74 protein-coding genes and 2 pseudogenes are annotated in these 80,816 nt (G+C 69.8%); 37 read left to right on the forward strand and 39 right to left on the reverse strand.

The genetic code is table 11. The annotated features are described in order from the left end of the window. Positions 1 to 212: 212 nt before the first annotated feature. Positions 213 to 1,787, reverse strand: a complete 1,575-nt coding sequence (locus tag ABT295_RS02450) for a polysaccharide deacetylase family protein (protein ID WP_352392830.1) — start codon at positions 1,785 to 1,787, stop codon at positions 213 to 215. 162 nt (positions 1,788 to 1,949) lie between these two features. Here ABT295_RS02450 and ABT295_RS02455 point away from each other — a divergent pair, with 162 nt between their 5' ends. Together ABT295_RS02455 and ABT295_RS02460 are read left to right on the forward strand one after the other, a co-directional pair. Next, positions 1,950 to 4,130, forward strand: a complete 2,181-nt coding sequence (locus tag ABT295_RS02455) for a bifunctional lysylphosphatidylglycerol flippase/synthetase MprF (RefSeq protein ID WP_352392831.1) — start codon at positions 1,950 to 1,952, stop codon at positions 4,128 to 4,130. A gap of 189 nt (positions 4,131 to 4,319) precedes the next feature. Then, entirely contained in the window at positions 4,320 to 5,114 is a 795-nt protein-coding gene (locus tag ABT295_RS02460; RefSeq protein WP_352392832.1) for a CPBP family intramembrane glutamic endopeptidase, read from the forward strand. Between the two features lie 23 nt (positions 5,115 to 5,137). Here the strand turns inward: ABT295_RS02460 and ABT295_RS02465 are convergent, their stop codons facing one another. Then, positions 5,138 to 5,953, reverse strand: coding sequence for a MarR family winged helix-turn-helix transcriptional regulator (locus ABT295_RS02465; RefSeq protein WP_352392833.1), 816 nt, complete (start codon positions 5,951 to 5,953; stop codon positions 5,138 to 5,140). Positions 5,954 to 6,226: 273 nt separating this feature from the next. Here ABT295_RS02465 and ABT295_RS02470 point away from each other — a divergent pair, with 273 nt between their 5' ends. Further along, positions 6,227 to 6,703 (forward strand): hypothetical protein, encoded by a 477-nt coding sequence (locus tag ABT295_RS02470; protein ID WP_352392834.1) that lies wholly within the window; start codon positions 6,227 to 6,229, stop codon positions 6,701 to 6,703. Positions 6,704 to 6,920: 217 nt separating this feature from the next. Here the strand turns inward: ABT295_RS02470 and ABT295_RS02475 are convergent, their stop codons facing one another. The 5 genes from ABT295_RS02475 to ABT295_RS02495 form a co-directional block, all read right to left on the reverse strand. Further along, positions 6,921 to 8,519, reverse strand: a complete 1,599-nt coding sequence (locus tag ABT295_RS02475; RefSeq protein WP_352392835.1) for a tetratricopeptide repeat protein — start codon at positions 8,517 to 8,519, stop codon at positions 6,921 to 6,923. Next, positions 8,519 to 10,513, reverse strand: a complete 1,995-nt coding sequence (locus ABT295_RS02480; RefSeq protein WP_352392836.1) for an acyltransferase family protein — start codon at positions 10,511 to 10,513, stop codon at positions 8,519 to 8,521. Before ABT295_RS02480 ends, ABT295_RS02475 begins: the two co-directional genes overlap by 1 nt. Before the next feature lie 198 nt (positions 10,514 to 10,711). Continuing rightward, positions 10,712 to 11,992, reverse strand: coding sequence for an alpha/beta hydrolase (locus tag ABT295_RS02485; RefSeq protein WP_352392837.1), 1,281 nt, complete (start codon positions 11,990 to 11,992; stop codon positions 10,712 to 10,714). A gap of 3 nt (positions 11,993 to 11,995) precedes the next feature. Further along, positions 11,996 to 13,603 (reverse strand): bifunctional aspartate transaminase/aspartate 4-decarboxylase, encoded by a 1,608-nt coding sequence (locus ABT295_RS02490; RefSeq protein WP_352392838.1) that lies wholly within the window; start codon positions 13,601 to 13,603, stop codon positions 11,996 to 11,998. Then, positions 13,596 to 14,993 (reverse strand): alanine--tRNA ligase-related protein, encoded by a 1,398-nt coding sequence (locus ABT295_RS02495; RefSeq protein WP_352392839.1) that lies wholly within the window; start codon positions 14,991 to 14,993, stop codon positions 13,596 to 13,598. Before ABT295_RS02495 ends, ABT295_RS02490 begins: the two co-directional genes overlap by 8 nt. Positions 14,994 to 15,231: 238 nt before the next feature. Here ABT295_RS02495 and ABT295_RS02500 point away from each other — a divergent pair, with 238 nt between their 5' ends. After that, positions 15,232 to 15,813, forward strand: a complete 582-nt coding sequence (locus ABT295_RS02500) for a hypothetical protein (RefSeq protein ID WP_352392840.1) — start codon at positions 15,232 to 15,234, stop codon at positions 15,811 to 15,813. 177 nt (positions 15,814 to 15,990) lie between these two features. Here ABT295_RS02500 and ABT295_RS02505 read toward each other — a convergent pair whose 3' ends face one another. From ABT295_RS02505 to ABT295_RS02520, 4 genes are all read right to left on the reverse strand, one after another. Further along, complete coding sequence (locus ABT295_RS02505; protein ID WP_352392841.1) at positions 15,991 to 16,167, reverse strand: hypothetical protein; 177 nt, start codon at positions 16,165 to 16,167, stop codon at positions 15,991 to 15,993. Between the two features lie 73 nt (positions 16,168 to 16,240). After that, positions 16,241 to 17,809, reverse strand: a complete 1,569-nt coding sequence (locus tag ABT295_RS02510; protein ID WP_352392842.1) for a hypothetical protein — start codon at positions 17,807 to 17,809, stop codon at positions 16,241 to 16,243. Beyond that, complete coding sequence (locus ABT295_RS02515) at positions 17,785 to 18,660, reverse strand: ABC transporter ATP-binding protein (protein WP_502991065.1); 876 nt, start codon at positions 18,658 to 18,660, stop codon at positions 17,785 to 17,787. The genes ABT295_RS02510 and ABT295_RS02515 overlap by 25 nt, the downstream gene beginning before the upstream one ends. Beyond that, positions 18,584 to 19,501 carry a CPBP family intramembrane glutamic endopeptidase gene (locus ABT295_RS02520; RefSeq protein WP_352392844.1) on the reverse strand — a complete coding sequence of 306 codons (918 nt, stop codon included), beginning with the start codon at positions 19,499 to 19,501 and terminating at the stop codon, positions 18,584 to 18,586. Before ABT295_RS02520 ends, ABT295_RS02515 begins: the two co-directional genes overlap by 77 nt. A 956-nt stretch (positions 19,502 to 20,457) precedes the next feature. Here ABT295_RS02520 and ABT295_RS02525 point away from each other — a divergent pair. The 3 genes and pseudogenes from ABT295_RS02525 to ABT295_RS02535 all read left to right on the forward strand — a co-directional run bounded on the left by ABT295_RS02525 (position 20,458) and on the right by ABT295_RS02535 (position 23,164). Continuing rightward, on the forward strand, positions 20,458 to 21,285 hold the full coding sequence (locus ABT295_RS02525; RefSeq protein ID WP_352392845.1) for a MarR family winged helix-turn-helix transcriptional regulator: 828 nt from the start codon (positions 20,458 to 20,460) through the stop codon (positions 21,283 to 21,285). Between the two features lie 150 nt (positions 21,286 to 21,435). Further along, positions 21,436 to 21,777: pseudogene (locus ABT295_RS02530) on the forward strand (tyrosine-type recombinase/integrase); the annotation flags it as partial. A gap of 211 nt (positions 21,778 to 21,988) precedes the next feature. Continuing rightward, positions 21,989 to 23,164, forward strand: a complete 1,176-nt coding sequence (locus ABT295_RS02535) for a tyrosine-type recombinase/integrase (RefSeq protein ID WP_352392846.1) — start codon at positions 21,989 to 21,991, stop codon at positions 23,162 to 23,164. 446 nt (positions 23,165 to 23,610) lie between these two features. Here ABT295_RS02535 and ABT295_RS02540 read toward each other — a convergent pair whose 3' ends face one another. Both ABT295_RS02540 and ABT295_RS02545 read right to left on the reverse strand, forming a co-directional pair. Then, complete coding sequence (locus ABT295_RS02540) at positions 23,611 to 24,288, reverse strand: hypothetical protein (RefSeq protein WP_352392847.1); 678 nt, start codon at positions 24,286 to 24,288, stop codon at positions 23,611 to 23,613. Beyond that, the gene (locus ABT295_RS02545; protein WP_352392848.1) at positions 24,278 to 24,790 is read right to left on the reverse strand and encodes a SigE family RNA polymerase sigma factor; all 513 of its coding nucleotides are present in this window, start codon (positions 24,788 to 24,790) and stop codon (positions 24,278 to 24,280) included. The genes ABT295_RS02540 and ABT295_RS02545 overlap by 11 nt, the downstream gene beginning before the upstream one ends. Before the next feature lie 328 nt (positions 24,791 to 25,118). Here ABT295_RS02545 and ABT295_RS02550 point away from each other — a divergent pair, with 328 nt between their 5' ends. Beyond that, positions 25,119 to 25,418 (forward strand): trypco2 family protein, encoded by a 300-nt coding sequence (locus tag ABT295_RS02550; protein WP_352392849.1) that lies wholly within the window; start codon positions 25,119 to 25,121, stop codon positions 25,416 to 25,418. Positions 25,419 to 26,315: 897 nt separating this feature from the next. Here ABT295_RS02550 and ABT295_RS02555 read toward each other — a convergent pair. Then, positions 26,316 to 26,738 carry a hypothetical protein gene (locus ABT295_RS02555; RefSeq protein ID WP_352392850.1) on the reverse strand — a complete coding sequence of 141 codons (423 nt, stop codon included), beginning with the start codon at positions 26,736 to 26,738 and terminating at the stop codon, positions 26,316 to 26,318. A gap of 219 nt (positions 26,739 to 26,957) precedes the next feature. Here ABT295_RS02555 and ABT295_RS02560 point away from each other — a divergent pair, with 219 nt between their 5' ends. From ABT295_RS02560 to ABT295_RS02570, 3 genes are all read left to right on the forward strand, one after another. Then, positions 26,958 to 27,812, forward strand: coding sequence for a phosphotransferase enzyme family protein (locus tag ABT295_RS02560; RefSeq protein ID WP_352394677.1), 855 nt, complete (start codon positions 26,958 to 26,960; stop codon positions 27,810 to 27,812). Positions 27,813 to 27,928: 116 nt separating this feature from the next. After that, on the forward strand, positions 27,929 to 28,288 hold the full coding sequence (locus tag ABT295_RS02565; protein ID WP_352392851.1) for a hypothetical protein: 360 nt from the start codon (positions 27,929 to 27,931) through the stop codon (positions 28,286 to 28,288). A gap of 92 nt (positions 28,289 to 28,380) precedes the next feature. Next, complete coding sequence (locus tag ABT295_RS02570; protein WP_352392852.1) at positions 28,381 to 28,896, forward strand: hypothetical protein; 516 nt, start codon at positions 28,381 to 28,383, stop codon at positions 28,894 to 28,896. Between the two features lie 126 nt (positions 28,897 to 29,022). Here the strand turns inward: ABT295_RS02570 and ABT295_RS02575 are convergent. Beyond that, positions 29,023 to 29,532 (reverse strand): annotated as a pseudogene (locus ABT295_RS02575) (transposase); the annotation flags it as partial. Between the two features lie 75 nt (positions 29,533 to 29,607). Between ABT295_RS02575 and ABT295_RS02580 the strand changes: the two are divergent. Next, positions 29,608 to 29,937, forward strand: coding sequence for an ArsR/SmtB family transcription factor (locus tag ABT295_RS02580; protein WP_352392853.1), 330 nt, complete (start codon positions 29,608 to 29,610; stop codon positions 29,935 to 29,937). A gap of 5 nt (positions 29,938 to 29,942) precedes the next feature. Further along, positions 29,943 to 30,641, forward strand: coding sequence for a cation efflux transmembrane domain-containing protein (locus ABT295_RS02585; protein WP_352392854.1), 699 nt, complete (start codon positions 29,943 to 29,945; stop codon positions 30,639 to 30,641). A 479-nt stretch (positions 30,642 to 31,120) separates the two neighbouring features. Here the strand turns inward: ABT295_RS02585 and ABT295_RS02590 are convergent, their stop codons facing one another. Beyond that, positions 31,121 to 32,572 carry a hypothetical protein gene (locus tag ABT295_RS02590; protein WP_352392855.1) on the reverse strand — a complete coding sequence of 484 codons (1,452 nt, stop codon included), beginning with the start codon at positions 32,570 to 32,572 and terminating at the stop codon, positions 31,121 to 31,123. A gap of 23 nt (positions 32,573 to 32,595) precedes the next feature. Then, a complete protein-coding gene (locus tag ABT295_RS02595) occupies positions 32,596 to 32,976 on the reverse strand; it encodes a hypothetical protein (RefSeq protein ID WP_352392856.1) in 381 nt (126 codons plus the stop codon). Between the two features lie 266 nt (positions 32,977 to 33,242). Here ABT295_RS02595 and ABT295_RS02600 point away from each other — a divergent pair, with 266 nt between their 5' ends. Next, positions 33,243 to 34,073 (forward strand): hypothetical protein, encoded by an 831-nt coding sequence (locus tag ABT295_RS02600; RefSeq protein ID WP_352392857.1) that lies wholly within the window; start codon positions 33,243 to 33,245, stop codon positions 34,071 to 34,073. A gap of 138 nt (positions 34,074 to 34,211) precedes the next feature. Here the strand turns inward: ABT295_RS02600 and ABT295_RS02605 are convergent, their stop codons facing one another. Together ABT295_RS02605 and ABT295_RS02610 are read right to left on the reverse strand one after the other, a co-directional pair. Beyond that, positions 34,212 to 35,273 (reverse strand): DUF4192 domain-containing protein, encoded by a 1,062-nt coding sequence (locus tag ABT295_RS02605; RefSeq protein WP_352392858.1) that lies wholly within the window; start codon positions 35,271 to 35,273, stop codon positions 34,212 to 34,214. A gap of 125 nt (positions 35,274 to 35,398) precedes the next feature. After that, entirely contained in the window at positions 35,399 to 35,800 is a 402-nt protein-coding gene (locus ABT295_RS02610) for a hypothetical protein (protein ID WP_352392859.1), read from the reverse strand. 319 nt (positions 35,801 to 36,119) lie between these two features. Between ABT295_RS02610 and mobF the strand changes: the two genes are divergently transcribed. Then, positions 36,120 to 42,254, forward strand: a complete 6,135-nt coding sequence (gene mobF / locus ABT295_RS02615) for a MobF family relaxase (RefSeq protein WP_352392860.1) — start codon at positions 36,120 to 36,122, stop codon at positions 42,252 to 42,254. 256 nt (positions 42,255 to 42,510) lie between these two features. On the opposite strand, the gene ABT295_RS02620 is transcribed toward mobF, so the two are convergent. After that, a complete protein-coding gene (locus tag ABT295_RS02620) occupies positions 42,511 to 42,714 on the reverse strand; it encodes a hypothetical protein (RefSeq protein ID WP_352392861.1) in 204 nt (67 codons plus the stop codon). Positions 42,715 to 42,873: 159 nt separating this feature from the next. Between ABT295_RS02620 and ABT295_RS02625 the strand changes: the two genes are divergently transcribed. Together ABT295_RS02625 and ABT295_RS02630 are read left to right on the forward strand one after the other, a co-directional pair. Continuing rightward, positions 42,874 to 43,203: a histone-like nucleoid-structuring protein Lsr2 gene (locus ABT295_RS02625; RefSeq protein WP_352392862.1), complete on the forward strand. Its 330-nt coding sequence runs from the start codon at positions 42,874 to 42,876 to the stop codon at positions 43,201 to 43,203. Between the two features lie 131 nt (positions 43,204 to 43,334). Further along, positions 43,335 to 43,982 (forward strand): potassium channel family protein, encoded by a 648-nt coding sequence (locus tag ABT295_RS02630; protein WP_352392863.1) that lies wholly within the window; start codon positions 43,335 to 43,337, stop codon positions 43,980 to 43,982. Positions 43,983 to 44,120: 138 nt separating this feature from the next. Here ABT295_RS02630 and ABT295_RS02635 read toward each other — a convergent pair whose 3' ends face one another. Both ABT295_RS02635 and ABT295_RS02640 read right to left on the reverse strand, forming a co-directional pair. Continuing rightward, positions 44,121 to 45,290, reverse strand: coding sequence for an MFS transporter (locus tag ABT295_RS02635; protein WP_352392864.1), 1,170 nt, complete (start codon positions 45,288 to 45,290; stop codon positions 44,121 to 44,123). 131 nt (positions 45,291 to 45,421) lie between these two features. Beyond that, the gene (locus ABT295_RS02640) at positions 45,422 to 46,873 is read right to left on the reverse strand and encodes an FAD-dependent oxidoreductase (protein WP_502991122.1); all 1,452 of its coding nucleotides are present in this window, start codon (positions 46,871 to 46,873) and stop codon (positions 45,422 to 45,424) included. A gap of 156 nt (positions 46,874 to 47,029) precedes the next feature. Between ABT295_RS02640 and ABT295_RS02645 the strand changes: the two genes are divergently transcribed. Further along, positions 47,030 to 47,380 carry an ArsR/SmtB family transcription factor gene (locus tag ABT295_RS02645; RefSeq protein WP_352392866.1) on the forward strand — a complete coding sequence of 117 codons (351 nt, stop codon included), beginning with the start codon at positions 47,030 to 47,032 and terminating at the stop codon, positions 47,378 to 47,380. A gap of 89 nt (positions 47,381 to 47,469) precedes the next feature. On the opposite strand, the gene ABT295_RS02650 is transcribed toward ABT295_RS02645, so the two are convergent. The 7 genes from ABT295_RS02650 to arsB form a co-directional block, all read right to left on the reverse strand. Next, entirely contained in the window at positions 47,470 to 47,907 is a 438-nt protein-coding gene (locus tag ABT295_RS02650; protein WP_352394678.1) for an arsenate-mycothiol transferase ArsC, read from the reverse strand. 10 nt (positions 47,908 to 47,917) lie between these two features. Next, the gene (trxB, locus tag ABT295_RS02655; RefSeq protein ID WP_352392867.1) at positions 47,918 to 49,012 is read right to left on the reverse strand and encodes a thioredoxin-disulfide reductase; all 1,095 of its coding nucleotides are present in this window, start codon (positions 49,010 to 49,012) and stop codon (positions 47,918 to 47,920) included. Positions 49,013 to 49,074: 62 nt separating this feature from the next. Continuing rightward, on the reverse strand, positions 49,075 to 49,500 hold the full coding sequence (locus tag ABT295_RS02660) for an arsenate reductase ArsC (RefSeq protein ID WP_352392868.1): 426 nt from the start codon (positions 49,498 to 49,500) through the stop codon (positions 49,075 to 49,077). Between the two features lie 80 nt (positions 49,501 to 49,580). After that, positions 49,581 to 50,207 (reverse strand): arsenate reductase ArsC, encoded by a 627-nt coding sequence (locus ABT295_RS02665; protein WP_352392869.1) that lies wholly within the window; start codon positions 50,205 to 50,207, stop codon positions 49,581 to 49,583. Continuing rightward, positions 50,197 to 51,999, reverse strand: coding sequence for an arsenical pump-driving ATPase (gene arsA, locus ABT295_RS02670; protein ID WP_352394679.1), 1,803 nt, complete (start codon positions 51,997 to 51,999; stop codon positions 50,197 to 50,199). Before arsA ends, ABT295_RS02665 begins: the two co-directional genes overlap by 11 nt. Beyond that, the gene (gene arsD, locus ABT295_RS02675) at positions 51,999 to 52,427 is read right to left on the reverse strand and encodes an arsenite efflux transporter metallochaperone ArsD (protein WP_352392870.1); all 429 of its coding nucleotides are present in this window, start codon (positions 52,425 to 52,427) and stop codon (positions 51,999 to 52,001) included. Before arsD ends, arsA begins: the two co-directional genes overlap by 1 nt. Next, on the reverse strand, positions 52,420 to 53,544 hold the full coding sequence (arsB, locus tag ABT295_RS02680; protein WP_352394680.1) for an ACR3 family arsenite efflux transporter: 1,125 nt from the start codon (positions 53,542 to 53,544) through the stop codon (positions 52,420 to 52,422). Before arsB ends, arsD begins: the two co-directional genes overlap by 8 nt. Before the next feature lie 169 nt (positions 53,545 to 53,713). On the opposite strand from arsB, the gene ABT295_RS02685 reads away from it, so the two are divergent. The 4 genes from ABT295_RS02685 to ABT295_RS02700 all read left to right on the forward strand — a co-directional run bounded on the left by ABT295_RS02685 (position 53,714) and on the right by ABT295_RS02700 (position 55,510). After that, positions 53,714 to 54,067 (forward strand): ArsR/SmtB family transcription factor, encoded by a 354-nt coding sequence (locus ABT295_RS02685; RefSeq protein ID WP_352392871.1) that lies wholly within the window; start codon positions 53,714 to 53,716, stop codon positions 54,065 to 54,067. A gap of 196 nt (positions 54,068 to 54,263) precedes the next feature. Continuing rightward, positions 54,264 to 54,575 (forward strand): DF family (seleno)protein, encoded by a 312-nt coding sequence (locus tag ABT295_RS02690; protein WP_352392872.1) that lies wholly within the window; start codon positions 54,264 to 54,266, stop codon positions 54,573 to 54,575. A 237-nt stretch (positions 54,576 to 54,812) separates the two neighbouring features. Continuing rightward, positions 54,813 to 54,941 (forward strand): hypothetical protein, encoded by a 129-nt coding sequence (locus ABT295_RS02695; protein ID WP_352392873.1) that lies wholly within the window; start codon positions 54,813 to 54,815, stop codon positions 54,939 to 54,941. Then, entirely contained in the window at positions 54,941 to 55,510 is a 570-nt protein-coding gene (locus ABT295_RS02700; protein WP_352392874.1) for a DinB family protein, read from the forward strand. Before ABT295_RS02695 ends, ABT295_RS02700 begins: the two co-directional genes overlap by 1 nt. Here the strand turns inward: ABT295_RS02700 and ABT295_RS02705 are convergent. The 5 genes from ABT295_RS02705 to ABT295_RS02725 all read right to left on the reverse strand — a co-directional run bounded on the left by ABT295_RS02705 (position 55,483) and on the right by ABT295_RS02725 (position 60,005). Next, positions 55,483 to 55,863 (reverse strand): recombinase family protein, encoded by a 381-nt coding sequence (locus tag ABT295_RS02705; RefSeq protein ID WP_352392875.1) that lies wholly within the window; start codon positions 55,861 to 55,863, stop codon positions 55,483 to 55,485. The genes ABT295_RS02700 and ABT295_RS02705 overlap by 28 nt on opposite strands. A gap of 908 nt (positions 55,864 to 56,771) precedes the next feature. Continuing rightward, entirely contained in the window at positions 56,772 to 57,485 is a 714-nt protein-coding gene (locus ABT295_RS02710; RefSeq protein ID WP_352392876.1) for a vitamin K epoxide reductase family protein, read from the reverse strand. A gap of 4 nt (positions 57,486 to 57,489) precedes the next feature. Then, on the reverse strand, positions 57,490 to 58,173 hold the full coding sequence (locus ABT295_RS02715) for a DsbA family protein (protein ID WP_352392877.1): 684 nt from the start codon (positions 58,171 to 58,173) through the stop codon (positions 57,490 to 57,492). A gap of 372 nt (positions 58,174 to 58,545) precedes the next feature. Next, positions 58,546 to 59,358, reverse strand: a complete 813-nt coding sequence (locus tag ABT295_RS02720) for a DUF305 domain-containing protein (protein ID WP_352392878.1) — start codon at positions 59,356 to 59,358, stop codon at positions 58,546 to 58,548. Between the two features lie 2 nt (positions 59,359 to 59,360). Continuing rightward, the gene (locus tag ABT295_RS02725) at positions 59,361 to 60,005 is read right to left on the reverse strand and encodes a thioredoxin-like domain-containing protein (RefSeq protein WP_352392879.1); all 645 of its coding nucleotides are present in this window, start codon (positions 60,003 to 60,005) and stop codon (positions 59,361 to 59,363) included. Positions 60,006 to 60,143: 138 nt separating this feature from the next. Here ABT295_RS02725 and ABT295_RS02730 point away from each other — a divergent pair, with 138 nt between their 5' ends. The 9 genes from ABT295_RS02730 (at position 60,144) to ABT295_RS02770 (ending at position 68,839) form a co-directional block, all read left to right on the forward strand. After that, positions 60,144 to 60,665, forward strand: a complete 522-nt coding sequence (locus ABT295_RS02730) for an ArsR/SmtB family transcription factor (RefSeq protein WP_502991066.1) — start codon at positions 60,144 to 60,146, stop codon at positions 60,663 to 60,665. After that, a complete protein-coding gene (locus ABT295_RS02735; RefSeq protein WP_352392880.1) occupies positions 60,662 to 61,600 on the forward strand; it encodes a cation diffusion facilitator family transporter in 939 nt (312 codons plus the stop codon). The genes ABT295_RS02730 and ABT295_RS02735 overlap by 4 nt, the downstream gene beginning before the upstream one ends. Further along, positions 61,594 to 62,214: a TlpA family protein disulfide reductase gene (locus ABT295_RS02740; protein ID WP_352392881.1), complete on the forward strand. Its 621-nt coding sequence runs from the start codon at positions 61,594 to 61,596 to the stop codon at positions 62,212 to 62,214. The genes ABT295_RS02735 and ABT295_RS02740 overlap by 7 nt, the downstream gene beginning before the upstream one ends. A gap of 394 nt (positions 62,215 to 62,608) precedes the next feature. Further along, the gene (locus tag ABT295_RS02745; RefSeq protein ID WP_352392882.1) at positions 62,609 to 63,442 is read left to right on the forward strand and encodes a ZIP family metal transporter; all 834 of its coding nucleotides are present in this window, start codon (positions 62,609 to 62,611) and stop codon (positions 63,440 to 63,442) included. Positions 63,443 to 63,606: 164 nt separating this feature from the next. Further along, positions 63,607 to 64,017 (forward strand): ArsR/SmtB family transcription factor, encoded by a 411-nt coding sequence (locus tag ABT295_RS02750; RefSeq protein WP_502991123.1) that lies wholly within the window; start codon positions 63,607 to 63,609, stop codon positions 64,015 to 64,017. Next, a complete protein-coding gene (locus tag ABT295_RS02755) occupies positions 64,010 to 65,971 on the forward strand; it encodes a heavy metal translocating P-type ATPase (protein ID WP_352394681.1) in 1,962 nt (653 codons plus the stop codon). Before ABT295_RS02750 ends, ABT295_RS02755 begins: the two co-directional genes overlap by 8 nt. A 59-nt stretch (positions 65,972 to 66,030) precedes the next feature. Next, a complete protein-coding gene (locus tag ABT295_RS02760; protein WP_352392884.1) occupies positions 66,031 to 66,501 on the forward strand; it encodes a signal peptidase II in 471 nt (156 codons plus the stop codon). After that, entirely contained in the window at positions 66,498 to 68,024 is a 1,527-nt protein-coding gene (locus ABT295_RS02765) for a sodium/calcium exchanger protein (protein ID WP_352392885.1), read from the forward strand. Before ABT295_RS02760 ends, ABT295_RS02765 begins: the two co-directional genes overlap by 4 nt. Continuing rightward, positions 68,021 to 68,839 carry an undecaprenyl-diphosphate phosphatase gene (locus ABT295_RS02770; RefSeq protein ID WP_352392886.1) on the forward strand — a complete coding sequence of 273 codons (819 nt, stop codon included), beginning with the start codon at positions 68,021 to 68,023 and terminating at the stop codon, positions 68,837 to 68,839. Before ABT295_RS02765 ends, ABT295_RS02770 begins: the two co-directional genes overlap by 4 nt. 37 nt (positions 68,840 to 68,876) lie before the next feature. Here the strand turns inward: ABT295_RS02770 and ABT295_RS02775 are convergent, their stop codons facing one another. The 3 genes from ABT295_RS02775 to ABT295_RS02785 all read right to left on the reverse strand — a co-directional run bounded on the left by ABT295_RS02775 (position 68,877) and on the right by ABT295_RS02785 (position 72,396). After that, positions 68,877 to 69,881: an FtsW/RodA/SpoVE family cell cycle protein gene (locus ABT295_RS02775; protein WP_352392887.1), complete on the reverse strand. Its 1,005-nt coding sequence runs from the start codon at positions 69,879 to 69,881 to the stop codon at positions 68,877 to 68,879. 86 nt (positions 69,882 to 69,967) lie between these two features. Then, positions 69,968 to 70,525, reverse strand: a complete 558-nt coding sequence (locus ABT295_RS02780; RefSeq protein ID WP_352392888.1) for a hypothetical protein — start codon at positions 70,523 to 70,525, stop codon at positions 69,968 to 69,970. Between the two features lie 437 nt (positions 70,526 to 70,962). Beyond that, complete coding sequence (locus ABT295_RS02785) at positions 70,963 to 72,396, reverse strand: IS110 family RNA-guided transposase (protein ID WP_352392889.1); 1,434 nt, start codon at positions 72,394 to 72,396, stop codon at positions 70,963 to 70,965. A 152-nt stretch (positions 72,397 to 72,548) separates the two neighbouring features. Between ABT295_RS02785 and ABT295_RS02790 the strand changes: the two genes are divergently transcribed. Then, entirely contained in the window at positions 72,549 to 72,935 is a 387-nt protein-coding gene (locus ABT295_RS02790) for an ArsR/SmtB family transcription factor (protein ID WP_352392890.1), read from the forward strand. 155 nt (positions 72,936 to 73,090) lie between these two features. Further along, positions 73,091 to 74,047 carry a cation diffusion facilitator family transporter gene (locus tag ABT295_RS02795; protein ID WP_352392891.1) on the forward strand — a complete coding sequence of 319 codons (957 nt, stop codon included), beginning with the start codon at positions 73,091 to 73,093 and terminating at the stop codon, positions 74,045 to 74,047. 68 nt (positions 74,048 to 74,115) lie between these two features. On the opposite strand, the gene ABT295_RS02800 is transcribed toward ABT295_RS02795, so the two are convergent. Next, positions 74,116 to 74,829 carry a response regulator transcription factor gene (locus tag ABT295_RS02800; RefSeq protein WP_352392892.1) on the reverse strand — a complete coding sequence of 238 codons (714 nt, stop codon included), beginning with the start codon at positions 74,827 to 74,829 and terminating at the stop codon, positions 74,116 to 74,118. A 122-nt stretch (positions 74,830 to 74,951) separates the two neighbouring features. Between ABT295_RS02800 and ABT295_RS02805 the strand changes: the two genes are divergently transcribed. Further along, on the forward strand, positions 74,952 to 75,284 hold the full coding sequence (locus tag ABT295_RS02805; protein ID WP_352392893.1) for an SHOCT domain-containing protein: 333 nt from the start codon (positions 74,952 to 74,954) through the stop codon (positions 75,282 to 75,284). A 58-nt stretch (positions 75,285 to 75,342) separates the two neighbouring features. On the opposite strand, the gene ABT295_RS02810 is transcribed toward ABT295_RS02805, so the two are convergent. Further along, entirely contained in the window at positions 75,343 to 76,386 is a 1,044-nt protein-coding gene (locus ABT295_RS02810; RefSeq protein ID WP_352392894.1) for a HAMP domain-containing sensor histidine kinase, read from the reverse strand. A gap of 350 nt (positions 76,387 to 76,736) precedes the next feature. Between ABT295_RS02810 and ABT295_RS02815 the strand changes: the two genes are divergently transcribed. The 3 genes from ABT295_RS02815 (at position 76,737) to ABT295_RS02825 (ending at position 80,768) form a co-directional block, all read left to right on the forward strand. Then, the gene (locus tag ABT295_RS02815) at positions 76,737 to 77,372 is read left to right on the forward strand and encodes a DUF305 domain-containing protein (RefSeq protein WP_352392895.1); all 636 of its coding nucleotides are present in this window, start codon (positions 76,737 to 76,739) and stop codon (positions 77,370 to 77,372) included. Positions 77,373 to 77,558: 186 nt separating this feature from the next. Next, positions 77,559 to 79,988 (forward strand): heavy metal translocating P-type ATPase, encoded by a 2,430-nt coding sequence (locus ABT295_RS02820; protein WP_352392896.1) that lies wholly within the window; start codon positions 77,559 to 77,561, stop codon positions 79,986 to 79,988. 468 nt (positions 79,989 to 80,456) lie between these two features. Then, entirely contained in the window at positions 80,457 to 80,768 is a 312-nt protein-coding gene (locus tag ABT295_RS02825; RefSeq protein WP_020145887.1) for a hypothetical protein, read from the forward strand. Positions 80,769 to 80,816: the final 48 nt, after the last annotated feature.

The raw sequence follows: 80,816 nt of genomic DNA on the forward strand, positions 1-80,816 counted from the left end.
ATGGTCAGCTCGAGCACGAACGGATGCCTCGGCGTCCGTCCAGATCCCGGCACGTACGGGCTCGTTGTCACGCAGTTGGTCAAGCAATCAGACACGCGTCAACGCATCGTGCTTCCACCCGAGGCCAGAGCGTTGGTGGCTCGTATGCATCGCGAGAGCACGTCGAGCGTCATCTCTCGGGGTTGCCGGTCTGGCAGCGCAGTTCCTCGGGATCAGCGGCCGAAGTAGGCGCCGCCGGGTCGCAGCTCACCGGCGAGCAGCTCGGGCACGGTGACGAGCGTGTAGCCGCGCGCGCGGAGAGAGTCGATGATGCCGGGCACGGCCTGGACGGTCGTGGGGTGGATGTCGTGCATGAGAATGATGGCGCCCCGCTTGGCCCCCGCAAGGGCGCGCTCGGTCGTGACGGCAACATTCCGGTTCTTCCAGTCCTCGGTGTCGACGTTCCAGAGGATCTGTGAGTAGCCGAGCTCGCGCGCGACCGATTTGACTGTCGAGTTCGTCGCTCCGTAGGGCGGGCGCAGCAGCAGCGGACGGATGCCGGTCGCGCGCTTGATGGCGGCGGCGGTGCGGTCGATCTCGAGCCGGATGGTGTTGGGGTCGAGGTTGGCGAGATCGCGATGCTCGTAGGTGTGGTTACCGACGACGTGCCCCGCTTCCACCTCGGCCCGGGCGAGCCCCTGTCGGTTGTCGGCACTCCGGCCGATGAGGAAGAAGGTCGCGCGCACGTCTTTGGCAGCGAGCTCGTCGAGCAGCCGCTGCGTGTAGGGACCGGGCCCGTCATCGAACGTCAGCGCGATGCATCGAGCGCTCGCGCAGTCCACCGCAGCCCCGGCGGCCTGCGTCGGGCCCGTCACGGGCGAGACGGTCGCCGGCGCTGTGGTCGGCACCGCTGACGATGGGGACGATGCGGGTGTCGACGCTGCGGGGGTCGGTGACGTTGCTCCTAGCGAGCCGGGAATCGTGGGCGCTGAGCCGCGGGCAGCGTCTCTGATGATCCGGCCGTCGCTGCTCAGCACCCGATCGGCCGCCGCGGCAGAAACCCGGACGGCGACGAGCCCGGCGGACTCCGGTGTGACGGCTCCCTGGTCGAGCACGACGACGAGGGACCCGTCGTCGGCAAGACGCACGTCCCGGGTGGCCTCCTCGTCGGTAGGGGTCCCCTGACCGAGATCGGAACGGTCGAGGGCTCCGGCCACGAGCCGGGACAGGGCGCCGGCGTCCTGCACGAGCTGCGCGCCCGTCCACACCGTCCCGCGCTTGATATCGGCGTAGACGGTCTGGGTCATCTCCCGCCCGTGGGCGCCACCGGTGTACATGCGCGTGACGACGCGGATGCCGAGCACGTCGCCGGCAGCGAGGACGGGATCCCAGCCGATGTTGAGCTCGTTGGACTCGCCGTCGCTGCGCCCACCTTCGTATTCGGCCGTCCTCTGCTTGACGATCGCGTCCAGGTCGGCCTCGAGACCCGGCGCGTCGGGAACCGAGACGGTCGCGACGCTCCGCTTGTCCTCGGGGTCGTTGAGCGAGTCCTGCTCGGCGACGAGACCTTTCACCTGCCCTTGCGCGAGCGTCGGCGGCAGCGGGATGACGACGGCGTCCGTGGCCGCCGTCGCGGAGGTGGACGCCGCGGGCGTGCTCACTCGGGCCGAGGACGCCGACCCGGGTGTGGCCGAGCTGCACGCGGCCACCATCCAGATGACGCCGATCAGACCAGCAGCCAGCGCGCCCCGCCGCGGCCGTCGGGCGTGGTACCGCCCGAGGTGTGGGGCGTGGTGTCGGTCAGTCATCGGACCCTCCTGTCGCCTGCCGCCCGGTCGGGCCACGAGCACTGACCGCCACGCTAGCCCACGATGTTCAGATCCGTCTTCAAGTGCTTCCGCGGCGAGGTCGCGGCGCGCCCCGGAGAAACAGGTCGTGCACGAGCGTCGCAGAGTTGGTTGGATAAACCCATGGCCCAGACCGAGACCACCGGCAGCGTCGAGACCCGCCCGGGAAAGCTCTCCCCGGCCACGGTGGCGGCGCTGCTGCGGCGCATCCCGTTCACGATCTCCGTCGTGGGGGCGATGGTCGTCCTCGGTGTCGTCACCACCTCGCTCTGGAGACCGTTGGAGGACCGGGACCTGTTCTCCACGGTCGCCTACGGTCTGCCGGCCCTGCAGGACGGACGGTGGTGGACCCCCGTGACCGGCGCGTTCTTCGCTCTGGTGCCGCTGCAGTACGTCGCCGTGGCCGGAGGCGCCCTGCTGCTGCTCGGATGGTCGGAGCTGCGCCTGGGCACCCGGCGCACTGCCGCGGTGTCGGGGGTCTGTCATCTCGCCGGCGTGCTGGGTGCCTCGCTGCTGCTGTTGCCGGTGGCCACGTCGTCGTGGTCGTGGGCAGAACGCACGGCCACGACCCTGGACGTCGGCTTCAGCACGGGAGCGCTGGGGGCCGTGGCAGCCGCGACGGTGACCCTGAGCCCGCCGTGGCGAGGTCGCGCGCGCTCCGCGCTGGCGCTCTACGCCGTGCTCTTCTTCCTCTACATCGGCCTGCTCTGGGACCTCGAGCACCTCATCGCGATCCTGACGGGCCTCGCTGCGGGCCCCTTCCTCGTCGGACGCCGTCCCCGCCTCGCCCGGCCGACATTCACGAGGCACGAGTGGCGCCTCTTCGCCTTCGTCGGCTTCCTCGTCGTCGCGCTCATCCGCGTGCTGCTCTATGCCGTCCCCTCCGACGGCCCCCTGGGCGCGTCGTCGGAGGACTCGAGCGCGACGACCGTGCTGGTGGGCGCAGCCTTCGCCCTGCTCCTGGCGGACGGCCTGCGGCGCGGATCGCGGCGCGTGTGGCAGGTGGCCGGCGCCCTGACCACACTCACGCTGCTGGTCAGCGTCGTCGTCATCGTCGTCGAGCTGCGGTCGCCGGACGTGCTGGATGCCGGTGGTGGCGTGTCGTCGTCGCTACCCGAGCTCGTCGTCGACGCCCTGCTCTCGCTCCTGCAGCTCTCGGTCCTCATCCTCGGCCGCGCAGCGTTCCGTGCGCGCCGCCCCTCGCGACGCGCACGCGACGCCGCAGCCGGGGCGCCTTCCGGCGCGGGGCGTCCGGACCGTGACACGGCCGTCGCCCTGCTCAAGGAGCACGGGGGGTCGACCATGGCGTGGATGGGCACCTGGCCCGACAACGATTGGTTCATCCACCGCGCCGCCTCGGGCGACCCGGTCGGCTACATCGCCTTCCAGTCCCACCGCGGCGTCGCGATCGCGCTGGGCGACCCCGTGGCCGCTGACGCGCAGGGGCGGGCCGAGACGCTCGGCGCCTTCGTCGACGTGCAGGAGGCTCGAGGTCTCGCACCGTGCCTCTTCAGCGTGGGCTCCGAGGCCGAGCGGTGGGGCGCCGCCCGTGGCCACCGCAGCCTCGTCGTCGCCGAGGAGGCCGTCATCGACCTTCCCGACCTCGAGTTCAAGGGCAAGCAGTGGCAGAGCGTCCGCACCGCGCTCAACCGCGCGGGCAAGGAGGGCATCACCTACCGCGAGGGACGGCTCGCCGAGATGCCTCGCGGCGTGCTGACCCAGGTGCGGGCGATCTCCGAGCTATGGGTCGGCGACAAGGGGCTGCCCGAGATGGGCTTCACCCTCGGCGGGGTCGACGAGGCGCTCGACCCCGACACTCTGGTGGGTCTCGCGGTCGACGCCGACCACACGGTGCACGGGGTCACCTCGTGGCTGCCGGTTCACGGCCCGGGCGGCCGGGTACGGGGCCGCACCCTCGACGTCATGCGGCGGCTGCCCGACGGCTTCCGACCGGTCACGGAGTTCCTCATCGCGAGTGCCTGCCTGTCGTTCAAGGAGCAGGGCGCCGACCTGGTCTCCCTCTCCGGCGCACCGCTCGCGCACGCGGGCGGCACGGCGGACGCGGACGCCCTGGACCGCCTGCTCGGCGCCCTCGGGGAGGCCATGGAGCCGCTCTACGGCTTCCGGTCCCTCGAGAGCTTCAAGCAGAAGTTCTCGCCGCGCAACGAGCCGGTGCACCTCGTCTTCCGCGATGAGGCCGCCCTGCCCCGCATCGGCCTCGCCCTGACCTCGGCCTACCTCCCGGGTTCCACCCTGCGTGACCTGGCCAGGGCCGGCCTCAGCGCTCGACACGTCGGCAGGTGAAGGTCTTCGCGGGAGCCGAAAACGGGCTGGACAGGATCGTTCACATTCGTCCCGCAAACCACTAGCGTGCTCATCGTCTGGAGTCACGACGCCGTGCGCCAGACCGGCGCCACGTCCCTGATCTGGGACCGTCGCGACGGGTAAGGCTGCACCCCTAGTCGAGCGGACCGTCCCTCCAGGAGGACTCTCATGGCCATCACGGACCAGAACACCGCCCACGACGACACGCGCTTCGGTCGTCTCGTCGAGCGTCAGGACAATGAGGACTTCCCGTACTACGACGGCGACCCCGTCGAGATCCCGACGTGGAAGTGGCTCGTCATCATCGCCAGCTGCGTCGTCGGCTTCGTCGTCCTGACCCTGCTGCCGCAGCCCGACAACATCGTCGCGCTCGTCCCTCGCATCCTCTTCCCCGCCATCATGCTCGCGACATTCATCTCGATGACGGGCGCCTACTGGAAGGCGATCTTCCGGCGGCTGCGGCTGCGCGACGTGTGGACGATTCTCGGCTTCATGCTCCTCGACATCGTCGTGACCTTCGCCATCGCAATCGTCGTCCGGTCCTTCGCCGGAGCCACCGCCAACAGCGCCACCGACGGTCTGGGCAAGGCGGGTGCCGCCGACACCGTCGCCTTCTACGTGGGCACGGGGCTACAGATCTTCGGCGAGGAGCTCTTCTCCATCCTGCCCCTGCTCGCGGTCCTCTACTGGCTGCACCACAAGGCACGCCTCAGCCGGAAGAGCGCGATGGTGCTGGCTTCGCTCGTGTCGGCGGTGTGGTTCGGCGCCGCCCACCTGCCGACCTACGACTGGAACTTCGCGCAGTGCTTCCTCGTCATCGGCGTCGCTCGCCTCGTGCTCAACCTCGCGTACTACCGCACCAAGAACATCCTGATCCCCACCGGTGCACACGTGCTCAACGACTGGGTGGAGTTCACGTTCACGTCCGTCGCTGGCGCCACAGGGGTTGCACTCATCTTCTGATGGCGGGATCGCCTGGGGCCGGGCTACTCCCAGTCCCGGACCTGAGCGAAGAGCGGTCCGAGCCGCAGCCGATGCATTGCGGCCGCCTTCGTCACCGACACGGCGGCCGCGCGCCCCTCGGCGGTGACGGTGAGCATGACGGCGCGGGCGTCACCCTCGACGCCGTTGCGTTCGCGCTGCACCAGCCCCTTGTCGCACAGGCGGTTGACGACGTAGGCGACACCGGACCTCCCGAAGCCGAGCGTCGGCACCAGCTCCACGGGACGGAGGCCACCCTCGGCCGCGATGCGAACCAGGGCCGTGCGCTGGCTACCGGACAACGACGCCGGCCCCGCCGCGGAGTCGATGCTCCGGACGAGGTCGTCGCCGGCCCGCACGAGCTGCTCGAGCAGTCCGAGCGGGTCGTGCTGCTGGCCGGGAACGTGGTGCCCGCAGTCGAGCAGCTCGCAGATCCGCGCGGCGGTCTGATGATGGGTTCGGAAGAGCTCATCCACGTCTTGGCTCAAGCCGTCGAAGCACGCCTTGCCGTACTGGGTGAGGTCGACGACGACGGACCTGCGGTCGCCGCTGCTCGTGCGGATGAGGACGATCCCGTCCTGGCGCAGCCTGGTCACGAGCCGGCTCAAGGCCCGACGATGGAGACCGCTCAACTGGGCGATCTCCCGGGTCGTCGGCCCCATGTCGTGGCGAAGGGCGAGCAGAGCGAGAATCTCGTCGTTCTCGGCCCAGTCGCTGCCCAGATGCTTGTCGACGAGACTGGTCAGATCGTGCCCGAACCGGCCCAGCAGGCCCGCCAGGGCCCACTCGTCGACCTGGCGCGAAACGGCTGTGCGATTCATCTTCGGGGTTCTCAGTGCTTTCACCTGCTAGACGCTTCGGCCCTCTACGCCCCCGTGGCCGACCCAGCATAGTTACCCCGCTGTCGCGAGAGATAACGGTCGGCAATATTGCCGTGGCCGGGCTCCGATGCTCCGGTCCCACCGCTCGTAGCGCGGGCAAGCACGGACGGGTCGTTCACAGATGTCTTCATCCGTTCTAGGGTGTAGGTGTGCCGCGGAAGACGAGGCACTCCAAGGCGGCGACCCAGACCTACCCATGGAAGAGGAACACGGATGTCGCGCGAGAACCATGCACGTGAAGGCGCCCAGGCCGCCGTCCCCGACGACGACATCATCGACGTGGCCGTCGTGATGCCGCGAGGGTCCACCTTCGCCGGGGTCTTGGGCGCTGCCGCCGGAGTGGCCGTCGGCGACTCGAGCAGCACGACCGCCTGGGGTGTGGCGGGCGGCATGCTTGCCCAGCGGGCCAACGCGGCGTCTCACGGGAGCTATCCGTCCATCGTCCTCGCACTGTCCCTCACCCGCCTGCACGTCCTCGGGCGACGGTCGACCGGCCTCGTCGGGGGGTGGAAGAACCTGCACCCCGTGGCGTACATCGACCGAGACCACCTGGCTGTCGAGCGCCGTCAGCGGGGCACGGTGCGCATCGTCACGTTCATCGATACGAACACCGGCGCGGCCCTCGAGTTCGAGGCGCAGAACGTCGGAGGCCTGGGACTCAAGGAGCTGATCGAGCAGCTCGAGAGCTAGGTCCTGTCACCGTTTCACCCCCGCTGTGACCTGTTCTGGGGCGGAACGGTCCGTGAGAATCGAAGGGTCATGAGGCCGGGCACGGCACGAGGCAGCCCCCCAACCCCGCCGTGCCACGACGGGCTCCTGGCACGGTTCAGGTCATCCCACCAGGCCTCGACCCGGTGGCGCCGCCCGGCAGGGGCGGCGCCACCAGCACCGTGATGCACGCGGCACTTCAGTGATCGCCGAGTACGTGGGGTGGCACGACGTCAGCGAAGAGCTGCACGAGCCGGTCGAGGTCACGGGCAGCGACGTGCACGTCGCGCGCCACGAGGCCGTTCAGGGCGGCATCAGCGGCGACCTCAGGTCGCAGCTCCAGCACGCGGATCGCCTCGTCCTGGGCCCGGTCCACGAAGCCCAGCCCCGAGAGTGCGATGGCGCGGTAGAGAGGCCCGAACGGCAGGGCGTCGTCGCCGAGGACGGACGCTGCTCCCAGCGCGCGGGCGTAGTCGCCGAGCACGCAGTGCCCGAGCGCGAGCCACGTATGTGCGTTGGAGGGAAGGTGCGGGTGCTCCGACAGGACCGCGGTCATCCGGTCGACCCCGACGCTCCAGTCCCCCGAGGCCGCCACGAGCGCACCGGCCGTGAACTGGCTCGCAGGGCTGTGACGGGAGAGTCCTGCGGCGGTTCGCGCGTGCTCCAGCACGAGAGGCCACTCGCCGCGCGCTCGAGCCACGCCGGCCAGGACGAAGTGCGCATGCGCCTCGCCGGCGTCCAGCGCGATCGCCTCGCGGGCCAACTCCTCCGCGACGGCCAGGTCCTTGACCTCGTCGTCCGAACAACGCTGCAGGACGCGCGACGTGGAGAGGGCCGCACGGATCGACAGGAGTCGGGGCTCGCGCTCACCGCTCGCGAGGGCCCCGTCGGCGTCAGCGATCGCGGCCTCGATCCGCTCTGGAATCGGCTCGGCCAGGTAACGGAACCACGCGACGCGGGCTCGGAGGGGAGGGTCGCGCGGCGACTCCTGCCGCTGCGACCACGAGCGGACGAGCGCCCCGTCGTGGTCGAGGATCGCGGCGGCGGTCACGGCACTCCAGGCCTCGACCGCCTCGAACAGCCCGCCTGCGCCGGCGCTCAGGTCGCTCGCGCGCGACCAGTGAGTCGCGCCCCCCGTATCGCCCAGCAGGACCGTCGCCCTCAAGCTCGACTCGTAGGCGACGACGGAGCCGCTGAGCACGTGCCAGCGCGGCTGCGCGACGACTTCGCTGCAGTTCGGGCCCTCGCCGGTCGCTTCCTCGACGGGAACAGCGGACCACTGCCGTAGATGGCGCACGAGGGCGTCGGTGGCAAGGGCGGCCAGCAACGGCGCGGCCTCCCCGACCGCGGCCAGAGGTTCGACCCACAGCCCCAGCTCGCGCGCGACGTCGGGCGTGCTCGACTCCGGTGCCCAGCTGAACGTGGGGACGTAGGACCCGGACGGAAGCGTGATCGACATCGACTCGCCTTCGCCGGCCCCGGTGTAGAACTCCTCGAGGGCACGCCGGACGCGGGAGGCCCGGACCCGGACGGAGGCGTCGTTGCCCCCGGTGAAGCGAGGGCCCCGGTCCAGGGCTCCGCGACCCACCGTGCGTTCGGAGATCCGTGAGGCCCGCCCTGCCAACGTCTCCGTGACGACGTAGACGAGGAACGCCCGGGACCGCTCTGCGTGCCGGAACGAGGGACTGCCGAGAATGCGGTCGAGGGTGGCGAGCACCTGCTCACGGGGAACTGCAGCCGCCGGGTCTCGGCCCTCGGCGGCTTCGCCCTGGCTCGTCGGCTCGGTCGCGGGGGCCATTAGCGATCACCGGAGCTGACGACGCAGGCGTCCCCGGATCCTCCGGCGGGGGTGCCCGACCTGGGGAACGCCCTCGCCACGGCGTCCGCCGTGCGTTCGGCGCGCTCGGCGTAACCCCTGCTCGTGAAGTGGATGTCGTCGTCGACGAACCACGAGTCACGCACCTCGGATGCCCAGTCGTAGACCCGCATGCCCGGGTAGCGTTCGCACGCGTCGCGCAGAGCCCGATTCCACTTCTTCATCTGGTCCTCGCCCCACGGTCCGCTGCGGCGCAGCGTCTTAACGGTCAGCCAGAGCACGGGCCGGTCACCGATCGGCTGCATCAGCGCGTCGATCCGGTCAGCGAGCGGCACCACGCCGCCGACGTACTGGTTGGCGACCTCGTTGGTCCCCATGGCCAGCACCCAGCACCCGGCATAGCCCTGCGCGGTCCGTGAGGCGACCGCCTCCTGCGCGTTGGGCTGACCCCGGTAGCGCTCGACGATCGAGCGAGCCCCGAGGATGTCGGGGGTGAAGGTCTTGACCCCGATCCGCGCGTACTGGGCCGGGAGCCGCTGCCCGGCCTGAGGGAGGTAGTCCTTGTCGACGAGCCCGACGGACGTGGAGTCCCCCACGTGCACCAGCCGGGTGCACGAGGTCTCCAGCGCTCCGGCACCGGTCGCGCGCGACGGTGTCGTGGCCGGCGGACGCGTGGACGTCGTGGTGCCGGTGGGCAGCTTCGCGTCGGTGGGCACGGGTGGGTCGTCCGGGTCGATCGAGGCGACCCCGTCGGTTGCCGAGCGGTCCACCAGGGCCGTGGCCGAAAGCGCGGTGGTGCCGATGAGCACGACCACGATGGCGCCGGCGACGACAGCCGGCACGGACCGGAAGTGTGTCCCGACGCGCGCGCCCCTCCCCCTGATGGAGTGTCGGAACCCGTGCCGGCGCACCGGATCCTCGACGAACGACCAGGACAGGGCAGCCAGTACCACGATGAGCGCGGTCTGAAGCAGTCCGCGGAGCACCGCGTGGCCGGACAGGGCACCCGTAGGGGTGAACGCGATGACCGGGAGGTGCCAGAGGTAGATGCCGTAGGAGCGCTCCCCCAACCAGACGAACGCCGACGTGCCAAGAGGTCTGGCCAACAGCGAGACCGGATGCGAGATCGCCGCCACCAGCATGGCGGTGGCGAGGCAGAGCAGCAGGATGCCGCCGCGGTAGAGGAACATCGAGTACTCGTCGACGGTGCCGACGAGGACGGCGATGAGGACCAGTCCGAACAAACCGACGCCGTCGAGGCGCAGCTGCTCCGCGCGACGCGTCAGCTCGGGGAGGTGGCCGGGGCGCCACACGAGGGCCACGGCCGCACCGAGGAGCAGGGCCCCCGCCCGGGTGTCGGTGCCCTCGTAGGCGCGAGTGTTGTCGAAGCCCGCCGTCGCGACGACGCCCAGGAGAATGAACGAGGCGCCGGCCAGCACGACCGTGGCGCGGGCGACGAGCGCGAGTCTGCCGCGAAAGCACACAATGAGCGCGATGAGCAGCACCGGCCACACGACGTAGAACTGCTCTTCCACGGCGAGCGACCACAGGTGGTCCAGAGGACCCGGACCACTGATGCGCTGAAAATACGAGTCACCCGCAGCGATGGTCTGCCAGTTGCTCACATAGCCAAGGGAACTCAGCGCTTGGACGCCACGGCGTCCGAGAGCGGACGGCTCGACGACAGCGGTCGTCAGCACGACGACAGCCAGCATGATGATGACAGCGGGCAGTAGCCGCCGGGCGCGCCTGACCCAGAACCGTCGTAGCCCAGTGCCTGCGCCACTCTCCCACCCGGTGAGCAGGATGCTCGTGATGAGAAAGCCGCTCAGCGTGAAGAAGACGCCGACACCCAGCAGGCCCCCGGGCAGCCAAGGGATTCCGAGGTGGTAGCCGACGACGACACCGACGGCGAGGGCCCGCACGCCGTCGAGGGCCGGGAGATAGGTCCTCCCGCCCTCAACCGGCCGGGGCACGTAGGCCTCCGGCCACTCGGGCACCACGCTGGGGCAAGCGGCCAGCCGCGCGGCAGCTCCACGGGCGGCAGAGTGCGAAGGAGGGCATGGCACGAGTGCACAACAGTTGTTCAGATGTGTCCAGCACCGTCCGATTTGCGAACCGCGCGGCGTGTCAGGCACCCACACCACGGCCCGTCGGTGTGCACAGCTGGGATGTCAGAGGAGCCCGAGACGCGTAGCCACCCAAGGAAGGTTGTCGGTGAGTGCCGGCTGCCACGTGTTCCACGTGTGGCTGCCCGGAACCACCTCCAGGCGCGCGTCCACCCCGGCGGCGACCAGGGCTGTGTGGATCCGCCGCCCCTCGTCGCCGTAGTTCTCGTCGTCGGCCCCCACCACGACCACCCCCGCCGACCCCTCATACGATCGCCGTCCACTGCCGAGCACGTCGAGAGCGTTCTGCTCGCTGAACCGGGACGCCTTGCCGCCGAAGTACTCGTTCGCGATCGTGGAGATGCTCTTGTGCGAGGCGGGGCGGTCCTCTCCCAGCAGGTCGAGGAACGTCGGGTACGTCGTGGGGTGGTTCACGGCCAGTTGCACGGAACACGTGCCTCCGTACGAGAATCCGGCGATGGCCCACTGCCGTGCGCCGCTGCGACCGGCTCCGAGCACCCGTTGAGCCCAACGGGGCACGTCCTCGGCAAGATAGGTCGCCGACCGGCCCACGTCGGAGTCGAGGCAGAGTGGCACCCGGCCTCCGTCCCCGCTCAGGTCGGGCATGATGACGATCGGTGCCAGGCCGTGGTGCGACCGGGCGAATGCGTCGAGCTGGTCCTGAACGCCCTTGTTCACCCAGTCCAAGCTGCTCCCGGGGTCACCGTGCAAAAGCACGAGCACCGGCAGCTCGGGCCGTCGACTCGAGAGGTAGGCCGGCGGCAGGTAGACATAGGCCGCTCCGGCCGCATACCGAGACCGCGCGGCGGGAATGTGGACGCGCGAGATCCGGCCCGCCTCCGGCATGTCGTCCGGAGGAGCCCACGTCCGCTCCGTTACGGCTCGGGCACTGATGGCCGCCGGCGGGGGCAGCCCGAAGATGCGCACCGTCACGTCGCCGAACAAGCTGCCGATGGTGGGGTAGCTGCCGAAATGGATGTTGACGAATCCTCCTGCGGCGACAGCGATCACGACGGCGCACGCGAGGCCGGCCGAGCGCTGCACCCAGCCGTGCCCCGCCACCAGCTGCGCCAAACCCAGGAGCACACCGAGGGTTCCTGCTCCGATGGCGTAGTACAGCTCGGCATCGGTGGGCTCCCACAGCTCCCAGACGTCCTCGGCCACGTAACGGAACAGGAGGGTGAGCAGCACCGCCGCGACGACCGTGGCCGGCAGGAAGACGAACAGCCGTCTCCGAAGTCCGACGACGAGGACGAGGACCGCCACCGCAGCCAGGGCGAGCAGGACGGTGGGCAGGGCGCCCGACAGCAGGTCGATGCGGTTCACGCGTCAGCCAACACCCCGCGCCGGCGCCTGCGGACCGACGCTCGAGTCGATCTCGTCGACGATGGCCTGCCCGACGGACGAGAGCTGGTCGGCGTCGAGTGCTGCCAGGCACACCCGCACGTCCCAGCCCGCCGAGTGGAAGAGTCCACCGGTTTGGACGATCACCCCGTGGGCGCGGGCGAGGCGCAGCAGGAGGTCCTCCGGCGTCACTGTCCCCTGAAGGCGGCGCACGCCGTCCGCGCCGTGCCGGACGCGCACCGCGGCAAGCAGGTCGACGAGCGCGTAGTACAGGCTGTCCTGGCCGCCAGGAGGCTCGAGCCCCAGAGGGTCGAAGAGGGCGTAGGAGCGCCTGGCCAGCTCGGCGCGTGTGGCCGTCCGGTAGGCCTCTCCCGACGGCATCAGGTGCCCCAGGGCGAAGAGGGCCATCTGCACCTGGTCGACCGTCGACAGCCCGGCGATGTTGTGCAGCGCGACCTCCCGGCTGTCCGCGACCAGTCGAGCACTGAAGGGGATCCCGGATGACGTGGGGGCCAGGCCGGAGTACCGCTCGTCGAGCCGGGCCCGCACGTCGTCCGACTGCGCGGCCAGCACCTCGTCGACGACCGTGTCGGCGGCGAGGCCGACGAAACCCAGTCGGTTGCCGGTGGCTCCGACGCTCTTGGAGAACGAGTGGATGAGGACCGTGTTGCGCGGCAGCACGGAGAAGACCCCACGGAAGTCGTCGACGAAGGTGGCGTATGCCGTGTCGGCCACGATGACGAGATCCGGTCGCCGCTCCAGCACGAAGTCGCGCAGCTGTCGCAGCTTCTCGGGGCGGATGGCGCGGGTGTCGGGGTTGCCGGGGTTCACGACGAAGAACACCGCGATCGCAGGATCGGTGAGCTGCTCGAGGAAGCCGTCGTCGAAGCGGTACGGCGTGTTGTGCGCGGCCTGCACCTCGACGACGCGCACACCGAAGTCCTCGAGCACCGGGATCTGCAGGTAGGGGGTGAAGACCGGGGTGGCCACGGCTACGGCCCGTCCGGGGCCGATGAGGTGGTTCTCGCGGAGCGAGCGGAAGACGTAGGCCATGGCCGCGGCACCGCCTTCGGTCGCAAAGACCTGGTAGGTCCCGGGTGGCCCATCGGGCGCACCCGCCATGGCGACGAGGTAGCGCTCGAGCACGCGTTCCAGCAGCGTCAGCATGCGAGTCGGGGCGGGGTAGCCCGCGCCCAGCACGGCTCGCACCAGCTCGTGGACGAAGGCATCGCCCGGCAGGCCGAGGTCGTCGACGGCATACGCCAACGCGTGCGAGAGGAACACAGCGCCCTCGGAGCCGTCGGCCCGCAGGGAGTGCAGGAGCCGGTCATGCAGCCCCTCCGGCACGGGCAGCTCACCCCAGGCGTCGTGCCGACTGACCCTCCCGGCCTCCTCGACGGCGAAGGCCCCGAGGCGGAAGAAGCCGGCTCGCGGCGCCGTCGCGGTCCAGTTCGGCTGGCCCCGACCGGCGTCGAGCAGCGGCCGGCCCGATGCCCGAGCGGCAGCGACGATGCGCGACTGCAGCGCGGTGCTGTACGCCAGCCCGGGCGGTGGCACGTCCCCGCCCGGGCGGCCGTCCCCTTCCTCAGACATGAAGGGTGGTCGACCTCTGCGACCGGGCTCGCTGTGCGGCCATCTGCTCGTCGAACTCCTCGCGCCACGTCGCACTCACCGTGATGCCCTGCCGACGCGCCTCCTCCGTCGAGAGCTCGACCGGAAAGCCGTAGGTGTCGTAGAGGACGAAGAGCTCCACGCCCGAGACCCCGGAGTCGCGGTGGGTCGCCAGCTGGTTCAGGCCCTTGCGCAGCGTGCGCCGGAAGGCCTGCTCCTCCTTCGCCAGCACCGCCACCACCTCGTCCGCGTGGGTCGCCACCTCCGGGTAGTGCAGCTCGTAGACGCCCGCCACGGCCGGAATGATGCGCGGGAAGAAGTTCTCCTCGAGACCGAGCTCCACGGCGAAGCGCACGGCGCGACGGATGAGGCGCCGCATGACGTAGCCCTGCGCCTTGTTGCTCGGCCGCACCCCGTCGACGGCGAGGAAGGTCGCCCCGCGCAGGTGGTCGGCGATGACCCGCATGGCCACCGTCTCGTCCTCGTAACGCCTGCCGGTGAGCTCCTGCAGCCGCTCGACGATCGGCCACAGCAGGCCGATGCGGAAGACGTCGGAGGTGTCGAGCGCCGCCGCGGCGATCCGGGCCAGGCCGCCGCCGTAGTCGACGTTGCGGCGTGGCAGCGGCTCGAAGCCGCTCTCGGTGCGGCGGTACTCCATGAAGACGGAGTTGCCGAGCTCGATGAACCGGCCGCAGTCGCAGTTCTGGTGGCAGTTCTCGCCGAACGCGGGGTCATGCTGCACGTGCGGGAAGAGGTAGAACACCTCGGTGTCGGGACCGCCCGGCTCCCCCACCGGCATGTTCTCCGCCTTTCCGCCGCGGCACCACCAGTTCTTCTTGCCGTAGAAGGCGATCCGCGCTCCGTTCGTGCCGACGGCGGCGGCGTTCTCCTCGGTGTCGACCTCGACCTGGTCCGCGTTGACGCCGGCCTCGGTGAACAGGCGCGTCCAGATGGCGGCGGACTCGACGTCCTTGGGGATGCCGTTCGCGTCGTCACCGATGAAGCACGAGACGTAGATCCTGGCCGGGTCGAGGCCGACCCGGTCGGTCAGGAACGTCCAGAACTGTGGGATCTGCTCGTCCTTGAAGTAGTCGCCGAGGCTCCAGTTGCCGAGCATCTCGAAGAAGGTGGTGTGCCGGTTGTCGCCCACTTCCTCGATGTCCTGCACGCGCAGGCAGGTCTGGCTGTCCGCCAGTCGCGTGCCGGCCGGGTGGTCCGCTCCCAGAAGGTAGGGCAGCAGTGGCTGCATGCCGCTGCCGGTGAAGAGCGTCGTCGGGTCGTCCTTCGGCATCAGCGGCGCTCGAGGGATCAGAAAGTGGCCCTGCTCGGCCATGTAGTCGAGGAATGCGGCCCTGATCTGGTCGGCGTCCATGGCCCCAGTCGACACCACGGATGCCGACTCGTCCAGATGTGACGCAATCTTCCCACTCGACGCCGTCGGTGCGACGACTGCTCCGCTGCGCTCAGATGAACCCGGATGAAGGGACCTGCAATCGTCGACCACGGCGCGAGGTGCCTCTTGTTCACATCTGGCCTGGTTTCTTCTAGGGTCGTGTCAGCCGGACGCGGACGTCCCGGTCGACACGCCCCTCTCCCCTCTTGGAGTCGACATGCGCAGGACCTTGGACAAGGTCATCTCCTGGACCGGCCTCGCCATGGCTGCAGTGCTCTTCGTAGCCGGGGCCCTGCTGATCTATGCCAGCTCGTTCGTCGCGAGCAATGTGGAGGAGCAGTTGCGCCCGCAGAACATCACGATGCCCTCCGGCGCGGCGCTGACCACGCAGGCGATGAAGGACAATCTCGGGCCGTACGCAGGACAGCCCATGACGAACGGCAACCAGGCGAAGGCGTTCGCCGACCACTACATCTGGGAGCACATGGTCGAGGCGTCCGGCGGCCAGTCGTACTCGGAGGTCTCGGGCAAGTACGTGGCCCTGAGCAAGGACCCGAACGCCGACCCGGCCGAGCTGCAGAAGCTCGGCGACCTGCGCAACACCCTCTTCATGGGCAACACCCTTCGTGGGCTGCTCCTCGAGGCCTATGCGTTCGGCACGATGGGCACCATCGCGCTCTGGGCCGGCGTCGCCGCGCTCGTCGCGGGAGCCGTCATGCTCGGCCTCGGCCTGCTCGGTCTGCGACACGCCCGCACGGCCGTCGACACCTACGAGTCCCGAACCCAGAGCAACCCCTGAGCCGCCCGCGTCGAACAGACATTGCTGCCACGCACGCCCGGGTGGGAACGTCATGGGACGACGAGGTCGAAGGTCGAGTCATCGTCTTCCCGCACCGTGAACCCGCCACGGTAGGTCCAGACTCGAGACGTTGGCACGGGCGAGTCACGGGACTGCTGGTGGGACCTCAGTCCGTGACTAGGGCTCGGACCTGCGCTGCAGGTAGGCGGCCACGAGGACGAGGGCCAACCCGGCCGCCGAGACGAGCAGGCGTGCGGTCCCTTCGAGGAAGAAGAACGCGATGGCTGCCATCGCGAGGACGATGACGATGATCGCGTTGACGAGCGGGCTGCGAGGGCGCGTCTTGTCGGTCATGAATACCTCCGAATGGTTCGGGCGATCGGAATCGTGGGATGAAGGAGCGGGTCGTGGTGGCTGGGCGTCCCGGTCATCTGGTGCCGTCGACAATGGCGTCACGCACCTCGAGCTGGTCTCTCACCAGGATCCGACCGGCCCCGCGCACGAGAACATGGAAGAACGTCGTGGCGGCTCCGAGCGTGAGGACGGCGGCGGCCACCGTCGGCACGGCCGCGGACAGAGCCCACCACCCGAGGCCGAAGGCGACGCTCGCGACGAGCTGGACGAGCATCGTGAGGAGCAAGCGGTAGATGGCTCCCTTCTGACGACCGCCCGTACGGGCCTGGTCGGTGGGGTTGAGCACGCTCGCAACCGCGCCGATGCCGCTGCATGCCAGCGTGATGGTGGGTGCGAGCACGAGGACGTCGACGAGGTGACGCGGCTGTCCCGACAGGACGGCCTCACCGGCACCGTAGAGCAGTCCCAGCACGGTCAGGACCGCGGCGATCGCCAGCGCCTTGCCACGCAGCACCCGCTCGAGCGGTGAGCCGGAGAGCACGAGGTACTCGACCCCGCGCTGGTCGTAGCCCAATAGCGCGCTGGAGACGTTGATCGACGCGAACCACACGAAGCCGGCCACGGCCGCGACCACCCCTGTCGGCATGAGCGAGGTGTGGGCGAAGAAGACCCCGACGGCAGGTGTGATGAGGACGGCCTGCAGGGCCCGAGGCGAGCGGAAGAAGAAGTAGCGCAGCTGCTGAGAGGCCGCCGCCGTCGTGGACCCCGCCGAGAGCGCGCGCAGGGGCGGCCAGATGAGGCTCAGACCCGCTGACGCGCGAGCGGCTCCGCGTCGCGCGCCCGACGATACCGATCGACCTTCCACCTGCTGGGCCAGGGCCCAGCCCCACAGCAACAGGGACACCACCACCCCGGCGAGGACGACTGCTGCACGCACCGCCAGCCCTGCCAGGTCGCCGTCGCGGGCGGCCAGGGTGCCCGTGGCGGCAGCTCCCGGTGGCAGCCACGCCATGACGGCGCCGGCGCCCCCGTCGCCGAGGGTGCTGAGGGAGGTGGCGGCTGCCCGCGCCTGCTGGAGCACGAGGACGAGCCCGACGAGGACGAGGCCTCCGAGGAGAGTCGTGATGTCGCGGCCGCGACGACTCCGCACGGCCGAGGAGAGGACGGCTTGGGTCGACCGTGACGCCGCTACGCAGAGGACGACGTAGGCGAGGGCGCCGATGACGACGAGGAACCGGTCCGCGGCCGCCTCGTCGACGAGCGCGCCGCCAGCGGCGACGAGGAACGTGAAGAGCGCCGTCGGCCCGAGCAGCGCTCCGCCGAGCAGGCCCGTGATCTGCTCGACGCGTGAGAGCGAGTAGGGAGCGAGCACCTCCGGGTCGACCGTCCGGTCGGCCAGGGTCGGTACGAGGACGGGGGTGACGACCCAGACCACGAAGATGACTGTGAAGACGCAGATGACCGCGAACTCCGCGAGGGGAGCCCGTGACGTCTCGAGGGAGGCAACGGCCGAGCCGATCGCCAGTCCGGCTGCCAGCGCTACCAGCCATGAAAGCGCATACGACCACCGCTGCCCCAGCCCGTCACGCCCGCGCGAGCGTCGCTGGATCGCCACCCTCAGTCGGATGAGCGCGAGAGCCACGACAGCTCGCCCTCCTCGAGGTCGCGACCACCTACGAGGTCCACGAAGGCCTCCTGGAGCGACTTCGTCCCGGCGAGCTCCGGGACCGTGCCCTCGGCGATGACGCGCCCGTCGGCGATCACGGCGACGCGGTCGCACAGCCGCTGGACGACGTCCATGACGTGGCTGGAGAAGATGACGGTGCCCCCACCGGACCGGTAGAGCTGGAGCATCTCCTCCATGACCTGGGTGTTGACCGGGTCGAGCGAACCGAACGGCTCGTCGAGGAGCAGCACGTGAGGCGAGTGCAACAACGCGACCGCGAGGCCGATGCGCTTGGTCATGCCCAGTGAGAAATCGGCGATGACGCGGTCCGCGTCACCCTCGAGGTCGAGGACGTGGAGCAGGTCATGGGAGCGCCGCACGACCACGTCAGCGGCCATACCCCGCAGCAGACCGGCATACTCCAGCATCTCGGTCGCCGTCAGACGGTCGAAGAGGACGGGGTTGTCGGGCACGAAACCGAGCAGCGCCTTGGCCTCCCGGGGGTCGGGCCACACCGGCACCCCGGCCAGGGTCACCTCTCCTGCGTCGGGGCGCAGCAGGCCCGTCACCATGCGGATCGTCGTCGTCTTGCCGGCGCCGTTGGGGCCCGCCAAACCGTAGAACGACCCGCTCGCAACGGTCAGATCGACACCGTCGACCGCATGCTTGTCGCCAAAGTGCTTGACCAGCCCGGAGACGGCCAAGGCGGGGACAGAGCGCGCGACAGCAGGCGCTACCGCCTCGCCCGCTTCAGGCACTGGCTGGGGCTCCCTTCTCCGGTGCGTCGAATCGCTCGGGCTCGTCAGCGTCAGCGCGTCCGCGCGCATGGCCGCGCACCACGAACGTCGCGACCACGGCGAGGAGCACATAGGCGATGGTTCCGATCGAGGCGATCACCAGCCACGTGTTGGCGGTGTTCGCCACCTGCTGGTCGATGCCCCCCGACGCCAGGATCGTCGTGGGATCCGTGAAGGCGTGCAGCAGGATGGGCCAGACGAGACTGCCCGTGATCCGCAGGCTCAGGTACATGCAGATCCCGAAGCCGACTGCATACAGCACCACAGGGCCGACGGTGTCGATCTCCTGTCCCGACAGAAGGTTGCTCAGGTGCATCAGCCCGAACAGGATGGACGAGAGCAGCATCACCGCTTGCTCGCGATATCCCCCCCGTCGCAGCAGGGCGACGCCGAGACCGCGGGTGACGACCTCCTCCGAGAAACCCACGAACAAGCCGGCTACGAGCACCGCTACCACGACGCCGGCGCCGTAGCGGCCGTAGTCGGTTCCCAAGGCGTGAGTGACGATGGGGAGGAGCACAAACACCGGCGCCGCCCACATCCACCCACGTCCACGCACCGGTTGACGACCGAACAACGGGCGGGGGAGCCAGCCGATGGATCGGGCGAACAGCACGACGACGATGCTGCCCACGATGGGACCGGCCCCGATGGTGAGCAACGCGGACAGCGGATCGTCGAACGGGTTGTCTGCGTCTACGACGTCACCTACGACCAGGCTCAGCAACCCAGTGAGCCCTTGGAAGAGCGCCAGGTAACCCAGCGTCATCAACGCGGCCTTCCAGAAGCCGCCGCTGTTCCAGAATGTGCGCCAGCGTGATTGCGCTACTGGCGGGGTAGAGCCTCCGTGCTCGACGATCGGTTTGGACATGCTGTCTCCCTCGCCCAGTGACACAACGGATGTTGGTCCCTGACGCCTGAACGTAACAGGTTTAGGACAGATCCGACATACTTTGTGTTCATGCTCCGGCGCGTGCCTCGCAGCCGAGTTCCACCACCGATCGAACGTCGCTCGCCCGCCAAAGCCTCCCGTGCACGCCCACTGCTGCAATCACCCCTGACGCCACCACGCCACTTCTCCTGGGCGGAAACGCTTGGCGCAGGGAGGAATCCTGCATGGTCGAAGGATCAGACGTGACCGACACCCCAGCTCGCTACTCGTCGTCTGATGAACGCGTGCAGTCCGGAACGTTCGCCCTATGCTGACCTGCGTGCGGCGGCGCCGGCGACCGGTGCGTTCGATCCGGCTGAGCAACGGACTCCCCAGCCGCTGTAGCCGATGAGTCTCCGGCGATGCGTGGATCGGGCTCGCCGCGCACATCGAGACGCAGCAACCAGTGCGCCCTGCGCGGCGAGTCCTGTCGGGCTGATCGCTTGTGCGAGCGGCCGGGTGTTGATGTGCGTTGGGCTCGAGTCGCTGCCGTTGCGTAACGTCGTCTGTTCGAGCACGATGCCCTCCCACCCTCGGATGGCCATGGCGTAGAGCTGATCGCGCGTCGTCGCCGTCGTCATCGAAGCAGTGCGAGCGAAGCGACCCCCAACGCAGCAGGTCAGGCATCTTCTTGCTAGGCAATCACTGGGCCCAGGCGTTCAACTGCGTGTCATATGGTCAGCACGCTACGTAAGTGAGGCGTGTGGGGGCGTCGACTTCGTCGCCAGCGCTCGTGGGGTCGGTCGTCGGCGGCGTAGTCCTGCAGAGGCCGGACCGGAACGACTGATGCCAGGTGCCAGCGCTCACGGAGGCTGCGCGGCGTGTGACTCTGGCGATTGGGAACGGCTCTGGTGAGTGGCGGTGGCCGACGATGATGAGAACGGGGTGAGCAGGCGGTGGACGCGGGTGCGCTGGGCCGCGCCGTCGAGTTGCTGGGTCAGTTCAACGACGAGCTGACTCACCTGATCGACGCCAGCTTCGGCACTCACTGGGCCGAGATCGAGGAGATGGTTGCCCTGGTTGCTCTCGCGGCCGAGGGGGCCGTGTCGACGCGGCGGCTCTCGGACGTCAGCGGACTTCACCGGCGTGCGGTGACGCGGCTGGTTACCCGCCTGTGCACTCGGGGTCTGGTCGTAACGCGCCGATCCGCTGCCGACGGACGTGTCGTCGAGGTCGTCCTCACCAGAACTGGTCAGCGGCGGGCGAACGCACTGCGGTCTTCGAGTGCCCACTTCTTCGTTCGCCGCAGAAGCTTGGCGGCTGAGATCAGTGCAGGGATGCAAGCGAACGGCTCAGCGCGGCTTCCTCCGGCGCCGGGGGATGCGTTGGACCTGCTGCGACGCGTCTGTGACGAAGGCGCTCTGCTCGTGCGGTTCATGCCTGAGGCGGCGACCCACGGGCTCCTCGCTGCCCGTCAGCGTGCAGCGCTCGTCATGGTCGTGATGCAGGGCCGTGTACGGCCCTCTGAGCTTGCCCCCCTACTGGAGGTGTCGCGTGCGGGAGCGGCGTACATCGTCGACCAGCTGTGCGCGAAAGGGTTCACCACCCGACTCAGAGGTGTGGTTCCTGAAGACCGCAGGGCGGTTGTCCTCGTACCGACAGCCGAGGGGATCCAAGCCGTTGCCGCGGTCATGCAGGGCATAGAGCACAGACGCGAACCGATCGCAGAGCTGTTCGCCGAGGTCGCGGCGTGGCGGCCGGCCGACAGGGGTCAAAAGACCTAACCACTCGATCCAGAACCTGCCTGGCCGCTGGGGACCCCTCTCGAGCTCGAAGGCTTCGACGACACCGATCCTCCTCGTCCGCCCAGCATCCAGGTGGGGTGATCGGTCCGGGAGGGAGGCGACACCAAGACCCGTGCGTCGCCTGGCAGGCGCCAGGATCTCGTGTTCTGCACTCGCGACGGCCGTCCGCTTGACCCTGCCAATGTTCGGCGATCTTTCCGTGCCGTGTTGAGCGGTGCCGGTCGAGATGATCAGGCGTGGACTCCGCGGGAACTGCGACACAGTTTCGTCTCGCTTCTGTCGGACGCCGGCGTGCCGCTGGAGAATATCTCGCGCCTCGTCGGGCACCGCAGCACGACCGTCACCGAGTCCGTCTATCGCAAGCAGCTACGCCCGGTGCTGACTCGAGGGACTGAGGCGATGGACCGCCTCTTCGCTGCGCCGCACAGAGTCCCCGAGAGCCCTCGCACAGTTCCGAAGACGGACGCTTAGTCAAGCAGTTAGTCAAGCATCGGGCCCTCAAGAGCGAGCCGGCCATCACACAGAACAGCCCCCAACCGGCGTCTCCGCTGGTCAGGGGCTGTCTCGTGGTGGTGGGCGATACTGGGTTTGAAGGTCATTCCAGCAGTCTTGTGAAATCTGGGCTGATCTGCCGATATGCGCTCTGACCTGCGATGATGTTGCACAGTGTCGCATTCCTAGAGTGGACACGGATGCCCGGAAAAGTACTCTGGTGGTCCACGTGTGGTCCACGAAGGGCGAATCTGTGTCAACGACGAAGCGCCAGTTCGGCGCCATCGAGCGACTCCCCTCGGGGCGTTACCGTGCCAAGTACCGCGGACCCGACATGCGACGTCACACCGCTCCGCACACCTTCGACGCCCGGATCGACGCCGAAGCTTGGCTCACCGACGAGCGCCGCAGAATCAGCCGCGAGGAGTGGAGCCCCCCGACGAGACTGCGCGACGCACCGCAAGCCGAGACCGTGGGCACGTATGCCGAGAAGTGGCTACGACGACGCGACCTCAAGCCCCGCACCCGGGAGCACTACCGCTCGATCCTCGACCGCCACATCCTTCCGACGTTCGCTGGCGTCCCGCTCAAGGCAGTCACCAGCGAATCGGTCCGCGACTGGTACGCCGACCTCGAGCCCCACCATCCCACCCTTCGCTCGCACGCCTACTCGCTCCTGCGGACCATCTTCTCCACCGCGCTCGTCGACGAGAAGATCTCATCGAGCCCATGCCACATCCGTGGCGCCGGCACGACCAAGCGCGCCCGCACCATCCGGCCGGCCACCCTGACAGAGCTCGAGGTCATCACGGCGTCGATGCCCCCGAAGTACCGGCCGCTCCTGCTGCTGTGCGCGTGGTGCGCGCTGCGCTTCGGTGAGGCGACCGAACTACGCCGGAAGGACCTTGACCTCAGCAACGGCGTGATCCACGTCCGCCGAGGTGTCGCGCGCGCCGAGGGTCAGAAGCTGATCGGCTCCCCCAAGTCCGAGGCCGGCGTGCGTGACGTCGCCATCCCGCCCCACCTGCTGCCGATGCTCAAGACTCACGTCGCGGCCATGCCAGCGCGCGGCAAGGACGCGCTGCTGTTCCCCGCCACCGACGGCGTCTCGCACATCGCGCCGAGCACCCTCTACCGGGTATTCTACCCTGCCCGGAAGGCTGCGGGCCGCCCCGACCTTCGGTGGCACGACCTGAGGCATACCGGGGCCACGTTGGCCGCGCAAACCGGTGCGACGCTGGCCGAGCTGATGGGCCGCCTCGGACACTCGACACCGCAGGCCGCTCTGCGATACCAGCACGCCGCCCAAGGCCGCGACGCCGAGATCGCCGCCGCGTTGTCGCGCATCGCCGCGGGCACTCAATGAGCTAATGAACGGAGCGGAGCGTCTTGGGCGGCCACGACACGCTCTCACGCGTTGTCGTCGTCGCTGCCGCACACGGGCGTGGGGTAGGGCGAACCTCAGCGACCGCTGACCGTGCTACCCCGCCGCCAACGTCGGAGCTCCAACCACGAATGGCGGATGCCAGATTGATCCCCCACCTCCGAGACAAGTCCGCCCTTCAACCGCTACGCCTTCCCGCCCGACCGTAAGCAGTCCCTCCCTATCGTGGCCGTGGCTGAGGTCGCGAGCCGCGGAAGAGGCTGTCGCAACACGCCTTCGGTGGGAACCCGACCGCGCGCGGGCAATCGCAACGTGGTCCTTCTGGCTGGTGACCTGGACTCGATCGTGAGCGTACGGAACTGCCGATGAGCGCTAGACGCAGAGTCGGAGCTAGATCGGGGTCGGGTGATCGGTCGGACCCTTCAGACCTACGTCGGCCAGTTCCACGACTGCGCTTTGCCCTGACCATCGATCCACCGGATCGATGGGTGGAGCCAATCGCCGTCTTGGCGACCTGAGTCCATCGCGACCGCGACGTAGTCGGGGCCTCCATGGGGGCTGGAGATCTTCATCGTGGAGATTGCCAACGGCTCTGACGTCTGATCGTCGGTGGCTTGGATGTCATGTGCGCCGGCCGGGAAGAGCGCGAATGTCGCTCCACGTTCGGTGCTGACCGCGAAGCCCACCGCTGGCAGTTCCTCGTCACCGATTTCTCCGGCAGACATCAGGACCTTTTCAGACCCGTCCGGGTTCAGTCGCGAAAGGACGAACGTGCTGCGATCGCCGAGGTAGGCGTCGCGGATGGAGATGACGTAACGGTGCCCGTTCGCCGTGGTGACCCACGCGCCGGCCTCGCTGCCCGGCTTTCCTTCACCGGCGGCCCAGACCAACGGGGTCAGCGGCGTGCCAGTCGCGGGGACCAGCGCCTGGGCGACCCCGAAGCCGACCAGACCCGTGGCCGCGACTCCAGCCAGGACCGCTCGGCGCCGTCGGACGCGGCGCACTCGATGACCGATGGCCACAACGTCACCGGGGTCCACCTCAGGGGCGGGGATCTCGCTGTCGGTGAAGACGTGGCGAACGAACGCTTCGACGTCAGTGCTCATGGACTCTTCCTTCGCTCGAGATGGCTAGTTGACGGAGCGCGGCGAGCCCGCGCGAGGCCGCGGACTTCACCCCGCCCACCGACAGGCCCACCAGGTCCGCGGTCTGCCGCTCGGACAGGTCGGCGCAGTACCGCAGGACGACTACCTTGCGTTGCTGCTCGGGCAGCTGGGCGAGCAGTTCTACGAGATGTTCCCGCTCCACATGTGAGGTGTCGGCCTCGACCCGCACCTCACGCAGGACGGGGCTGGGCACCTCACGTCGGACCCGCCGGCCATGATCGGCCCGACCGTTCACCAAGATCCGGCGGGCATAGGCCAACGCGGTCTCTTGGCGCACCTTCGGCCACGCCAAGTACGTGCGGACGAAAGCGTCTTGAACCAGCTCCCGGGCAAGGTCCGCGTCCCCGCACAGGAAATAGGCAGTCCGAAGCAGTGAGGGTTGGGCACCGCTCATGAAGGCCGTGAACGACGCGTCACGCTCCCTCTGTACCGATCCCCGCATCAGCCCTCATCTCCCGTGACCTTCCCAGCGAACCTGACACCCCTATACGGCCACGAGCCCCAATTGGTTGCAGCAAGCCTGCCCCCGCGCCACGCAACTTGGTGACTCAGCGAGTGCCGTGCCTTTCCGGGCAATGCTTGGCCATCATGTCCACCTTTGCCCTCAGGCTCACGCCCTGAGGGCGACGATAATCGCCAGACTCGGACGAGACGTTTACCGGATTTGCCGCTCGTCGGACGGCGTCCGACCATGCCGCAACCGGTCCAGCCGGGGCGAAAGGATCGTGTCGTTACGGAAGAGAGTCGGGTCTTCCTCTCACACTCGGGGGATGACTGACAGCACGAACGACGAACAGCCCGACGGCCGCCTCCCTCTAGCAGAGGTACTCGCGGAGGTGGCCGACTCATTCCGCGTGGCAAAGGCCAGCGGGGACGCGCACCCGGACGGACACATCATCGGGTGGAGCCACGCGCAACTCGAGCTCAGCGTGAGCCTCACGCGCGACGGCGGCGGGAAGGTCCGCGCATGGGTCGTAGAGGCCGGCGGGAACGTCGCGAAGGCTGACATGGTCAAGATCTCGGTGGGTCTCTCGCCATACGGAACCGACATGCTCGGAGGCGGCATGTAGTGACGGCAACGCGGGGATCGCCCGACCGTGCCGGTCATCGGACCACCTCCAACCACGCCACTTGTCGGTGGTGCCGAGTTGAGGACGTTACCCCTACCGATGAGAGGCTTCCTCCATGTGGTGGTCACGTCGCGATAAGCGCACGCCAGAAGAGGTCGAGTGGGACCGCATCCAAGACCAAGTGCGCGTAGCGAAGCAGCACCGGCTAGCGCAGACAGCCACTCAGCGCGAACTCGTCGACGCGATCTCAGCGGCGCTGTTTGAGGCCGACCCTGTGGGGATCGCCCTCGGGACGAACACGGACGAATACGACGCTGAGGCCGAAACGATCGTCATCGCGTTGCCAAATGCGGCGGGCCCTAGGGATGTGGCAGCCATAACCCACGAAACCTTCGGGCAATGGTTCGGGGTCGCTACCGCCGGCCCTCTGGAGCGATACGCCCACGTCGCCCAAGAGGTCTGGCGCCTTTGGCGTCACCACCAGGGACCAAGCGGGAAGCCGGTCTAGAGGCGCTCATCAGGCTCGTCGGAAGGGCGTCCGAACTTGCCGCTGTCCGGCTCGCTGAGAGGCCGATACGCGAAGGGCTCAGAACCGTAGACTGATCGCGAACCCGCCCAAGGCGCATCTACCCGGTAAGGGTGCGTCCGGCCCGCTGTCAGGTGAGGGTGGCTGCCCGTTCAAGCCGGGCCGGGTCCGTGGAACTCACTCCTCAGCGGGAGGTGTCGGGGTTCCTTCACCCGCTCTGAGTGCGCCGCGAAGCGCACCCCCATGCCGCTCGTCGGACGACGTCCGACCATGCCGCTCGTCGGACGGGCGTCCGACCATGCCGCGGTGTGGGCATTCGTCCATCCGAACGGCCGGCCTCGCCAGTGATGCGGGTGCCCGTCGACGAGATGTCAGCCGACGCCGTGCGGGACTGCTGCCAGTAGTCGTGCCTGCATGCGAGCTGCCGCGAACGACACGTGCAAGGTGTAGGTGATCACGTCGAATCCGTCGGCGCTGTCCCAAGAGAATGTCGAGATCTGGCCGTCGTGCTCGGATTCTGCGAGAGCGTCGATGTCGGTCTCCCAGGCCTGCACCTCGACTTGGGAAAACGACAACTCGATGACGGGGGTGTCTTTGGCTCCGTACAGGGGCGCCGTCTCCCCGTCGTAGCTGAAGAAGAAGCGCAGCGTTGCGTACGGGAGCCAAGTGAGCTCGAGGAAGTCGGCGTCGTGCAGGTATACGTGCGCACCGTCAGGGGTGAAAAACTCATAGGGCCCGACCCCGTCACGGATTCCCCGGCCAGGCTCGATGGACACGCCTTCGAAGTCTGTCACGCGGACATCCCGCCGGCCGGATCTCGCGTTCACGGATCTCACCCGCGCAACGTAGCCGAGACAGCCCCACGCGCGGTGGTCGAACACAGCCGGATTTGCCGCTCGTTGGACGGCGTCCGACCATTCCGCGGTCAGCGCGGTCACGAACCTCAGCCCGGTGCTGCACGCATGCAGGTCTGGTCCGCGTGAGAGGTTGACTTCGTGACGGACGTGGTGGAGGTGCTGCATCGGTTTTGGGGTTTGCGGAGCCCGGCGCTGAAGCCACTGAGTGGCGGCATGAGCTCAAAGACGTGGCTGGTCGAGGACGGCGGACTGAGGTTTGTGGCCAAGAAGGTTCTTCCGACCCAGATCGCAGAGCTCCTCGCAGGCTGCGAGGTAGCCGCGGCTCTTGCCGACGACGGCATCATCACCGGTCGGCCCGTCCCAACCATCGACGGACGGCTCACGGTCAGGGAGCACGGCCTGGCGCTCCTGGAACACGTGCCGGGCCGGGAGCTGAGAGGCGAGACAGACCAGGAGCAGCGCTGGATGGGCGCCACCCTGGCGTGTGTCCATCTCGCTGGCCACCCCGGCCCCGGCGGCACCACAGCCACGTTCTTGCCCGACTGGCTCTCACCCCAACTGCCAGGAGTGGCGACCCACCCTTGGCTCGTCCAGGCCATCGCGGTAGTCCGGGCAGAGACGAATCCGATGACGCTCTCGTGGTCGATCATTCATAGTGACCCGGCCCCGGAAGCCTTCGTCCACGACGAGGACACCGGGGCTACCGGTCTGATCGACTGGGCCGGAGCCCGGCGCGGTCCGGTTCTCTACGACGTGGCGTCGGCCGTCATGTATCTCGGTGGCCCACGCGAGGCGTCGGCCTTCTTGGAGGCTTACCAAGGACACGGCCCGCTGGGTCCGGACGAGTTGGACCGGCTGGATTCCTTTCGCAGATTCCGGTGGGCAGTCCAAGGCGCCTACTTCGCGTGGCGTCCGGCCGGCAACAACCTGGTCGGTATTGAAGACCAGCTGGAGAACCAGAACGGCCTCGACCGTGCCCGGCGCGGACTCGAGGAAGTCACACTCACCTAGCCCTGAACGTCCGTGCCAAACGTCCGCTTCTGCCGCTCGTCGGACGACGTCCGACCATGCCGCGACCCGGCGGGCGGACGACCGGCCCGCACTGCTCCGCGGAAGTACCGTGCATCATGCGCATTCGCGAGGTTGATGAGCGGGACAGCTCGTGGGAGGACCACAACCCCGTGTTCCGGGTCTATCTCTTCCGCGGCGGTGAGCATCCGGACACGTCCTGGACGACGTGGACCTACGACGTCGAAGACGCGGACCTGCTCGGCGTGGCGCAATGGGCTCAACAGGAGGTCGCCGGCTCCGGTCTCTACGCCGTAGCCCTCGTCGGCCATGCCTCGGCTGCGCCGAACGAACCTCTGCGCAAGGGGCTCGTCTGGCTCATCGGGAACGATGCGAACGGCGAGCCGCTTAGCCCACGAGAGAGTGCCGCGCGGAAGCGGATGAACGAGCTTCGGGGAAAGAGCATTACGTTCCGCTGACGCCGTAGCGATGCTCGCTCATGCCGCTGTGGCGGCAATTGCGCGCCTGTGCAGCGGCAGCCGAGCGCGGGGATCTGGGTCACACTGGTGCTATGAGCCTCCAGCTTCCGTCGAGAGCGATGGTCGCTGGGTTCACCGCAGCGATGCTCGCCATGACGGGGAGCGCCTGCACGGACGGCTCCGAGGCAGGAAGCGTCGTCACCGGCACGCAAGCGTCGAGCGATCCTGGCTACCTGTCTCAAGTTCCTTCCGCAGTTCTGAGCTGGTCGCCCGGTCCCACGCCCTGGCCCGCGGACATGGTGACCAACGCGGTGCCGGGAGCGAATGGGCCTTTCAGTGCCACTGCCTCATGGCGGGCCGACGGCACCCTTTTGCTTGTTACGGCTGGACACGCCGGATGCCCGGCAATGCCGGTATCTGTCGCGGTGCGAGATGGGTCGATCATCATTCGGACCAAGCCCTATCTCGAGCCCCCCAACGAAGGCTGCGATATGGCTCCCAGTCCGGTGTCCATCGTGCTGAAGGCACCGAGTGGCGTGGATCGGACCAAGCCCACTCGCGCTGTCATCGACTCGATCGACCTGACAATTCCCGCGCAAGCCACGTAGACGCTGTCACGACAATCAGGAGCGCGGCCCCTGGACGGGCGATTCGTCAAACTCGGGCCCTGCCGAAGATCACTAGAGTTGAGTCCATAGCGTTGGTGTACGACGGTGATCCGTCGTTGAAGGTTGTCAAGCGCTGAGAGTGCTTGCGGTGGTGGGCTCCTCACTTGGGTCGGTGCTGGTGGCGGGGATGATGGTGAGTCGGGCTTTGCTCAGGATTTCGAGGCCGAGGTAGCGACGGCCGTCGGCCCATTCGTCGTTCTGCTCGGCCAGGACGGCGCCGCCGAGGCGGATGACGGAGGCCCGGTCGGGGAAGATGCCGACGACGTCGGTGCGGCGGCGGATCTCGCGGTTGAGGCGTTCGTTCGGGTTGTTCGACCAGATCTGGCGCCACAGCCCGTTCGGGAACGGGGTGAACTCGAGGACCTCCTCGCGGGCGGCGTCGAGGTGAGCCTGGACCTCGGGCAGGGTCGCGGTGTGGTCCAGCAGCTTGTCGTACTGGCCGTTCACGGCGTCAGGGTCGACCTGCTCGAAGACCGAGTGCAGCATCGCCTTGACCCCGCCCCAGGCGTGCTTCGGACACACCGCCATGAGGTTGACGGTGTAGTGGGTGCGGCAGCGCTGCCATGAGGCGACAGGTTGGTGGCGTGGCGGCTCACGCAGGAAGTGGATACACGCTTGGCTGAATACAGCGCAGCATATACCGTTGCCGGAATGGAGACCGTCATCGCTAGCGATGTTCTGGCCCGTTTCGGGCATGCCGTCTCGGACCCGACCCGGGCACGGATCATGCTGGCCCTGCGGGAGGCGCCGGCTTACCCGAGCGACCTTGCCGAGGTCCTGTCGGTCTCGCGGCAGGGCGTGTCGAACCATCTCGCGTGCTTGCGCGGGTGCGGATTGGTCGTGGCCGTCCCTGAGGGGAGGCGCACTCGTTACGAGCTTGCCGATGCCCGGCTCGGTCACGCCTTGAGTGACCTGCTCGGTGTCGTGCTGGCGGTCGACCCGCTGTGTGCGCCGGTCGACGTGTGCGAGAAGGTGGGCTGAGATCGATGACCGCGATATCGCTGACCACGCCCTCGGCCGCGGCGCGACGCGCGGTTCTGACGCGTCGGATCCGGCTGCTGGTGGCCGCCACGATCACCTACAACGTCCTCGAGGCGGTGATCGCGCTCTGGGCCGGGCGAGCCGCGTCCTCCACGGCGCTGATCGGGTTCGGGCTCGACTCGGTCATCGAGGTCTCCTCGGCCGCAGCCGTCGCGTGGCAGTTCTCCGGCCGCGACCCCGAGGCCCGCGAGAAGGTCGCGTTGCGGCTCATCGCCTGCTCGTTCTTCGCGCTGGCCGCCTACGTGACCGTCGAGTCGGTGCGCGCCCTGACGGGCACGGCCGCGGCCGAACACTCCACCATCGGACTCGTGCTGGCCGCGGCAAGCCTGGCCGTGATGCCGGTGCTGTCGTATGCCCAGCGGCGTGCAGGTCGCGAGCTAGGCTCGCGATCCGCGGTGGCTGACTCCAAGCAGACCTTGCTCTGCACATACCTTTCGGCGGTGCTCCTGCTCGGCCTGGGCCTGAACACCCTCTTCGGGTGGTCCTGGGCCGACCCCGCCGCCGGACTGGTCATCGCCGCCGTCGCCCTCCGGGAGGGCTGGCAGGCGTGGCAGGGCGACAACTGCTGCGCGCCGAACGCAGCCGTCCTCCAGGACACCCAGAACCCTCCCGCAACCTGCGACGACGGGTGCTGCAGCAGCTGACCACCGCACGACTTCACGCGGGCTGCGCATCGCCCGGATCTGCCGCTCGTCGGACGGGCGTCCGACCATGCCGCTCGTCGGACTGGCGTCCGACCATGCCGCTCGTCGGACGACGTCCGACCATGCCGCTCGTCGGACTGGCGTCCGACCATGCCGCTCGTCGGACGACGTCCGACCATGCCGCTCGTCGGACGACGTCCGACCATGCCGCTCGCAGTCTGCTCGGGTGGGACGCCGGCCCCGTTAGGGTCGGTCCGTGGATGTGTTCTTCGTGTGGCACGTGCGACACGCTCGAAACCTACGTCATCGAGACCGACGCCGCTGTCGTGCAGCAGTGACTGCCCACGAAGCTGCTGACGCCAACCGCGCCGCCAGCAGTGACCCGTGAAGCTGCGTCTTGGGACCCTGAGGAACCGACAAGAAAAACCTCCCATGCGACACCCTGTAGACGCCGGAGCGCGGCAGCGCCTGCTCGAGGCTCAGCGGGCAGAGACCGACGCCTTGCGCAAGGTCGAGACGGCCGGCAGGAACTGCGCCGGCGCCCAGGCTCGGCTCGCGGCGGCGCGTTGGGGGCCTGATGTTGCCCCTCCCTTCATACCGTCGGGGGCGCCGAGGTAGACAGCGGCTCCGGCTGCTGCCTTGGCTCCTTCTACGGCCCGGTCTGCTGCTCGTATGAGCGATTTCCGGACGATGTCGGGGAGCGGGACAGTGCGGTCGTGGAGGTGGTCCACTGGCCGTACCCACGACGTGGTGGAGGCGTTGCCGTACGGGCCGCTCGCCTCCAACGTCATCGCCATGGCGTTGACGGCGCGGGCCGCCCCGAGCACGTTTGGATCCGTAGAGGATTCTCGGAGGGCGTAGGCGAGATCCGCCGCGGTGGTGAGTCCGAGTTGCAGTGTCCGGGACACCTTCTTCAGGTCGACCGTGGCTGCGAGGACCTCGATGCTCGCCGCGCCGGAGCTGTCGTAAATGATCTGGCGCGTCGCGGCGCGAATGTCGCTGGCCGCGTGGATCAGGTCATCACTGTGTCGGCGTCCGCGGTGCGGGGCGAGCTCGGCCCACACGGTCGCGAGCCCGACCCAGCTCGCTTGGGCGGATTCCAGCGCCGGCGCGAGCCTCGTGCGGTAATCGCCGTGTCCGATTGCGCCGAGCACGGCGCCGGCGCGCAGGAGTATCTGGCTGGCGAAGGCGGCGTGCGCCTGGGTCTGCGCGATGAGCGCGATCGTCCCGGCGAGCGGATCGCCGGATAAGGCGCGGTGGGCTTGGATGTCCCACGTGGCCAGCGCCTGCCGCAGCCGATCCGGTTCGGGTGGTGGTTTGTGTTCGCCGTGCAACGCGGTGGGGAAGGTGGCGGCGACGTAGGAGCCGGCGAGCTGTTCGAAGGCGGCTATTCGGTCGCGTGCCTCGGCGGTGCGCTTCAGTGACTCGGCCGGTAGCGGGGCGCGCCTGGTCGCGGGCATGGCGGTGGGTTGGCGTAGGTCGCGGTTCAGAGCGATCTGCACCCCGTGCGCGCCGATATAGAGGACGTGCATCAACCGTGCCTTGGCGGCGTCGAGGTCCGCTGCGACTTCGGGGCGCATCGGGCGGACATCGGTGCGGCGACGCGGCAACAGTGCAGCTGCTGTCGTGAGGTTCTCGCACACCGTGAGCAGCCGGTTGTCGCCGGGGCCAGTCCCGGGCCACCGGTGCCCTCGGCCGGCCTTCATCAGGTTGTTGTTCATGGTCTGGAGCTGCTCCATCAGGACCTGACCAGCATCCAGGTGCGCGGATTGGCCTGCGCGTGGTGACGGTTGGGGGAACGCGCGCCACAGGTCGGCGGCGGCTTCGACGACCTCGCCCCACGTCCGGACCATGACCCGGCCGTCCATCAGATGGGTGTCCATGAGCATCTCGCGCAGGAGCAGATCGCTGTCCAGCAGCAGCTCCCCCACGCTGCGGCCCTCTTGGACGGGCATCAGCCGTGCTCTCGGAGCAGGTCGCCGAGCGCGACGGTGAGGCGGCTGCCGTCTGCGAGCAGCGCCTCGATCGGGACCGTTCGGGCAAGGGCATCCGCCGCCCGCACCAGCTCGAGCGGGTCGCCCAGGCCTGTGCGCGAGCCGTCGAGCGCGGCGTCGGCGTGCTCGAAGTCAGCGGGCAGGAGCCCACGTGCTTGGATGGCGGCGATCGCGGCGCCCAGGCCGAGGTCCGAAAAGGCGAAGGACTCCTCGAGCTTCGGCGGCGGGTCAGCACCCAGGAGGCTCAGGCAGCAATCCGCCGCACGGTCCAGAAGATGGGCCACCGTGCTGATCACCGCGAGTCCGTCGTTGTCCGTCGTGGTCTCCGTTTTCGACGTCATGGCGCGTCCCCTCGTCATCGGATCTGAATGCCGTTGCATCCACGCAGACAGTCGGCCTCGCGAGCCGCCCCGGCGCCAGCCTGTGGATAACTCACAGGGGTGTCGGCGGGTTGTCGGACACTGGTCTCACGGACAAAAGCCGGGCGGCCGTCTGCTGACGATCAGCCGGAGCACGACCGCTCGTCCCGGCGTGGTCGCTCAGCTTGGGGGTGGGTGTCATGGGAGGACCTCTGACGAAGCTGTTGGCGCGGACGCCGGGCATAGCCGTGAGCACCGTTGTGACGGCGGCGCTAGCTTCGCTGCTGCCGGGCCCACTCGGTTGGGTCGTCTTCCTCGGCGTTCTGGTCTTGGCGGTCGCTCTGCTCGCCGGGACCGGCGAACCCGCCGCGGTGCGGGCGCTGCTCGGTGCGCGTGCGTTGACGCCAGCCGAGGCCGCCGCATTGGCTCCGGCGATCGTCCTGCTCTGTCAAAGGGGGCTGGGGCCGCCGCTGGTTCACCTATACCTTTGGCCCGGAGGACGGACGGTCGGCGCGACAGGGGCCGGCCACCGGTCCGTCCTCGTCACGGCGGAACTGGTGTCCCAGGTCCGTCGGGGCCGGCTCTCGGCGGAACAGGCGGCCGCGGTGATCGCTCACGCGGCGGGTCTCGTCAGGGTCGGGGCGCTCCGGTCGGAATTGGCGGTGCGGCTGTGGACCGTCCCGTGGCGATTCCTGCGCGGCCTCGCCTGGGCCGTTGGCGCGACCGGCGGGCGTCTGCCGCTAGTGGACCTGATGTGGCGGGCACGGTTCGTGGTGGGCCTGATCGCCCTGGGCCAAGGCGTCGGCAGCGGCACGCTCGAGGCTGTCCTGTCCGGCGCGTTGAGTGCGGCCGTTGTCGGATTCAGCTACCTCGCACCCCGGTGGGAGAAGGCGTGGGCCTCGCGGCTGCAGACCGTCGGGGATGCGGAGGTCGCTCGCGCAGGTCTGGCGCCGGCGTTGACTGACGTGCTGCTGCGGCAGTCCTCCTCGGCCGCCACGTTTGAACGGGTCCACGCCCTCGGGCTCGCTCACGCCTCCCTGCAGCCGTCTCGTCCACTTGTCGGGTGGACGCGACCCTGACAGGCGACTTCAGCGACGACGAGCGCGTGGTCCGGCGCGGACTGCCGTTTGGAGTTCGCGCCCACAGTCACCGCATCGGCACCAGCGAGCGTCATCACGAGAGCGCCGGCGCGGCAGTGCCGGCGCTCTCACCGTGTTTCACCGGTGTGGTCTGCCAGGACCGCGGCCGGCTGGGGGCTTCGGGGCCTCGCGCGGCGCGCGGCGCAGCCCTTCAGACGTGGACAATCCCGACGGGTCAAGCCTTGGTCCGTCCCGGTCGTCCGGGACGGTCCAGGTCCGTGGGTCCATTCCGAGCTCCAGGGCCACCTCGATGAGGCGGGCCATCTCGTACGCAGTCCCCGCCGGGACGCGGTCCAGGGCAACGCGTGCTTTAAGAGCGTCTCCGTCAAGCCAGTGCGCGAACGCGGTCAACGACGCCACTGACGACACGGGTGCTTCGGCCGACGTGCGGCTTTGAGGGCACCGCGTCAGCAGGTCTCGCCACAGCTCGGCGTGACGGGATGCCGTCTCGCGTTCCATCGACGCCCAGGCATGATCCCGGAGCGGGATGTGCTGCACGTCGGCGATCAGGCGTGCCGCATCAGGGTCCGACAGGACGGTGCGGCCGGCCGCCGCTCGCGCCAGCGTGGTGGTGATCCAAGCCCGCTCGACGAAGCCGGCGCGGTCGCTGCGCGCGGCCTCTGCCGCGCGCTCGGACGCGAGAACCATCACCGCGCCCGGAACCTGCTGACCGGGGGCGTAAGCCTGCCGCAGCTCCCCCGGGGTCGCGAAGGGAGTCGGACGCTCCAATACGAGGAACTCCGCCGTCATAAGGTCCCGGTCGCTCTGCGTCACCTCCCCGCGGTTCGGTCCGTCCAGCCGCGCCCACCCGTCGCCGTCGACCGCCACGGAGCCGATCACCGGTATCGCCGGTTCGAGCCGCTCCCGGACGGTGTCGCACACCTCGCGCGCCAGGTCCGGCTGGTCGGTATAGGCGAGCAGCACGACCCCGACGCCCGCTCCGGCATACGCCCGGGCGAGCTCTCTGGCAACCGCCACTGTCTGGGCGACCCCGCGCGGGAGGTTCACTCTCGCGACCGGCGCCCTCCCGGTCACCTCGGGGACGACCACGAGGGAGTCCTGCGGGTGCACTCCCAAGAAGTGCGGGACCGCTGCAACCACCTCGCTCATGCTGTGCAACACGAGGTTCTCCCGGCTCACAATGCCCTCCTTCGCCTAGCCGCACAGTCGCCTACCAAAGCCGCGTCGGGGGGCCTCGACGATCACGTCACGCCCAGCAGCCATGACCTCCGCCGCCGGGGGCTCGAGGCCTCGAACTCTGGAGGTCAGGGGGCAGGGGCGCCGGTGCTCGATGACCCGTCGGCCCCGCCGTCGGCGGCCTGCCCTGTCGCTGTGCCCCGGCCAGGGATCTGCTGCCTGTCGCCCAGACGGCGCAGCCGTGCGATCTCCCGCGGGGTCAGGCTCGCGCCACACCACTGTGCCGCCTCCGCGACGGTCACGTGCTCACCGTCGAGCAGCTGCCTCAGCGCCGCGCCCGCGCGTAGCTCGTGCTTGAGGACGGCAGCATCCCGCTCCCCCAGGGCGACCAACACGTCCGTTGCGAGGGCGGCCAGTCGCTTGTCCCGCGTCTGCCTGTGTGCGCGTAACTCCGCCTGCGCGGCGAGGGCCGCGCGGCGCGCCGTCTGACGCACCGACGGTCGCCAATCTTGCTCGGCGGTCTCACCCATGACCGACCCTCCTGATGGCATGGCATCTGTTGTTCACGTAAGCCGCGAGATCGCTCTCCAGCGATCAGTCCCCGACCATCCCCGAACTCGCCACTCGAGCCCGTCATCACGACGGCAGCGTGACGTCGCAGAGCGACTCGCAGAACCAGCGCCCAGATCCTGAAACCCGATCTCGACCTGGCCGACGCTGCTGGCGAAAGCGCGTACCCTCTCGAAACCTCAAAGGCTCATGTCACACACACCTCATGCATTGCCGGTCGTTTCCGTTTCAACGATGTGATCTTCAGGGCACCTGGATCTGGCTTTGGTCGGTGTGACGATGTCCATCCACAAGCTGACGGCCGGGAGCGGGTACGACTACCTGACCCGTCAGGTCGCGGCCCAGGACGCCACCGACAAGGGCCACACCGGCCTGGCCAGCTACTACGCCCAAAAGGGTGAGACGCCCGGGGTTTGGGTCGGCTCGGGGATGGCCGGCATCGACGGCCTGCAGGCCGGGGACGTCGTCACCGCAGAGCAGATGCAGGCCCTCTTCGGCTCCGGCCACCACCCGCTCGCTCAGCAACGACTGGACCGGCTGGCAGGCCCGGACCTGACCGCGCGCGACTACCGGGCGGTGACCCGTCTCGGGCTGCCGTACAAGGTCTATCCGAGTGATGTCAGCGCGTTCCGGATCGAGGTGGCCCGCCGCATCGCCGAGCTCGCCTCCACGCTCGACGAAGGTTCGGACGCCGCGGTTCTGCTGCAGGAGCGGGCTCGAATTCGAACCGGGGTGGCGACCGAGTTCTTCCGCGCCGAGCACGGCCGGGACCCCGCGAGTGGCTCGGACGGCGCCCGGGAGATCGCCGCGACGATCGCGAAACACTCCCGGCCCCGGACGACCGCGGTCGCCGGCTACGACCTGACCTTCTCCCCCGTCAAGAGCGTGAGCACCCTTTGGGCGGTGTCAGATCCGGCGACGGCCGCGGCCATCGAACGCGCCCACGTGGCGGCCGTACAGGACGCGCTGCGGTTCTTGGAGGAGCACGCCCTGTTCACCCGCACCGGCGCCAACGGGGTCCGCCAGGTCGAGGTCCGGGGGCTGGTGGCGACGGCGTTCACGCACCGGGACTCCCGGGCCGGGGACCCGGACCTGCACACCCACGTCGCTGTCGCGAACAAGGTCCAGACCCTCGACGGGCGCTGGCTCAGCATCGACGGGCGGGTCCTGTTCAAGGCCAACGTGTCCGCGTCCGAGACCTACAACACCGCCCTCGAGAAGCACCTCCACGCCAACCTCGGCCTGCGCTTCACCGAGCGTGCAGGGTCCGATGTCGGTAAGCGTCCGATCCGGGAGGTGGTCGGTGTCGACGCCCGCCTGAACGAGCGCTGGTCGGCCCGGCGGACAGCTGTCGAGACCCGACGAGGCGAGCTCGCCCAGGCCTTCCAGCACGCCCACGGCCGTCCCCCGACCGCGGTCGAGTCGATCCAGCTGGCGCAGCAGGCGACCTTGGAGACCCGGCACGCCAAGAAAGACCCGCGCACCCTGACCGAGCAACGGACCACGTGGCGCCGACAAGCCCTCGAGGTCCTCGGCGACGAGCACGCCCTCGAGGCGATGGTCCGGGCAGCCACCGCACGACAAACGCCCGGACAGGCGGGCCTCAGCTCTCATATCGAGGCGCCCGGCGCAGCGGTTGATCGGCGGATAGACGCGGGGCTGATCGACACGGCGTGGGTCGAGGCGACCGCTGCCTCGATCGTCGCCACGTTGGAGTCGAGCCGCAGCACGTGGCAGGTGTGGCACGTCCGGGCCGAGGCACAACGCCGGGTCAGATCCGCCGAACCTGACAGTCCCCACGTCCGCGCCGGCGTTTGGGCCGGCGACGTCGACGCGGTCGTGGGGCTTCTCGTCGACGAGGTCCTGGACCGCCGGTCGGTACGCCTGACCGACCAGGACGACGGGATGAGGGAACCGGCGCAGCTGCGCCGCCGGGACGGCGCTAGCGTCTACACGGTCCACGGCGCAGACCGGTACACCTCCTCCGCCGTCCTCGCCGCCGAACACCGCCTGCTCGAGGCCGCCGGACGCCTCGACGGGACCGCGGCCGCGACCCGCGATGTGGAGCTGGCGCTGCTCGAGTCCGCCGCGAACGGGGTCACCCTCAACGCCGGACAGACAGCCCTGGTCCGCGCCATGGCGACCTCCGGGGCGCGGCTGCAGCTGGCGATCGCACCTGCCGGAGCCGGGAAGACGACCGCCCTGCGGGCGCTGGCCACGGCCTGGGGCAACGGCGGCGGCCACGTGATCGGGCTCGCCCCCTCAGCAGCCGCCGCGGCCGTCCTGCGCGACCAGATCAGTGCCGCCACAGCAGCCACCACGTACGCCGCCCGCGCGCACGCCGGCGGCGTTCCGGGCGATGTCGGCACCGCCGAGCCGTCAGGGCCGGCGTCCGCCGTCACGGACACCCTCGCCAAGCTCACCTGGTCCATCACCCACGGCGAGCTGCCCGACTGGGCCGCCAACATCGGCCGGAACAGCCTCGTCGTGGTCGATGAGGCCGGCATGGCCGACACCCTCACCCTCGACACCGTCGTGCAGTTCGTCACTGCCCGGGGCGGGTCCGTCCGGCTCATCGGGGATGACCAGCAGCTCGCCGCGATCGGCGCCGGCGGGGTCCTTCGCGACATCGCCCACCGCCACGGAGCGCTGCGTCTGACCGAGCTGCTGCGCTTCACCGACCCCGCCGAAGCCGCCGCCACTCTCGCCCTCCGCGACGGGGCACCCGAGGCCCTCGGGTTCTACCTCGACCAGCACCGCGTCCACGTCGGCGACCCCGCCACCACCACCGAGGACATCTTCACCGCCTGGCGCACGGACACCGACCGTGGCCTGGACGCGATCATGCTCGCCCCCACCCGCGAGCTCGTCGCCCAGCTCAACCACCGCGCCCGCACCCACCGCCTCCAGCGCCAACACCCCAATGCCGACGCCGGTGCCGGCAGCGGCGCTGGCTCAACCACTCAGGTCACTCTGGCGGACGGGAACGCCGCCTCGGTCGGTGACCTCGTCATCACCCGAACCAACGACCGCCGGCTACGAGTGAGCGCCACGGACTGGGTCAAGAACGGCGACCGGTGGACCGTCCTGGACGTCGGTAACGACGGCCGGATTCACGTCCAGCACACCCGCCACCGGCGCACCATCACCCTGCCCGCCGAATACGTGACCGCCACGACGGAGCTCGGCTACGCCACCACGGTCCATGCCGCACAAGGCGTCTCCGCGGACACCATGCACGGCCTGGTCAGCGGGCAGGAGTCACGCCAGCAGCTCTACACGATGCTCACCCGCGGCCGGGTCGCCAACCACGTCTACGTCCAGGTCGTCACCGACGGCGACCCCCACACCGCGATCCACCCCGACACCCTCGCCCCACCCACCGCCACCGACATCCTCGAAGCGATCCTCGCCCGGGACCACTCCCCCGTCTCCGCCGCCACCCAGCTGCGCGACGCCGCCGACCCGGCCCTCCTGCTCGGGCAGGCGACCGCCCGCTACACCGACGCCCTCCACCATGCCGCAGAGGACCTCCTCGGCCCCCGAGCCGTGACCACTCTGGAGCGCGACGCCGACCAAGCCGTGCCCGGGCTCACCCAGGCCCCCGCCTGGCCCACCCTCCGCGCACATCTGATCCTGCTCGCCGCCAACGACCGCGACCCCCGCACCGCCCTGCTCAACGCCGCCGGCAGCCGAGAACTCGACACCGCCGACGACCCCGCAGCCGTCATCGACTGGCGCCTTGATGGTCTTGCCGCCGGCACAGGGCCGTTCCCCTGGCTCTCTGGCATCCCAGCAGCACTGCTGCAGCATCCGGGCTGGGGCGAGTACCTCACTCGCAGAGCCGAACTCGTCACCGGCCTTGCCGACCAGGTGAGGGACACCGCCCCCACCAAGACGCCCGCGTGGGTCACCCACACCGGCCGCCGCCCAGACCCCGACGTCCTCGCTGACGTGCAGGTCTGGCGGGCCGCGACTCAGGTCCCCGAGCAGGACCGTCGCCCCACCGGGCCACCGCAACTGCAGAAGGCCGCCGCCCTGTGGCAACGACGACTCACCACCGCCCTGCACGCCACTCACGCACCAGCCCTGCAGGAATGGCAGGACCTCCTGCAGACGGTCGCGCCCGGTGTCCGCCGCGACGACTTCACCCCGACCCTGGCCGAACGGCTGGCCGCGATGTCCCGGGCCGGGCTCGACGCCCACAACCTCCTGCGTCGCGCAGCCAGTTTCTCGCCGCTGCCCGATGACCACCCTGCGGCCGCCTTGTGGTGGCGCATCAGCCGGCACGTGGCTCCCGCTGTCGCCGTCGACACCAAGCACTACCAGCACGACGCCCTCACGACGTCATGGCTACCCCGCGTCTCCGAAACGTTCGGCCCGCAGCACGCCGGGGAGCTGCAGGCCAGCCCGTGGTGGCCCGCCCTGGTCACCAGCATCGACCACGCCCTACAACACGGTTGGACCCTCTCCGATCTCCTCGGCACGCACCTGCGCGACGAGGGCGGCCCTCACCGCAACGAAGACCTCGACGACTGCCAGGCCATGGTGTGGCGCATCACCGTCCTCACCGACCCACCCCCACCGGCCGAGGACCTTGACGAGAACCCACCTCCCGAGGATGACCAGTCCTGGAGCGAGCAAGCCACCGTCCTCCACCACCACGATGAGGACGCCGACCACGATGTCGAGCACGAGCTCGACCCGGACACCGGTCGTTGGTGCGAGGCGCCCACCCCGCAACAGTGGCAGGACCTCCTCGGCCCGAACCGTGACCCGAGCACCGACCCGAAGATCAACGAGAGCGCCGACGGCGTCGAGCGCGACGAGCCCGATGAGGTCGCAGCGGCGGTCGAGGTGCGGCTCGCCCTCGCCGCCATGGTGCGCGACACGATGGGACCCCTTCCGCCCGACGAAGAACACGTCGAGACCATGGTCGCCCGCGCCGCGCTTTGGGACGACAGCCCCGTCAGCCGGGAGCGGATGCTCGAGATCAACCACCTCACCCTGGACTACTTCCGCGGCCAGCTCGCGAACAGCTGGGCCGACACCTACCTGCACGAACGCCTCGACCCCACAAGCGAATCGGCGACCGGTCGACACAGGGTTCCTCGCGCCCCTACCCTCACTGCAGCCCTGTCCGGGTTCGCGCCCGGGTACGCGCCCGCCGGGTGGACCAATCTCGTCACCACCCTGCGGCGCTACGGCATCAGCGACGGCGAGATGCTCGCGACCGGCGTTGCCACACGTGCCCGCCCCGGCAGGCTCATCGACCGGTTCCGGGACCGCGTCATGCTCCCCATCACCCGCGACGGCGACGTGCTGGGCTTCATCGGACGTCGCCACCCGGACCTCGGCGATGACCACATGGAGGGTCGTGGGGTGCCGAAGTACCTCAACACCGCCGACACTCCCCTGTTCCACAAGGGCGCCCAGCTCTACGGGACTCCGTCGTGGCCCCTACCCCTCGACACCACCGTCGTGCTCGTCGAGGGCCCCATGGACGCTCTCGCGGTCACCCTCGCCGGCGCCGGGGCCTATGTCGGCCTCGCCACCCTCGGCACCTCGCTCACCCAGCAGCAGAGCGCACAGCTGGCGGCGATGGGACGACCCCTGGTCGTGGCGACCGACGGCGACCAGCCCGGCCGGCTCGCCGCCGAACGGGACTTCTGGATGCTCGCACCCCACGGCCTGACTCCCGCTTTGGCGATCTTCCCCGACGGGTCAGACCCCGCCGACGTCTTCACCCGCCAAGGCTCCCACGCGCTGCTCGACACCCTCCAGCGCGCCCGACCCCTCGCGTCGACGCTCATCACGGAACGCCTCTGCAGCCTCAGCCGCGACACCCGGCTGCAGCGGGCCACCCAGGTCCTCGCCGCCCAACCCGCCACCGCGTGGGACCCCGGGACCCGGCTCATCGCACGCGAGCTCGACACCACACGTCGGGCTGCGCGCGCCTGCCTCGCCGACCTGGCCGAGGCCTGGAACCGCGACCCCCGCGCCGTCGCCCGGCAGCAACTGACCGGCCTGCACGATGAGCGCAGGCGCCCCGCGTCGCCCCATATCCGTCAGCACGTCGAGCGATGGCTCTGGCTGGCCCGCGAGCTCGACCCCCGGCTTCCCGCCCAGAGCGACTGGCCCGCCCTGGCCACCATGCTCGCCCAGGCACACCAGAGCGGACAGGACATCGCGGCCCTCTGCCGTCGGATCATCGAGGACGACCCGCTGCAGGACCGGCCAGCTCAAGAGCTCCGTCGTCGACTCGCCGTCCACCTCCCCCATGACGAGACCGCCGTCGACGAGACACCCGTCAACACGTCCGAGACGCCCGGACACCCACGAACCGGAGCCGCCCAACAGCAGCGCGCCGCGTACGCCACGAGCGTGCCCCGCCAAGACCCTGCCAGGCGCTGAGGAACACCCCAGTCCCCCGTCCGACCGTCGCGATGACCAATGACGGCCGCACAAGGTGCGAAGTGACACAGTCCCTGTTGTCGACCGCCCATCGCTTCGATCCCGAGTTCGGCCGCTCAACCGATAATCCGCGCGCGTGATGGAACGACGCGGGCACGGGACGACACCACCGGTGGTCTCCTGAGCACTCACGGAGCTCCCCCGACTTGCCCTACGAACCCCGGAACCGTCCCGTTCTCTTTGCCCTTGACGCGGCTCAGACGCCGCGTACGGCACTCGCCGAACGGCGGTCGCGACGGACACGGCCGTCCGCCCAACGGGCGGCTTCGTAGCCTGCCGCCAGCGCGGCCACGGAAAGGGTCAGGGCGGCAAGGGCCAGGTCCCCCTTGTTGTGCCCGCGCAACCGCGTCCTCATGACGTGTCCGAGATCTCGTGGTGTGGACTCAGCCTCGATCTCCATGACTCGAGTATGACGTTCGCACAACACGAAACGATTGAGCCTCGGCTGCACGATGGGTGCGGTCGGCTCCCCTATCCCAGTGCCGACGTGGCAGGTATTCGCTTGCGTGTGATTCGATGCAGTCGCAGGGAGTCATCGAGCAACAGGAGCGCCCGAAGCATGGCTCAGCGAATCCAGACCATTCTTGAAGACGACATCGACGGTGGCCCCGCCGACACCACAATCCAGTTCAGCTACCAAGGCACCCAGTACGAGATCGACCTCTGCAACAAGAACGAGGAGAAGTTCATCAAGGCGCTCGAGCCCTTCACCAGCAAGGCTCGCAAGACCGGCGGCGGCCGCCGCGCCGCTGCCAAAACAGCTGTCGGAAAGACCGACAAGAACCAGCTCCAGGCCGTCCGCCAGTGGGCCCGAGTCAACGGTCACACGGTCTCGGACCGTGGCCGGATCAGCCAAGAAGTGCAGGACGCCTACAACGCCTCTCGCTGAGGCCGCCACGAAAGCCGCCCGCCCCTTGGGGGCGGGCGGCCTTCGTATTTGTCGGCTCGTCGACGAGCTGTCCTTCGAAGGTCAGGTCAATGGCTCTTCCCGGGCGCGGACCCGCTGCGACACTCACTCATGTGACTGTCGAGAAGTGGGAGCGACGCTCCGAGGTGCCGCTCATACTGTTGGCCTTGGCCTTCCTAGTGGCCTACGCGTGGCCCGTGCTGGACCCGCGCCTTGACCCGAGTACGCGCAACGTCTTGGACGCCCTCTCGTGGACGGTCTGGGGCGCCTTCGCCTTTGATTTGCTTATCCGGCTCGTTCTGGCGGATGGCCGGCGCGCCTATGCGATTCGTCACTGGTACGACGTGGCCTTGGTGGCGGTACCGCTCCTGCGGCCGCTCAGACTGCTGCGCCTTCTCGCGCTGGTTCGGATCCTTGACCGCTCGGCTGCGAACAACCTCGCTGGCAGGGTCCTCGTCTACGTAGCGGGTGCCGCGTCCGTCGCCGTCGGCTTGGGCGCACTGGCTGTTCTGGACGCGGAGCGATCTGCGGAAGGCGTCAATATCGCCACGATCGGAGACGCGTTGTGGTGGGCCTGCGCGACCGTCACCACGGTGGGCTATGGAGACAGATTCCCAGTGACCGCCGAGGGGCGCACCATCGGTGTCGTTCTCATGGTGGTCGGGATCGGCGTCGTGGGCGCCGTAATTGCCTCGGTCACATCATGGATCTTGGGCCGCGTCGAGGCCGAGCGCAACGAGCGCCAACTCAACGAGTCATGAGCAGCTCGGCGGGGCGACCGCTTCGCCTAGGGTGCGGACCCGCGCGGCTCGCGGCGGAAAGACGCGCCCCTGCCAACGCATCGGCAACATGGTGAGGTTCGTGATCGTCCGACTCTGCCGATGAGCGGCAACGCCGTCTCACGCCCCGGAGTCTCTGATCTGCGTCCCCGGCCCGTTGGCGACACGAGCGATGAGCGACCCGACGGCTGAGAGAACGGCAAGCATCCAGAACAGGTTGGTGTAGCCGCCCAGCGGGACGGCGAGTGCGGCGCCGGCCCAGGGGGCGAGGGCTCCGGCGATCGTGACCGGCGCCGCGAGGGTAGCGGTCAGACGGCCGTAGGCGCGGGTGCCCCAGCGGTCGGTGACAGCTGTGGCCTGGAGGAGGGTGAGGTTGCCGCGGACCATGCCGGCGGCCATCGCGATGAGGGTGAGGAGCCAGAGCGGGCCGGTGACGGCTGCTAGGAGTGCGGTGGTGGCGCCGCCGGCGAGGATGAGAATGGCGGTCCGGGTACGCGGGCTGGTCTGGGCGGCAAGGGATGAGTAGAGGATGCGCCCGAGCGTCTGTCCGAGTCCGCCGAGCCCCAAGGCCCAGGCGGCCTCGGTGGTCGTGGCGCCGCGCTGGGTGAGCAGGGGGATGAGGCCGAAGACGACGGCGTACATGGCGAACCCGGACAACGTGAGGGCCAGCGCGAGGAGCAGGAAGGGCCGGCTCCTGCTGACCTCCCGTGCGCCGTGCCTGGGTGCCTGGATCGCGCTCGTCGGGGGTTGCTCTGGGTGGTCGGGCCAAGGCCCGCGCAGGGCCACGGCGTGCAGCGGAACGGCGACGAGCAGGACGACGGCGGCCAGCACGAGCGCGGCTTGGCGCCAGCCGAACGCAGCGGTCAGGACGGCGGTGACTGGGGCGAAGACGGTGCTCGCGAGGCCCCCGGCAAGGGTGAGGATCGTCAGGGCACGGACCCGGTCTGGGCCGTACCAGCGGGTGAGGGCGGCGAAGGCCGGCTGGTAGAACGTCGAGGCCATCGCGAACCCGGCCAGTACCCATCCGAGCGCGAACGTCGGCAGGTTCGGTGCGGTCGCCACGACGGCGAAGGCGCCGGCGGCGAGGACGGAGCCGGCGGTCATGACCCACCGCGGGCCCTGGCGGTCGATGAGGTGTCCGACGGGGATGCCGACGAGCGCGGAGACTACGAGCGCGGTCGAGAAGGCAGCAGTCGCGGCGGGAGGTGACCAGCCGGTGTCCCGGGTCAAGGTGGGGAGCATGACCGGGAAGGCGTAGTAGAGCACGCCCCAGCCGACGACCTGGGTCACGCACAGGGCCGGCAGCGCCCACCGCGGCCGTCGGGGCGGCGTCACCGAGGCCGTTGGGACGTCGCCGTCGGGCCGGGCACCTGAGGCTAACGGCCCTGCAGCCGGGGTTACCCAGCTGTCGGTGCCGGGCTTCAGCATCCCGTCGGTCCGCACGCTTCCGAGCCACTCGAGGGGGTGCCGATCTGCACGAGCTGGCGCGCTGCCGGGGCGCAGCAGCCGCCACCGCTGTCCGTGCTGCCACCGACGGCCGTGGCCGTGTCCGGCTCGTCGAAGAGGCCCGCGCCGCCACACACGCCGGTCTCCGGAAGGGCGAGCTCGACGCGGGAGGCCGACTCGGCGTCCCCGACCAGAGCGGCCGCGACGGAGCGGACCTGCTCGTACCCGGTCAAGGCCAGGAACGTCGGCGCGCGGCCGTAAGCCTTCATCCCGACGACGTAGACGTCTTGCTCCTCATGGCTCAGCTCGTTCGCGCCGTGCGGGTAGACCGTGCCGCAAGAGTGCACGTTGGGGTCGATGAGAGGGGCCAGACCCACCGGCGCCTCGAGGCGAGCGTCGAGGTCCAGGCGCAGCTCGGACATGATCGAGTGGTCGGGCCGGAACCCTGTGAGACCGACGATCTCGTCGAGCCCATCCACGCGGCGTCCGTCCTCGCCCACCATGGTGAGGGTGCTGTCCTTGCCGTCCGCGCCGACGGCTTCGATGCCCTGGGTGCGGAAGCCGGTGATGAGCTCGACGTGCCCGGCGGTCACGGCCTCGCGGGCACGCAACCCGAGCGCGCCCCGGGCCGGAAGCTGGTCGGCGTCGCCGCCGCCATACGCGTTGCCCACAGCGCCACGGCGCAGCACCCACACGGCCTTCGTCCCGGGAACCTGCTCAGCGAGGGTCGCCAGCGCGACCAGGGCAGTGAGGGCGGAGTGGCCCGATCCGACGACGGCGGTGCGTTTGCCACCAAAGCGGGCGACGTCGTCCGGAGCGGCGGCGTCGGGCACCCGGTAGGACACGCGGGGGGCAACAGCCGGCTGGTGCTCCCCGTCGGCCGGGTAGCCGTCGCTGCCCAGTGGGTTCGGCCGCGTCCACGTGCCCGAGGCGTCGACGACGGCCCGGGCGGTGACCCGGCTGGTGCGGCCGTCGGTGTGACGGATGTGGACGGTGAACGGCTGCTCCTCCCGACCGGAGTCGACGACGCGGTCGCGGCCCTGCCGAGCCACGCCGGTGACAGCGGCTCCGTACCGGACGCGGTCGTCGAGGGCGTCGGCCAGCGGCTGCAGGTACTGCTCGGCCCATTCGGCGCCGGTCGGGTAGCGGTCCGGCTCGGGTTCGCTCCACCCGCTCGGGGCGAGGAGGCGCCGCGCGGCCGGATCGACGAGCTCGGCCCATCGGGAGAAGAGCCGGACGTGCCCCCATGACCTGACGGAGGCGCCGGCCCGCTCACCTTGCTCGAGCACGAGCGGCTCGAGGCCACGCTCGAGCAGGTGCGCGGCCGCGGCCAGCCCGATCGGGCCGGCACCGATGACCGCGACCGGGTCAGCGGTCTCTGACGCCGCGGTGGCCGGCGCGGTGGCGTCGGCGGGCAGCTGGTTGATGCTGGTCACGGGACAACCTCCAGAATGGGGCACCCGCCACGGCACTCACCACTGCGCGGGATGCTGATTCGATGTTCGTCGATGCTCTGACAGGGCCATCTTGCAACTGGTATCGACGAATGTCAACATAGACATATGCCGAACCAACTGCCTGTCATGGACGTCTCCGTCGAGCCTGCCCTTGAGACGGGTCTCTGCTGCGCACCGCTTACGCGCGCGCCGTTGAGCGAAGTGGACGCTGAGCAGGCAGCCGTTATGTTCAAGGCGCTGGGCGACCCGGTGCGGCTGCGCCTGTTCTCGAACATCGCCTCCGCCGAGGGAAGCGAGGCGTGCGTCTGTGACATCCAAGACGTCGGGGTGTCCCAGCCCACGGTGTCGCACCACCTGAAGAAGCTGCGCGAGGCCGGTCTGCTCGAGTCCGAGCGACGCGGGACCTGGGTGTACTACCGGCTCGCGCCGGACATGCTGGCCGTCATGGCAGCGCTCCTGGCGCCGACCGATAGCTGACCCATCAGACGCTTCTCGTGAGCGCCGTGAGGCGGTCCCACCCACTCGCCGCCCATCCACCGGACGAGGGTCCGCGGGACAGGTGCGGGTCAGCCGGGCGACATGGCGTCGAGCAGACGCTGACAGCGGGCAGCGACGTCGTCGCGGATCAGGCGCATCCGCTCGACGCCGTCGATGCCGCGCGTCGAGGGCTCGTCGGTCTCCCACGTCTCGATCGTCCCGCGCATCCCGTCCACGGGCTCGACGACCGCGTCGGCGCCGAGCACGATCGTGCGATCCACGCGACGCAGCAGGTCCGAGTTGATGGACTTGGGGATCTCTCCGTCCATGCTGGCGCCGACCTCGGCGACCACCTGCGCAGACAAGGCGTTGATCGAGTCTCCGGGCTTGGTGCCGGCGGAGTGGACCTCGACCCTGTTGCCGGCCAGTGAGCGCATGATCGCGGCTGCCATCTGGGACTTTCCGCCGTTCTTGACGCACACGAAGAGCACGGACGGACGACCTGCACCGGCATCCGCAGGTTCCACCTGCCGGGCCTCACTCACGCGATAGCCCTGCGAACATGGCTGTCAGGGAGCCCGGGACGGGTTCGGCGCCCACGGTGGGGGTGGCGCGCACATCGGGGATCTCGCCCGAGTCCGTCTCGTCGATGAGCGCCGCCTCGGCAGCGGCGTCGGACGGGGTCGCGGAGTCCTCGAGCGCGGCGAGGTAGTGCTCGGCGTCGAGGGCGGCGGCGCACCCGGAGCCGGCGGCCGTGATCGCCTGGCGGTAGGTGTGGTCGACGAGGTCGCCGCACGCGAGGACGCCGGGCAGGTTGGTCCGCGTGGAGCGGCCGTCGACGAGCACGTAGCCCGCGTCGTCGGTGTCGACGACACCCGTGACGAGCTCGTTACGGGGGTCGTGGCCGATCGCGACGAAGAGACCGGTGATCGCCAGCTCGCGGGTCTCGCCGGTGACCGTGTCGCGCAGCGTCACACCGCTGAGCTTGCCCTCACCGTGGATCTGCGCGACCTCGGAGTTCCACGCGAAGCGGATCTTGTCGTTGCCGTAAGCGCGGTCCGCCATGATCTTGCTGGCCCTGAGGGCGTCGCGGCGGTGGATGATCGTGACGGTGCGGGCGAACTTGGTCAGGAAGGTCGCTTCCTCGATGGCCGAGTCGCCGCCGCCGACGACGGCGATGTCCTGGTCGCGGAAGAAGAAGCCGTCGCAGGTGGCGCACCAGGAGACGCCGTGGCCCGAGAGCTCCTTCTCGCGGGGCAGACCGAGCTCGCGGTAGGCCGAGCCCATCGCGAGGATGACCGAGCGGGCGCGGTGGAGGTTGCCTTCGCCGTCGGTGACGGTCTTGACGTCGCCGGTCAGGTCGACGGCCGTGACGTCGTCGGTGACGAGCTCGGCGCCGAAGCGCTGGGCCTGGGCGCGCATCCCGTCCATGAGGTCGGGGCCCATGATGCCGTCCTTGAAGCCGGGGAAGTTCTCGACGTCGGTCGTGTTCATCAGCGCACCGCCGGCGGTCACGGCGCCCTCGAAGACGAGGGGCGCGAGGTTCGCGCGGGCGGCGTAGACGGCTGCGGTGTAGCCCGCGGGGCCGGAGCCGATGATGATGACGTTGCGGACGTCGGTGATGTCAGTCATGCGGGTCCTTGTCGCGTAGCCGTGCGGTCAGTGGGTCAGCGGGTCCTGCGGCAGGGCCGTGCTCAGGCGTTCACCGGGGTGACGTCGAGGGACGCGAGCAGATCGAGGATGCGTTGCTTGATCTCGTCGCGGATAGGTCGCACCGCCTCGACACCCTTACCGGCGGGGTCGGCGAGCTCCCAGTCCTCGTAGCGCTTGCCGGGGAAGATCGGGCAGGTGTCGCCGCAGCCCATGGTGATGACGACCTCGGACTCCTTCACCGCTTCGGTGGTGAGGATCTTGGGAGTCTCGGCCGTGATGTCGATGCCCTCCTCGGCCATCGCGGCGACGGCGGACGGGTTGACCTGATCGGCGGGGGCGGACCCGGCCGAGCGCACTTCGACTGCGCCGCCGGAGAGGTGCGCGAGGTAGGCGGCAGCCATCTGGGAGCGGCCGGCGTTGTGGATACAGACGAAGAGGACGGACGGCTTGTCGGCCTGGTTGCTCATGTGGGTGGCTCCTTGCTTCTGGTTTGGGGGTCGTGGATGCGGTGGGTTGACGCAAGCGCAAGTGGGGCGGTGTCGCTAGGTCAGATTCCGAGGTCGCGGAGCAGTCGGGTGACGCGGCCTTGGATGTCGTCGCGGATGTCGCGCACGGTCTCGAGGGGCTGACCGGCGGGGTCGGCGACGTCCCAGTCCTCGTACCGCTTGCCCGGCAGGATGGGGCAGGCGTCGCCGCAGCCCATCGTGATGACGACGTCGGCAGCGCGCACGACGTCGTCGGTGAGCGGCTTGGGGTAGGCCTCGGAGAGGTCGATGCCGCGTTCCTTGAGCACGGCGATGGCGGTGGCGTTGACCTCGCCGACCGGGGCGGACCCCGCGGAGCGGACGTGGACGCGACCGCCGGAGAGGTGCTGGGCCAGCGCGGCCGCGATCTGGGAGCGGCCGGCGTTGTGGACGCAGACGAAGAGCAGCTCGGGGACCTGCTTGGTGATCCGGCCTTCGGCCTGCGCGGCGGCGGTCAGCTGCTGGGTGGCGTACCTGGCGGTGAGGATCGGCAGGTAGGTGGGGATCTTCGAGACGGGCTCGAGAGCGGCGCGTGCGTCGGCGACGGCCTGAGCGACGGACTCCTTCGAGAAGACGCCGTCGTACTTGTACGTCAGGTCGTCCACGATCCGGTCGTAGTCGGGCGAGCCCGCATCGCTGTCAGTGCGCATCGGTCAGGGTTCCTTCCATGGCAGGTCGGGTCAGCTCTGAAAGGGCGGCGGTGCCGACCGGTTCGTGGGCCAGCAGCGGCAGCACGGCCACGCGTCCGCAGAGCTGGCTCACGCGAGCGAGCGGCTCGGCTTCGGCGTGGGCCCTGGCCCGCAGGAACGACGAGGTGGGCGCCGAGGCGGTGAGGCTGGCGTTGACGACCCAGGCCCACGGCGTGATGCCGGCCCGGGCGAGGTCGACCTGCAGCTCCTGGGCTTCGAGCACGGGCGTGGTCTCGGGAAGGGTGACGATGACGACCTTGGTCTGGGCCGGGTCCTGCAGCCGCATCAGCGGGGTGACGAAGCGGGCGCCTTCGCTCATCTGACGCGTGATCTCGCGATGGTAGGAACCGGTCGCGTCGAGCAGCAGCAGCGTGTGGCCCGTCGGTGCCGTGTCGAGCACGACGAACTGCTTGCGGGCGCGGAACACCACGTGCGAGAACTGCTGGAAGACCGCCACCTCGTCGGTGCACGGCGACTTCAGGTCCTCGGCGAGGCCGGCCCGGCCGGCGTCGTCGAGCGCGTTGCCCTTGCCCGCCATGACCCGTTCGCGGTACTCGATGATCGCCTGCTCCGGGTCGATCCGCTCGACAGTGAGATGCTCCACCTCGACCTGCAGCGTCTCACTCAGGTGTGCGGCCGGGTCAGTGGTCGTGAGCAGCACCTCATGGCCTCGGGAGGCGAGCTCGAGGGCGACCGCGGCGGCGACGGTGGTCTTGCCGACGCCACCCTTGCCCATGCACATGACCAGGCCGTGACCGTCGGCCTCGAGGTCGTCGACGAGGTCACGCAGGCTGGCCAAACCGTCTGGCATGGCGGCGATCTCGTCGCTGGCTGGTGCGGCCGGAGTCACGTCGGGGTCCAGCAGAGCGCGGAGCGAGGGGAGGCCGACGGTGTTGAACGCGAGCAACGGAATCGTCGTCCGGGGCAGCGCGGCAAGGTCGGCGGGGATGATCTCCAGGGCTTCCTTCTCGCGCCGAGTCACCGCGTCTACGAGGACGTCGTCAGCGGCGTCGGCGGCCGCGTACTTCGGGATGACGCCGTTGACGACGAGGTGGGCGTTCGTCATGCCCAGCTCGCGCAGCTCGTCGAAGGTGCGAGCGGCCTCCCGAATGGAGGAGCGCTGCGGGCGCGTCACGAGGACAAGGCGCGTCCGGGTGGGGTCAGTCAGCGCTGCCAGTGCGCCGGCGTAGTCGTGCCGTAGCCGGTCGAGGCCCGCGACGGGTCCCAGGCATGACACGTCGCCCTTGCCGTCGGACAGGTAGGTGGTCCACTCTCCCGGCAGCTGCAGCAGCCGGACGGTGTGCCCCGTGGGGGCGGTGTCGAAGAGGACGTGGTCGTAGGCAGCGGTGGCGGTCTCGTCGGCCAGCAGGGAGGTGAACTCGTTGAAGGAAGCGATCTCGGTCGTGCACGCCCCAGACAGCTGCTCGGTCATCGCGGAGACTTCCGCAGGCGGCAGCAGGTCTCGGACCGGGTCGATGATCGCGGCGCGGTACGCATCCGCCGCCTGCTGCGGGTCGATCTCCAACGCATCCAGGCCCGGCACGCTGGTCACCGGTGTCACCGTGTTGCCCACCGTGACGCCGAACACCTGCCCGACGTTCGACGCCGGGTCGGTGCTCGTCAGCAGCACCCGCTTGCCCTGCCCCGCTAGGCGCACGGCCGTGGCACACGCCAGCGACGTCTTCCCCACGCCACCCTTGCCCGTGAAGAACAGGAACCGGGGCGGGGAGTCGAGGAAGGGCAGGGCGAGCATCAGCAGCAACCCGTCGAGGAGCTGGACGAAGCGACGGAGCCCTCCGGTGAACAGCAACCGGCGTCGGATCCTGCGGAGGCCAGCGGCAACAGGCCACGGCCGGTCGGGGACGCGTCTCCGGACGTGTTGACAGCGGCGTACCGGGCCAGCTGCTCGCGGGTCGGGTAGGCGCCGGTCAGCACGGTCACGCCGTCGACCATCGTCAGCGGGAGGCCGTCCGATCCTGCGAGGTGGAGGAAGTCCCGGACGGCGTCGTTCGTGACGAACGCCTGCGGGTCGTTGGCCAGGTTGTGGCGCTGCACCTGGCCGCCCGCGTCGTTGACGTGCGCCAGGTCGGCGGTGAAGACGACAAGGCGCTCATCGAGCTCGGGTCCGCAGACGCCGGTGTTGCAGCAGAGCGCGGGCTCGTAGACGTGGATCTCAACCATTGCGGGTCTCCTGCGTTGGGGTCGTGGTTGCCTGTGGGGTGAGGGGGGCGTTCGGGGCGCCGGCCGCGGAAGGGAACCGCCTGCGCAGGGCGAGGCTGACGTAGACGAGGGCGACGAGGGCTGGCACCTCGATGAGGGGGCCGACGACGCCAGCCAGTGCCTGGCCGGAGGCTGCGCCGAAGGTGGCGATGGCGACGGCGATCGCGAGCTCGAAGTTGTTGCCCGCGGCGGTGAAGGCGAGCGTCGTGGTGCGCTCGTAGCCCAGACGGAGGCTTGCGCCGAGGCCGAACCCGCCGCCCCACATCACGGCGAAGTAGACAAGGAGGGGCAGCGCGATGCGCACCACGTCGAGGGGCCGCGAGGTGATCGCGTCCCCCTGCAGGGCGAAGAGGATGACGATGGTGAAGAGCAGCCCGTACAGCGCCCACGGTCCGATGCGGGGGATGAACGTGTTTTCGTACCAGGTCCGCCCACGCTTCTTCTCGCCGAGCCGGCGCGACAGGAAGCCGGCCAGCAGCGGGATGCCCAGGAAGATGAGCACGGAGCGGGCGATGTCCCACGTCGAGGCGTCGATGCCGGTCTGCTGGAGGCCGAGCCACCCGGGCAGCACGGACAGGTAGAACCAGCCGAGGCCCGCGAAGGCGATGACCTGGAAGATCGAGTTGAGCGCGACGAGCACGGCGGCGGCCTCGCGGTCACCGCACGCGAGGTCGTTCCAGATGATCACCATGGCGATGCACCGGGCGAGTCCGACGATGATCAGGCCGGTGCGGTAGGCGGGCAGGTCGGGCAGGAATATCCACGCGAGGGCGAACATCAGCGCCGGCCCGAGCACCCAGTTGAGGAACAGGGAGCTGACGAGCAGTCGCTTGTCGCCCGTGACGGAGTCGAGCCGGTCGTAGCGAACCTTGGCCAGCACCGGGTACATCATGACGAGCAGTCCGAGGGCGATCGGCAGCGAGACCCCGTCGACCTCCACGCGCGACAGCGCGTCGCCGAGGCCGGGCACGAGACGCCCGAGGAGCAGTCCGGCCACCATGGCCAGGCCGATCCAGACCGGCAGGAAGCGGTCGAGGGTCGAGAGCTTCGCGACCACCGGATCGTGGACGGACGGCATGGCCTCGGTGGAGGTGCTGGGGCTGGGCGCGTTGTTCACCGATGTCCTTCGAGGGCTGGGCGTGGTCTGAGGGGCAGAATCGACCGTCGTCGATACTCCAACGTTGGCAGTTGCATCGACGTGTGTCAACATTGACCTAAGTCGATGAAGGCGAACGAAAGGTGAACACGTGAGCATCACGACACTGAGCACGACGCCACGACAGGTGCCGTCCGTCTCGGAGTGCGGCTCGCCCTCCGTGACGGTGCTCGATCGCGCCGAGGCGGAGCAGCGCGCCGGCCTGCTCAAGGCGCTGGCCGACCCCGTGCGCCTGCAGCTGCTCAGCATCATCAGCGCCTCCCCCAACCAGGAGGCGTGCGTCTGCGACATGACCGACGCCGTGCAGGTCTCGCAGCCCACCGTCAGCCACCACCTCAAGACCCTCGTCGACGCCGGCATACTCACCCGCGAGCGGCGCGGAAGCTGGGCCTGGTTCCATCTCCAGGCGAACGTGCTGGACGACATCCGGACCTACCTCACCTGAGCCTCGATGTCGCCCCCGGTAACCAAGACCCCCAACCTCGCCCCAGCTCGCGACGATGTTGCATCTCGAGGATGTTGCACTGACGGCGGGGCACCGCCCGGTCCAGTTTTCCCGCCGAAGGGCTGCAGGATACCGAGGTCACCCGTGGCCAGACCCGGCCCGCTTCGCCAGGCTGGGCGGGGGCGATGATGGAGCCATGAGCGTGGACGTGACGGTGTTGTACTTCGACGGCTGCCCAAGCTGGCAGGATGCCGTCGAGCACGTTCACGCGGCGGCCGCCCGGACCGGAGTGCAGGTGGAGCTGAGCACGGTGGCCGTCGCCTCAAGTGACGACGCGGACCGGCTGGCGTTCACCGGTTCACCGACCATCCTGCTGGACGGCACCGACCCGTTCGCGCAGCCGGGTGCGAGCCCAGCGCTGGCCTGCCGGTTGTACGCCACCCCGCAGGGCTTAGCTGGTTCGCCCACGGTTGACCAGCTCATCGAGGCGCTCACCCGAGGCACCTGAGGCGCGCCTGACCGCCAGGAATGCCCACTGGTCACGCGGGTGGCTCGGGGCGACGATAGGCACATGGCCGCCGTCGCGCAGGAGCACGAGCAGGTGCCGCGCCCAAACTGTTGGTGCTGCGGGAACACGTTCGATGAGCGCGCCCTGACTCGGCTCGGGTCCCACCCGGAGGTCGCGGTGTGCACCGGGTGCGCGCGATGGCTGTCCCGTCGGGCCCGATCCGCGGCGGAGGCGAGCGTGCACACGCCGGGTCCGGCGCTCCGCCGCTCGGTCGCTGCCGTGCGCGGCCGCGTCATGCACGCCGGTCTGCAGCACTGGCCCTTCCTCGGGGCGCTGCTGCGCCGCCTGGACAGGCACCTGCCCTGATGACCTCAAGGCGCCCGCTCGGGTCAGGCGACCAACCCGGCCCGGATGTCGAGAGAGCTGCCATCACCGCCGAACTGGCCCGGTGCCGCGACGACCTGCTCGCGCTCGTGCAGTCGGCCACGTGCGCTGAGCTCCGCGCGCCGAGCAACGGCACCAAGTGGACCAACGAACAGCTGCTCTTCCACATGGTCTTCGGGTTCCTCGTCGTGCGCCGCCTGCTCCCGCTCGTGCGGGTCATCTCCGTACTGCCGAGCTGGGTCGGCCGCAGCTTCGCTGCGCTGCTCGATGCTGCACGGGCCCCGTTCCACGCGGTGAACTACGCCGGGTCCTGCGCTGGCGCGCTCGTCTTCAACCACACCCGGATGGGACGCCTGTGCGACCACACCGTCGGGCATCTGATCGCCAGCCTCGCGCAGGAACCGGAGGAGCGGCTCGGTCGCGGGATGCGCTTCCCGGCCAGTTGGGACCCGTACTTCGAGGGATACATGACCTTGGCCGCCGTCTACGCCTACCCCGTGCTGCACTACGACCACCACCGCCGTCAGCTAACGCTCGCGAGCGTGACCTGACGCAGGACGGCGGGCAACGCGACGTCCGCACATGCCGCTCGTCGGACGGGCGTCCGACCATGCCGCTCGTCGGTCAGACTCTTGATCTGAACGCCACGCTCGTGCAGGTCGTTGATGGTTTCGATCGCGAGCGTCTGCGTCCCCGCCAAGCGGTCCAAGCGCCACACGAGCAGCGTGTCCCCCGCACGCAGGTAGTCCAGGCACGCGAGCCACTGTGGCCGATCTGCTCGCCTCGAGGAGGCCGCATGGTCGACGAACACCCGCTCCGCGCCAGCGGCGCGTAGCGCGCTCTCTTGTGCCCCAGTGTCCTGCTCGTGGGTGCTCACCCTGGCGTAGCCCACTGCTGTGCTCATCTGTCTCCGATCCCCAAGCAGCGCAGCCACCGGGCCGGCTGCCAGGCCAAGGCACGACCGGAAACGATCGCCGTCTGATTTCGGGCGAGTCAGGTTTCGGTCGGCAGTTTCGGTCGACCGTAGCCCGCACGACGATCCGCTCGCCGAGGCGCGCAAACGCGTCGTCGAAAAACGGTCGTTTCCGGGCGGCCCGCGACGAGCAGCCGGCGGCGGCGTGGCCGTTGCCGGTCTTGGTCACCGGTCCCTGCACGCGGGACACGCTCGAGGAGTGTTCGCTGGTCACCAGCCCGACGAGCGAACCGATCGTGTTGCCGGTGAACCGGTACCAGTCGCCGATTCGGCGGCGAGGGCGAACACCGTCAAGGTGCTGACCCCGCGGAGGCACCGAGTCGGTGCACCACGGGGGTGGACTCGCTGTCCGCGGCCATCACCGTGATCGCGGCATCGAGCCGGTCCCGACGGGCCTTCACCATCAGCACCGCCTCGTAGTCCGAGTCGGACGCGATTGCGGGTGGCCGGCGTTTCGAGATGTTGCCGTCGCAGCCAGGCGTGTGCGCGCCGCCCACGCCTGGCCACCGGAGTACACGATGCCGTGCCGCAGCAGCAGCTTCGACAGCCGGTGACGGGCCCGCATCAGATCCCTGCGGCAGTCCTTCCGCGCCCAGCCAGATCCCGGGGCCGCCTCGACCGTCGCGGTCGGGACGGTTACCGTGATGACCTCACCCGGGTCACGGCCGGGCGTTGGAGCGTCGAGGGGGCCGCGGGCACGCACTGGATCCCCGCCGCGTCCAACGCCCGCGCCAGGGGAACCTGTCGGACCCACCTGGTGGGCACCGCCATCGGGCCTGGCGGTGGCGGTGGGAAGTGCGCGCGACGACGCCCCGGTCCCCACGGTGACCGGGCCCCGTCTACCCTGGCCCGCTACGCGCGAACCGGCTCTGCATTACGGCGGCAGCGAGGATAAGGACGTAGAGGCCCGCACCCGCGGCAAGCCACACCAGCGGTGAGTGGCCGGCCCGCAGCTGCAGCGACCAGTAGTCCCAGAACCGGACGCCGATGAGCGCCGCGATCACGGCGAGCCAGCCGAGCCCGACCGTCGGGGCCCATCGCGGAAGGTGTCGCAGCGCCGCTGAGCGCGTCCGGAGGCCCGCGGCGAGGTTCCGTGCGGTGACACCGACGAAGAGGGTGATCGTCACGACCCAGACGAGGATGCAGTACGGGCACAGGGCCCCGATGACGTAGAGGCTCTGCGCGATGAGCCAGTGCACGAAGCCGACGCCGGCGGTGACGCCGATCTGCAGGCCGAGCCAGAACCAGCGTGGGAGCCTCGCCCCGGCGAGCAGGGCCACGCCGGTGGTCGTGACGACGGTGAAGCCGACGACGCCCAACAGCGGGTTGGGCACGCCGAACGCCTCGGCCTGCGGCGAGGTCATGACCGACCCGCAGCTCAGGACCGGGTTGATGCTGCAGCTCGGCACATAGGTCGAGTCGCGCAGCAGGGCGATCTTCTCGACGAGCAGGGTTGCGGCAGCGAGCAGCCCGAGCATGCCGGCTGAGGTCAGGACCCACGCGAGCCCGCCCCCACGGCGTCGGAACGGGATCGCGTCAGCGGGGACGGTCATGGCGTCAGCGGCCGGCGAGCGCGGCGTCGATCTCGGCGCGGAACTGCTGCTCCGTCTGCGCGGTGACCTGCTTGCCGTTGAGGAAGAACGTCGGGGTGCCCTGCACCCCGAGGGCCAGGCCGTCCTGGCGGTCCTTCTCGACGCGGGCCAGCGTGGCCGGGTCGAGAACCGCCTTGTCGTAGGCCGCCATGTCCAGGCCGAGGACGATCGCGTCGGTGCGGAACCGCGCGGCCTGCGAGGACTGCTGCTCACCCCATTCGGCCTGTGAGGCGTACATCCGCTGGTACATCGGCTCGAGCTTGCCTTGCTGGGCTGCGGCCTCGACCGCCAGCGCCGCGTTCATCGCGTTCTTGTGGCTGGCGATCGGGAAGTAGCGCAGCACGAAGGTGACCTTGCCGGCGTAGTCGTTGCGCAGCTGCTCGACGAACGGGTACGCCGCGCGGCACGCCTCGCACTCGAAGTCGAGGAACTCCACCAGGGTCACCTTGCTATCGGACGCCGTCTGCAGACGGTGGCTGTCGGCTCGGACGAGCCGGCCATGCGTCTGCGACTGACTGGACTCTGCGGGAGAGCCGCCCTCCGGCTGCGCGCCGGCCGGGTCGCTGCCGGAGGTCAGCTGCAACGCGAGCAGGACGATGCCGACGACGAGCGCGGCAAGGACGGCGGAGATGGAGGCACTGCGTTTCATGGGGAGGTCTTTCGGTGTTCGGCGACAACAGCCCGGCAACGCCCGAGGCGACTCACGGGTTCCGTCACGGCGTGTCCCTCCCCGGCGTGTCCCTCCCCGGCGTGTCCCTCCCCGGCGTGTCCCTCCCCGGCGTGTCCCTCCCCGGCGTGTCCTCGGCCGACGCGTCCGCGGGTGGCCTGTCGACCTGCTGGGTGTCAGCGGGCTCGGATTCCACGGCCGTCCCACCGACCGTTGCGTCGGGGCCAGCCGCCTCCTCCTGGGCGCGGCCGGAACGTCGTTCGCGTCGCCGCGACCTCAGCTCGATGGCCACGACGACGAGCGCTGCGAGAACGAACCCGGCCAGGGCGAACCAGATGCCGTTGGACGGGGACATCACCGGCGTGCCTCCAGGAGCTGCTGCAGCTGCTTGATCTCGGCGGTCTGAGTTGTCTCGATCGCGCGCGCCAGGGTCAGGACCTCGGGCGTGGTCGCCAACCGCAGAGCGGCCTGGGCCATCTGCACGCCGCCCTTGTGGTGGGCGATCATCAGGGTGAGGAACTGCCGTTCGGCCTCGAGGCCCGAGGCGTTCTGCAGGGCCTTGAGCTGCTCAGGGGTGGCCCTGCCCATCGACGGCCCGCCGGTCTCGGCCCCAGTCATCCCGGCCATCCCCGAGCTGGCGGACGTGCCGGACGTGCCGGGCATGCCGGTCATGCCGGCGTGGGAGCCGGACGGTTCGCCGGTGCTGGTGGTGGCGCCGGGGCTGTGGGCGGTCGCTGCCGGGCCCTCGGCGGGGTCGTCCTCGGGCTGGTGCTGACCCGCGGACATCCACGCCATGGCCCGGCCGGGTGAGGTCGCCGGCAGGCCCCAGTGCGCGAGCCAGCCGTACATCTGGCCGGCCTGCTGTGACTGGCTCGTGGCGATGTCGTAGGCGACCGCGCGCAGGGTGGGGTCGGAGGTCTTGTCGCGGATGACGAGGGCCATCTGCACGGCCTGGTTGTGGTGGGTCTGCATGTCGCGGGAAAACCCGACGTCGGCACTGCCTTCGGCTGGGGCGTCCCCGGCGCGGCCTAGCTGGTAGCCGGCGAACCCCGCGAGCCCCACGAAGACGAGGATGAGGAGCGAGGCGAGGAGCGCGATGCGCCCGGTCGGCCGGGGCGTGACGTCCGGGCTGCTCTGGGGGGCAGCCGTGCTGGCGTTCTCCGGCATCGTCACATCCCCTGCGGGGCGCCGGATCCGGTGCCGTCGGTGCCGCCGGTGCAGGCAGCCCCGGGCTCTGGAGTCTGGGGCCCCTGGCGGTAGGCCTTGACGAACTCGGCCAGGCGCGGGTCGTCTGCGCTGTCGAGGGCCAGCTGCTTGCCCCACGCCGAGGCGACGACGGGAGCGGTCAGGCCCTTGTACGGCGACAGGACGGAGTAGGTGTCCGGCAGCGTTGCGGTGAGCTTCGTGACCTGCTCTGCGGGCAGGTCGTCCCGATAGGTCACCCAGACGGCGCCGTGCTCCATCGAATGCACGGCGTTCTCGTTGGGGACCGGCTTGGTGTACGTGCCGCAGTTGAGCCAGACCGGGGCGTGCTCACGGCCGGCGGGCGGCGTCTGCGCGTACGCGACGGGAGTCGTGACGTGGCCCTGGCTGACGGTGTAGGAGCGCACCGCGTCGAGGGTCGGGCGGTTTGCTCGTTCCTTCACGATGACGATGCCGACGGCGGCCACCATGGCCACCACGACGGTCACGACCGCGCCCCAGAGAAGGACCGAGCGGCGACGCTCCTGGGCCTTCTGGGCGGCCGCCATCCGGGCTGCGCGTTGACGGCGTTCCTCGCGGCCGGAGCCGCGGTTGTTCTTGTTGGCGGGCATGGGACCTCCAAGGGCCAAAGGCCCGGATCGGTGCCGTCACGGGCACCGGCGGGCGGTCGTGAGTTGTCGTGCTGCTTCTCGCGCACCCGGTTCGGACGGGCGGTGCCGCAACACGCGCCAGTACCGTAACATCTGACCATGCGTTCAGATGAGACGGTCGTCGGGATCGATGCCTGCACCGAACATTGCGTCCACCCCGTGACAGTGCGCCACGTCCGCGCCCGGGCCCTGCCCGAGGACGACCTGATCCAGGTGTCCGCCGTCTTCAAGCTGCTCGGGGACCCCACCCGGTCCAAACTGCTCTACGCGCTGCTGGAGGCCGGCGAACTGTGCGTGTGTGACCTCGCTGCATCCACCGGCGTCGCAGAGACGACGGTGTCGCAGTCGTTGCGCCTGCTGCGCGCGTCGCAGGTCGTCACCGCCCGCCGCGACGGACGCCTCATGTACTACCGCCTCGCCGACGCGCACGTGCGGATGCTGCTCGACCTGACTCGCGAACACATGACTCACGAGCACGCCGCGACCCCGGCGGCCGCGGTCGAACGGGTGGAGCCTTCCGGCGCCCACACCGCGCCCGCCCGCGTCTCGACGCGGCGCCCGGGTTCCACGCGCACGGGCTCCACGCGCACGGGCTCCACGCGCACGGGGGCCGGCGCATGAGCCACGGACACGGACACGGGCATGGACACGGCGGAAGCGGCTCTGCCGCCGGCGCGCACCGCTGGCGCCTGCAGCTGGCCTTCGGGCTGGTCGCATCGTTCTTCGTCGTCGAGCTCGTCGTCGGGCTGACCTCCCAGTCGCTGGCCCTGATCAGCGACGCCGGCCACATGGCGGCCGACGTCGTCGCCCTGGGTGCGGCGCTGGTCGCGACCCGCATCGCGACCCGCGCAGACACGACCGGGCGACGCACGTTCGGCTCCTACCGGGCCGAGGTCTTCGCCTCGGGCCTGGCGGTGCTGCTCATGCTCGGCGTGGCCGTCTACATCTGCATCGAGGCCACCGGACGCATCGGCGCCGTGACCGAGGTCGCCTCCGGCCCGATGCTGGTCGTCGGAGCCCTCGGTCTGCTCATCAACCTCATCAGCATCGTGCTGCTGCGCGCCGGCGCCAGCGAGAGCCTCAACGTCAAGGGCGCCTACCTCGAGGTCCTCGCCGACACCCTCGGATCCGTCGGGGTCATCGCCGCCGCCATCCTCGTTGGCACCACCGGGCAGCAGTGGTGGGACACCGTCGTGGCTCTGGCGATTGCCCTGTTCGTGGCCGTCCGCGCCGTGATGCTCGGGCGGGAGGTGCTGGCCGTCCTCGGGCAGCACGCGCCGGCGGGCATGCACCCCGACGAGGCGGAGCAGGCCCTGTCGGAGATCACGGGGGTGGTCGAGGTCCACGACCTGCATGTGTGGACGCTCACCTCCGGGATGAACGTCGCCACCGCCCACCTCGTCACGGCAGACCCTCACGCCGGCGCCCCCGTGGCGGACTCCGCCACGATCCTCACCCAGGCCGCAGCCGTCATGCGCGAACGCTTCGGCATCGAGCACGCCACCCTCCAGGTCGAGCCCGCAGGCTCCAGCGCCTGCGCCCAGACCACATGGTGAGCGACGCCGCACCGCTGACCCGCCGCCGCGCCCTGCAGCTGGCCACCAGCCTGGTGGCCGCGGGTGGCACGGCATTGCTGGCCGGCTGCGGCGCCGAGCAGTCCGCCGCGGACCAGGCACGCTCCGGCGACCGGAAGGGCTACGTCTCCGGCGACGGCACCATCGAGCAGATCCCACCCGGCAGCAGGCGCGACCCGGTGCGACTGTCCGGCACCACGCTGGAAGGACGGCCCTGGTCCAACGCGGACCTGCGCGCGACGGTGCTCGTCGTCAACGTGTGGGGCTCCTGGTGCCCGCCGTGCATCAGCGAGGCGGCCGACCTGCAGAAGGCCTGGGAATCCGTTCAGCGACGACGCCTTCCCGTCCGATTCCTCGGGCTGGACAAGATGGAGACCCCGGCCACCGGACTGTCCTTCCAGCGCCAGCACCGCATCACCTACCCGTCGCTGGCCTACGACGGCGGCGTCCCGATCCTGGCCCTGCAGGGCAAGGCGGTCGCCACCCCGACGACACTCGTGCTCGACACGTCCGCGCGCATCGCGGCCCGCGTGTCCGGGCCGGTGACCGCTAGCGTCCTGACCGGACTCATCGACGACGTCCTGTCAAAGGGCTGAGCGGGGTGCGCACTCCCCGCCGCGGTCTTCGGACGCGTTGTGCCGCGGGTGCGGCCGCCGCCGCACTGCTGCTCATCGGCGTGGTGTCAGCGCCTGCGAGGGCCGGGGCGCTGGCACCCGGGACATCAGCCGCGGACGCCTCACTCGTCCTCGCTGCGGCCGGGCCTCCTGCGCAGGGCCCCACCCCTTCCCCGGCGTCCCCGACTTCCCCAGCCCCTGCGACCTCCCCAACCGACCCACCCCACGTAGCCCCCGACGAAGACCCGGCCCACACCGTCCCCCCGTCGACAGAGCCCGAGAACCACTCCTGGGCCTGGGCCGGCATCGCGGCTCTTCTACTGGGGACCATGCTCACCCTCTGGGTGCGTGACCGGTCCCGACGAAAGGACCCCCAGTGAGTGCCGTGACCCACGCCTTGACGCTCGTCGCGTTTCCGGTGGCAGCAGCCGCCGGCGGCACCGCCGTGTCCATCCTCCGACCGCCCGGACCTCGACTGGTCAGCGCCATCCAGCACTTCGCCGCAGGCGTCGTGGTCGCCGCCCTGGCCGGAGAGGTCCTGCCGAGCCTGCGCGAGGAGGGCAACCTGCCCTACGCCGTCCTCGGGTTCACCGCCGGCGTCATCGTCATGCTTGCCATGGCCGCCTACTCCCGCCGCCAGGAGGCCACGGCCGCCTCGGCCCCGACGTCCGCCACCGGGTCCCACTCGGCAGCAGCCTCAACCGCGAGCTCGCAACACGCGCGCGGACTGGCCACCTCCGTCACCCGACAGGTCGCGCGCCGAGCGGCGGTCGCACTGCCCCTGGGCCTGCTCGTCGCTGTCGGGGTGGATCTCGTCATCGACGGGCTCCTCGTCGGTCTCGGGGCAGTCCTCGGCGCCGCGCAGGGCCTCATCCTCACCATCGCCCTGACCCTCGAGATCCTCTTCCTGTCGCTGTCGCTCGGCAGCGAGCTGACCGAAGCCGGTCTGAACCGTGCCCAGTCCGCTGCCACCGTCGTCGGGCTGGCCCTGCTGACCGCCGTCGGCGCGGTCGGCGGAGCCGCGCTCCTCGCCGGTGCGGGACCGGCCGCCCTCGCCGCCGTGCTCGCCTTCGGTGCTGCCGCCCTGCTCTACCTGGCCGTGGAAGAGCTCCTCGTCGAAGCCCACGAACACACCGAGACCACGGCCTTGGCCGCGATGTTCTTCCTCGGCTTCCTCGCCGTCTACGTCCTCGGGGAGCTCACCGGGTAGCGCTACCCCGGCCCAGCGCGGCTCACGCGCGGGGCCGCCAAAGAGGTACTTGACTCGAGTTCGGCTTCCGCCTGTAGCCCCAGCCCGATGAGCAGGTGGGGTCTGCCGGTACCGCGACCGGAGTCAGCAGGCTCCCTTCTAGCCGCTATCATCGGGACATGGCAATGACGACGTTGGATGTTCCGGCTGCCGCCGACCTCATGCGCGGGGCTGCCCTGTTTCACGGGCTGGGAGAGCGGACCCGGCTCGCGATCGTGGCGCAGCTGGCCGCTGGTGAGCGGCGGGTCGTTGACCTGACCGCCGTCCTCGGGCTTGCCCAGGGCACCGTCTCGGGGCACCTGGCGTGCCTGCGTGACTGCGGGCTCATCGTCGGGCGCCCGGAGGGGCGGCAGATGTTCTACTCCCTGGCCCACCCTGAGCTGATGGATCTGCTCGCCAGCGCCGAGCGGCTGCTGGCGCTGACCGGTGAGGCGGTGGCGCTGTGTCCGAACTACGGCTGCAGTGACGGCCTGCCGTCCGCGGCCTCCACCGGGGTCCGGGCCGGCGCAGCGGAGGAGGTGGCCGCGCATGAGTGACGCATGTGGCTGCGGCGGAGATGAGCCGGTGAGCGCCCCCGAGGGCGGCGAAGAGGCGCCGCAGCGGCTGGTCGACGTCGACGAGCTGCGTGCGGCCGCGGTTGCCGGGGTGCTGCTGGTGGCGGGCTATGTCACGAGGTGGCGGGGCGGCCCGGACGTGCTTGAGCAGGTGCTGTTGTGGGCGGGGCTGCTCGCGGGCGCGTCCACCTTCGTGCCGGGCACGGTGAAACGGCTGGTCAAGGGCAAGATCGGTGTCGGGACGCTGATGACGATCGCCGCGGTCGGGGCGGTGCTGCTCGGCGAGGTAGGCGAGGCCGCGATGCTCGCGTTCCTCTACTCGATCAGTGAAGGGCTCGAGGAGTACTCGCTGGCCCGGACCCGTCGCGGGTTGCGTGCCCTGCTGTCGCTGGTTCCCGAGCAGGCGACGATCCTTCGGGACGGAGGCCAGCTCGTCGTGGCGCCGGCCGAGCTGCGGGTCGGGGACCTGATGCTGGTGCGGTCCGGGGAGCGGGTTGCCACCGACGGCGTGATCCGCACCGGCCGAACCGCCCTGGACGTCTCGGCCATCACCGGCGAGTCGGTGCCCGTCGAGGCTGGCCCCGGCAGCGAGGTGTTCGCCGGGTCGATCAACGGCACCGGCGTCCTCGAGGTGCAGGTCACCACGACCGCCGCCGACAACTCTCTGGCCCGGATCGTGCGGATCGTTGAGGCCGAGCAGTCCCGCAAGGGCGCCAGCCAGCGACTTGCCGACCGGATCGCCAAGCCGCTCGTGCCGGGAGTTCTTATTGCCGCCACCCTCATCGCCGTTGTGGGCAGCGTGCTCGGTGAGCCAGCGACATGGATCGAACGAGCCCTCGTCGTGCTGGTGGCGGCCTCGCCCTGCGCGCTGGCCATCTCGGTACCGGTCACCGTGGTCGCCGCGGTCGGCGCGGCCAGCCGCCTCGGGGTCCTCGTCAAGGGCGGAGCCGCCTTGGAGGCACTCGGCGCGGTTCGCGGGATCGCGCTGGACAAGACCGGCACCCTGACCGCGAATCGGCCCCGTGTCGTCGAGGTCACCTCGGTCGATGGCGTCAGCCGGGCAGAGGTGCTGGCGGTTGCCGCCGCGCTCGAGGCCCGCAGTGAGCACCCCCTGGCCCGGGCCATCATCGCGGCTGTCGAGACCGTGGCCGACGCCCAGGACGTCGAGACCGTCACCGGAGCCGGCCTGACCGGCACCATCGACGGACGCGCGGCTCGGCTGGGCCGACCTGGCTGGCTACCGAACGGGCCCCTGGCGGGCGACATCCAGCGGATGCAACGCGGCGGCGCCACCGCGGTGCTCGTCGAGCTCGACGGGGCCGTGATCGGCGCCATCGCCGTGCGTGACGAGCTGCGTCCCGAGGCCGCCGAGGTCATCGCGGACCTGCGCGGATCCGGGTACACGGTGACGATGCTGACCGGTGACAACCGGGCCACCGCGACCGCGCTGGCCACCGAGGCCGGGATCACCGAGGTACACGCCGACCTCCTGCCGGAGCACAAGGCCGCGATCATCACTCGCCTGCGCGAGCAGCGTCCGACGGCGATGGTGGGCGACGGCGTCAACGACGCGCCGGCCTTGGCGACGGCCGATCTCGGGATCGCGATGGGTGCGATGGGCACCGACGTCGCGATCGAGACGGCCGACGTGGCGCTCATGGGTGAGGACCTGCGGCACCTGCCGCAGGCGCTCGACCACGCCCGTCACGCCCGCCGGATCATGCTGCAGAACGTCGGCCTGTCCCTGGCCATCATCACGGCACTGATGCCGCTGGCCCTGTTCGGCGTCCTCGGGCTCGCGGCCGTCGTGCTCGTCCACGAGGTCGCCGAGGTCGTCATCATCGCCAACGGGGTCCGCGCCGGTCGCGCCCCGGCCCTGCCGGCCAGCCGCGTGTCCGACTTGGCCGGGTCGCCCAGCCTCTCGGACGCCCGGTGAGCACACTGCCGCGCGCCCAGCCGCCGCGGGGGGTTCCGGCGGCCGGGCGACGGGCCACCGTGTTCGCCGCCGCGGCCGTGGTGGCGATGGTTGATCTCGGCGTCAAGGTGTGGGCCCAGGCGGTGGTGCCACCCACCGGGATCGAGGCGGGCCCGGTGGACCTGCGCCTGGGATACAACCCGGGGGTGGCGTTCTCGCTCGCCGCCGCCGTACCGCCGGGTGTGGTCCTGACCGTGACGGCGGTCGTGACCGCGGGGGTGGCTGCCGTCGTGTACCGGGCTGCGCCGAGCGGGTCCCGGCTGCAGATGACCGCGTTCGCCGCGGTTCTCGGTGGCGCGGTCGCGAACCTCACCGACCGCGCCGTTGACGGGGTGGTGACCGACTACCTGCACTCCGGTGGGTGGCCCACGTTCAACCGTGCGGACGCAGCCATCGTGGTCGGCGCGGTTCTGCTGGTCCTCAGCAACGTGGTCCGAAACGGCCCGGTCCGGACCGACGGGCCCGCCGTTGCACGAGGAGCGCGAAGGTGAGCTACCGCTCGCCAGCAGCCGCGACAGCACGCCCGGTCACGATGCGGATCGCGGCCGGTCTGGCGCTGCCGTTGACGGCTGCCCTCCCGGGGTTGTGGTTGCACGTCAGCGGCACGTCTGTTCCCCCGGCAGCTGCGGCCGCCGGGTATGCGGCGGCGGTGATCGGCGCCGCCTTTCTACTGACGTGGGGCACCGAGCTCGCGGAGATCGATCTGGGCGAGGGGTTGGCGCTGGCGCTGCTGGCGCTCGTCGCGGTCCTACCCGAGTACGCGGTCGACGTCGTCTTCGCCTGGCTGGCCGGCCAGGACCCGGCCACCTATGCGCCACTTGCACTGGCGAACATGACGGGGGCGAACCGGCTGCTCATCGGTGTCGGCTGGTCCGTGGTGGCATTGGTGGCGATTACGGCGGCCCGCCGTTCCCGCCGCGCCGGCCAGCCAGTGCTGGGCGCGCACCAACCGGAGGTCGGCGGCACCACCGAAGCCCACGGGTCAGGTTCCGAGGTTGGAATGGGCCCTGACGATGAGGGCGGGGAGGCGCGTAGTGCGGTGCGGCTGCAGCGCGTTCAGGTGGTCGAGCTCGCCTATCTCGCCGTCGCCAGCGCTTACGCGTTGACGCTGCCGCTGCGCTCGAGCCTCACGATCATCGATACGGTCATCCTGTTCGCCATCTTCAGCGCGTACTTGTGGCGAGTCAGGGCCCTCGAGCCCCAGCGCCAACGCGAACCGGAGCAGGACCCGGGTCCCGCCACGGACGACGACCCGACGGCAGCAGCCCCGCAGCCGGGCGCAGCCACCGACGACAGCGACGATGAGGCCGATGAGTTGTTCGGTCCCGCCGCGGCGGTCGCGCAGCTGCCCACACGGCTCCGCCGCATCATCACCGTCGGCATGCTCGCGGCTGCGGCGCTCATCATTCTCGCAGTCGCCGAACCGTTCGCCGAGAGCCTGGTCGCCACCGGCGAACAGCTGCACGTCAGCCAGTTCCTGCTCGTGCAGTGGGTCGCACCGCTGGCCTCGGAGACGCCGGAGTTCATCGCGGTCCTGCTGCTGGCGCTCAAGCTGCAGTCGTCGGCCGCCCTCGGGGCGTTGATCTCCTCGAAGATCAACCAGTGGACGCTGCTGGTCGGGATTCTGCCGCTGGTGTTCGCGCTCTCGGCAGGATCACTGACCGTGCTCCCCATCGACCCGGTGCAACGAGAAGAGCTGCTCCTGACCGCCGCGCAGTCGGTGTTCGCGGTCGCGCTGGTGGTCACCGGGACACTCACCCGGGCCGGAGCCTGGTCGTTGCTCGGGTTGTTCACCGCCCAGTTCGTGGCCGCGTGGACGGCGCCGGCCGACTGGGCCGGCACCGTGCGGCTGACCATCGCCGGGGTGTACCTCGCGCTCGGCGCGGCCCTGCTGGCGGCACGCCGCCACCATCTGACGCGGGTCATGCGCACCGGGCTGTGGCCCACTCGCGCGCGGGACTGGCACTCGTCCTCACAGCCCGATGGCTCGACCGGCGCGGGAGGCCACAGGTGAGCTGGGGGATCGCGCTCGTGCTGGGTTTCGTGCAGGGACTGACCGAGTTCCTACCGATCTCCTCCTCGGCGCACCTACGCGTGGTGGCGGCGCTGGCCGGCTGGCCCGACCCGGGCGCCGCGTTCACCGCCGTCACGCAGCTCGGGACCGAGGCAGCGGTGCTGCTCTACTTCCGCCGCGACATCGCCGTCATCGTGACGGCGTGGACACGTTCCCTGCGCGGCCGGGTGCCGCGGTCGGACCCTCACGCTCGCCTGGGGTGGTACGTCATCATCGGCACCGTCCCGATCGGCCTCCTCGGGCTGGCCTTCCAGGACACGATCGAGACGGCGCTCCGTGACCTGCGCCTGGTCGCGGCCACCCTGATCGTCTTCGGGCTTGTCCTCGGCCTCGCCGACCGGGTCGCGGCCAACCGCCGGCCACTGGAGGCGCTCACCACCCGGCACGCCCTGGCCCTGGGCACGGCCCAGGCGCTGGCGCTCATCCCGGGGGTTTCCCGCTCCGGAGGCACGATCAGCGCCGGGCTCCTGCTCGGTTACACCCGGACCGCTGCGGCCCGGTACGCGTTCCTGCTGGCCGTTCCCGCAGTGCTCGCCTCCGGCGGGCTGGAACTGACGAAACTGGATGAGGGCCTCACACCGGAGTGGGGGCCCACCATCCTCGCAACGGTGGTGGCCTTCGGCACCGGCTACCTCGTCATCGCCTGGTTCCTGCGCTACATCAGCACCCACCGGTTCACGCCATTCGTCTGGTACCGAGTCGGGCTCGGCGTCCTGTTGCTCGGGCTGATCGGCACCGGGCTCATCGCGCCCTGAAGGTCCGAGGTGTGACAAACCCGACGCCAACGGTGGCTTAGCTGCGGCTAGTGCCGCGGCCAGCCACACCGGTGCGGCCCCCCGCAATGATCCGGCGTACCAGTCCCGGACCGCGACCGGCAAGCAACGCCGCGCAGCCAGGCTCTGCCCGCGCGAACGACAGCAACATGCCCAGAGCCAGCAACGTCGTGACCATCGAGGACCCCCCTGCAGACACCAACGGCAGCGGCACGCCGATCACCGGGACCAACCCGATGACCGAGCCGATATTGATGACGGCCTGGCCCATCAGCCACGCCATAACACCAGCGGTGGCGATACGCACGAACGGGTCACGAGCCCGGACCACCAGCCGATAACAGCACCACGCGAGCAGCCCGAACAGGACCAGCACAACCAGGGTTCCGGGGAGACCGAGCTCTTCGCCGATGATGGCGAAGATGAAGTCGTTCTGCGCCTCAGACAGCCACGCCCACTTCTCCTTCGAGGCGCCCAGGCCGACGCCCCACCACCCCCCGTCCGCCAACGCATACAGCCCATGCACCGACTGTCCGCACGCGCCGTTCGGGTCGGCACGGCAGGCAGCATCGAGAAAGTTACTGATTCTGCCCACGCGGTTACCGCTCCCGCCAACCAACAACAGAACACCTGCCGCCACCGCCAGACCACCGATGAGGAACACCCGAAGTGGCGCCCCCGCGACCGACAGCACCGCGGCGATAAGGATGCTCATCACCATCGCTGTGCCCAGATCATGACCGGCGAGCACAAGCGCCAGAACCATCCCCGAGATCGGCACCACATACGGGAGCACGACGTGCCGCCAGTCCCCGACACGGCCGCCCTTGTTCGCAAGAATGGTGGCCCCCGTCAGCACCAAGGCGATCTTCGCGAACTCGGACGGCTCGGACGGGCGTCCGACCATGCCGCTCGTCGGACGGGCGTCCGACCATGCCGCGTGGAGGACGGCTACGCTCGTCCGACTTTGCCGCTCGTCGGACGGGCGGCCGACCATGCCGCTCGTCAGACGACGTCCGACCATGCCGCTCGCTGTGTTGCGTCAGAAACCTACGCAAACGGCATGCCGGGAGGCGGCCCATCTCCAGGTGAGCCGCCTCCCGGTGGCACTCACCCGCGGATCATCGTGAACACGAGACTGCGCATCGTGCCCACTCCGCAGATTGCCGGAAGCCCCTTGGTGTCGAAGGTGTAGTTCTGTCGCGTGGCGAGCTGTCCCGCAGAGCTCCAGGAGTATGTCCGGTTGATGTTGTAGATCAGGGTCCGGGTCGAGGTGCTGGCGGTGTAGCTGCTGGAGCCGGACCGGTACGTGGTCGAACCGATGAAACCGCCAGCGAGGGACATCGGCCATAGGGTGCGGAACTCGAGTTTGAGCGAGTTCACGTGGATCGATGTCGAGGTCACTGAGTCCACGCTCCATGACGCCCGCATGATCATGTTGACGCTGGCACTACACGGGCCGTTGTCGTAGGCGGTGTCGCGGTAGTTCTGAGCCCATGGGGAGACAACCAGTTTCGCGGCCGAGCCCTTGGTGACCGTCACGCCGACGTTCTCTGCGGCATTCGCGGGAAGCGATGTGGTGACGACCAGGAGGGGGATGGCAACGAGAGCGCCCAGGAAGGCGCGACGGCTACGACGTAGCAGACCGATTCGCGAGAAGATTCCCATGGCCGTGTTTACCGCGCGGGCCGAAGAACATCCACAGGTGTTGCGCAACTCTCGGAGGCGCGCACCATGTGACCCATAGCCAAGGGCTTGGCGCACCCGGGTGCGCGCTCAACGCTCGTCGGACGGGCGTCCGACCATGCCGCTCGTCGGACGCACGTCCGATCATGCCGCTCGTCGGACGGCGTCCGACCATCAGCGTGAGGTGTTTAGCGTCAAGGGCTGGGCGGGTGCCGGTGTCTCGTCGTGGTCCCTGCATAGCTAATCGAGGTCGTGCTCGGCAGCGTGTGATCGGGTTGTGTCGACGACGGGACGGGGCGGCCTGTGATGGTCGGCGAGATACCTCTGGGTTCTCGATGCCGCGGAAGGCTCACCCCGCCCCAGCTCATTGGACGCTGCCGCCTCGCGATGATGGGCGGGCCGCGTCGGGCCGGATATCTCTATGCCGCAGTGTTGCTCATGGATTCCTTCCACGCGTTCGTGCCATGGGCGGCGATGACCGGGTCCCACGCCCGCTGCTGGACGACGACCGCGTACAGCTGGCGCAGGATCGCTGCCGCGACCGCGGTCTGCGCTTGGGTCGGGGTCAGCCGGTTGGCCTCGCGGGTGGTGAGGTGGCGGTAGCGGGCGGCGTACACCCGGTTCGTCTGCAGGCACCCCCACACCGCCCGCCAGGCCGCGACCCGCAGCTGTGGCCGCCCGGCGCCGGTGACGCGCGCCTTGCCGGTGAAGGTGCCGGACTTCCGTTCCCGGGGCGCCAGGCCTGCGTGCTTGACCACGGCCCGCGCGGAGGTGAACCTGCGCAGGTCGCCGGTCTGGGCGAGGATCGCCGCGGCGCCGACCGGTGACAGCCCGTCGATGCTCGTCACGAGGGCTGTCAGGCCCAGCTCGTCGAGCACGGACACCATGCGCACCTCGACATCCGTGAGCTTTGCGCGGGCGTCGTCCCAGTCGGCCAGGGTCCACTCGAGCCGTTCGAACACCGCCGGCCGGTGCGCCACCACCCCGGCAGTGTCGGTCAGGGCGGCGAAGAGGCGGCGGACGATCGGCAGGCAGGGTCGGACCCCGCCTCGGCGCGTGACTTCCGCGCGGACGGCCCGCTCGAACCGCGCCGGTCCGAGCCGCTTCGTGCGGTTCAAGTCCCCAGCGTCACGGCGGACGACGACCGTCAACGCGGCGACCCACGTGGCCGACTTGAACGGCTGCTTCGCGGTCTCGAGCGCGGCCGGCCACACGCACTCGAGCAGGTCCTGGATGGTCTGCACGGCGGTGACGTGCTCGCGGACGAGTTCCTCGCGGCGGGCGCCGAGGTGCCGCAGCCGGGTCCAGGTCGCGTTGGACTCGTCGACCGGTTCGGGCAGGTAGCAGCGCAGCTGCGCCGTGAGCCGGGCGATCAGGACGGCGTCCTTGTCGTCGGTCTTGTCGGTCGTGAGGTCCTCGCTCTTCCGCGCCCAGGACGAGGCGGCCGGCTGGACGCACACGAACGCCATCCCGCGCTCGGCGGCGAGCTGCGCGAGGACCATCCACCGGTGCCCGGTCGGCTCGCACGCCACCGTCACGCCGGCGAACCCTGCGTGCATGGCGCCGTCGGCGGCCCAGTCCAGCGCCGAGCCGAGGTCCCACGCCTTGCACCGGAACGTCCGCCGGGCCAGCACCTTCGAGTCGTGGTCCGTGACGACGAGCATCTGCTTGCGGTCGGCCAGGTCGATGCCGACGATCGCGTTCGTGACCGGGACCGCGATGCGCAGCTTGGAAAGCCGAGCGTTCCGGTTCCGATCCCCGCGGGAAACACCACTACCGTGAGACATGAACGTCCTCCTCCGATGCGATGGGACACCAAGCCCGACAAGCGCATCAGGGAGGACGTTCGCCACGCCAGACCCGAGCGCGCAGAACGCCTTTCTATGCCGCTGACCGTGCGCCCTCGTGCCGAAGAGCTGACGCCTGGGTCATCGACGGCGTGCTGGCGTCAGTCCGTAGCACAAGCGTCGTCGAGGGCTGGCCGCGCGAGCGTTAGAATCTGCGCATGGATGCAGATACGCAAGATGCCGGCCTGCCGGATGAGCAGGTCGAGCTGGCGGTCGAGATCTTCCGGATGCTCGCGGACGGCACCCGCATCCGGCTCCTGTGGGAGCTGCGGGAGTCCGAGTGTTCGGTGAACCAGCTCGCCGAGGCCGTGGGCAAGCCGGCGCCAGCGGTATCTCAGCACTTGGCCAAGCTGCGGATGGCACGCATGGTTCGGACCCGGCGCGAGGGCAACCAGGTGTTCTACCGGGTCGAGAACGACCATGTGGCGAGCCTGGTGCGCGATGCGATCCACAACGCCGAGCACGCCTCCGACGGCATCCCGGCGCACCACCAGTCCACCGGCTCGACCATCACCGCGATCACCGGAAGTGGGCAGCGTCGATGAGCGCCTCTGAGCACCACCACCAGGCACGGGCCCATGACGGCCCAGATGACCACGAGCGCCACCACCGCAGTCCCGGGCTGAATCACGCGCGCGACCACGCTCATGAGCGCAACAGCGGAAGCCATGACTCTGACGGACACGTCCACGGGAGCGGCGTGTGGGCCCGGCTCCGCCATGCGGTGCGGCCGCACTCGCACGACGCTGCGGACTCGATCGACTCGGCGCTCGAGTCGAGCGAGCGCGGGATCCGGGCCGTCAAGATCAGCCTCGTCGTGCTCGGGGTCACCGCCCTCGCCCAGCTCGCCGTCGTGTACGTCTCGGGGTCGGTGGCGCTGCTGGCCGACACCATCCACAACTTCTCGGACGCGTTGACCGCCGTGCCGCTCTGGATCGCTTTCGCCCTGGGACGACGTGCGGCGACCCGGCGCTACACCTACGGTTACGGCCGCGCCGAGGACCTCGCCGGCCTGTTCGTCATCGCCATGATCGCGCTGTCAGCCGTGATCGCCGGCTGGGAGGCCGTCAGCCGGCTGCTGCACCCCGCCCCGGTGGACAACCTCGGCTGGGTCGCCCTCGCTGGCTTCGTCGGCTTCCTCGGCAACGAGGCGGTGGCTCTCTTCCGGATCCGTGAGGGACGGGCCATCGGCTCGGCTGCCCTCGTCGCCGACGGGCACCACGCGCGTACCGACGGACTCACCTCCCTCGCGGTGCTCGTGGGCGCCGCCGGCGTAGCCGTCGGGTGGACCTGGGCTGACCCGGTGGTCGGCCTCATCATCACCGTTGCGATCGTGATGGTGCTGCGCACCGCGGCCCGCGACGTCTTCCGACGCCTCATGGACGGCATCGAGCCCGAGCTCGTCGAAGCCGCCGAGACGACGCTCGCGGACGTCCCGGGCGTCACCCGCGTGCGCAGCGTCCGGATGCGGTGGATCGGCCACGAGATCCGAGCCGAGGCAGAGCTCGACGTCGAGGCGAGCACCAGCCTCCTCGACGCGCACGCCGTGGCCCACCGCGCTGAGGTCGAGCTCGTGCGAACGACTCCCAAGCTCCGGTCCGCGGTGGTGCACGCCTACCCGGCCCACCAGGCGGAGCACGCTGTACCCCCCGCCTAGGTAAAGGGGGCGCGACGTCCATCAACGCCGCCCCGCCGCCCTGCGGGCTGGACGAGGACGGGGCCGGGTCAGCCGCTGCCCATGCGGTAGCCGACGCCTCGGACGGTGTCGATGTAGCGCGGTCGGGTTGGGTCGTCGCCGAGCTTGCGTCGGATATGGGCGACGTGGACGTCGACGATGTGCTCGTCGCCGACCCAGGCGGGGTCCCACACGGCGTCTATGATCTGCCGTCGGGTGAACGCCAGCCGCGGACGGGCACTCAGCGCAGCGAGCAGGTCGAACTCGGTCCGCGTCAGCTCCACCAGCATCCCGGCGAGGGTCACCCGTCGCGCCTCGGTGTCGATGAGGAGATCACCGAAGACCCGCAGCTCGTGCCCCTCTTCACGGGCGCCTGCGGCCCTCGGGCGGCGGAGCAGCACCTGAACGCGTGCGACGAGCTCGCGGGGACTGAAGGGCTTGGTGAGGTAGTCGTCGGCACCGACGGACAGCCCGACGAGCAGGTCCACCTCTTCGGCTCTGGCGGTGAGCATGAAGACGTAGCAGTTGGAGAAGGTGCGGACCTGGCGGCAGACCTCGATGCCGTCGAGGCCGGGCAGCCCGAGGTCCAGGACGATGACCTCGGGCTCGATTGAACGGGCCTGTTCGACCGCTTCTCGTCCGTCATGGGCGACGTGCACCTCGTAGCCGGCCCGTTCCAGGTAGGCCGCAACCATTCGCGCGAGGTCCTTCTCGTCCTCGACGACCAGCACGCGCGCAGGGGCGGCCTCACTGCTGTGGCTCATGGATCCAGTTTGGTGGGCGGTGGCGGCGGAGCTCGCCGCCCGCCCGGTCGCCGTGCGCATCTTCGTCAGATCTTCATGAACTCAGTGTCAGGACTACAGGCGGCAGGCGGATCGTGGTGCACATGATGTGGAACTCCGGGATGGGCTCGACTCCGTGGATGTGGCTGGTCATGGGCGGCGGCACCGTGGCCTTCTGGGCTGCCGTGGTGTTCGCGGTCCGATGGGCCTTCGGAGGTCCACGTGGCACGGTCACGAGCGCAGGCGCGAGCCGCACCGAGGAGATCATGCGCATCGCCGATCATGGGGAGGATCCGAGCCGGGCGGCAGCGCCTCTCGAGGTGCTGCAGGCCCGGCTGGCGCGGGGCGAGATCGATGTCGACGAGTACGCGCGCACGCGCAACGCGCTCGTCGAGAGTGACCCGCGGTTGGGTCGCGACCGCGCAATCTCTGGATGACGCACAGCGACGCGCCGGGCTCCCGGCAGTACTTCTCCGGCCGGGAGTCCGGTGCGCGTCAGGCTGCCGCCTGGAGCGAGAGGGTGAACGTGGCGCCGTGCCCACTGCCAGGGCTGGTCACGGTGAGTCGACCGCCGTGAGCCTCAGCGATCGCCCTCGCGATCGTGAGGCCGACGCCGCTGCCGCGGGCATCCCGGGTGCGCGCGGCATCACCGCGGTAGAACCGCTCGAACACGTGGGTGAGCTGGTCGGGGCCGAGTCCCTCGCCGGTGTCCTGCACGACGAGCTGCACGTCTGCGCCGGCCCGGGCAGCCGACATGATGACCTCTCCGCCGGCTGGGGTGTGTCGCAGGGCGTTGGTGAGCAAGTTGGTCAGGACCTGACCGACCCGCTCCGCGTCGGCGACCACCCGAGCATCGACGCACGAGCCGAGCTCGAGCCACACTCCCTTGGCTGTGAACCCCGGCCGCGCTTCCCGCTCTGCGGACTCGATCAGTTCACGCACCGGCACGCTGCCCCGCCTCAGCTCGAGATGACCCTCCTCCGCCCGTGAGACGGCCGACATGTCGTCGCACAGGCGGGTCAGCCGCTCGATGTTCGACCGGAACAGCGCGGCCGTCGGCTCATCCCATTCGACGACCTTGTCGTCGAGGCCGTCGAGGTAGGCGGCGAGGGTCGCGACCGGCGTGCGCATCTCGTGCGCAACGTCACCGACGAGCCGCCGTCGGGTCCTCTCGGCGTCACCAAGGCGTCCGGCCATGCCGTTGAACGCCTCTGCGAGGCTCGAGAGCTCCGGTCCGGCGTCCGAGACCGTGGCCCGCGCGGCGTAGTTGCCCTGCCCCATCTCATGAGCGGCCGTCGTCAGCACCGCCAGGGGGCGTGTCAGGCGGCCAGCCACGTACCAAGTCACTCCCAGAGCGCACAGCACCGCGATGACCAGCGCCACGCCGAGCGAGACGAAGCTGGCCTCGTTGTAGGCCTGCTCGACGTGTTCGAGCTCCGATGCGGTCGCGGACATCCCCGCCCGAAGCAGGTGCTCGTGGAACAGCGGCGGACCGATCAGCGCGGCGACGGTGCTGGCGGTGAGGATGCCGGCGGTCACGACGGTGCCCTGGGCCACCATGAGCCGCGTACCCAGCGACCGGGTCGCCCACCGGGAACGCGGGACATCAGGACGAGGGGTGCTCACCATGACCCCAGTGTGGCGCCGTCATCACTGGTGCACGCGGGCCATGCAGCGGTCGACGTCGATCTTGACCGAACCTTCAGGAAACCGCAGTCGGGCCTGAACGTCGCCCACGCATCCTCGTACACAGGACCGCCGGCCCGCACTCCCCGCTGCACCGTCGCCCTGCCGGACCCACCAGCATCCACGAGGCATCAGCCGGCGTCCGTGAACCGTCGGCGCCGACCGACGTCTCCCGCCTTGCACCACCGACGAAGGAAGCACCTGTGACCCGCACCCTGAAGACCCTTGCCGCCACGGCCGCCCTCGCCGCCACGCTCGCCGTCGGCGCGTGCAGCTCGAACGACACGACGTCCGGACACCAGATGCCGGGCGGGTCGATGACCGCGATGGGCAGCGGGCCGGCGACAGCCTCAGCCGGCGGCTCGGCCGCGGTCCACAACCAGGCCGACATCACGTTCGCCTCGAGCATGGTGCCGCACCACCAGCAGGCCATCGAGATGGCCGACATGGCGCTCACCCAGGCCAGCAGCGCCGAGGTCAAGAACCTGGCCACCCAGATCAAGGCCGCACAGGAGCCGGAGATCGCGACGATGACCGGCTGGCTCACCGCTTGGGGGGCAGCGCCCATGCCCAGCGGCGACCACGACATGGGCGGCACGAGCATGGACGGGATGATGAGTGCCCAGGCGATGGTGGCCCTCAAGGACGCCTCCGGGACGGCCTTCGACCGGATGTGGCTGCAGCTGATGATCAAGCACCACGAAGGAGCCGTCGCCATGGCCAAGACCCACCTCGCGCAGGGGCAGAGCCCGGACGCCAAGGCGCTCGCCCAGGCCGTCATCGACGGACAGACGAAGGAGATCACCATGATGACCACGCTGCTCAAGACGCCCCTGTAGTTGAGCGACGGGCGCGCGAGACCTTGCCTCTGGCAACCCAACGCCCGCGGCGGATGAACACCACCCAAGGGCCCGGCTCGTCACCGACGCGCCCGGCCCTGGCTCAACTCCGGGAACCAGAACGGTGAGCACCTGACCGCCCCATGAAACCCTTGCACCTATACCCCATGGGGGTATGCTGAGGGTATGGACACGCACAGCGAACACTCGATCTCGCCGACGGGCTCGTTGGTGCAGGACCCCGTCTGCGGCATGGACGTCGACCCCGCCACCACCGAGCACCACATCGAGCGGGACGGCCACGACTACTACTTCTGCTCCGCCAGTTGCCGTGCGAAGTTCGAAGCGCAGCCCGACGCATACCTCTACGGCCCGGAAGGTCATGCCGGCATCGGTCACGACCACGCCAGTCACGGCCACGCCGGGCACGACCACGCCGGGCACGAGCACACTGGCCGGTCGCACAGTCAGCACCGTTCTGGCGCAGCGGAGTCCGCAGCTGGCGTCTCGGAGTGGACGTGCCCGATGCACCCCGAGATCCGGCGGCCAGGCCCTGGCACCTGCCCCATCTGTGGCATGGCCCTCGAGCCGGTCACCGTGACCGCGGACAGCGGCCCCAACCCCGAGCTGGCCGACATGACCCGCCGGTTCAAGGTCGCGGTCGCCCTCACGATCCCCGTGCTGGTCCTGTCGATGGGCCGCGACCTCATCCCCGCCCTGCACGATGCCATCCCCGCTTCGGTGGCCACCTGGGGGCAGCTCGTCCTGGCGACCCCGGTCGTGCTGTGGGCCGGGTGGCCGTTCTTCGAGCGTGGGTGGACCTCGGTCCGGACGCTGAAGCTGAACATGTTCACCCTGATCGCGATGGGCACCGGCGTGGCCTGGTTGTTCAGCGTCGTCGCCACCGTCGCGCCGCAGGTGTTTCCGGAGGCCTTCCGGATGGACGGCACCGTCGATGTCTACTTCGAGGCCGCCGCCGTCATCACCACGCTCGTGCTGCTCGGGCAGGTCCTCGAGCTGCGCGCCCGAGAGAGCACCTCCGGCGCCATCCGCGCCCTGCTCGACCTCACCCCCAAGACCGCACATCGGATCGGCCCGGACGGGACGGAGGCCGACGTCAGCCTCGACCAGGTCCATGTCGGCGACCTGCTGCGCGTCCGGCCCGGCGAGTCCGTCCCTGTCGACGGCGCCGTCCAGGACGGTCGCTCGACGCTGGATGAGTCCATGGTGACCGGCGAGTCGATGCCCGTCACCAAGCAGGCCGGGGATGCCGTCATCGGCGGCACCGTGAACCAGACCGGGTCAATCGTCCTGCGCGCGGACAATGTCGGGCGCGACACGATGCTCGCCCGCATCGTGCAGATGGTCGCCGACGCGCAACGCTCCCGAGCTCCCATCCAGCGGCTCGCCGACAAGGTGTCAGCGGTGTTCGTGCCCGTCGTCATCGCCGCCGCCGTCGTGGCATTCATCGTCTGGGCCACCGTCGGCCCCGAACCGCGACTCGCGCACGCCCTCGTCGTCGCCGTCAGCGTCCTCATCATCGCCTGCCCCTGCGCCCTGGGCCTCGCGACTCCGGTCTCGATCATGGTCGGCGTCGGCCGCGGCGCCTCGCTCGGTGTCCTCATCAAGAACGCCGAGGCGCTCGAGCTCCTGGAGAAGGTCGACACTCTCGTCGTCGACAAGACCGGCACCCTCACCCAGGGGCGCCCCTCCGTCACGCACATCTCCGTCGCCGACGGCACGGACGAGAAGGATGTCCTCCGGCTCGCCGCGGGCGTCGAGGGCGCCAGCGAGCATCCCCTCGGGATGGCCGTCGTCCGCGCCGCCACCGATGCCGGGATGCGCATCCCGGACGTGGCGGACTTCGACGCCCCCGTCGGCAAAGGCGTAACCGGCACGGTCGAGGGGCGGCAGGTCCTGGTGGGGAGCAAGGCGTTCCTGACCGGACAGGACGTCGACACCGCCAGCGTGGACGCCGAGGCCGACCGGCTTCGCGCCGACGGCGCCAGCGCCGTCTACGTCGCGATCGAGGGTCGCGTCGCCGGCGTCCTCGCCATCGCCGACCCCGTCAAGGACACCACCGCAGCCGCACTGCAGGCCTTGCGCGCCGACGGTATCGAGGTCGTCATGCTCACCGGCGACAACAAGGTCACCGCCGACGCCGTCGCCCGCACACTCGGCATCGACCGAGTCGAGGCCGAGGTCCTCCCCGACCACAAGAGCGACGTCGTGCAGGCCCCGCGCGCCGAAGGCCGCGTAGTCGCCATGGCCGGCGACGGCGTCAACGACGCACCCGCGCTCACGGCGGCCGACGTCGGCATCGCCATGAGCACCGGCACCGACGTCGCCATCGAGAGCGCCGGCGTGACCCTCCTCAAGGGTGACCTCACCGGCATCGTCCGCGCCCGGGCACTGTCGAAGGCCACCATGTCGAACATCCGCCAGAACCTCGTCTTCGCCTTCATGTACAACGCCGCCGGCATACCCCTTGCCGCCGGCGTCCTCTACCCGACGTTCGGACTGCTGCTCTCCCCGATGATCGCGGCCGCCGCCATGGCACTGTCATCCGTCAGCGTCATCAGCAACGCCCTCAGACTCCGCAGGGAGCGCCTTTGACCAAGGTCGAAGGCGCGAACAGGATCGGAGCCCAGCTGGTCTCGCGCGCGTCGACGTGCGCTCATCATGCCGCGGACAGGATCGTCGTGCCGATGACCGCGCGACGCCCGCGAGCACTGCCGAGAGCTGAGGCGGGCGCGCAACAATGGGGCGCATGAGCGCCCTGTCCGTCTCTGCAGGCGACCGAAACGATGGTCGGACCGTCCAGTGCTGGTGCTGCGGCACCAGCAAGGCCCCGGACCGGAGGGTTCATCTTGGCGAGCACCCAGAGGTGCACCTCTGTCTCCAGTGCGCCCACTTCGTGCACCAGCGGGCATGGGCGATCGAGGATGAGGGGAAGCACGGGCCGGCCCCGTTCGCCCGGGAACAGTTCCGAAAGCTCCGTGCCGTGGTCGTGCGCCGAGCGTGGCATAAGAACCGGTCCATCGGCGGCAAACTGCGCTGGCTCGGCAAGTACCTTCCGTAACCATGGACATCGAACTGCTGGTCATACCGGACTGCCCGCACGCGGCCGCGGCAGCTGAACTGATCACTGCCGCCTTGGCAGACACCCGCGTGAAGGCCACCATCACCCGCACCATCATCGACAGCCAAGACGAGGCGGAGGAACGCGGCTTCACCGGCTCCCCAACGATCCTTCTCAACGGCGTCGACCCCTTCGCGCCGCCTGACGCACCCGTAGCGCTGTCCTGTCGGCTCTATTCCACCCCGGACGGGTTGCGAGGCGTCCCAGCACTTCGGGACCTGCGACAAGCGCTCAAGCAGGTCGCCGCAGGCTAGACGGATCGTGCGAACGACCGCTCATGCCGCTCGTCGGACGACGTCCGT

Origin of the sequence: Terrabacter sp. NPDC000476 (genome assembly GCF_040300125.1) — a bacterium.
Lineage (GTDB): Bacteria > Actinomycetota > Actinomycetes > Actinomycetales > Dermatophilaceae > Terrabacter.

What these genes read in the sequence shown, in the direction of transcription:
- ABT295_RS02450 (WP_352392830.1), bottom strand. Translation starts at nt 1,787, where the DNA reads ATGACTGACCGACACCACGCCCCACACCTCGGGCGGTACCACGCCCGA.
- ABT295_RS02455 (WP_352392831.1), top strand. Translation starts at nt 1,950, where the DNA reads ATGGCCCAGACCGAGACCACCGGCAGCGTCGAGACCCGCCCGGGAAAG.
- ABT295_RS02460 (WP_352392832.1), top strand. Translation starts at nt 4,320, where the DNA reads ATGGCCATCACGGACCAGAACACCGCCCACGACGACACGCGCTTCGGT.
- ABT295_RS02465 (WP_352392833.1), bottom strand. Translation starts at nt 5,953, where the DNA reads ATGAATCGCACAGCCGTTTCGCGCCAGGTCGACGAGTGGGCCCTGGCG.
- ABT295_RS02470 (WP_352392834.1), top strand. Translation starts at nt 6,227, where the DNA reads ATGTCGCGCGAGAACCATGCACGTGAAGGCGCCCAGGCCGCCGTCCCC.
- ABT295_RS02475 (WP_352392835.1), bottom strand. Translation starts at nt 8,519, where the DNA reads ATGGCCCCCGCGACCGAGCCGACGAGCCAGGGCGAAGCCGCCGAGGGC.
- ABT295_RS02490 (WP_352392838.1), bottom strand. Translation starts at nt 13,603, where the DNA reads ATGTCTGAGGAAGGGGACGGCCGCCCGGGCGGGGACGTGCCACCGCCC.
- ABT295_RS02495 (WP_352392839.1), bottom strand. Translation starts at nt 14,993, where the DNA reads ATGGACGCCGACCAGATCAGGGCCGCATTCCTCGACTACATGGCCGAG.
- ABT295_RS02500 (WP_352392840.1), top strand. Translation starts at nt 15,232, where the DNA reads ATGCGCAGGACCTTGGACAAGGTCATCTCCTGGACCGGCCTCGCCATG.
- ABT295_RS02505 (WP_352392841.1), bottom strand. Translation starts at nt 16,167, where the DNA reads ATGACCGACAAGACGCGCCCTCGCAGCCCGCTCGTCAACGCGATCATC.
- ABT295_RS02515 (WP_502991065.1), bottom strand. Translation starts at nt 18,660, where the DNA reads ATGCGCGCGGACGCGCTGACGCTGACGAGCCCGAGCGATTCGACGCAC.
- ABT295_RS02520 (WP_352392844.1), bottom strand. Translation starts at nt 19,501, where the DNA reads ATGTCCAAACCGATCGTCGAGCACGGAGGCTCTACCCCGCCAGTAGCG.
- ABT295_RS02540 (WP_352392847.1), bottom strand. Translation starts at nt 24,288, where the DNA reads ATGAGCACTGACGTCGAAGCGTTCGTTCGCCACGTCTTCACCGACAGC.
- ABT295_RS02545 (WP_352392848.1), bottom strand. Translation starts at nt 24,790, where the DNA reads ATGCGGGGATCGGTACAGAGGGAGCGTGACGCGTCGTTCACGGCCTTC.
- ABT295_RS02550 (WP_352392849.1), top strand. Translation starts at nt 25,119, where the DNA reads ATGACTGACAGCACGAACGACGAACAGCCCGACGGCCGCCTCCCTCTA.
- ABT295_RS02565 (WP_352392851.1), top strand. Translation starts at nt 27,929, where the DNA reads ATGCGCATTCGCGAGGTTGATGAGCGGGACAGCTCGTGGGAGGACCAC.
- ABT295_RS02570 (WP_352392852.1), top strand. Translation starts at nt 28,381, where the DNA reads ATGAGCCTCCAGCTTCCGTCGAGAGCGATGGTCGCTGGGTTCACCGCA.
- ABT295_RS02580 (WP_352392853.1), top strand. Translation starts at nt 29,608, where the DNA reads ATGGAGACCGTCATCGCTAGCGATGTTCTGGCCCGTTTCGGGCATGCC.
- ABT295_RS02585 (WP_352392854.1), top strand. Translation starts at nt 29,943, where the DNA reads ATGACCGCGATATCGCTGACCACGCCCTCGGCCGCGGCGCGACGCGCG.
- ABT295_RS02595 (WP_352392856.1), bottom strand. Translation starts at nt 32,976, where the DNA reads ATGACGTCGAAAACGGAGACCACGACGGACAACGACGGACTCGCGGTG.
- ABT295_RS02610 (WP_352392859.1), bottom strand. Translation starts at nt 35,800, where the DNA reads ATGGGTGAGACCGCCGAGCAAGATTGGCGACCGTCGGTGCGTCAGACG.
- mobF (WP_352392860.1), top strand. Translation starts at nt 36,120, where the DNA reads ATGTCCATCCACAAGCTGACGGCCGGGAGCGGGTACGACTACCTGACC.
- ABT295_RS02620 (WP_352392861.1), bottom strand. Translation starts at nt 42,714, where the DNA reads ATGGAGATCGAGGCTGAGTCCACACCACGAGATCTCGGACACGTCATG.
- ABT295_RS02625 (WP_352392862.1), top strand. Translation starts at nt 42,874, where the DNA reads ATGGCTCAGCGAATCCAGACCATTCTTGAAGACGACATCGACGGTGGC.
- ABT295_RS02645 (WP_352392866.1), top strand. Translation starts at nt 47,030, where the DNA reads ATGGACGTCTCCGTCGAGCCTGCCCTTGAGACGGGTCTCTGCTGCGCA.
- trxB (WP_352392867.1), bottom strand. Translation starts at nt 49,012, where the DNA reads ATGACTGACATCACCGACGTCCGCAACGTCATCATCATCGGCTCCGGC.
- ABT295_RS02660 (WP_352392868.1), bottom strand. Translation starts at nt 49,500, where the DNA reads ATGAGCAACCAGGCCGACAAGCCGTCCGTCCTCTTCGTCTGTATCCAC.
- ABT295_RS02665 (WP_352392869.1), bottom strand. Translation starts at nt 50,207, where the DNA reads ATGCGCACTGACAGCGATGCGGGCTCGCCCGACTACGACCGGATCGTG.
- arsA (WP_352394679.1), bottom strand. Translation starts at nt 51,999, where the DNA reads ATGCTCGCCCTGCCCTTCCTCGACTCCCCGCCCCGGTTCCTGTTCTTC.
- arsD (WP_352392870.1), bottom strand. Translation starts at nt 52,427, where the DNA reads ATGGTTGAGATCCACGTCTACGAGCCCGCGCTCTGCTGCAACACCGGC.
- arsB (WP_352394680.1), bottom strand. Translation starts at nt 53,544, where the DNA reads ATGCCGTCCGTCCACGATCCGGTGGTCGCGAAGCTCTCGACCCTCGAC.
- ABT295_RS02690 (WP_352392872.1), top strand. Translation starts at nt 54,264, where the DNA reads ATGAGCGTGGACGTGACGGTGTTGTACTTCGACGGCTGCCCAAGCTGG.
- ABT295_RS02700 (WP_352392874.1), top strand. Translation starts at nt 54,941, where the DNA reads ATGACCTCAAGGCGCCCGCTCGGGTCAGGCGACCAACCCGGCCCGGAT.
- ABT295_RS02705 (WP_352392875.1), bottom strand. Translation starts at nt 55,863, where the DNA reads ATGAGCACAGCAGTGGGCTACGCCAGGGTGAGCACCCACGAGCAGGAC.
- ABT295_RS02710 (WP_352392876.1), bottom strand. Translation starts at nt 57,485, where the DNA reads ATGACCGTCCCCGCTGACGCGATCCCGTTCCGACGCCGTGGGGGCGGG.
- ABT295_RS02715 (WP_352392877.1), bottom strand. Translation starts at nt 58,173, where the DNA reads ATGAAACGCAGTGCCTCCATCTCCGCCGTCCTTGCCGCGCTCGTCGTC.
- ABT295_RS02720 (WP_352392878.1), bottom strand. Translation starts at nt 59,358, where the DNA reads ATGCCGGAGAACGCCAGCACGGCTGCCCCCCAGAGCAGCCCGGACGTC.
- ABT295_RS02725 (WP_352392879.1), bottom strand. Translation starts at nt 60,005, where the DNA reads ATGCCCGCCAACAAGAACAACCGCGGCTCCGGCCGCGAGGAACGCCGT.
- ABT295_RS02730 (WP_502991066.1), top strand. Translation starts at nt 60,144, where the DNA reads ATGCGTTCAGATGAGACGGTCGTCGGGATCGATGCCTGCACCGAACAT.
- ABT295_RS02735 (WP_352392880.1), top strand. Translation starts at nt 60,662, where the DNA reads ATGAGCCACGGACACGGACACGGGCATGGACACGGCGGAAGCGGCTCT.
- ABT295_RS02740 (WP_352392881.1), top strand. Translation starts at nt 61,594, where the DNA reads ATGGTGAGCGACGCCGCACCGCTGACCCGCCGCCGCGCCCTGCAGCTG.
- ABT295_RS02750 (WP_502991123.1), top strand. Translation starts at nt 63,607, where the DNA reads ATGACGACGTTGGATGTTCCGGCTGCCGCCGACCTCATGCGCGGGGCT.
- ABT295_RS02755 (WP_352394681.1), top strand. Translation starts at nt 64,010, where the DNA reads ATGAGTGACGCATGTGGCTGCGGCGGAGATGAGCCGGTGAGCGCCCCC.
- ABT295_RS02775 (WP_352392887.1), bottom strand. Translation starts at nt 69,881, where the DNA reads ATGGTCGGACGTCGTCTGACGAGCGGCATGGTCGGCCGCCCGTCCGAC.
- ABT295_RS02780 (WP_352392888.1), bottom strand. Translation starts at nt 70,525, where the DNA reads ATGGGAATCTTCTCGCGAATCGGTCTGCTACGTCGTAGCCGTCGCGCC.
- ABT295_RS02790 (WP_352392890.1), top strand. Translation starts at nt 72,549, where the DNA reads ATGGATGCAGATACGCAAGATGCCGGCCTGCCGGATGAGCAGGTCGAG.
- ABT295_RS02800 (WP_352392892.1), bottom strand. Translation starts at nt 74,829, where the DNA reads ATGAGCCACAGCAGTGAGGCCGCCCCTGCGCGCGTGCTGGTCGTCGAG.
- ABT295_RS02805 (WP_352392893.1), top strand. Translation starts at nt 74,952, where the DNA reads ATGATGTGGAACTCCGGGATGGGCTCGACTCCGTGGATGTGGCTGGTC.
- ABT295_RS02820 (WP_352392896.1), top strand. Translation starts at nt 77,559, where the DNA reads ATGGACACGCACAGCGAACACTCGATCTCGCCGACGGGCTCGTTGGTG.
- ABT295_RS02825 (WP_020145887.1), top strand. Translation starts at nt 80,457, where the DNA reads ATGGACATCGAACTGCTGGTCATACCGGACTGCCCGCACGCGGCCGCG.